At 69.2% G+C, this 113460-nt stretch carries 100 protein-coding genes, 4 tRNA genes and 1 pseudogene (2 of these 105 running past the window's edge); 50 read left to right on the top strand and 55 right to left on the bottom strand.

Annotated features, from left to right (window positions below; translation table 11 throughout):
• From AC1DWJ_RS05365 to AC1DWJ_RS05355, 3 genes are all read right to left on the bottom strand, one after another.
• Positions 1-776, bottom strand: partial view of a DEAD/DEAH box helicase gene (locus AC1DWJ_RS05365; protein ID WP_477620193.1) — the 5' portion only. 766 nt of this gene lie to the left of the window's left edge; 776 of the gene's 1542 nt are visible here — the first part of the coding sequence; its start codon is at positions 774-776; its stop codon lies off the left edge, out of view.
• Between the two features lie 212 nt (positions 777-988).
• A complete protein-coding gene (gene ppsA / locus AC1DWJ_RS05360; protein WP_477620367.1) occupies positions 989-3382 on the bottom strand; it encodes a phosphoenolpyruvate synthase in 2394 nt (797 codons plus the stop codon).
• An 81-nt stretch (positions 3383-3463) separates the two neighbouring features.
• Entirely contained in the window at positions 3464-4303 is an 840-nt protein-coding gene (locus AC1DWJ_RS05355) for a pyruvate, water dikinase regulatory protein (protein ID WP_457256117.1), read from the bottom strand.
• 1641 nt (positions 4304-5944) lie between these two features.
• Between AC1DWJ_RS05355 and AC1DWJ_RS05350 the strand changes: the two genes are divergently transcribed.
• Positions 5945-6595: a hypothetical protein gene (locus AC1DWJ_RS05350; protein WP_477620192.1), complete on the top strand. Its 651-nt coding sequence runs from the start codon at positions 5945-5947 to the stop codon at positions 6593-6595.
• Here the strand turns inward: AC1DWJ_RS05350 and AC1DWJ_RS05345 are convergent.
• From AC1DWJ_RS05345 to AC1DWJ_RS05315, 7 genes are all read right to left on the bottom strand, one after another.
• The gene (locus AC1DWJ_RS05345) at positions 6522-7031 is read right to left on the bottom strand and encodes a very short patch repair endonuclease (protein ID WP_477620191.1); all 510 of its coding nucleotides are present in this window, start codon (positions 7029-7031) and stop codon (positions 6522-6524) included. The two genes, AC1DWJ_RS05350 and AC1DWJ_RS05345, sit on opposite strands and share 74 nt — an antisense overlap.
• Before the next feature lie 5 nt (positions 7032-7036).
• On the bottom strand, positions 7037-7429 hold the full coding sequence (locus AC1DWJ_RS05340; RefSeq protein WP_477620190.1) for a hypothetical protein: 393 nt from the start codon (positions 7427-7429) through the stop codon (positions 7037-7039).
• A complete protein-coding gene (locus AC1DWJ_RS05335) occupies positions 7426-8796 on the bottom strand; it encodes a DNA cytosine methyltransferase (RefSeq protein WP_477620189.1) in 1371 nt (456 codons plus the stop codon). The genes AC1DWJ_RS05340 and AC1DWJ_RS05335 overlap by 4 nt, the downstream gene beginning before the upstream one ends.
• 9 nt (positions 8797-8805) lie before the next feature.
• Positions 8806-9558 carry a DUF6339 family protein gene (locus tag AC1DWJ_RS05330; RefSeq protein WP_477620188.1) on the bottom strand — a complete coding sequence of 251 codons (753 nt, stop codon included), beginning with the start codon at positions 9556-9558 and terminating at the stop codon, positions 8806-8808.
• 9 nt (positions 9559-9567) lie between these two features.
• Positions 9568-10542, bottom strand: coding sequence for a hypothetical protein (locus tag AC1DWJ_RS05325; protein WP_477620187.1), 975 nt, complete (start codon positions 10540-10542; stop codon positions 9568-9570).
• Positions 10539-12404, bottom strand: coding sequence for a hypothetical protein (locus AC1DWJ_RS05320; protein WP_477620186.1), 1866 nt, complete (start codon positions 12402-12404; stop codon positions 10539-10541). The genes AC1DWJ_RS05325 and AC1DWJ_RS05320 overlap by 4 nt, the downstream gene beginning before the upstream one ends.
• A 66-nt stretch (positions 12405-12470) precedes the next feature.
• On the bottom strand, positions 12471-12770 hold the full coding sequence (locus AC1DWJ_RS05315) for a hypothetical protein (protein ID WP_477620185.1): 300 nt from the start codon (positions 12768-12770) through the stop codon (positions 12471-12473).
• Between the two features lie 1001 nt (positions 12771-13771).
• Here AC1DWJ_RS05315 and AC1DWJ_RS05310 point away from each other — a divergent pair.
• Genes AC1DWJ_RS05310 through AC1DWJ_RS05300 form a run of 3 tightly spaced genes read left to right on the top strand, consistent with a single transcriptional unit; the run spans position 13772 to position 16364 of the window.
• Entirely contained in the window at positions 13772-14719 is a 948-nt protein-coding gene (locus AC1DWJ_RS05310; RefSeq protein WP_477620184.1) for a DNA-processing protein DprA, read from the top strand.
• The gene (locus AC1DWJ_RS05305) at positions 14689-15273 is read left to right on the top strand and encodes an HAD family hydrolase (protein WP_477620183.1); all 585 of its coding nucleotides are present in this window, start codon (positions 14689-14691) and stop codon (positions 15271-15273) included. Before AC1DWJ_RS05310 ends, AC1DWJ_RS05305 begins: the two co-directional genes overlap by 31 nt.
• Entirely contained in the window at positions 15270-16364 is a 1095-nt protein-coding gene (locus AC1DWJ_RS05300) for a ComF family protein (protein ID WP_477620182.1), read from the top strand. The genes AC1DWJ_RS05305 and AC1DWJ_RS05300 overlap by 4 nt, the downstream gene beginning before the upstream one ends.
• A gap of 13 nt (positions 16365-16377) precedes the next feature.
• Here AC1DWJ_RS05300 and AC1DWJ_RS05295 read toward each other — a convergent pair whose 3' ends face one another.
• The 3 genes from AC1DWJ_RS05295 to AC1DWJ_RS05285 are packed head-to-tail and all read right to left on the bottom strand — an operon-like array spanning position 16378 to position 20126.
• Positions 16378-17448 carry a ComF family protein gene (locus tag AC1DWJ_RS05295; protein WP_477620181.1) on the bottom strand — a complete coding sequence of 357 codons (1071 nt, stop codon included), beginning with the start codon at positions 17446-17448 and terminating at the stop codon, positions 16378-16380.
• Between the two features lie 39 nt (positions 17449-17487).
• A complete protein-coding gene (locus AC1DWJ_RS05290) occupies positions 17488-18777 on the bottom strand; it encodes a site-specific integrase (RefSeq protein WP_477620180.1) in 1290 nt (429 codons plus the stop codon).
• A gap of 14 nt (positions 18778-18791) precedes the next feature.
• Entirely contained in the window at positions 18792-20126 is a 1335-nt protein-coding gene (locus tag AC1DWJ_RS05285; RefSeq protein ID WP_477620179.1) for a tyrosine-type recombinase/integrase, read from the bottom strand.
• 456 nt (positions 20127-20582) lie between these two features.
• Between AC1DWJ_RS05285 and AC1DWJ_RS05280 the strand changes: the two genes are divergently transcribed.
• Entirely contained in the window at positions 20583-21125 is a 543-nt protein-coding gene (locus tag AC1DWJ_RS05280) for a hypothetical protein (protein ID WP_477620178.1), read from the top strand.
• Positions 21126-21919: 794 nt separating this feature from the next.
• A complete protein-coding gene (locus AC1DWJ_RS05275; RefSeq protein ID WP_477620177.1) occupies positions 21920-22354 on the top strand; it encodes a helix-turn-helix domain-containing protein in 435 nt (144 codons plus the stop codon).
• 1 nt (position 22355) lies between these two features.
• Here the strand turns inward: AC1DWJ_RS05275 and AC1DWJ_RS05270 are convergent, their stop codons facing one another.
• Positions 22356-23390, bottom strand: coding sequence for a DUF3039 domain-containing protein (locus AC1DWJ_RS05270; protein WP_477620176.1), 1035 nt, complete (start codon positions 23388-23390; stop codon positions 22356-22358).
• Positions 23391-23604: 214 nt separating this feature from the next.
• Complete coding sequence (locus tag AC1DWJ_RS05265) at positions 23605-24036, bottom strand: helix-turn-helix domain-containing protein (RefSeq protein WP_477620175.1); 432 nt, start codon at positions 24034-24036, stop codon at positions 23605-23607.
• A 439-nt stretch (positions 24037-24475) separates the two neighbouring features.
• Between AC1DWJ_RS05265 and AC1DWJ_RS05260 the strand changes: the two genes are divergently transcribed.
• Both AC1DWJ_RS05260 and AC1DWJ_RS05255 read left to right on the top strand, forming a co-directional pair.
• On the top strand, positions 24476-25456 hold the full coding sequence (locus AC1DWJ_RS05260; RefSeq protein ID WP_477620174.1) for a hypothetical protein: 981 nt from the start codon (positions 24476-24478) through the stop codon (positions 25454-25456).
• Between the two features lie 187 nt (positions 25457-25643).
• Positions 25644-27485 carry a hypothetical protein gene (locus AC1DWJ_RS05255; protein ID WP_477620173.1) on the top strand — a complete coding sequence of 614 codons (1842 nt, stop codon included), beginning with the start codon at positions 25644-25646 and terminating at the stop codon, positions 27483-27485.
• A 215-nt stretch (positions 27486-27700) separates the two neighbouring features.
• Here the strand turns inward: AC1DWJ_RS05255 and AC1DWJ_RS05250 are convergent.
• From AC1DWJ_RS05250 to AC1DWJ_RS05235, 4 genes are all read right to left on the bottom strand, one after another.
• Positions 27701-27790: transfer RNA gene (locus AC1DWJ_RS05250), tRNA-Ser, on the bottom strand.
• Positions 27791-27853: 63 nt separating this feature from the next.
• A complete protein-coding gene (locus AC1DWJ_RS05245) occupies positions 27854-28879 on the bottom strand; it encodes a metallophosphoesterase (protein WP_477620172.1) in 1026 nt (341 codons plus the stop codon).
• Positions 28880-29028: 149 nt separating this feature from the next.
• Positions 29029-29661 (bottom strand): DedA family protein, encoded by a 633-nt coding sequence (locus tag AC1DWJ_RS05240; protein WP_477620171.1) that lies wholly within the window; start codon positions 29659-29661, stop codon positions 29029-29031.
• The gene (locus AC1DWJ_RS05235; protein WP_457256412.1) at positions 29658-30125 is read right to left on the bottom strand and encodes a nucleoside deaminase; all 468 of its coding nucleotides are present in this window, start codon (positions 30123-30125) and stop codon (positions 29658-29660) included. The genes AC1DWJ_RS05240 and AC1DWJ_RS05235 overlap by 4 nt, the downstream gene beginning before the upstream one ends.
• 64 nt (positions 30126-30189) lie before the next feature.
• Here AC1DWJ_RS05235 and upp point away from each other — a divergent pair, with 64 nt between their 5' ends.
• From upp to AC1DWJ_RS05200, 7 genes are all read left to right on the top strand, one after another.
• Complete coding sequence (gene upp, locus AC1DWJ_RS05230) at positions 30190-30828, top strand: uracil phosphoribosyltransferase (protein ID WP_477620170.1); 639 nt, start codon at positions 30190-30192, stop codon at positions 30826-30828.
• Between the two features lie 147 nt (positions 30829-30975).
• Positions 30976-31146, top strand: a complete 171-nt coding sequence (locus tag AC1DWJ_RS05225) for a hypothetical protein (RefSeq protein WP_457256111.1) — start codon at positions 30976-30978, stop codon at positions 31144-31146.
• Positions 31147-31151: 5 nt separating this feature from the next.
• Positions 31152-31958: a PH domain-containing protein gene (locus tag AC1DWJ_RS05220; RefSeq protein ID WP_477620169.1), complete on the top strand. Its 807-nt coding sequence runs from the start codon at positions 31152-31154 to the stop codon at positions 31956-31958.
• Positions 31959-32105: 147 nt separating this feature from the next.
• On the top strand, positions 32106-32570 hold the full coding sequence (locus AC1DWJ_RS05215; protein ID WP_477620168.1) for a Fur family transcriptional regulator: 465 nt from the start codon (positions 32106-32108) through the stop codon (positions 32568-32570).
• Positions 32567-34849 (top strand): catalase/peroxidase HPI, encoded by a 2283-nt coding sequence (gene katG / locus AC1DWJ_RS05210; protein ID WP_477620167.1) that lies wholly within the window; start codon positions 32567-32569, stop codon positions 34847-34849. The genes AC1DWJ_RS05215 and katG overlap by 4 nt, the downstream gene beginning before the upstream one ends.
• Before the next feature lie 162 nt (positions 34850-35011).
• Complete coding sequence (locus tag AC1DWJ_RS05205; protein WP_477620166.1) at positions 35012-36499, top strand: amino acid permease; 1488 nt, start codon at positions 35012-35014, stop codon at positions 36497-36499.
• Between the two features lie 43 nt (positions 36500-36542).
• The gene (locus tag AC1DWJ_RS05200; RefSeq protein ID WP_457256104.1) at positions 36543-36986 is read left to right on the top strand and encodes a VOC family protein; all 444 of its coding nucleotides are present in this window, start codon (positions 36543-36545) and stop codon (positions 36984-36986) included.
• Here the strand turns inward: AC1DWJ_RS05200 and pntB are convergent.
• From pntB to AC1DWJ_RS05170, 6 genes are all read right to left on the bottom strand, one after another.
• A complete protein-coding gene (gene pntB, locus AC1DWJ_RS05195; RefSeq protein ID WP_477620165.1) occupies positions 36973-38370 on the bottom strand; it encodes a Re/Si-specific NAD(P)(+) transhydrogenase subunit beta in 1398 nt (465 codons plus the stop codon). The two genes, AC1DWJ_RS05200 and pntB, sit on opposite strands and share 14 nt — an antisense overlap.
• 6 nt (positions 38371-38376) lie before the next feature.
• Positions 38377-39909, bottom strand: a complete 1533-nt coding sequence (locus AC1DWJ_RS05190) for a Re/Si-specific NAD(P)(+) transhydrogenase subunit alpha (protein ID WP_477620164.1) — start codon at positions 39907-39909, stop codon at positions 38377-38379.
• A gap of 134 nt (positions 39910-40043) precedes the next feature.
• Positions 40044-40196 (bottom strand): hypothetical protein, encoded by a 153-nt coding sequence (locus AC1DWJ_RS05185; RefSeq protein WP_457256099.1) that lies wholly within the window; start codon positions 40194-40196, stop codon positions 40044-40046.
• 94 nt (positions 40197-40290) lie between these two features.
• Positions 40291-41268 (bottom strand): pirin family protein, encoded by a 978-nt coding sequence (locus tag AC1DWJ_RS05180; RefSeq protein ID WP_457256098.1) that lies wholly within the window; start codon positions 41266-41268, stop codon positions 40291-40293.
• Positions 41269-41392: 124 nt separating this feature from the next.
• Positions 41393-41962, bottom strand: coding sequence for a hypothetical protein (locus AC1DWJ_RS05175; RefSeq protein WP_457256096.1), 570 nt, complete (start codon positions 41960-41962; stop codon positions 41393-41395).
• 145 nt (positions 41963-42107) lie between these two features.
• The gene (locus AC1DWJ_RS05170; RefSeq protein ID WP_457256094.1) at positions 42108-43727 is read right to left on the bottom strand and encodes an AMP-binding protein; all 1620 of its coding nucleotides are present in this window, start codon (positions 43725-43727) and stop codon (positions 42108-42110) included.
• A 112-nt stretch (positions 43728-43839) separates the two neighbouring features.
• Here AC1DWJ_RS05170 and AC1DWJ_RS05165 point away from each other — a divergent pair, with 112 nt between their 5' ends.
• On the top strand, positions 43840-45477 hold the full coding sequence (locus tag AC1DWJ_RS05165) for an ABC-F family ATP-binding cassette domain-containing protein (RefSeq protein WP_457256093.1): 1638 nt from the start codon (positions 43840-43842) through the stop codon (positions 45475-45477).
• A 29-nt stretch (positions 45478-45506) separates the two neighbouring features.
• Here AC1DWJ_RS05165 and AC1DWJ_RS05160 read toward each other — a convergent pair whose 3' ends face one another.
• Together AC1DWJ_RS05160 and AC1DWJ_RS05155 are read right to left on the bottom strand one after the other, a co-directional pair.
• Positions 45507-46334, bottom strand: a complete 828-nt coding sequence (locus AC1DWJ_RS05160) for an SDR family oxidoreductase (protein WP_457256092.1) — start codon at positions 46332-46334, stop codon at positions 45507-45509.
• An 88-nt stretch (positions 46335-46422) separates the two neighbouring features.
• Positions 46423-46869, bottom strand: a complete 447-nt coding sequence (locus AC1DWJ_RS05155) for a MarR family winged helix-turn-helix transcriptional regulator (RefSeq protein ID WP_457256091.1) — start codon at positions 46867-46869, stop codon at positions 46423-46425.
• A gap of 224 nt (positions 46870-47093) precedes the next feature.
• Between AC1DWJ_RS05155 and AC1DWJ_RS05150 the strand changes: the two genes are divergently transcribed.
• The 6 genes from AC1DWJ_RS05150 to AC1DWJ_RS05125 all read left to right on the top strand — a co-directional run bounded on the left by AC1DWJ_RS05150 (position 47094) and on the right by AC1DWJ_RS05125 (position 51854).
• Positions 47094-47660, top strand: a complete 567-nt coding sequence (locus tag AC1DWJ_RS05150; protein ID WP_477620163.1) for a PadR family transcriptional regulator — start codon at positions 47094-47096, stop codon at positions 47658-47660.
• Entirely contained in the window at positions 47639-49111 is a 1473-nt protein-coding gene (locus tag AC1DWJ_RS05145) for a DHA2 family efflux MFS transporter permease subunit (protein WP_477620162.1), read from the top strand. Before AC1DWJ_RS05150 ends, AC1DWJ_RS05145 begins: the two co-directional genes overlap by 22 nt.
• 72 nt (positions 49112-49183) lie before the next feature.
• Entirely contained in the window at positions 49184-49795 is a 612-nt protein-coding gene (locus AC1DWJ_RS05140; RefSeq protein ID WP_457256087.1) for a hypothetical protein, read from the top strand.
• Between the two features lie 4 nt (positions 49796-49799).
• Positions 49800-51029, top strand: a complete 1230-nt coding sequence (locus AC1DWJ_RS05135; RefSeq protein ID WP_457256086.1) for a pyridoxal phosphate-dependent aminotransferase — start codon at positions 49800-49802, stop codon at positions 51027-51029.
• Positions 51029-51439: a fluoride efflux transporter FluC gene (locus AC1DWJ_RS05130; protein WP_477620161.1), complete on the top strand. Its 411-nt coding sequence runs from the start codon at positions 51029-51031 to the stop codon at positions 51437-51439. Before AC1DWJ_RS05135 ends, AC1DWJ_RS05130 begins: the two co-directional genes overlap by 1 nt.
• Before the next feature lie 58 nt (positions 51440-51497).
• Entirely contained in the window at positions 51498-51854 is a 357-nt protein-coding gene (locus AC1DWJ_RS05125) for a fluoride efflux transporter FluC (protein WP_477620160.1), read from the top strand.
• Between the two features lie 122 nt (positions 51855-51976).
• Here the strand turns inward: AC1DWJ_RS05125 and AC1DWJ_RS05120 are convergent, their stop codons facing one another.
• Positions 51977-53548 (bottom strand): MFS transporter, encoded by a 1572-nt coding sequence (locus tag AC1DWJ_RS05120; protein ID WP_477620159.1) that lies wholly within the window; start codon positions 53546-53548, stop codon positions 51977-51979.
• Between the two features lie 100 nt (positions 53549-53648).
• On the opposite strand from AC1DWJ_RS05120, the gene AC1DWJ_RS05115 reads away from it, so the two are divergent.
• From AC1DWJ_RS05115 to AC1DWJ_RS05100, 4 genes are all read left to right on the top strand, one after another.
• Positions 53649-54632: a helix-turn-helix transcriptional regulator gene (locus AC1DWJ_RS05115; RefSeq protein WP_457256079.1), complete on the top strand. Its 984-nt coding sequence runs from the start codon at positions 53649-53651 to the stop codon at positions 54630-54632.
• Between the two features lie 25 nt (positions 54633-54657).
• Entirely contained in the window at positions 54658-55113 is a 456-nt protein-coding gene (locus AC1DWJ_RS05110; protein ID WP_457256077.1) for a VOC family protein, read from the top strand.
• Between the two features lie 73 nt (positions 55114-55186).
• Complete coding sequence (locus tag AC1DWJ_RS05105; protein WP_477620158.1) at positions 55187-56191, top strand: hypothetical protein; 1005 nt, start codon at positions 55187-55189, stop codon at positions 56189-56191.
• 30 nt (positions 56192-56221) lie between these two features.
• Positions 56222-56407 (top strand): hypothetical protein, encoded by a 186-nt coding sequence (locus AC1DWJ_RS05100; RefSeq protein WP_457256074.1) that lies wholly within the window; start codon positions 56222-56224, stop codon positions 56405-56407.
• A gap of 9 nt (positions 56408-56416) precedes the next feature.
• On the opposite strand, the gene AC1DWJ_RS05095 is transcribed toward AC1DWJ_RS05100, so the two are convergent.
• Positions 56417-57244, bottom strand: a complete 828-nt coding sequence (locus AC1DWJ_RS05095; RefSeq protein WP_457256073.1) for a UbiA family prenyltransferase — start codon at positions 57242-57244, stop codon at positions 56417-56419.
• Positions 57245-57332: 88 nt separating this feature from the next.
• On the opposite strand from AC1DWJ_RS05095, the gene AC1DWJ_RS05090 reads away from it, so the two are divergent.
• The 4 genes from AC1DWJ_RS05090 to idi are packed head-to-tail and all read left to right on the top strand — an operon-like array spanning position 57333 to position 60584.
• Positions 57333-58412 carry a type III polyketide synthase gene (locus AC1DWJ_RS05090; RefSeq protein ID WP_457256071.1) on the top strand — a complete coding sequence of 360 codons (1080 nt, stop codon included), beginning with the start codon at positions 57333-57335 and terminating at the stop codon, positions 58410-58412.
• A 5-nt stretch (positions 58413-58417) separates the two neighbouring features.
• Positions 58418-58948, top strand: coding sequence for an isoprenylcysteine carboxyl methyltransferase family protein (locus AC1DWJ_RS05085; RefSeq protein ID WP_457256070.1), 531 nt, complete (start codon positions 58418-58420; stop codon positions 58946-58948).
• Positions 58945-60003 (top strand): NAD(P)/FAD-dependent oxidoreductase, encoded by a 1059-nt coding sequence (locus tag AC1DWJ_RS05080; protein ID WP_477620157.1) that lies wholly within the window; start codon positions 58945-58947, stop codon positions 60001-60003. Before AC1DWJ_RS05085 ends, AC1DWJ_RS05080 begins: the two co-directional genes overlap by 4 nt.
• Positions 60000-60584 carry an isopentenyl-diphosphate Delta-isomerase gene (idi, locus tag AC1DWJ_RS05075; RefSeq protein ID WP_477620156.1) on the top strand — a complete coding sequence of 195 codons (585 nt, stop codon included), beginning with the start codon at positions 60000-60002 and terminating at the stop codon, positions 60582-60584. Before AC1DWJ_RS05080 ends, idi begins: the two co-directional genes overlap by 4 nt.
• 10 nt (positions 60585-60594) lie before the next feature.
• On the opposite strand, the gene AC1DWJ_RS05070 is transcribed toward idi, so the two are convergent.
• Positions 60595-62142 carry an MFS transporter gene (locus AC1DWJ_RS05070; RefSeq protein ID WP_477620155.1) on the bottom strand — a complete coding sequence of 516 codons (1548 nt, stop codon included), beginning with the start codon at positions 62140-62142 and terminating at the stop codon, positions 60595-60597.
• Positions 62143-62263: 121 nt separating this feature from the next.
• Here AC1DWJ_RS05070 and AC1DWJ_RS05065 point away from each other — a divergent pair, with 121 nt between their 5' ends.
• Positions 62264-62953 (top strand): TetR/AcrR family transcriptional regulator, encoded by a 690-nt coding sequence (locus AC1DWJ_RS05065; protein WP_477620154.1) that lies wholly within the window; start codon positions 62264-62266, stop codon positions 62951-62953.
• 142 nt (positions 62954-63095) lie between these two features.
• On the opposite strand, the gene AC1DWJ_RS05060 is transcribed toward AC1DWJ_RS05065, so the two are convergent.
• From AC1DWJ_RS05060 to AC1DWJ_RS05050, 3 genes are all read right to left on the bottom strand, one after another.
• Positions 63096-63260 (bottom strand): hypothetical protein, encoded by a 165-nt coding sequence (locus AC1DWJ_RS05060; RefSeq protein WP_457256064.1) that lies wholly within the window; start codon positions 63258-63260, stop codon positions 63096-63098.
• A gap of 23 nt (positions 63261-63283) precedes the next feature.
• Complete coding sequence (locus AC1DWJ_RS05055) at positions 63284-64003, bottom strand: hypothetical protein (RefSeq protein ID WP_457256062.1); 720 nt, start codon at positions 64001-64003, stop codon at positions 63284-63286.
• A 535-nt stretch (positions 64004-64538) separates the two neighbouring features.
• Positions 64539-64611 (bottom strand) — tRNA-Arg (locus tag AC1DWJ_RS05050).
• A gap of 461 nt (positions 64612-65072) precedes the next feature.
• On the opposite strand from AC1DWJ_RS05050, the gene AC1DWJ_RS05045 reads away from it, so the two are divergent.
• Positions 65073-66917: a phosphoenolpyruvate carboxykinase (GTP) gene (locus AC1DWJ_RS05045; RefSeq protein ID WP_477620153.1), complete on the top strand. Its 1845-nt coding sequence runs from the start codon at positions 65073-65075 to the stop codon at positions 66915-66917.
• Between the two features lie 81 nt (positions 66918-66998).
• On the opposite strand, the gene AC1DWJ_RS05040 is transcribed toward AC1DWJ_RS05045, so the two are convergent.
• Both AC1DWJ_RS05040 and AC1DWJ_RS05035 read right to left on the bottom strand, forming a co-directional pair.
• Positions 66999-67793 carry a DinB family protein gene (locus AC1DWJ_RS05040; RefSeq protein ID WP_477620152.1) on the bottom strand — a complete coding sequence of 265 codons (795 nt, stop codon included), beginning with the start codon at positions 67791-67793 and terminating at the stop codon, positions 66999-67001.
• Positions 67790-68413: a mycothiol transferase gene (locus AC1DWJ_RS05035; RefSeq protein ID WP_477620151.1), complete on the bottom strand. Its 624-nt coding sequence runs from the start codon at positions 68411-68413 to the stop codon at positions 67790-67792. Before AC1DWJ_RS05035 ends, AC1DWJ_RS05040 begins: the two co-directional genes overlap by 4 nt.
• Positions 68414-68453: 40 nt before the next feature.
• Between AC1DWJ_RS05035 and AC1DWJ_RS05030 the strand changes: the two are divergent.
• Positions 68454-69095: pseudogene (locus tag AC1DWJ_RS05030) on the top strand (helix-turn-helix transcriptional regulator); the annotation flags it as partial.
• Here AC1DWJ_RS05030 and AC1DWJ_RS05025 read toward each other — a convergent pair.
• Entirely contained in the window at positions 68990-69283 is a 294-nt protein-coding gene (locus AC1DWJ_RS05025; protein ID WP_477620366.1) for a phage tail protein, read from the bottom strand. The pseudogene AC1DWJ_RS05030 and the gene AC1DWJ_RS05025 sit on opposite strands and share 106 nt — an antisense overlap.
• Before the next feature lie 199 nt (positions 69284-69482).
• Here AC1DWJ_RS05025 and AC1DWJ_RS05020 point away from each other — a divergent pair, with 199 nt between their 5' ends.
• Entirely contained in the window at positions 69483-70967 is a 1485-nt protein-coding gene (locus AC1DWJ_RS05020; RefSeq protein ID WP_477620150.1) for a hypothetical protein, read from the top strand.
• 160 nt (positions 70968-71127) lie between these two features.
• Here the strand turns inward: AC1DWJ_RS05020 and AC1DWJ_RS05015 are convergent, their stop codons facing one another.
• Genes AC1DWJ_RS05015 through AC1DWJ_RS05000 form a run of 4 tightly spaced genes read right to left on the bottom strand, consistent with a single transcriptional unit; the run spans position 71128 to position 74552 of the window.
• Complete coding sequence (locus AC1DWJ_RS05015; RefSeq protein ID WP_477620149.1) at positions 71128-71535, bottom strand: universal stress protein; 408 nt, start codon at positions 71533-71535, stop codon at positions 71128-71130.
• Positions 71532-72365, bottom strand: coding sequence for an ATP-binding cassette domain-containing protein (locus AC1DWJ_RS05010; RefSeq protein WP_477620148.1), 834 nt, complete (start codon positions 72363-72365; stop codon positions 71532-71534). The genes AC1DWJ_RS05015 and AC1DWJ_RS05010 overlap by 4 nt, the downstream gene beginning before the upstream one ends.
• Before the next feature lie 58 nt (positions 72366-72423).
• The gene (locus AC1DWJ_RS05005) at positions 72424-73446 is read right to left on the bottom strand and encodes an ABC transporter permease (RefSeq protein WP_477620147.1); all 1023 of its coding nucleotides are present in this window, start codon (positions 73444-73446) and stop codon (positions 72424-72426) included.
• A 2-nt stretch (positions 73447-73448) separates the two neighbouring features.
• Positions 73449-74552: a substrate-binding domain-containing protein gene (locus AC1DWJ_RS05000; protein ID WP_477620146.1), complete on the bottom strand. Its 1104-nt coding sequence runs from the start codon at positions 74550-74552 to the stop codon at positions 73449-73451.
• Between the two features lie 156 nt (positions 74553-74708).
• Here AC1DWJ_RS05000 and AC1DWJ_RS04995 point away from each other — a divergent pair, with 156 nt between their 5' ends.
• A complete protein-coding gene (locus tag AC1DWJ_RS04995) occupies positions 74709-75701 on the top strand; it encodes a LacI family DNA-binding transcriptional regulator (protein WP_477620145.1) in 993 nt (330 codons plus the stop codon).
• Between the two features lie 2 nt (positions 75702-75703).
• On the opposite strand, the gene AC1DWJ_RS04990 is transcribed toward AC1DWJ_RS04995, so the two are convergent.
• Together AC1DWJ_RS04990 and AC1DWJ_RS04985 are read right to left on the bottom strand one after the other, a co-directional pair.
• Entirely contained in the window at positions 75704-75889 is a 186-nt protein-coding gene (locus tag AC1DWJ_RS04990; protein WP_477620144.1) for a hypothetical protein, read from the bottom strand.
• A complete protein-coding gene (locus AC1DWJ_RS04985; protein ID WP_477620143.1) occupies positions 75886-76362 on the bottom strand; it encodes a hypothetical protein in 477 nt (158 codons plus the stop codon). The genes AC1DWJ_RS04990 and AC1DWJ_RS04985 overlap by 4 nt, the downstream gene beginning before the upstream one ends.
• Before the next feature lie 169 nt (positions 76363-76531).
• Here AC1DWJ_RS04985 and AC1DWJ_RS04980 point away from each other — a divergent pair, with 169 nt between their 5' ends.
• The 4 genes from AC1DWJ_RS04980 (at position 76532) to AC1DWJ_RS04965 (ending at position 82179) form a co-directional block, all read left to right on the top strand.
• Positions 76532-77266, top strand: coding sequence for a response regulator transcription factor (locus AC1DWJ_RS04980; RefSeq protein ID WP_477620142.1), 735 nt, complete (start codon positions 76532-76534; stop codon positions 77264-77266).
• The gene (locus AC1DWJ_RS04975; RefSeq protein WP_477620141.1) at positions 77263-78729 is read left to right on the top strand and encodes a sensor histidine kinase; all 1467 of its coding nucleotides are present in this window, start codon (positions 77263-77265) and stop codon (positions 78727-78729) included. Before AC1DWJ_RS04980 ends, AC1DWJ_RS04975 begins: the two co-directional genes overlap by 4 nt.
• Before the next feature lie 88 nt (positions 78730-78817).
• Positions 78818-80890 carry an ArnT family glycosyltransferase gene (locus AC1DWJ_RS04970; RefSeq protein WP_477620140.1) on the top strand — a complete coding sequence of 691 codons (2073 nt, stop codon included), beginning with the start codon at positions 78818-78820 and terminating at the stop codon, positions 80888-80890.
• Between the two features lie 11 nt (positions 80891-80901).
• Positions 80902-82179, top strand: a complete 1278-nt coding sequence (locus tag AC1DWJ_RS04965; protein ID WP_477620139.1) for a bifunctional glycosyltransferase family 2/GtrA family protein — start codon at positions 80902-80904, stop codon at positions 82177-82179.
• On the opposite strand, the gene AC1DWJ_RS04960 is transcribed toward AC1DWJ_RS04965, so the two are convergent.
• The 3 genes from AC1DWJ_RS04960 to AC1DWJ_RS04950 form a co-directional block, all read right to left on the bottom strand.
• Positions 82074-82652: a hypothetical protein gene (locus AC1DWJ_RS04960; protein WP_477620138.1), complete on the bottom strand. Its 579-nt coding sequence runs from the start codon at positions 82650-82652 to the stop codon at positions 82074-82076. The genes AC1DWJ_RS04965 and AC1DWJ_RS04960 overlap by 106 nt on opposite strands.
• Positions 82653-82824: 172 nt before the next feature.
• Positions 82825-82917, bottom strand: a tRNA-Ser gene (locus AC1DWJ_RS04955).
• A gap of 102 nt (positions 82918-83019) precedes the next feature.
• A complete protein-coding gene (locus AC1DWJ_RS04950) occupies positions 83020-84615 on the bottom strand; it encodes an LCP family protein (protein WP_477620137.1) in 1596 nt (531 codons plus the stop codon).
• A gap of 191 nt (positions 84616-84806) precedes the next feature.
• Here AC1DWJ_RS04950 and AC1DWJ_RS04945 point away from each other — a divergent pair, with 191 nt between their 5' ends.
• On the top strand, positions 84807-86732 hold the full coding sequence (locus tag AC1DWJ_RS04945; RefSeq protein ID WP_477620136.1) for a penicillin-binding transpeptidase domain-containing protein: 1926 nt from the start codon (positions 84807-84809) through the stop codon (positions 86730-86732).
• A gap of 163 nt (positions 86733-86895) precedes the next feature.
• On the opposite strand, the gene AC1DWJ_RS04940 is transcribed toward AC1DWJ_RS04945, so the two are convergent.
• On the bottom strand, positions 86896-87099 hold the full coding sequence (locus AC1DWJ_RS04940) for a cold-shock protein (RefSeq protein ID WP_056882965.1): 204 nt from the start codon (positions 87097-87099) through the stop codon (positions 86896-86898).
• Positions 87100-87586: 487 nt separating this feature from the next.
• Here AC1DWJ_RS04940 and AC1DWJ_RS04935 point away from each other — a divergent pair, with 487 nt between their 5' ends.
• Positions 87587-90523, top strand: a complete 2937-nt coding sequence (locus AC1DWJ_RS04935) for an HYR domain-containing protein (protein ID WP_477620135.1) — start codon at positions 87587-87589, stop codon at positions 90521-90523.
• Positions 90524-90616: 93 nt separating this feature from the next.
• On the opposite strand, the gene folP is transcribed toward AC1DWJ_RS04935, so the two are convergent.
• Positions 90617-91534: a dihydropteroate synthase gene (gene folP, locus AC1DWJ_RS04930; RefSeq protein WP_457254201.1), complete on the bottom strand. Its 918-nt coding sequence runs from the start codon at positions 91532-91534 to the stop codon at positions 90617-90619.
• Positions 91535-91642: 108 nt separating this feature from the next.
• Between folP and AC1DWJ_RS04925 the strand changes: the two genes are divergently transcribed.
• Positions 91643-92428 (top strand): hypothetical protein, encoded by a 786-nt coding sequence (locus AC1DWJ_RS04925; RefSeq protein ID WP_477620134.1) that lies wholly within the window; start codon positions 91643-91645, stop codon positions 92426-92428.
• A gap of 83 nt (positions 92429-92511) precedes the next feature.
• Here AC1DWJ_RS04925 and AC1DWJ_RS04920 read toward each other — a convergent pair whose 3' ends face one another.
• The 3 genes from AC1DWJ_RS04920 to AC1DWJ_RS04910 are packed head-to-tail and all read right to left on the bottom strand — an operon-like array spanning position 92512 to position 96821.
• Positions 92512-93894: an NAD(P)/FAD-dependent oxidoreductase gene (locus tag AC1DWJ_RS04920; RefSeq protein WP_457254203.1), complete on the bottom strand. Its 1383-nt coding sequence runs from the start codon at positions 93892-93894 to the stop codon at positions 92512-92514.
• A 5-nt stretch (positions 93895-93899) separates the two neighbouring features.
• Positions 93900-95282 (bottom strand): aminotransferase class III-fold pyridoxal phosphate-dependent enzyme, encoded by a 1383-nt coding sequence (locus tag AC1DWJ_RS04915; RefSeq protein WP_477620133.1) that lies wholly within the window; start codon positions 95280-95282, stop codon positions 93900-93902.
• A gap of 48 nt (positions 95283-95330) precedes the next feature.
• Positions 95331-96821, bottom strand: coding sequence for a CoA-acylating methylmalonate-semialdehyde dehydrogenase (locus tag AC1DWJ_RS04910; protein WP_477620132.1), 1491 nt, complete (start codon positions 96819-96821; stop codon positions 95331-95333).
• Positions 96822-96881: 60 nt separating this feature from the next.
• Here AC1DWJ_RS04910 and AC1DWJ_RS04905 point away from each other — a divergent pair, with 60 nt between their 5' ends.
• The 7 genes from AC1DWJ_RS04905 to AC1DWJ_RS04875 all read left to right on the top strand — a co-directional run bounded on the left by AC1DWJ_RS04905 (position 96882) and on the right by AC1DWJ_RS04875 (position 105001).
• Positions 96882-98243 carry an aminotransferase class I/II-fold pyridoxal phosphate-dependent enzyme gene (locus tag AC1DWJ_RS04905; RefSeq protein ID WP_477620131.1) on the top strand — a complete coding sequence of 454 codons (1362 nt, stop codon included), beginning with the start codon at positions 96882-96884 and terminating at the stop codon, positions 98241-98243.
• Positions 98244-98578: 335 nt separating this feature from the next.
• Positions 98579-98666, top strand: a tRNA-Ser gene (locus AC1DWJ_RS04900).
• Between the two features lie 223 nt (positions 98667-98889).
• Complete coding sequence (locus tag AC1DWJ_RS04895; protein ID WP_457254208.1) at positions 98890-99222, top strand: YtxH domain-containing protein; 333 nt, start codon at positions 98890-98892, stop codon at positions 99220-99222.
• 499 nt (positions 99223-99721) lie between these two features.
• Entirely contained in the window at positions 99722-101344 is a 1623-nt protein-coding gene (locus AC1DWJ_RS04890) for a S8 family serine peptidase (RefSeq protein WP_477620130.1), read from the top strand.
• Entirely contained in the window at positions 101344-101937 is a 594-nt protein-coding gene (locus AC1DWJ_RS04885; RefSeq protein ID WP_477620129.1) for an RNA polymerase sigma factor, read from the top strand. Before AC1DWJ_RS04890 ends, AC1DWJ_RS04885 begins: the two co-directional genes overlap by 1 nt.
• Entirely contained in the window at positions 101934-102434 is a 501-nt protein-coding gene (locus AC1DWJ_RS04880; protein ID WP_477620128.1) for a hypothetical protein, read from the top strand. Before AC1DWJ_RS04885 ends, AC1DWJ_RS04880 begins: the two co-directional genes overlap by 4 nt.
• Before the next feature lie 146 nt (positions 102435-102580).
• A complete protein-coding gene (locus AC1DWJ_RS04875; RefSeq protein WP_477620127.1) occupies positions 102581-105001 on the top strand; it encodes a CHAT domain-containing protein in 2421 nt (806 codons plus the stop codon).
• On the opposite strand, the gene cysE is transcribed toward AC1DWJ_RS04875, so the two are convergent.
• Positions 104962-105561 (bottom strand): serine O-acetyltransferase, encoded by a 600-nt coding sequence (gene cysE / locus AC1DWJ_RS04870; protein ID WP_457254213.1) that lies wholly within the window; start codon positions 105559-105561, stop codon positions 104962-104964. The genes AC1DWJ_RS04875 and cysE overlap by 40 nt on opposite strands.
• A gap of 44 nt (positions 105562-105605) precedes the next feature.
• Complete coding sequence (gene cysK / locus AC1DWJ_RS04865) at positions 105606-106532, bottom strand: cysteine synthase A (protein ID WP_477620126.1); 927 nt, start codon at positions 106530-106532, stop codon at positions 105606-105608.
• A 285-nt stretch (positions 106533-106817) separates the two neighbouring features.
• Here cysK and AC1DWJ_RS04860 point away from each other — a divergent pair, with 285 nt between their 5' ends.
• Positions 106818-109163, top strand: coding sequence for a (Fe-S)-binding protein (locus AC1DWJ_RS04860; protein WP_477620125.1), 2346 nt, complete (start codon positions 106818-106820; stop codon positions 109161-109163).
• On the opposite strand, the gene AC1DWJ_RS04855 is transcribed toward AC1DWJ_RS04860, so the two are convergent.
• From AC1DWJ_RS04855 to AC1DWJ_RS04845, 3 genes are all read right to left on the bottom strand, one after another.
• On the bottom strand, positions 109160-109930 hold the full coding sequence (locus AC1DWJ_RS04855) for a lysophospholipid acyltransferase family protein (protein WP_477620124.1): 771 nt from the start codon (positions 109928-109930) through the stop codon (positions 109160-109162). The two genes, AC1DWJ_RS04860 and AC1DWJ_RS04855, sit on opposite strands and share 4 nt — an antisense overlap.
• Positions 109931-109958: 28 nt before the next feature.
• Complete coding sequence (locus AC1DWJ_RS04850; protein ID WP_477620123.1) at positions 109959-112391, bottom strand: LuxR C-terminal-related transcriptional regulator; 2433 nt, start codon at positions 112389-112391, stop codon at positions 109959-109961.
• 296 nt (positions 112392-112687) lie between these two features.
• Positions 112688-113460 carry the 3' portion of an ABC transporter substrate-binding protein gene (locus tag AC1DWJ_RS04845; protein WP_477620122.1) on the bottom strand. Its footprint extends 157 nt past the window's final position, so only the last 773 of its 930 coding nucleotides appear in the window; its start codon lies beyond the right edge, outside the window — the gene reads right to left on this strand; the stop codon is at positions 112688-112690.

Raw genomic sequence — 113460 nt, 5'->3', positions numbered from 1 at the left:
TTGGTGCGGGTGAAGGCGAGCGTGCGGCCTTGTCCTGCAACGAGCTCGCGCACGACGGCCGGCTTGTTGTCGCGGCTCACGTTGAACAGGTGGTGGGTCATCGCGGGGACGGGCGACGCGGCGCTGTCGACGCTGTGCGTGACGGGGTTGTGCAGGTAGCGCTTGACCAGCTGGTCGATCGCGTTGTCGAGCGTCGCGGAGAAGAGCAGTCGCTGCCCGTCGCGCGGAGTCGCGTCGAGGAGGCGCTTCACCGCGGGGAGGAACCCGAGGTCGGCCATGTGGTCGGCCTCGTCGAGAACGGTGACCTCGATGTCACCCAGGCGCACGTGGCCCTGGCCGATGAGGTCCTCGAGGCGACCCGGGGTCGCGATGACGATGTCGATCCCGCGGCGGAGCGCGGAGACCTGCGGGTTCTGGCCCACGCCACCGAAGATGGTCATGGTGCGCAGCTCGAGCGCGGCGGCGAGCGGGGTCACCGTCTCGGCGACCTGGATCGCCAGCTCACGGGTCGGGACCAGCACGAGGGCACGCGGGGTGTGCGGCGCGCGACGACGACCTGACTTGGCCAGGGTGGAGACCATCGGCAGCGCGAACGCCACGGTCTTGCCGCTGCCGGTGCGGCCGCGGCCGAGGACGTCGCGACCGGCAAGCGAGTCAGGGAGCGTCGCGGCCTGGATCGGGAACGGCGTGTCGATGCCGCGTTCCTTCAGGGCCGCGATGACGCGGGGGTGGATGCCGAGGTCGGCAAAGGGCAGCGGCGCGGGGGCACGGTTCAAGGACACGGTGTGCGAGGACACGGAAAACTCTCATCAGCAGTAGGGAGTGGCCGAAGATGCTGGACCACTCACGAACCTGTGAGCTGACGGCGCCAACCAGTAGTTGGGGCGCGGAGCAGACGACCTGGCGTGCACGACGGTGCGCACGCAGTGGTTGCAACCCTATCGGCCCGGGCGTTCATTCCCGAATCGCCCATTCGGCCAGACCCTGGCTAGGCGGGCTCCGGCGACCTCCGGGCGAGGCGCAGCCAGGTCTCGACGACGGTGTCGGGGTTGAGCGACATCGACTCGATCCCTTGGTCCATGAGCCAGTCCGCGAGGTCCGGGTGGTCCGAGGGTCCCTGGCCGCAGATGCCGACGTACTTGCCTCTCGCCCGGCACGCCTCGATCGCCATGGTCAGCATCTTCTTCACCGCGGGGTCGCGCTCGTCGAAGCCACCTGCCACCAAGGCGGAGTCACGGTCGAGCCCGAGGGTCAGCTGGGTGAGGTCGTTCGACCCGATGGAGAAGCCGTCGAAGTGGTCGAGGAAGGCGTCGGCATTGACGGCGTTCGAGGGGACCTCGCACATCATCACGACCTGCAGGTCGTTCTCCCCACGCTTCAGGCCGTTCTGCCCGAGCAGGTCGATGACGCCTTCGGCCTCCTTGAGCGTGCGGACGAACGGGATCATCACCTTGACGTTGGTCAGCCCCATCTCGTCGCGCACCAGCCGCAGCGCCTCGCACTCCATGGCGAAGCACTCGGCGAAGTCGTCGGACAGGTACCGCGCGGCACCGCGGTACCCGATCATCGGGTTCTCCTCGTCAGGCTCGTACCGCTCGCCGCCGAGCATGTGGGCGTACTCGTTGGACTTGAAGTCACTCATCCGCACGATCACCGGCTCCGGCGCGAAAGCCGCCGCGAGCATCGAGACCCCCTCGGCGACGCGCTTGACGAAGTAGTCGCGCGGGCTGTCGTAGGCCGCGATGAGGGCCTCGATCTCCGCCTTGATCGCGGGCTCCTGGTCGTCGAGCTCGAGCAGCGCGCGCGGGTGGATGCCGATCTGGCGGTTGATGATGAACTCCAGCCGAGCAAGCCCGATTCCGTTGTGGGGCAAGCGAGAGAACTCGAACGCCTGGTCGGGGGTGCCGACATTCATCATGATCTTGACGGCCACCTCGGGCATGTCGTCGAGGGCGGTCTCGGTGACCGAGAACTTCTGCAGCCCGTCGTAGACCAGACCGGTGTCACCCTCGGCGGCGGAGACGGTGACCTCCTGGCCGTCGCTCAGCGTGGTCGTCGCCGAGCCGGTGCCGACGACGGCGGGGATGCCGAGCTCGCGGGCGATGATCGCGGCGTGGCAGGTGCGGCCGCCGCGGTTGGTGACGATCGCGCTGGCGCGCTTCATGACCGGCTCCCAGTCGGGGTCGGTCATGTCGGCGACGAGCACCTCGCCCGGCTGGAACTCGTGCATCGACTCGGCACTGGTCAGCACCCGCACCGCACCGGCGCCGATCTTCTGGCCGATCGCGCGACCCTCGACCAGGACCTCGCCGCGCCCGCTCATCGGCTCGTCCATCCGGAACCGCTGGAGCGTGGAGCCCGACTGCCGTGACTTCACCGTCTCGGGGCGCGCCTGCAGGATGTACAGCTGGCCGTCGACTCCGTCCTTGCCCCACTCGATGTCCATCGCCCGGCCGTAGTGCTCCTCGATCTTGAGGGCGTGCTGGGCGAGCTCGGTGACCTCGTCGTCGGTGAGGCTGAGGCGCCCACGCTCGGCCTCGTCGACGGGCACGAAGTCGATCGAGCGACCCACCGCAGAGTCCTGCGTGTAGACCATCTTGGTGGCCTTGCTGCCGACGCCGCGCTTCAGGATGGCGGGGCGGCCGGCGCGCAGGGCGGGCTTGTAGACGTAGAACTCGTCGGGGTTCACGGCACCCTGGACGACCGCTTCGCCGAGGCCGTAGCTGCTGGTGACGAAGACGGCGTCGGGGAAGCCGGACTCGGTGTCGATGGTGAACATCACACCCGACGAGCCGATGTCGGAGCGCACCATCCGCTGGATCCCGGCTGAGAGGGCGACGACGTCGTGGTCGTAGCTGCTGTGCACGCGGTAGGCGATCGCGCGGTCGTTGTAGAGGGAGGCGAACACCTTCTTGATGGCCAGCAGGATGTTGTCGATCCCCAAGACGTTGAGGAAGGTCTCCTGCTGCCCCGCGAACGACGCGTCGGGCATGTCCTCGGCCGTGGCGCTCGACCGCACCGCCCAGGTCACCTCGCCGGGGGCGCCGGCCACGAGCTCCTCGTAGGCCGCACGGATGTCGGTCTCGAGGTCCTCGGGGAACGGCTGCTCCTCCACGAGGTCGCGGATCTGGGCGCCGGCCTCCGCGAGCGCCCGGGTGTCCTCGACGTCGAGGCCGGCCAGCGTCGCACTGATCCGGTCGGCCAGACCTTCGTGCGCCAGGAAGCGGCGGTAGGCGTCTGCGGTCGTGGCGAACCCATCGGGGACACGCACCCCCGCCTTCGAGAGGTGTTGCACCATCTCGCCGAGGGAGGCGTTCTTGCCGCCCACGGACTCGACGTCGCCCAACCCGAGGTCCTTGAACCAGGAGATGTTGCCGCTCACGGCGATCCTTTCGACAGGCGGCGAGGCCGCGATGGTGACGCTGTGCTTCATGGTGACGCTGTCCTTCATGGTGACACTGACTCAGGCAAGGTTGCCCAGACGGCTGGTCTGCATGATGACCGCCGCCATCTCCTCCACCGACATCGAGGCGGAGTTGATCGACGGTATGCGGTGCAGCCGGTAGAGCGCCTCGGCGCGGCGCAGCTCGTAGCTGCACTGGGCGAGACTGGCATACGTCGAACCCGGCCGTCGCTCCCCCCTCACCTGGCTGAGCCGGGCGGGCGTGGAGAGCAGCCCGAAGCACTTCGCGCCGAGCTCCCTGACCGGCCGCGGCAGGGCGTCGGTGTCGAAGTCCTCGGGGACCAGGGGGTAGTTGGCGACCTTGAGGCCGTGCTGGAGGGCGAGGTACATGGAGGTCGGGGTCTTGCCGCACCGGGAGGGCGCCACGAGGATCAGGTCGGCCTGCTCGAGGTTGCGCAGGCTGGCGCCGTCGTCGTGCTCCATCGCGAACTCGATCGCCTTCATCCGGAGGTCGTAGCGACGGGTGTCGCCGACTCCGTGGAGGGCACCGACGCCGTGGGTGGCGTTGACGTGCAGCACCCGCTCGACCGTGTCGAGGTGCGAGCCGAACAGGTCGATGAACGCGCACTCCGTGCGTTGCAGCTCCTTGCGGATCTCCTCGTCCGAGACGGTCGAGAAGACCAGCGCGGTCACCGAGTCAGTCGTGGCCGCATCGAGCTCCAGCACCACCGCGCGTGCCTGCTCCACCGTCGTGATGAACGGGATCTTGCGGCGCGCGAACGTGAGGCTGGGGAACTGCGCCAGCATGAGGTTGCCCAGTGTCTCCGCCGAGATGCCCGTGCCGCCGGCGAGGAAGAACACCGGCGTGGGGGCGACTATCGCAGCAGGCTCGGGGATCACGCCCCCACCGTTCCATGCCGCGGCCGCCTTGGACAGCCAGCCGGCAGGTCGGGCAGTTGGCAGAGCCCCTGAGGGCCAGGGCCGCACGCGACCCTCGGCAGCGGGCAATGGGGCGCCTTCGCGTGGGGCCGCACGACGAAGGACCCGACAGATCACTGTCGGGTCCTTCTCGGTTTTGGCGGTGGCGGTGGGAGCCGTCGTGGACGGCCGGGGTTCGTTCCTCACCCAGCCGTCCACTCCTCCCAAATCCCGCAGCGTTCGACAACCCGAGAAGGACCCGACGGAAAATCGTGTCGGGTCCTTCTCGGTTTTGGCGGGCTAGAGACGAAAGTGGGTTTGCGCAGGTCAGGGAACCAAACCATTGACCCAGGCTCTGCCTCTCCCCGCGGGCCCTGAGGAGTTTCCCCGCGACGTGGGGGGCGGCATGGATGGTCCTTCGCCAACGAAGCCGAGGGCGCAATCCCCATTGCCTCGCGGGCTATTTGTCACGGGGTGGTGGGCAGACGCCAGCGTGTCCCTTGGCCAGGGCGCTTCCCTCGCAACCCTCAAACCGCACCTGACGTTGCCCGTGCGCTGCCATGCCTGAAACGAGGTTGGCGTCACCCAACGCGACGTGCACGGCGTGGCAGATGTACCCAGAAACGGTCACGCGTTGCCGTGCTGCCACGGCATCATGATGCTCTCCCTCCGATCCAAGGGCGACAGCCACCAACCGACGTGACGCCTCGCCTCTTCTTCGTTGCGGGCTTCGGCCAACCGGGGGACACCCTCTGACCAGCGGTTCTCCGGATCGGCGGGGGTCAGGCATCGCCCTGCCGAACGGCACGCGCGTCCGTCAGAGATCACCTGGTCCGCGACAGTGGCTCCACGCCGGACCTACCGCTCTGCGGCGTTGCACCGCATATGGTCTCAGGATGAAGACCGCCGAGGTTGCGCTACTTGTTTCGATACTGAGCGCTGCCCTCGCGCTACTTGCCATCCTCTGGAATGTAGTGGCCTTTCGTAAGTCAGGACCGCTGGTCAAGGCCTCCCTCGCCATGGGCACAAAAGGACCGGGGCCTGAGGGTTTGGGCAGGTTCACGTTTACCGTGGCCGCCAAGGCTTGGGCGAGGCACGAGTCCCTGCGTTCGAAGCCGGACCAGCACTTCTTCCTCACTGCCACCAATTCGGGGCGGGCCGCGATATGGGTCAGCCAAGTTGGGCTTTGCTCGGCTGGCGGGTCGGTCAATATGAACGTCACCACCGACGCAAGCGAGGGTGACGCGGGGTTCGGACCGAGTCTCCCTTTCAAGTTGGACGCAGGGCAGACAGCAATCTGGGCTATTGGGCTCGGAAGCGCCAATACCCTGTGGCGCTTGCAGCCGAATGCTGACGCCGATTGCGTCCACGGGGAACTGGCACTCGGCAGCGGGGTCTCGCTAAGAACCAAGGAGGGGGTGCGGTTAAGCCTGGTTCGCGAGACGCTTCGCGCTCAGAACAGCCCTAGGCGCGGCGCCGCAACTCCCTCCAGTTGACCCACGTCGAGAGGCCCGACGGACGTCTCCGAATTGCGCTGCGCTGTCGCTCCATCACCCGTCGGGCCGGGTAGGAGTTCAATCGTTGTCGGACAATCCGACGGCCCCGCGGCCTAGGATCACCGGAGTGACTCAGAATTTGCCGCCCGTACCTTACGAGAACCTTGCGTCCGCCGACCTGACGCTGGGGCGCGTATATCTTGGCGGTCCCCAGCCTCACGTCGGCGCCGATCCATTGCACTATCTGACTGGCGTCGGTAACAGCGGCGGATTCCGCCCGAAAAACGTAGTGGGGACCGGCGAGTGCGCGCTGTGTGTCCTGTTCTCGACGGGTGTCGTGTCGGAGTGGCCGGACGGCTGGATGAATGACACGACGTACGTCTACTTCGGCGATCAGCGTGAGCCAGGCAAGGACGTTCTCGACACTCCCCGGGGCGGTAACCGTCTCCTCGCCGACGTCGCAACGTGGATGAAGCGCGGGGAGCGTGGTCGTAAGAGCGTTCCGCCCTTCCTGCTGTTCGAGAAGGACAGCCGGGATCGTGGTCGGGATGTTCGTTTCGAGGGCGTGCTCGTCCCTGCTTCTCCCGACGGCTGGCTTACAGTCGAGGAGCGTTTCAGGGGTGACGCCTCGTTCACGAACTTTCGCGCTGTCATGAAGCGACTGCCTATTACGCACGCCAGCCGGGCTTGGCTGAGCGACATCGTCAGAGGGAAGGCGAACGCTTCGAGTGCACCGCCTCCATGGACGCGCTGGGTGGAAACAGGCGGGAGCGAGTAGCAGGGGCGTCGGCTGCCGCGGTTGCCAGAGCCGTGGTAACACGCTCCAAAGCCTCGTGGACAGGTTCGTGCTCCCACACAACTACGACATCCCAGCCAGCCTCACTCAGACAGGTCACGGTCTCTGCGTCGCGCTGCCGGTTGCGGACCACCTTCTGGCTCCAAAAGTCGGCGTTGCGTTTCGGAACGGTGTAGTGGTCTGGGCAACCGTGCCAATAGCAGCCGTGGACGAACACTGCCACCTGCCGTTTGGTGAAGACCAAGTCGGCGCGTCGGTTCAGATTCGCGAGCGGTTTCGTGTCGACTCGGTAGCGGTACCCGGCGGCGTGCAACGCACGCCGGAGCGCCATCTCGGGCTTTGTATCCCGGCCACGGTTCGCGAGCATGGATCGACGAGTAGCAGGACTAGACGCCCACGAACTCCGCGGAATATCCACGAAACCTATGCTACGACGCCCGTAGGCGGTGAACGCTGCGCCAGAAACCGTGCCGCATCGTCAGCGACAGCCTTTGGACGGCGCAAGATCGCGCATTCCCAAGCGACGTAGACCCACCATCCCTGCTTCCGGAGGCTATCCGCGACCTCTTGGTCGTGGCGCACCATCTGCTCAAATCGGCTCACCCAAGTCAGGCGGTCATTCCTGGGGAGCGTTGCGCGGGAACAGTTGGCGTGACGGTGCCAGTAGCAGCCGTGCACGAACACAACCATACGCTGGTCCCTAAACACGATGTCGGGCGTGCCCGGCAAGGTCTTGTCATGGGTCGCATACGGAACGCCCAAGTCGTCGAACGCATCGGCGAGGAGGATCTCCGGGACTGTGTTCGTGGATTTCACACGGCATCAATAGGCTTACTGGCTTTAACTTCGCCGCCGACAGCGGCGAGGGTGGCGACGTAGCCGAGCAGCGAAGGGACGGCATTTCCGATCCAACGTGACAGTTCGGCACGCGAGGGCGGCTCGCCCGGCTTGACCGCGAACTCGAACCAGTCCGGGAAGCCCTGCACGCGGGCAGCCTCGCGCGGCGTCAGAACACGGCGTTCGGTCGGGTGGAGGAAGCGCCCGCGGCCCGGCGTCAGGAAGCCGCCAGTGATGGTCGGCGCGGGCTTGTCAGCCCACATGCGCCCGTAGGTCGCGGGGTATGTTGTTCCATTCTTGTGGCAGTCCGGTCGAATGACGTTCGGCAGGTTGTGCTTGTCCTTGTCAAACAGATACTTCACTCGCCGCAGGTTCTCTTTCGACAAGACGGGAACGGAAGACATTGGGTCCGTGTCATCGAGCGGCATACCGGTGAGATCGTCAAGCATCCACTCCACCGGGAGGGCGTCACGGGTGAACATCTCTTTCAGGGCCCCCAGGGCCAAGGGCTGCGTGTCTAGTGACGCGACAAGGAAGAAGCGCTTCCGAGTTTGCGGCCAACCAAACTTGTCGGCTGCGAGCACCCCGTAAGTCACGTGGTAGCCGCTGTCACGCAGCAGCGCCATCGTCGTTTGCACGACGCCCTGTTTGTCAGAAACCACGTTAGGAACGTTCTCAATAACGATGTGCTTAACGCCCATCGCGACAGCAACCGCTGGAACGGTTAGATATAGCAGGTTCTTCGGGTCCTCATGGCGCGTATGGTTGTTCAACGAAGAGTGCCCTTGGCAGGGAGGACCGGCAAGGAGCATGTCCACCGAGCCAGTCAGATTTCCGAGACGGTCGTCCGTGATCGTAGGCGTGAATGCGAATTTGGCGCCCTGCCCAATTCCCGAGACGCCGAAGTCCACCATCCCCCGGACCGACTCCTGGAGGGTGCTGCGCGGCCGCAAATTCGCCTTGTACACCTCCAGCGCACGTGCGTCCACATCTGCAGCCAGTAGCGGGGTTGCGCGCATGCCCAGGGAGGCCATGGCTTCCATCGCGCCGAGCGAGAGCCCCCCAACGGAGGCAAACAGGTCCACGAATCGGAACGGTTGCTTGTCTCGCTCCGGGGTGGGCTTGTCCCCGCGGATGAACCCACTCCACCAGGCCGCGAAGGGGTCCTCCGCTTCAAGGTTGCGCATGTTGTCGCCTCGGCGGGCTAGTGCCCGGGGGCGAACATGCGTGACACCCTTGCCGCCAAGCGTTACGGTTCGGGTCGCTTCACTGTCGTTGACCTCGTACCTCACACTTAGTCCGTTAGTGAGGTCAACGTCAGGCAGCACGGTGGCGGCGGCGCTCATGAACGAACCCTATGCGCTACTGCCGTCAAGGTCGAGCGGAGCCGCGGTGACGCGCGCAGTTTCGCGATCCACGAGGCTGCGAGACTGGTAGGTGTCAAGCACCTGGAAGAGAACGTTCGCCCGGACCCGCTGCAGGTGCCTCGCAAGTGGACGAACCTCCTTAGTGGCTATCTTGGCGTCCTTCACGTCCTGAGTCAGGGCATGGGCGACTGCCGGGGCGTCTCCATGGGCGACGCGGAGGATGTGTGACCTCCACAGGTCGGTGTGACCGAAAGTCGCCAACTCGTAGGCGGCGTCGCCAGTCCTACCGTTCGCTAGCCCCCCAAGCAGGGCGATGAGCGCACGGTCAAACATGCGGTGCGGGGTGCAGTCACGCCCGATGGAAGCGCCCTTGGCACCGTAGTTCGCGAGGTCACATCCGTCACCGTTGCGCCACTCAACGAAGTCATACATGTACGCAGCGCAGTATCGCCAGAAGTCCCGGTCGGTGAGAATGTAGGCCGGGAGAGGAGCAAGTTTCTTGTGCAGGTCCACCGCTAGGCGACCCTCCAGCCCGTCCTTATCCTGTCCTGACTTCAATTTCTCCGGACTGCTGCCCTGCCAATCGCTCAACAGGTCTTCAAGAATGTCGCCGACGACCTCGTAGTACGGATCGTCCTTGTCACCACGCGGCTCCCCTTCAGGCGCACCGCTGACGGCTCCAGTACGGCGGCCGTGCACGTAGTCGGTGGTCTGTTTAGCAGTCATAACTGGGTAGGGCATCGGTGCCTCCTAGAGGACAGTCAGGGTCGTATCACGCATCTTGAAGGCCGCTTCTAGGTGGGATGCCAACATCCCGCGTGCCTGCACCAACTTCAGGACCTTCGCCACCGACACGTCGTCGTTGGTGGCGTCACTCAGGGTGTCCGCCAGGAATTCAAAGAGTTGCTCCGCGACCGGGAACTTTGCGAGGTCCGTCTCAGTCGGCTCCCCGCCGATCTCGGATCTAACGTCGTCAACCATCGAAGTCGCGATCACCGAGTACGCCTGGACCGCGAGTTCGATCTGCTCCTTGATAGCCGGGGCTTTCGTCTCGCTTGCAAACAAGCGGCCAAGCACGGTCGGGTCAACGTAGACGGTTACGACGTCGCTGATGTCTTCAGCGCTGACGACGGACCGATAGTCGATGAATCGCATCACGCCTTCCGGCAGTTTGTTGCTCAGGCGGACCTGCTCCGTCAGCGGCTCCGGGCTAAAACTCGTCAGGTCTCGTTCGGTCGAAACTCGGAAGTCACGGCGCGCCAGCCACGTCCCTGCCATGTTCGGGCGCAGCGGTTCGCTGTTCGCATAGTCCACGAGCAGCACTAGAGCGACAGTGATGGTGAACCCTTGACGGTCTGAAAGTGCGAGGTCGTCCGGAGCGCGATGGAGCACGAACGCAGTCGAGTAGTCGGCCTTGTGTAGGTGCTCGCAGAACACGACATTGGAAGCGCCGCGGTGGGAGCGTCCGGTTACGAGAATCACTAGCCCGCAGTCAGGGACATGCAAACCTGTGAGGGCGACCTGCTTCCGCACGAACTCAAGTTCCGGTAGTTCCAGCGTCAACTTCGCACCTGCGAGCGTCTCAGGGGGCAGGACGACAGGTCCAGCGTGCTCTTCTGTGTCGTCAACCCGGAGACAGACGTCGGCAAGCGCTTCGTCTGCGGCACCGATGTTCCGGAACGGACGAATCGTTGTGTACTCGGCTCGAACGTGCTTGCTACTCACAGGTCGCTCCACTCCTCAACGTCGACCTGCGGGCGCAGAGTCGTGGTCCAAAGGTTGGGGTACTCCTTCGACTCGACCTTGAACGTGACGTCCATGTCTCGAACGAGCATGCCTTTCCACTCGCTGCCGTCGTCGTTCGAAGTGAACATATGGTTCTTTCCGACCGGTCGGATCATGACGTCCCACGAGGTGCCGTTTGGGTTCTCGTCCTCGGTCACATGCAACTGGCAAGACACGGTCGCCTTCGCGACGGGTTTAGGAGCCTTGTCCATGACGCCTACGGTGAACCGGCCCTCAACGCGCACGTTGGAATCGTCGACGGGTTCAACGTGAGCGTTCGACAGACCGCTGATTTCGATGGGCTCCCCGCCCGTCGGTGGCTTCTTCTTGGGTCCGCGCTTCTTGCCGGTGAAACCCGCCATCAGTTTTGCAAAGTGAGTCAACGCCTTATCGCCCTTCGGCGCAGGCGGATTCAGGCTCCGAACGGTCTGCGACGTCGCGTCCTTGACCTTCGTCAGGATTAGGCTCGCCCGATCGGTGGCGGCTTCGTCGATCTGTCCTGGCGACGCCGCCGTCGTCCATGCCTCGTGGGCCGAACCTTCAGTTTTTCGAAGGAGGGTGTCACTGTCGTCGGATGCGATGAACACGCCCCGAAGCGGGTACTTCATGCGCGGGTACTCCGCGTAGTTCACAACCATGAGGGGATGACGCATGAGCGCGATGATTGGACCACCAGGGTCGTCATCATCTTCTTGCCCGATCGGGCTGTCGTTGAGCACGAGGCCGAAGCCACCGAGGTCTTGGCCACCCGTGCGCCACTTTTCCGAGGGCACCCACTCCCGGGCGGGCTCCTGGACCTGCTCCTGACCGGTTGCGAGGCGATACGGGTGCAGAAACTGCCTCAGGAAGGGCACCGTCGCAGGCTTAGGTGTGTGCCGTGACCCGTCCGGAAACACGACCTCAAGGTCGAACTTATGCGCCTCCAAGGCGGGCCACCACCAAATCGACAACTCGTCGAGCAGGCGCTGCGGATCGAAGAATGCATCGACGATCAGAAAGGACGTCCCCATCTGGCGCAGGTCGCCCGAGTCGCGCTGCGTGAACCCGAACTCCTCAGCGAGGTCGTGGGCGAGTTCACCCTCAAAGGGGATCACTCGAGACTCGCCCCCGGGTCCGTCCGCGACGGTTAGGCCCAATGCCGAGCGTCCGTTGAACGTATGCCCACCGAACGCAGTGCCCTCCCACCATGTGCCGCCAACAAGGCGTTCCTGAACGGCATCATCGGAACATTTCTCAAACACCGAATGAGCAATGACGGTATGCAGGCGGGAGGCTGCGGCCATCGCACCCTTGCCAAATCCGAATGACCCACCGGCGTGGCCAGGCTTGTTGGAACCACCGGTCGTATACATGGCTTGGTAGAGGATTGAATCCATGTTTTTGTCGATTCGCCCGTATAGGCCATGGGCCGCGAAGTCCTCGACATAGATAAGCCGCAGCGGTTCGTGGGGGTCGTCCAGATACTCCAGTGCGGACCCAACCTCCAAGGGGTCCTTCTTGGAGTTGGCCAGATACTCTTCCCGGCGGCCCTTGAGGCCCGCGAGGTCAAGCACCCTCACCATATCGGCCTTCGCCGCGCCCGTTAGGTCCTCAAACCGAAAGACAATCTTGCCCTTCAAGGGCTCTTTGGCGTGTCGTCGGGCGTGCTCATCGGCCGCGTCTCCCGAGTTCTGAACAGTCTCCCGCGCCAACAACGCCTCAGGGGACAACTTGTTGTGGCCCCGATAGGTCTTGTACAGGATCGACGCGTCGTAGCCGGACTCGCCGGGCCGGATCGTCTCGGGCGTCCACGTGGCCGTCATCGTCTTACCACTTTCGTTGCTCCCTCACTGTGCGCAGACCGACGTTTAACTCCACCGGGCTGGCCCTCACGTCTTCAACTTGAACGAGGTTGTGCCGCCAGCCTTCGCGTCCGAGAACTTTGCCTCAAGGGCTCTTACCTCGGCCTTGACGGCCCTCATGATCTGCTCTACGTCGCCGTCTGTGTACTCGTAGTTCGACCTATTGGACAGATTGCCAAGCAGGCGAATCGCGCTCAATGCCTTGCCCGTACGCGCCTCAGCCAGCGCTACGAAACGCTCCCGACGATCCCGCATGTGCCACCACCTGCCGCGTATGTTGCATATCTTGGCTGAATCGATGATGTCACAACCGAAGGTGTCTCGCAAGTTTCACCCATGTAGTCACTATATATGCTGCTCCTACGCTTCGAGGCTGACCCATATCGCGGCCCGATCCCCCTCCCGGTGTCACATGCAGTCACTCCTGCCCGGCCCTCGGCCGATTGCACCCCTGGCCGCACGGGACTGTAGTCCAGATCGGTCGATGAGTGGCCAGAACGGGACAATCTCGCGGGTGCGCCAGTCACCACCTCGATGTGCGCGCCCCGTCGCCAGTTCTCGATCCGATTCGCCCACCCATTCGAGGGGCGTCGGTGCGCAACCATTTCGCTAGTCTCATGTGCTCGGGCTAACCCGATACCCCCGTAGTGACGAGATCGGAGTGCGAAATGTCGACCCAGAACACGTACCTCGACCTAGCGAACGCGGGTACCGGTGGGGGGCATCAGATCAACCTCTGGTGGTCTGACACACAGCCGGACCGAATACACCTAGTTCTCACAGACCCCAGGCTGGTCGACAGCAACGGTGAGAAGCCTGGGCTGCGTCTCGTGTTGTCCTCTAACCCAAAGAGCGCTGACTACTCTCCCGCCAATTTCAACCGCTCAGCGCGGCTGTTGCGTTCGCTAGGTATGCCTGCCCCCGCGGAGGACGTTGCCGAGCACCCTCGGCATCTGAGGTATAGGGACAGCCTCATTGAGTCCGTCCTCGAGGACAACGAAGGTGCGGCGGCGACTGCCTCAGACGACACCCATGCCGTGGTGCCCACAGGGACGAAGGTGTGTCAGGTCTGCTGGTGCTACGTGTCGGACTTGGGCCAGCACATGAAGGCTTCGCACGTTTGACGCGCGCATAGGGACGGAAGGGCAGCCCCGGCGGGGCCTGGAGCGGTGGCCGCTAGCGATTGCGGTGAGGACGTCACCGCCCGAAGGGGCACTCCCCGACTAAAGGCCCCATCGACCCCCTCGGGCGTCCGTGTTGCCACGAGAACATGAGGGTTTCAGCCCAGAGCCGTGCGGCGTACGTAGCGGTGCTGTAATGATGGCGGCGTGACCGTCGGCCTCGTTGCACCCAACCTTGAAGCACTGACGACTACCTACGCCCTGGAATCAATCAACGGGTTCGGACCACAGAAGTTTCGGGAACTGGCGAACGCGTCTCTGCGTGCCAAAGACGTACTCGAAGATCCGTCACGCTTGCCGATCGGGGGAAAGCGGGGGGAACAGTTTCGGAGTGGCTTGACGGATTTAGCCCGGACCGGCCTCGATGAGTTTCGGACCAGGGCGGAACGCCAACTTGAACGCGCCCACGCAGAGGGCGCGCATGTGCTGCTGCAGGGTGACGACCACTACCCACGCAACCTATGGCGATCGAACAACCCCGTTCCAGTTGTATATGTGCGCGGCGATCTCTCCGTCCTTGATCGGTTGGATGCCGTCGCCTGCGTGGGATCCCGCGATATCAACGAGCGCTACGGAGCCATGCAGTGGGAGTTCGCGCGCAACGCTGCACACAATGGCTTCGTCGTCGTGTCGGGCTTCGCGATGGGGGCAGACTCCGTCGCTCACCGCGCAGCGAGGGATGCCGGGGGAGCAACGATCTGCGTAATGCCATGCGGACTTGACCGGCCCTTCCCGCCAGAGAATCGCGACCTTTGGCGCGAGTTCAAGGACTACCCCAACGCGGTGATGCTTAGCGAATTCTCCTTCGGCACGGCTGCGGCATCACTCACGCTGCGCAAGCGGAACAAGACGATCGTTGGCCTGGCACTTGGGGTACTCATCGGCCAATCCTCAATCACGGGCGGTGCGATGAACGCCTACCGTTTTGCGAAGGAGCAACGGAAGCCGGTGGCGTCCTTCGATCCGGACGGTACGGAGGCATCCAGCGGGAACGCCGCGGTTATTGGCGATGAACGCGGTACCCGGTTCTCGTCGACCGAAGCCGATACGCATGAGTGGAACATATGGTTGCGCGGGCTATCGTCCTCGATCTAGACGGAACCCTTTGGGACAGCAAGCCGTGGGTTGAATCCCTGCTTGGTTCCCACGCGCCCCGGGTATCGGAGGGTGTCCCTGCTGCGCGGAGGCTGAGGGGCGCTGGATTCACGCCTGCGCGTTTCGCCATCGCCTGCGCAAACGGCGTGCCGCCCTTGACCCCCTATGACGGCATAGCCGCCGCGCTTACGGACCTGGCTAGCACCGGGATACGACTTGGGGTTGCCACGAACTTACCTGGGTGGATGGCTCGACCGATGCTCTCGGCCGTCGGCCTGGAAGGCTTAATGTCGGTCGTGATCGACTATGGGGCAACAGCACGGCATAAGCCCCGGCCGGACCCGCTCCTGGAAGCCTGTCGACAATTTCGTGTTAGACCTGAGGCGACCTGGTATGTGGGCGACGACCCCGCAGACGCTCTCGCCGCCCAGGAGGCCCAAATGCCGTTCGCGTGGGCCTCGTGGGGATACGGCGTCGCGGCACCCACTGGAACCAATATGACCCTTGACTTCCCGCACGCCCTCCGATTGTTGGGCGGCGACGTGCACCCATGAGGTACGTCTACAAGATTCACTCCGGCTACGACGGCTTTACGCCCGCACGCCTGCCAAGTCGGATGAGTCGCACCACCTTGCGGTTGGGTTGGAAGAGGTACATCGACACCGTTGAACGCGGTGACGAGATCTGGGTGTACTTCCATGGGCCACAGAAGTACCGGAACGGTGTCTACGTGCGCGGGATCGCCAAGCAGGTCCGCTACGCGGAGCGCGAAGTGATCCTGTCCGTGATCGAATCGTCGGCTGCAGCGCCTCTAACCGACACCGACATGTCGGCCCGCATTGCGACCGTTGTCGCGACGCGCTACCAACAGGTGTTCGTGCTGCCCGAGGAAATAGATACGGGCGCGGTCTGCACGCTTGCCACGACGGCGGACTCATGCGAAAACCGCGTATGCGTGACGTGTCGATCCTGGAAAGCCCTGCCGTTGGTGGCTCCCTCAGCCTTGAACATCCCTCATCGGCTTGATGGGCACGTCGACATCTATGTCCCCGCCTATTGGGTGGTGCCCAACCGCTCGTTCCTCTTCTTCCGGGGCCGTACGATCAGGCGCACCGTTCGACGGTCATCTGAAATGTTCATGCGTTTCAAGATGGGCGAGGCCAACCTGGCATTCCCGCTGGCCTTGGGCATGCACACCGCCCTGACACGTGCCGACGCGGCCGATGCAGACGTGATTGTTCCCGTTCCCCTTTCGCCGGACAAGGCCAAGCGCGGGGAGTTGAACAGGACTCTTGCGCTCGCCAAGGAACTGAACCGGCTGACAAGCGTGCCGGTCGCGCAAGCACTAACCCTTTCATCAGCGGTCTCCAAGCGATCGCTGCGAACACAACGTGGCTATTCGGCCGCCGACTTCGAGGCGGAGTACGCCAAGCGCTTGATCGTTGACCCCATCGCTTTTCGGGGCGTCAAGCGCGTGCTGTTGCTTGACGATGTCTGCACCGAGGGGAGCACCCTGCGCGACTGTGGCAGAGCGATCAGTTCAGTCGATCCCGATATCGAGATCGTTGCAGTTACGGCGGGACAGATGGCTGTAAAGCAGGTCGTTGTAAATCCTGAGAAGTTGTGGACACCAGCGACTGCTTAGGAACCCGCCCGCCTCATCCCTCCGTGTGCGCCAGGCAACACCCAATCACGGCGGTCGCACCCTGTGCGCGGAGGACGCGGGCGGCCGCCCGAAGGGTCGCTCCCGAGGTGGTGATGTCGTCCACCAGTAGCACCACTCTGCCCCGCACCTTGGCGATCTGGTTGCCAGGCCGATACGCACGCTCGGCAGCCGCAAACCGCTCGCCGCGGGCGGTCTTCTTCATCTCCACGTCAACCGCTTCGGTGTTCCATGCAAGGGCAAACGGGTAGGCAGGCATCGCAAGGGAATCTGTTGTCGCCCTTGCTAGAGCATCCGGAAGACTGGCCATCCGCGCGGAGAACCGCACCGGATTGGCTGGAATGGGCACGACGATCTCTGCCGTCGAGAGGAAGTCTGTGCACTCGGCAACGAACCGCGCGAAATGTCGCGCCGCAATGGTGAAGACCGCTTCGCGTTCCTCATCGCTCGCCAATGCCGACTTGCCGAGTCGAAGATACTTTGTCCAAGGCGAGTCCGAGAGCCCTCCCCTGGAGAAATACGCACCGCAGGCGGCTACGGCGTCGAGATCGGGGGCGTAGGCAGTTGTGGCAAGTCGCCTCGCTGGCACCATCCGGCTCCGTAGCACCTGCCACTCTTCGTCCAGTTCGTACGGGCGCCTTCCGCGTAATAGGGCGAGGCGCTCCTGTCGCCACGGCGAAGGGTGCACCCGCAATGCTTGCCTCGCCGCTTCCAAAGCAACCCCCCACTCTCCGGCGCCGGTGGCACGGCGGCATCGGGCATCCAGGCACTCCGCGACCCAGGGGGCGGGCCGATCACGGTCAGGCACGGTCTGAAGCCAGTCCCAGGCACCCTCCACGTCTCCCACGCCCAGGGCGGCCTCGGCGCGCTCCAGCGCCATGGCCTTTAGGACTTCGTCACGCACAAGCCACCTCTCCCTCCCCACCGTGAGTTCGGCAAGGCATGCATCAGCGTCTCGCAGCCGGGAAAGAAGCGTGTGGAGTTCGCCGGTATTGACGAAACGCGCTGCCGCGTCTACCCGTGCGCCTCGTGACGCCAGCCCGTTCGTCGTTGCTACGTCTGCCACGTCCGTCCTGCGTTACCACCGGACAGATATAGGTACGCCTCAGAGGCCCAATTGTCCGGCGATGTTGCGCCGCAGCAGGTTCTCGCGGTGTTCGTGCCGGGCCACGCTGGACAGCGAGGAGAGGTCTGCGTGGGCGGCGAGCCGGTGCGCCGCCTCACCGCCGCGCAGAGCGGTACGAATGTACCCGGTGCGCAGGCTGGTGAATGTATAGGTGCCGGTGAGATGGGCCTGGCCGCAGCGTTGGTGGATCAGGTAGTTCAGACCCATGGGCATCATCGAGGCCTGCCAGATGATCGTGCCGGAGATCTGCATGAACGCGGCGGCATCCGGGATGTGAAGACCCACCCGGTCCAATTCCGATGACCAGGTGCCCCACGCCGACCGCGCACAGTATTCGTTGCCCAGGGCTGGGATCGCGACCGGGCTGGAACGTCCGGCCGGGTACAGCACCAGGCCGCGTTCGCCGCTGGTGATCTGTGACTGACGTAAGGCAATCGTTTCGCGCCCGCGGAGGGCGGCCCCGTACCCGATCAGGATGAGAGCGCGGTCGCGCAGTTGTGCAGGTGAGGGTGCACTGACCTGGTTGAGGAGACGATGGATCGCGGGGTCGGGCGGCCCTGGGGCTCGTGGCGGATCTGTGCCGGGACGCAAGAGCCTGGTGACGGCGCTAACGGTGCCGCGATCACAGGCTCCCCATCGAGACCCGAATACCGGCCCCTGAATGGACCCCGTCTGTCGGCGTAGACGCCGCAGCGCCGCGGCCGCGCAGGTCGGGTCGCCGCGAAGGGCGATGACGACGCGAGCGATGGGTCGCGGTCCTCGTCGGGGAAAGTCGGGGACGGTGATGTCGACGCCGTGGGGCGTGAACTTCAGGTCGGCCCAGCGTAGGGCGGCTAACGCCTGCACGGGTAGCCGTGTCTCATGGGCGGTGAGCAGGATTGCCGTGTCGCGGACCTGTTCGTGGGTGGGGGTCATAGTCGCGTCCACCACCGCCTGGACCAGTTCCCAGTAGAGCGGGTTCGCGCGAGGGCTCCCGGTGATGGGTCTTTCCCGGTGCAGTCCATGCAGGACTCGGCGGATATCTGGGTGCGCGCTCCACGGCGGGAGGCCTTCGATCCTGGCGGCGAGGTCGAGAACGTGCAAGCGGCTGCGTAGGCCGCGTCCGGTCATCTGGCCGGAATCCAGCAGCGCGGTCAGGTGGAGCATGACGGTGTGCGGTGTCAGCGGCAGGTCAAACTGCTGCCGGAACAGGGTCAACTCGCTGACGGCATATTGAGCGGCTGCGGCTCGGGCCGGGCTTAGGGTCCCCCAAACGAGGTCGGAGCGCACGGCCCGGGGGGTGGTCACAGGCCGACCCGGGAGGCGGAGTTGCGCCGAAACGGGTCGTCGCTGCGTATGTAGAGCATCAGGGTGTCCAGGGTGGCGTGGCGGCTTTGCCGGGCGATCAGTTCGAGCGGGATATCGAGGTCGGCTGCGGTGCTGATGAACCCGGCGCGCAGGCTACGACCGCCCCAACGGCCGTCCAGACCGGCCTGTTCGACGCGTCGGCGCACCAGACGGGTCAGGGCTTCGGGGCTCATGGGTGTGGAGCCCAGGCGGCCGGAGCGGCCCACCGGCACGAACACGGGCAGGTCGTCGATGGGCCCGGCACCATGCTGGTTTTGGCACCGTTGGCGCCAGGCCCGAAGCGCCTGGACCGGGCAGGTCAGGTCACTCTGACCGGTGGGGATGCCCACGTCCCGGCCGCGACCGTCAACATCGGTCTTGGAGGTGACCAGGTGCACGACCAAGCCGCCGAGGGCCTCGGTGACATCTCTCCAATACAACCGGGTCAGGTCGACGCGGCGGAAGGCTCCGGCAAACCCGACCAGCAGCAAAGCCCGGTCGCGCAGCGCCTCGGACGACTCGGCCCCGAGGTCCCCGATGACCCCGTCGAGGCCCGAAGCGGCGCCCATCGAGCGCAGGCGCGACTTGCGCACGGAGAACACCGCTTTGGCGCTGAGCGGCTCCTGCCCGCCATGGCCCAGACGATCCACAGACGTAAACACTGAGTCTGAGTCCTCACCTGCCAGGTCTCGCCATCGGGTCAGCGCCTCCACGGGGCATTGACTCGCGTCCTTGCGGCGTCGCAACAACACAGTGCGGCCGGGGACGCCTTGCCGGGGTGAGCGGACGTGCACCGTGACGCGCTCACCTGTGATCCGCAGGTCTGTCCAGCGCAGTCTGGCGACGGCCCCGTCGCTGAGGTGCATCCGGTGCAGCACGAGGATGGCGCGGTCCCGTACCTCCGCGGGGATCACGCCGACGGCGTCCAGGGTTCGGCAGACCTCGCGCAGCCCGGCGATGCGAAGCGCGTCCACGTTCATTGACTGGACGGGTTTGGTTGTGCGGCTCAGGCCGCGAAGGAACATCGTCATCGCCGGGTCCGCTCCGGGTGGCGGTAGCCCGGCCTCAATGTGCACCCGGTTGAGGGCGGCCATCCACCCCCGCAGAGTGCTCAGTGCGGCACCCTCGCGGGCCGTGTCGGCCAGGTAAAGCATCACGGTCTCCGCCGCGGCCGGAAGCGGGTCCAGGGCATGATCGGTGCACCACCGTTCGAATAGGGTCCAACGGCGCGCGTACGCGGTCCGGGTGTCGTCGGCGATGGACCGGGCGAACACCGCGGCGGTGCGTTCCACGAGGTCCTGCAACCCGTCATCGAACCCCGGCTGGGCAGGGGCTGGCCTAGCCGGGGGTTGCCGTCCAAGCAGGGCCGCGACCCGGGCCGCGTGAAGGCTCTGCTCGACACGTAGGCCGATCTGGTCTACATCGGCCGTCGAGTTCGTCGACGGGCGTGGGTCGTCTACCGATGGGCTCAAGCGCGCCGGTCGTCCTCGCCGAGTCCCGGTCGACACGGGTCAAGTTGTACTCGTCTACGTCGCGGAGGGCAAGTGTAGGCGGACGGGTTGACAGAGCGTATTCCGTTGCAGTGCTTAGGAATCCGCGAGTCATGGTCCGTCGTGGCGAGGTATAGTAGCCCTTGGCTAAGCGCGAAGGGCGCCCCACCGGGGTGGCCGCCAAAGGTCGTTGGGTGCCGCAGGTCGCCACCCAACGCTGCACGAGTGCGTAGTCGTCGTCAGCCCTGGGAGGATCGTATGGACGTCGTGTGGACCCTCTGGAGGATCACGAACCTTCGCGGCATCTACACGCTACGCACAGACGCCGAGGCAGCCGCGGAACGGCTCCGCTCCGATCAGCCTCAGGCGGACCGCAAGTTGTGCATTTCGGACGGCGTCCGGGTCGAGCCATGGGCCGTGTTCGACCCAGCCACAGAGACGGCGGAGCGGGGGTTCCGTGCCCGCGACGTAATCCACGAGATCGCCTCCAAATGGGGCCTGATCTCACTTCAGGAACTCGGTACCGCTCACTGCCTGCGCCTCGACCGGTACCTCGCCGTTCCGTATCAAGGACGGCTGCAGTTCCCCGACTTCCAATTCATCAGCCTCTCCCGTGAACCCTGGCCAGGCTTTGCCGAGACCCTCGCGACCCTGCGGAACAACGGATGGGATGACGTCTCTTCCGCGATCTGGTTCATCAGCCACCAGCACACTCTCGACGCCGACGTCCCCGCCCTGCGCATCCGCGACGACCCCGACGCCGTCATCAAAGCCGCGCGAACCCTAGGCCGGAGCCGATGAACCGCTAGGGGCAGGACTCAGACAGTTTCACCGAGGACAGCAGCACGCCCGTCTCCATGGCAACCTTCGCGCCAGCCTTTAGGGCTCTGCGCATCCCCACCCTTCGGCATCTTGAACGTCTCTGGGGCGGTGGTGGCCGAAGGTGCGGCCGCTGGGGCCGCCTCGGCGGCTGATGACGAAGACGGCGAGGGAGGGGCGACGGTGACAGTCTCGCGAATGACCGTTTGCTTGACGGTCGCCGCGGGCGGCGGAGCCTCCGCATGCGGCCAGGCCAAGCGTCGCGGCAGAGCAGGCAATCGCTTTAAAGTCTGCCAGGGCTTCCTTCGCCTCGAACAGGTCAGGGTCGGGGCTATGGAGCGGCGGGTCCTCGATTTGCCCAATTGGCTGTTCACGGCAGACCCCGGCCAATTGAGAGAGCGATCTCGACCCTTCGTACCACCGCCGACTTGAGGGTTCGAACGTAGCCAGTCCTCCCACCCCCAGGACTTGTCCATCGCCCCCGTGGACCGAGCGAAGGGATATGCGGCCCCCATAGGTCGGCTAGGCCATCGACCTTCCGTGGAAAATCGCTCTGTCCGCGCACCGGTCCTGGCTACGTAGGCGTCCTGGCGCACGACCTCGAGCCACCTTGGCCTGCTGCGGCCCTACAAGAGGTTGGAGTGAACTCGCCGCCCTGGGTTCCAGTGCGTCCCCTCACGGGACCGATGAAGGGGTTGCGTTACAGATATTACAGCGGCTACAGTTATGCCACTTGCGATGCCTACCCATATCGCTTGACAGAAGGATTGACCACCATGCCTGACACTCTGCACGCCTCCGCCGTTCACGCTAGCGAATTGGAGCAGGTGGCGAATCTCGCAGCCGACCTTCCTCAGGGTTCTGCAGTTGCGGTGCTGCTGCAACACCTGGTTGTCTGCGTGAGTAAGGGCAAGGACGTCGCGTTTATCGAGACTGAGCAGCACCTCTCTCCGAATCAGGCGGCTGAGTTGCTGCACATGAGCCGCCCACATTTGCTGAAGTTGATGCACGGCGGTGAACTAGCCACCGACAAGGTCGGTTCGCATCACAAGATCCCAATGAGTGAACTTCTTGACTTCATCGACCGACGCGAGCGCGCCAAGGCTGAGGTTGCGGCGGCTTACGGAGCCCCGGACGTCGTGGAGAACGCTCTTCGTAACGGCGCTGGCGAACTTACGGCCGATGATGTTGAGGCGCTCAACGCGCTCTGAGTCAACGCTTCGAGCGGAGCATGTCCAGCACTAGTTGGGCCGCAGGCCTCTCCTCTTCGCATCGCTCGCAAACGGGGAGTCCGCACTCGTCGCTTCGCGATGCAACGAACCAGACCCCGCACACACCTCTCAGCGGCATGCCGTTGACGTATCCGTCTAGCAGGTAGTCGACTCCCACATAGTGGAGCCTGTCCGGCGGGTACACCTCAACGGGCTCAGCCGCCTCATAGGGCGGTGGGTCGGCGAGGAGTTGGATGACCTGCGCATGCGTAATATCCACGCAGACGTTGAGGCTGTTGTCACGCCCGAACCAAGGCTCGACTCGCGACGGGTCGGGCTCCAGGAACGGTAGGCAAACGCGCGTAAGGGCGCGTTCGAACTCGCCCCAGCCATTGCCGGTGATCCTGAGGGTGACAGTCAGCAGGCTCGAACCCTCGTGCGCCTCGCTCACGTCGCCGCTCGGTTCGTCGTGTTCAGTTTCGACTACCAAGGTCGCCTTATGATCCGGTGCCGATCCGGGGACTGTCGCGGTAACAGGCGACCCAGTCCGAATGGAATCCCTCAAGGCCTCGACGAACGCCTTGAGTACACTGCGTTCCCACTCTCGCGTGGTGTGCGCCGCCTCTTCACGTGCTCGCAACTTGTACTCGGCTGAGCCTGGCAGTAGGTCGGCGAAGGCAATATTCGACACGCGTTTATGGAACTGGTCATGGCGCTCGGCCCACACGAGCCAAGGGTCTCCGACTGCATCTAGGACAATGGCGCCGCGCCACCCAGCGCCGGTTCGGTCTCGTACCTCATAGACGGGCTTTCCGTACGCCTTCGACGCCGCGGCGTGCCGGTCCGGTAGTCCGGTCGCAAACCGCCTGCGGGCGTCTTCCAGCAACGAATGCTGCACACCGTAAAGATTCAGTCGCTCGTAGTCGCTGTTGGCTATGAGATCAAGGGGCGTGGTGTCGTCAAACGTGTCTCTAGGCAGGGACTTGAGGACCTTGATGGTTGGTCTGACCTCACGCATCTGCGCAACTCCACTCATCGCCTTGTTCCTGCTCCATTGACATCGACAGGTGCACCGGTGCGCCATGCCGCCACTCCTGTGGCGCGGCGCGCACCGAACCGCTCACCATAGGGCCATCCGGTGCACACCTACCGTCAAGTGCCCTAGCCACCTTAAGCAACTGAGCGGGCCGGGCGATGGAGAACCCGCCACATGCGTGGCGGGCCGGATGATTGGGTGGCGACGCCCCTATTCAGAGCGCTGGATGGTCACGGTCGGTTTCGAGGGGTGATGGCCTTGGCGTCGTTTTCCGGGTCGGCACGAGGCGAATATCAAGGTCGCGGTCCACCTCGGCTGAGATGCGGTGCAGGTCTGTCAGGCTCACATGCGCCGCCCCGCTGAGGATGCGGCGGAGCCCATCGGGTGACATTCCGATCCGCTTGGCAACCGTCTCGACCGTGGTGTCACCGCGCCGACCAATGAGCCAGCGGATCTCTTGCGCGAGGCGATGCTGCGCCTGGGCCGCAGCAAGGGCCGCAGCCTCGGCGGGCGTCGCGGCTTCCCGCCACGCGGGATGATCCTCGATGCCGAATGGAGAGCGGCGCCACCCCTCTGAACGCGCATCGCGATCTTCGGCGTCCCGCAGCCACGCGCGAGGGGGGGCGCCCACTGACCGCTTCGACACGTCCCGCACGTTAGGGGTTCACGTGACCGATGTCGGGGTATACGGTCTGTAAATCCACTGTATGCGCGTTCTAACATGGCACTTAGTCGTAGGTTTGTGATATTGTGATGTTCGGCCCGGCGCGCAGGGGTGACGGTTGGGGCATGCCTCGCCGTCCGGAAGAGAACCGCCGGTCCGCCGTCCGGCACGCCTTTCGGCCAACTGATGGTCCCCAGGCACCGATTGTCATGCGGGGGCACCCATGTCGACAGGGAGACAAGGCGCGGCCAGGGCGGTCGGCTCGGTCGGCCGCAGTGTCGGCCCGGTTGCGCGGCCGTTGCCAGGGCCTCCAAGTCCCACGGTCGAGTGGCCCTCGGTCGAGTGGGGGCACCATCGAAACGAGTGCTCCGACGGTCGACGGTGCCGCCATCACGTCAAATTCCCGGAGTGGTGGCTCTTGATGGTCACCAGGGGCATCCCCTATTCATCCGACGCCAACGAGGCGCTGCAACACGCGGCGGGTCGCGTGACCCGGTTCAAGGGCCACCCACCCCTTCAGCCCGCGGCCCTGCTATTCACGCAGCGAGCCGTCCTTGACTCGCTCGTCGTCGCGCCCGCGCCGGTCACCGAGTCGTGGGTGATGGCCTCGTTAGCCGCCGTTAGCGGCATCACGCGCTGGGCCCACAACACTGGTCAACCGCTCACACGACATCACGTCTTCGATGAAGAGACCCGGTATCGCTGGGTGCATGGAGCGGGCCACCTAACTAACGATTCCGCACGCATGTACCGGGTTCGGCTCGAACTCATCGGGGACCATCTCAATGGTGCCGTTGTCAAACGGATGCCGCGCACGACAGAGACATACGAAGCACCTCTGAAGCCATTGAGCCTGACCGAGGAGGCTGACCTATGGGGCTGGAGCCGCGGCCTTCGACCGCTCTCCAGGCGCCAACGGGTTCAAGCAAGCGTCGTGTTGGGTCTCGGCGTCGGATTGACTCGTGCCGAGAAGTTCCGCGTTGCCAGAGAACACATCAAGATCACGCCTGAGGGCGTGCTCGTTACGGTCTCCAACTCTCACACTCATGATGTTCGCACCATTGCCTCCCGCCGCGATTGGGAGGAACGCCTCGCCGCCCTCGCCACGGCTACTGCGCCTGGGCACTACCTGATGGCGCCTTGGCGGGACACCCCACCACCCCCCAGCGCTGTGGACGAGTCGATGCGCCGTGCCGGTAAGGCTTGGCCGCCGGTCCAGTTCAACAATCATCGTCTGCGCAATACCTGGCTCTGTTACCACCTTGCGGTCGGAACACCGCTGAGGGTTCTTATGGAGGCGGCGGACCTGGCCGGAGCCAACCACCTCCACAGCCTGATGCCATTCCTTCCGCCGGTGTCGCCAACCGACTCCATAGCGGCACTACGAGGTGGCAATGGCTGAGACGTCACCGGGTCACAGGCCAAAGAAGCATCGGCGTCAGGGGAGCGCGAGCAGCCAGAACAAGCGATTTGGCAATCGCCGCACGACCGACCCCCGCAAGACGGGGCGAGTACTCCGCCAACAGTTGACGACGCCATCCTCAATGCCCGAACTGGCAGACCGAATGGGATCGGCCGAGGCACCGCCGATGAACGGGCCTGAGGCGCAAGGCCCTGCCGAACCTCACCCAATCTTCTCCGACTTCGTCACCAAGTTCCGCGACGCCGACGTGGAGGCCGCGCGACAAGCAGTCCGCCATTGCGGAGTGGTCGATTTCCTCAACTCCCGGATCAACGCCACCAAGAGCAAGGCCGGACGACCCGCCACCATCCCGATCGAGGCGCTCCTGGTGGGCATGCTCATCACCGCTCTTGACGGGAAGGGGTGCCTCATCAGTGAGGTCAGCAAGACGCTCTATTGGAGGCTGAGCAAGCCAGCCATGCGCCTGCTCAACCTCCGACCTCTGCCTAAGGCGAGAAGCAACCGAGAGGAACTGCGACAGAGGTGGATGATCGAGCGCCGTGCGCGCGGTGCCCTGCACCGGGTTCTCGCCGTGCTTGATCCCTCCATCCACCCCAAGGGGAAGTCCATGCTTTGGGAAGACCTTCGCAAACTCGACCGAAACCTCACGGACGACGAGATTGAGGATCGACAGCGGGCCTTGTCAATCGTCTGCAACTCAATCCTGCTAGCCGCGTACGACCACCTACCCGAAAGGGTCAAGCGAAAGTACCGAGGCTCTGCCTGTATTGATGCCACCCCGCTGCGCATCCACGCCCGTGGCTACGGCGTCGATTCCGAGGTCGCGTCCAGCGATCCGGACGCCGGTTACTACGCCCGCCTCGGCGATCACACCGAAACCGGCGACCCTCACCTCCGGACTGTGATGTACGCCTACGACCTCAACCTCATGGTCGCAGTGGACGACTGGCTGGGCGACCGCCAATACCTGCCCGCCATCCCGTACGCAATGCACCTTGATCGGCCTGGTGTTGACCCAGCCGGGGCATCCCGTCGAATGATGGCCTTCCTGTCACATAGGGACCACCGCCCGCGGTATCTAGCGGGAGACGGCCTCTACGCGCTCGCCGACCCGGACGCCTTCCACAACCCAGCCCGAGCCGTGGGGTGGCAACTCGTCATGCCTGTCCTCGACGGTCATCTCGGCGTGCAAGCCGAGATGGAGGGGCTGATCATGGTGGAGGGCAACTGGTACTGCCCCAGCATCCCATCGACCTTAATCGACGCCACGCTCGACTTCAGAGAACGAACCATCTCTGAAGCGGAGTACGACCAGCGAATCTCCGCACGGGGTGCCTACCGCGCCCGGCTAAAGGGCACGAATACGTCGGGGAACCAGCGGTGGGCATGTCCCGCCTCGGGCTCTCACCCATCGGTCATCTGCGCGCTGAAATCCCGTTCGGAGGATCACAAGTTCATCGGTGGACCAGTCCTAGGGGTCCGTCTCAAAGACCGCGTCATCCCCGATCCAGATACGCGAACCAACGGCGTCTGGCCGAGGCCGTGCCGGCAGGAAGCAGTCACAATCCAGGGTGACCGCAGAAGCGAAAGCGGACCGAGAAATCTTGCAGCCGACCGGTACAGGCAAGCCCTGATATTTGGCACTCACGAGCACACCGACACCTACAACGCGCTACGCCAGTCGCAGGAGGGCCTGCACGGCTTTGCTAAAGACGACGCGTACGAAGCCCTCGGCACGCCAGGAAAGCGCCGGGTGAAGGGTCGCGCAGCCCAGTCGCTATTCGCCGCGTTCCTGCTTGCCGCCGCCGGAATCCGTAAGGTCAGGACCTTCCTGCGCTGCGCTGCCCAAGACGAGAACGGTGACCTGTACGTGCGCAGGCGCCCTCGAAAGGGCGAGCACGCCACGACCCACCTTCCACCGGGCAGCCCGGGTTCTCGCGGCGACCCCGCTGTTGATGAATCGCTGCCCGACGCTGGACCCGGTGTGAGACCGACCGTCAAGTCCTGAACACGAGAACCCGGGCCACCCGGCCTGTCCGCTAGCGTGCGTCTGGGCTCTTTCATTGGCGGCACGGCACCACCTACCGAGCGCCGTAGGCAGGGAAATAGGCATTCACCGTGGCCTCGGGGCACAACGACGCCGCCCCAGCCCCTCCTGGGAGGAACGGGACGGCGTCGCTCAGACTTTCGTCTCTTTAGCCACGGACTTGCGTCCGTAGCCCTTGGCGGTGGCGGTGGGATTTGAACCCACGGTGGGCTTTCACCCACACACGCTTTCGAGGCGTGCTCCTTAGGCCGCTCGGACACGCCACCGCGGAGCAGGTTACTAGAGCGGCCGACGCCGACGAAATCGCCCCGAGACGCTGACGCGAGGCCCTAGCCCGAGTAGGGAACCCGGGTCCAGCTCAGCGTGCCGGCAGCACCCGGGCGGTTGATGGTCACCTTGAGCCAGTCCTTGTTGTTGTCGGAGCCGTCGACCGTGATCCGCTCCAGGCCGGCGGCGGATCCGGAGACGCCGTAGCGCGTCAGCCACACCGACCCCGGCGCCAAGGGGCGGTCCGAGTTGTAGATGTGCGAGTCACCGTTGACGAGGTAGACATCACCCGGGAAGGCGTTCGTCTCGTCGACCAGGGCTTGGACCAGGGGCTGGAACGCCGAGATGTCCTGCGGGGTGGGGGTGAAGGTCGGGTCGAACATGTCGGCCTGCTGGAGCACGACGACGGCCCGGTCGTGCCGCGTGCGAGCGTCGGCGAAGGTGCCGCGCAGCAGCGAGATCGAGGCCGCCATGCGGGCCTCCTCCTCCGAGACCTGGGCCGGCGTCGCCGTCGTGTTGCCGATCCCCGTCCAGGGCTGCAGGTCGTTGTTCGACCCCACGACGTGCAGCACCGCAAAGTCCACTCCCGCGTGCCGCAGGGACACGTTCTCCGGGTATGCCGCGTCCGGCACCGACACCGGCGTCGGCGCGCCGAGCGTCGTCCCCGGCTTGTCGAAGAACACCGAACGGTCGAAGGCGAGGCGCTCGAGGGGCTGGTAGGCCCCGTTGTTGGCTCGATGACAGTCGGTCCACTCGTTGTCGCCCGGCGTGTAGACCAGTGGATCGGCGAACCGGTCGAACTGGGTGCGGATCATCCGGTAGTAGGCGTCATCACAGCGGCTGGAGCCGTTCTTGATGTCTCCCACGTGGAAGGTGAGCTCGACGTCGGGGTCGGCGTTGATCTGGTCCACCCAGCCGGGGAACTTGGCCACCTGGACAGCGCCGTAGGGGACGTCACCGATGACGGCGAAGGTCTGGTGACCCGACTTCAGCTGGCCGTCGACGGCCTGCGCCGTGGGCGCGGTGAGCGAGACGAGCGCGACGACCGCAGTGGCGCAGGTGGTGGCGAGGGCGAGGTGACGACGCATGGGGCTCCTGTCAGAGGGGACAGAAGAGTTCTCCACCCGTCAGGTGAACTGGCGACGCACTGCAGGGTGGCCATCGGGTGAACTCAGGCGGAGATGTGGCTGGATCTCTCGGCATTCGAGGTAATCCGCGACCGGAATCGGGTCCCGAATTACCTCGAACGGGCCCTGGACTCTGCGCGGTGGCGGCGGACCACCCACACGGCGATAGCCACCACGACGATCAGCGCGACGATCCCGGCAGCGCCACGCCCCAGCCACTTCTCGACCCGGTGGTAGGACTCACCGGCAAGGTAGCCCGCGGTGACAGCCGTTGCGCCCCAAGCGATTCCGCCGATCGCGTTCCACGGGAGGAACACGCGGTAGCGCATGCCCGACAACCCCGCGAGCGCCGGCATGACGGCCCGGAAGAACGCGGTCCACCGCCCGAGGAAGACCGCCGACCCACCCCTGCGCCGCAGGAACTCCTGCGCCGAGTCAAGCTTCTCCCGACGCCGCTCCAGGATCTTCAGCCCCATGACTCGCGGCCCGAACAGCCGCCCGATCTCGTAGCCCACCGAGTCGCCGATGATCGCCGCCAGGATGACGACGACCAGCACCCACGCCAGCGACGTGTGGCCCAGGCTGGCGGTCACCCCGCCGATGATGGCGAGCGTCTCGCCGGGCAGCACGAACCCGACGAACAACGCGTCCTCGGCGAAGACCACCAGCGCGATGATGACGTAGACCAGCCACGGCGGCGAACCCAGCACCTGGTTGACCAGGCTGTTGATGATCCCGCTCACGCGCGCTCCCCCGGCCGCTCGACGGCGCCGCCGTTGCGGTGCCCCTCGAAGAATGACAGCAGCAACTGAGAACACTCTGAGGCCCGCACGCCACCGACCACCTCGACCCGGTGGGTCGCCCGCCGGTCACGCACGATGTCCCACACCGAACCGGTGGCCCCGAGCTTGGGGTCCCACGCGCCGAGCACCAGCCGCGAGATCCGCGAGAGCATCAGGGCGCCGGCGCACATCGGGCACGGCTCGAGCGTGACGACGAGCGTGCAGTCCTCGAGCCGCCACTCCCCGAGCGCTCGCGCGGCGGCCCGGAGCGCGACGACCTCTGCGTGCGCGGTCGGGTCGCCCTCGACCTCACGCAGGTTGCGCCCCTCACCGACCACCTCACCCGACGGCGACACCACGACGGCCCCGACCGGGACGTCGCCGTCGCGCCCCGCTGCGGCGGCGAGGTCGAGCGCGAGGCCCATCCACGCGGCATACCGCTCATCGACCGAGGGTCCGCGGGTGGAGGTCACGCGCTAAGTTTCGCCTATGCGCGTCCACGTTGCCGACCACCCGCTCATCACGCACAAGCTGACCTACCTGCGCGACAAGCGCACGGACAGCCCGACCTTCCGGCGGCTGGCCGAGGAGCTGGTCACCCTGCTCGCCTACGAGGCCACCCGCGACGTGCGCGTCGAGCCGTTCGACATCGAGACGCCGGTGGCTCCGACCACGGGGATCAAGCTGTCCAACCCCAAGCCGCTCATCGTCCCGATCCTGCGCGCCGGACTGGGCATGCTGGAGGGCATGGTGCGCCTGCTGCCGAGCGCCGAGGTGGGCTTCCTGGGCATGCAGCGCAACGAGGAGACGCTCGAGGCGATCACCTACGCCAACCGGCTGCCCGACGACCTCAGCGGTCGCCAGTGCTACGTCGTCGACCCGATGCTCGCGACGGGTGGCACCCTCGTCGACGCCATCCGCTACCTCGCCGACCGCGGCGCTGACGACATCACCGCCGTCACGCTCCTGGCGGCTCCGGAGGGGATCAAGCACGTCGAGGAGTCGCTGGCCGACCTCGACATCCCGATCACGATCGTCACCGGCGCCCTCGACGAGAAGCTCAACGACAAGGGCTACATCGTGCCCGGGCTGGGAGATGCGGGTGACCGCCTCTACGGCGTCGTCTGACCCGACCTACCGGGTATGCCGCGTGGCCGGGCCGCGCGGCGCGCCTCACCCGTTCGGCCGATGCCATCGGTCAGGATGGACCCAGTGGTGCGCCTGACAGGCGCGCCCACCCTGCGAACTGACCCCTGACCTCCCGAGGAGCCGAGCATGACGCGCGTGAAGAAGATCCTGCTGTGGGTCCTCGTCGCGTTCGCCGCCTACGCCATCTTCACGTCCCCGGACCAGGCAGCCGACATCGTCAGGACGTCGTGGAGCATGCTCGCCGACGGCGTCCGCAACATCGGCAACTTCTTCGACGCCCTGCTCGGCCGCCGGTAGGCACCATGGGCCCCACGCCCAGCCGCGGCGAGATCGACCGCTACCTGGTCGACGGGGAACGCATCGTCTTCGCGATCCACCAGCACTGGGGTCGGGTCGCCGAGCCGGTCGGGTCCGCCCTGGCCGGGCTCATCGTCGCGGGATGGCTCGACGCCACGGTGGCCCCCGAGCTCGGGCTGCTCAGCACGCTGGCGTGGTGGGCCTGGTTCGCGCTCGTGCTGCGCGCGGGCTGGAAGGTCGTCAACTGGCGGCACGACTGGTTCATCGCCACCGACAAGCGACTGCTGCTGTTCCACGGCTTCGTCACCCGGCGCGTGCCGATGATGCCGCTGACCAAGGTCACCGACATGGCCTACGAGCGGTCGGTGCCGGGGCGGATCTTCGGCTACGGCCGGTTCGTGCTCGAGTCCGCCGGCCAGGACCAGGCGCTCCACAAGGTCACCTTCGTTCCCGACCCCGACCACCACTACCGCGTGATCTGCTCCGAGATCTTCGGGGTCGGCGACCGCAACCCGTTCGACGACCCCTACGGCGACCCGTACGACCAGCCGTTCGACGGACCGGACGACCGCTGGGACGACCCGCCGTCCGGCGGCGGTCCGTCGCGAGGAGCGCGCTCGGGTGGCGGCCTTCCCGACCCGTATGCCGGGTGGGACGACCCGCGGCACAGCCCCACCGCGCCGACGTCCCCGGCTCCGCGGGGCCAGGGGTCGCTCTACCGCAGCCCTGACCTGCGCGCCCGGGACCGCAGTGCCGACACCGGCCCGATCCCCATCAGGCAGCGGCACCCGCGCGACCTCGCCGACGACTGACCCACCCCGCACTCCTGGCCAGCGGTGACCCACCCGACGCCGGATTCGGCGCCATCGTGCGGCATGGGTGGCCAGGAGTCGGGAAGGGGCGTCTCAGTCGCCAGACGTTTTCTTGACTCATTCAAGACAATGCGCCAGCCTAGGGCCGTGCCCACCCCCGTCGAGCTCGAGCAGTCCCTGCGCGGGGCCGAGCTGCGGGTGACCCGGCCTCGGGTCGCGGTGCTGACCGCAGTGCACAACCACCCCCACGCCGACACCGACACGATCATCGGCGCCGTGCGGGCCGGACTCGGCGACGTCTCGCACCAGGCCGTCTACGATGTCCTGCGCGCCCTCACCGAGGCCCGCCTCCTGCGGCGCATCCAGCCGTCTGGCTCCGTCGCGCGCTACGAGTCCCGCGTGGGCGACAACCACCACCACGTCGTCTGCCGCTCGTGCGGCGCCATCGCCGACGTCGACTGCGCCGTCGGCCACGCCCCCTGTCTCACCGCCTCCGTCGACCACGGCTTCGTGGTCGACGAGGCGGAGGTCGTCTACTGGGGCACCTGCCCCTCGTGCGCGACCACCACCCCCGAGGAACAACCCGCGACGCCCGGAAGGACGCACCCATGACCGACAGCCACGACCCCAGCGCACCCGAGAGCCCGCAGGGGGTGGACCGCAAGGCCGAGGGCGGGTGCCCTGTCATGCACGACTCGGCGTCGGCACAGGGCAGCGAGAGCGAGAACCCGGCCCTCGACTCGCCCCAGCCCCGGACCGGCGGCCGCCCACGGACGCTCCAGGATTGGTGGCCCAACGCCCTCGACCTGTCGGTGCTGCACGCCCACAGCCCGCGCAGCAACCCGCTCGGCAGCGACTTCGACTACCGCCGCGAGTTCGAGCAGCTCGACCTCGAGGCGCTCAAGCGCGACGTCGTCGAGGTGCTCCGCACGTCCCAGGACTGGTGGCCCGCCGACTTCGGCCACTACGGCGGCCTCATGATCCGTCTCAGCTGGCACGCGGCCGGCACCTACCGCATCTACGACGGACGCGGTGGCGCCGGTGACGGGGGCCAGCGGTTCGCGCCGCTCAACAGCTGGCCCGACAACGGCAACCTCGACAAGGCCCGGCGGCTGCTCTGGCCGGTCAAGCAGAAGTACGGCCAGCGGATCTCGTGGGCCGACCTGCTCGTGCTCGCGGGTAACGTCGCACTCGAGGACATGGGCTTCGAGACCTTCGGATTCGGCTTCGGTCGCGAGGACGTCTGGGAGCCCGAGGAGATCTTCTGGGGCCCGGAGGACACCTGGCTCGGCGACGAGCGCTACAGCGGCGAACGCCAGCTCGAGGACTCGCTCGGCGCGGTCCAGATGGGCCTCATCTACGTCAACCCCGAGGGCCCCAACGGCAACCCCGACCCGGTGGCCTCAGCCCGCGACATCCGCGAGACGTTCCGCCGCATGGCGATGAACGACGAGGAGACCGTCGCGCTCATCGCCGGCGGCCACACGTTCGGCAAGACGCACGGCGCCGGTGACCCGAGCCTCGTCGGCCCCGAGCCCGAGGGCGCGCCGCTCGAGGAGCAGGGCCTCGGCTGGCGCAGCACCTACGGCAGCGGCAAGGGCGCGGACGCCATCACCTCCGGCCTCGAGGTCACGTGGACCCGCACCCCGGTGCAGTGGAGCAACGACTTCTTCGAGTTCCTCTTCGGCCACGAGTGGGAGCTGGAGAAGAGCCCGGCCGGCGCCTGGCAGTGGGTCGCCAAGGACGCCGAGGAGGTCATCCCCGGTCCCACCGCGGACTCGCCGAAGCGTCGGCCCACCATGCTGACCAGCGACCTGGCTCTCCGTTTCGACCCGGCCTACGAGAAGATCTCGCGCCGCTTCCTCGAGCACCCCGACGAGTTCGCCACGGCCTTCGCCAAGGCCTGGTACAAGCTGCTCCACCGTGACATGGGCCCCATCTCGCGTTATCTCGGCCCCTGGGTGCCTGAGCCGCAGTTGTGGCAGGACCCGGTGCCCACGGTCGAGCACGAGCTCGTGGACGCTGACGACGTCGAGGCGCTCAAGACGGCGCTGCTCGACTCCGGGCTCACGGTGTCGCAGCTGGCGAGCACGGCCTGGGCGTCGGCGGCCACGTTCCGCAGCACCGACAAGCGCGGTGGCGCCAACGGCGCGCGCCTGCGGCTCGAGCCGCAGCGCAGCTGGGAGGTCAACCGGCCCGAGGAGTTGGCCCGGGCGCTCGAAGCGCTGGAGCGCGTGCAGGCCGAATTCAACGAACGCCAGGACGGGAGCAAGCGGGTGTCCCTCGCCGACCTCATCGTCCTCGGTGGCGCGGCAGCCGTGGAGCAGGCGGCGCGGGTCGCCGGTGTCGAGGTGACGGTCCCCTTCCACCCCGGGCGCACCGACGCATCCCAGGAGCAGACCGACGTCGAGTCGTTCGCCGTCCTCGAGCCCCGCGCCGACGGGTTCCGCAACTACGTCCGGCCCGGCGCGAAGCTGCAGCCGGAGACGCTGCTGCTGGACCGCGCCTACATGCTGGGGCTGTCGGCACCCGAGATGACGGTGCTGGTGGCAGGCCTGCGCTCGCTGGGGATCACGTCCGCCGACGCGCCGCACGGTGTCCTCACCGACCGCGCCGGTGCGTTGAGCAACGACGTGCTCGTCAACCTGCTGGCCGCAGGGACGGAGTGGAAGGCGTCGGCGTCCGATCCCGATGTCTTCGAGATCCGTGACCTGGCCTCTGGTGACGTCCGCTGGACGGCGACCCCCGTGGACCTCGTCTTCGGCTCGAACTCGCAGCTGCGCGCGATCGCCGAGGTCTACGCCAGCGCCGACGCGCAGGACCGCTTCGTGCGCGATTTCGTCGCCGCGTGGACCAAGGTCATGGAGGTGGACCGCTTCGACCTGGCCTGAGCCGCACCGCACCACCACGCCGTCCGGGTCGGCCCCTGTATTGGGGTCGGCCCGGACGTCTCGTGTGCAGGACCGCCGATGGGCACACTGCAGCCACCGACGCTAGGTTGGCTCGAATCGGGCCGCGCGCGCGGCTGACCCGAGCGACCCGGAGGCGTGGCCATGTCGATCCTGAGGACCAAGTCGATCGAGCAGTCGATGCGAGACGGGGACGAGCCCGAGTACCAGCTGAAGAAGCGGCTCACCGCACTGGACCTCACCGTGTTTGGGGTCGGCGTGGTCATCGGCGCCGGGATCTTCACGGTCGCCGGGCGTGCTGCCAAGGAGCTCGCCGGGCCGTCCGTGGTCCTCTCCTTCGTCGTCGCCGCGGTCTGCTGCGGCCTGGCGGCGCTGTGCTACGCCGAGTTCGCGTCGTCGATCCCCATCAGCGGGTCCGCCTACACGTTCTCCTATGCCAGCCTCGGCGAGATCATCGCCTGGATCATCGGGTGGGACCTGCTGCTCGAGCTCATGCTCGGGGCCAGCGTGGTGGCCCAGGGGTGGTCGGCCTACCTCGGCGTGTTCCTCGACCACCTCGGGTTCACGATCCCCGAGTCCGTGGGCTACGGCTCCCAATTCGACCTGCCGGCCTTCGTTCTGGTCGTCGTGCTGAGCGTCCTGGTGAGCATCGGCATCAAGGAGTCCCTGCGCGTCAACCTGGTCCTCGTGGCCCTCAAGGTCTTCATCGTCCTGTTCGTCATCGTGGCCGGCATCGGCTTCATCAAGTCGGCCAACTACTCGCCGTTCATCCCACCCACGCAGCCCGCGAAGGCGAAGGGGACGCTCGAGTCGCCCCTCATCGAGTGGGCCTTCGGCTTCGCCCCCTCGCACTTCGGCATCCCCGGCATCCTGGCTGCGGCCTCGCTGGTGTTCTTCGCCTACATCGGCTTCGACGTCGTCGCGACCACCGCCGAGGAGGCCAAGAACCCCAAGCGCGACCTGCCGATCGGCATCATCGCCTCGCTCGTCATCTGCACCGTCCTCTACTGCACCGTGGCGATCGTCCTCACGGGCATGGTGCGCTACGACCAGCTGTCCACCGAGGCGTCCCTGGCCACGGCCTTCGAGACCGTCGGGAAGTCCGGCTACGCCACCCTCATCTCCGCGGGCGCCGTGGCGGGTCTGACGACGGTGGTGATGACCCTGCTGATCGGGACGTCCCGCGTGGTCTTCGCGATGTCCCGTGACTGGCTGCTGCCGCCATGGCTCGGCAAGACCAACCACCGCACCGGCACCCCGCTGCGGATCACGGTCATCGTCGGGGTGGTCGTGGCCCTCGTCGCGGCACTGACGCCGGTCGGCAAGCTGGAGTTCATGATCAACATCGGGACGCTGTCGGCCTTCTTCCTCGTCTCCCTGGCCGTCCCCGTCCTGCGCAGGCGCCGCCCCGACCTCCAGCGGCCGTTCCGGGTGCCGTTCTCGCCGGTCGTCCCGTGGGTGTCCGCGGCGATCTGCGGCTACCTCATGCTCACCCTGCCGGTCGAGACCTGGATCCGGTTCCTCATCTGGATGGCGCTCGGCTTCCTCATCTACTTCGCCTACGGCTACCGCAGCAGCCGGTTGTCCGGGAACCCCAAGGAGGGCGAGCTCCCCAGCATGACCAGCACCTGAGGCGCGGCTCCTGTCGGGGGCCGAGCCAGACAGACCTGCCCGTATGCCGCGTGGTCACCACGCGGCATACGGCATCGTGGGAGCCATGCGACTCTCGGTGGTCCTCGACGGACGTGACCTGACCCTGCTCGTGCCGTTCTGGTCGGCGGCGCTCGGCTACGACGCGGTGTTCTCGCTGCCCGAGTTCGAGGTGCTGCGACCCCGCGAAGGTGAGCGGCCGGGGCCGGTGTTCATCCTGCAGCGGGTGCCGGAGGAGAAGGCCGGCAAGAACCGCATGCACGTCGACGTCCACCCCCCACTGGAGCTGGGCGTGCCGGCCTTGGTCGAACGGCTGGAAGCGTTGGGCGGCAGGCGGATCGGCGAGCCCGTGACCGACCTGCTGGAGGCGATCGACAGCTGGTGGCAGGTGATGGCCGACCCGGAGGGCAACGAGTTCTGCGTCGTCGCCGACCAGGGCCACCCCCCGCCGGAGGTCACAAGGCCTTGATGATGTCCTCGACGCGTTCTTTGGCGTCGCCGAAGAGCATCTGGCTGTTCTCCTTGAAGAACAACGGGTTCTGCACTCCCGCATAGCCGGTCGCCATCGACCGTTTGAAGACGACGACGTTGCGGGCCTTCCAGACCTCGAGGACCGGCATGCCGGCAATCGGGCTGGTGGGGTCCTCGGCGGCGGACGGGTTGACGGTGTCGTTGGCCCCGATCACGAGGACGACGTCGGTGTGGGCCAGGTCGCCGTTGATCTCGTCCATCTCCAGGACGATGTCGTACGGCACCTTGGCCTCGGCGAGCAGGACGTTCATGTGGCCGGGCAGTCGGCCGGCGACGGGGTGGATGCCGAACCTGACGTTGACGCCCTTCTTGCGCAGCTGGCTGGTGAGCTCGGCGACCGGGTACTGCGCCTGCGCGACGGCCATCCCGTAGCCCGGGGTGATGACGACCGTCGAGGCGTCGCGCAGCAGCTCGGCCACGTCGGCGGCGATGGTCTCGCGGTGCTCGCCGTAGTCGGTGTCGTCGCTGACCGACACCTCTTGGCCGAATCCGCCTGCGATCACTGAGAAGAACGACCGGTTCATCGCCTTGCACATGATGTAGGACAGGATCGCACCGGAGGACCCGACGAGGGCGCCGGTGACGATGAGCAGGTCGTTGCCGAGCATGAAGCCCGCCGCGGCAGCGGCCCATCCGGAGTAGCTGTTGAGCATCGACACGACGACCGGCATGTCGCCGCCGCCGATGGAGGCGACCAGGTGCCAGCCGAACGCCAGCGCCACCACCGTCATCAGCAGCAGCGGGACCACCGAGTGCGACTGGACGAACCAGATCAGCAGACCCGCCGAGACGACCAGCGCCGCGAGGTTGAGCCAGTGCCGGGCGGGGAGCATCAGCGGCGAGGACTTGATCCGTGCGCTGAGCTTGAGGAACGCGACGATCGACCCGGTGAACGTCACGGCGCCGATGAAGACGCCGATGAAGACCTCGACGAGGTGGAGCTTGTCGTCGGTGCCGGCGTCGGTCGACTCCAGGTAGGAGCTGTAGCCGACCAGCACCGCGGCGAGACCGACGAAGCTGTGCAGCATCGCGACGAGCTCGGGCATCTGGGTCATCTCGACGACCCGGGCGCGCCACAGCCCGATCGCGGCACCGACCGCCATGGCGGCGGCGATGAGGGCGATGGTGAGCGCCGGGTGGGCGGCCCGGTCGACCGACAGCCAGATCGTGGCGCCGAGGGCGAGCACCATGCCGGCGACGCCGAAGGCGTTGCCCTCCTTGGCCTTCTCGTGCTTCGAGAGCCCCGCGAGGGAGAGCACGAAGAGCACCGCGGCGATGATGTATGCCGCCTGCACGAGGTTGGTGGTGACGTTGCCGCTCATACCGGTTCAGTCCTTCCGGAACATCTGGAGCATCCGGCCGGTCACGGCGAACCCTCCGAAGATGTTGATGCTGGCCACCAACGTGGCGGCGAACGCGAGGACCTGGATCACCGCGTTGGAGCTGCCGAGCTGCAGGACGCCGCCGACGAGGATGATGCCGCTGATCGCGTTGGTCTCGGCCATGAGGGGCGTGTGCAGGGCGTGGGCGACGTTGGAGATGACGTAGAAGCCGACGATCACCGCGAGCGCGAAGACCGTGAAGTGGCCGAGGAACACCGCGGGCGAGTTCGCCGCGACGACGCCGAAGACAACCGCGGCCAGGGCCATCACGGCGTACCTGCGTCGAGGGTCCGGTGGTGGTTTGGGGGCCTTGGGCTCGGGCGCCGCCTTGGCCGCGGCGACCGGGGCCGCGCTGACCTGCACCGGCGGGGGTGGCCAGAGGGTCTCGCCGTCGCGACAGACGGTCATGCCGCGCTGCACGACGTCGTCGAGGTCGAGGACGACCCGGCCGTCCTTGCCGGGGGTGAGCAGCCTGAGCAGGTTGACCAGGTTGGTGCCGAAGAGCTGGCTGGCCTGGGTGGGCAGCCGACCGGGCAGGTCGGTGTAGCCGATCAGCTTGACGCCGTTCGCGGTCGTGACGACCTGGTCGGCCACGGTGCCCGCGACGTTGCCGCCGTTGGCGGCGGCGAGGTCCACGACCACCGAGCCGGCCTTCATCGACGCGACCATCTCCTCGGTGAACAACCGCGGGGCGGGCCTGCCGGGGATCAGGGCCGTGGTGATGACGATGTCGACGTCCTTGGCCTGCTCGGCGTAGAGCTCGGCGGCCTTGCGGTTGAAGTCCTCGCCCATCTCCTTGGCGTAGCCGGTGGCCGATGGGCCCTCGTCCTCGACCTCGATCCGCAGGAACTCCGCACCCATCGACTCGACCTGCTCGCCGACCTCCGACCGGGCGTCGAAGGCCCGCACGATCGCGCCGAGGCTGCTGGCCGTGCCGATCGCCGCGAGCCCGGCCACGCCCGCGCCGACGACGAGCACCTTCGCCGGCGGGACCTTGCCAGCCGCGGTCACCTGTCCGGTGAAGAGCGAGCCGAACTCGTGGGCCGCCTCGATCACGGCGCGGTAGCCGCCGATGTTAGCCATCGACGACAGCACGTCCAGCGACTGGGCCCGGGAGATGCGGGGTACCGCGTCCATCGCGAGCGCGGTGACGCCGGCAGCGGTGAGCTTCTCGACCAGGTCGGGGTTGAGTGCGGGCGAGACCAACGAGGCGAGCAGCGACCCGGCCCGCAGGTGGCCGATCTCCGCATCGCTCGGGGCGTTCACCTTGAGCACGACATCGCTCACCCACACGGCGGAGCCGTCGACCACCGAGGCGCCCGCCGCGGCATACGCGTCGTCGGAGAAGGAGGACCGCGCTCCGGCCGCCCGCTCCACCACCACGTCGTAGCCGAGGCCGATCAGCTGGCCCACGGTCTTGGGCGTGGCGGCGACCCGGGTCTCACCCGACTTGGACTCTGCTGGAACTCCGATGCGCACTCTTGCTCCCGTCGCTGGCAGGCCGTGACGTCGCCAAACCTAGGGGGTGCGCCGCCGCAATGGCGCGGCAATGTGAGGACAGTCGCGCGCGCCGTCCACTGGGTGGACGACGCGCGCGGTGGTGCGGGGTGCGGTCAGACGAGGCCGACCACGATCAGGGTCATCAGGACGATCAGGGTGATCGCTCCGAGGAACAGGCCCCCGCCGATGTCGGACTGGGTCTCGGCGTACGGGCGGTTCTCGTGCAGGTAGTCGTGGGGGTACTTGCGGGCAGCGTGACGGCTCATGGTTCCGCTCCTTTCAATACGCTACGGAGCGTATCGTAACTGCGGACGACAGGTCAATCTGGCGGGCGACGACCAGGTCAGCCGGGCGACCGCGTCAGGCGGAGGCGCCGCCGACGTCGCCGTGCGGCACCGGCTGGCCGAGGCGGCCGGCCTGGTAGTCCTCGAACGCCTTGCGGACCTCGGCCTCGGTGTTCATGACGAACGGGCCGGCCCAGGCGACCGGCTCACGGATGGGGAGGCCGCCGAGGACGACGACGTCGAGGCCCGCGGCATACCGCTCCTGCTGGGTGCGCGCCGAGGAGAGCTGGAGGGCATCGCCGGGACCGAACACGGCCAGCTGGCCGGGACCGACCGGGGTCTGGTCGGGCCCCACGAAGCCGTCGCCGCTCATGACGTAGACGAGGGCGTTGAAGTCGCGGCGCCACGGCAGCGTCAGCTCGCCACCGGGGGCGACGGTCGCGTGGACCATGGCCATCGGGGTGTGGGTCGAGCCGGGGCCCGCCACGCCACCCACCTCACCGGCGATGACGCGCACCAGCGAACCGCCGTCGGCCGAGGTGAGCAGGCCCACCTCGCTGGAGCGCAGGTCCTGGTAGGCCGGCGCCTTGAGCTTGTCGACCTTCGGCAGGTTCACCCAGAGCTGGAACCCGTGGAACAGGCCGCCGCTGACGACCAGGTGCTCAGGCGGGGCCTCGATGTGCAGGATCCCCGACCCCGCGGTCATCCACTGGGTGTCGCCGTCGGTGATCGTGCCACCGCCGCCGAACGAGTCCTGGTGGTCGAAGATGCCGTCGATGATGTAGGTCACCGTCTCGAAGCCGCGGTGCGGGTGCCACGGCGTGCCCTTGGGCTCACCGGGCGCGTACTCGACGGCGCCCATCTCGTCCAGGTGGATGAACGGGTCGAGGTCGCGCAGGTCGACGCCGGCGAAGGCGCGCTTCACCGGGAAGCCCTCGCCCTCGAAGCCGCTGGGCGCACTCGTCACGGAGCGGACCTTGCGCTGCACCGCGGCCGGGGCCACGGCAGGCACCCGCGGCAGGACGGTGAGGTCGGCGACGGAGACAGCAGGCATGGTCACTCCCGATCTAGTTCGAATTTCAACTATCCCCTAGAACGGTGCCGTCGGTCAACCCATTCCCGAGCGGGTCGTGTGCCTGAACCGGGCCTGCAGCCACGCCTCAGGCACACGACTCGGGTCAGACCTGACGAGGCCGCTCGTCGACGGGGTCCGGGTCGCGGTCGTCCGTCAGGCGCCGGCCCTCCGACTCGGGTCGGTCCTCCGTCAGCCGGTCGTCCGTCAGCCGGTCGTCCGTCGGCCGGTCGTCCGACTCGGGTCGGTCCTCCATCTCGGGTCGGTGCTCCGTCTCGCGCCGGTCGCTCGTCTCGCCGTCCACGTCGAGCGTGCGACCGTCAGCCTCGACGACATCGACGTCCGGGTCACGCTCGTCGGCCCGCCGCAGGTGCTCGTCGCGCTGCTCGCCGGCCTGGGCGGCGTCCTCCGCCCGCCGCTGCGCCTCGGACTCGAGCTGGGCGGCACGAGCCTGCTGCTCCTCGGCCTCGGCACGGGCCATGTCGGCCTGCGCCTTGGCCTCCGCCGCTGCTGCGTCACGCTCGCGCCGCTCGCGCTCGTGCACGTCGGCTTCAGCGCGCAGGTCGGCGGCCTCACCTCGATGTGCTTCGAGCCGTCGGCTCCGGCTGAGCATGGCGAACAGTCCGATGGCGGCGAGCACCGCGATGATGAGGATGATCCAGATGACGGGTTTCATGAGCCCTCCAGGTTGGGCCGGAACGGGGTCTCCGGCTCTCGCAACCTAGGGCAGACCTGCGGCTGCGTCCACCCGGCGGGGGCGACATTTGCGCAGGTCAGAGGGGGTCGAGATATCCGTCCGGGAAATCGGCCAGGGCGTCGGATCAGGTCGCGAGGCCAAGGTCGGCGACCGTCTTCTCCCGCATTTCGACCTTGCGCACCTTGCCGGTCACGGTCATCGGGAACTCGTCGACGATGGTGACGTAGCGCGGGATCTTGTAGTGCGCGAGCTTGCCGGTCGCGAAGGCCCGGACCGCCGCGGCGTCGAGCGGCTCAGCACCGTCCTTCATCCGGATCCACGCGCAGAGCTCCTCGCCATACTTCTCGTCCGGGACCCCGATCACCTGGGCGTCGAGGATGTCGGGGTGGGTGTAGAGGAACTCCTCGATCTCGCGGGGGTAGATGTTCTCCCCGCCCCGGATCACCATGTCCTTGATCCGGCCGGTGATCTGCACGTAGCCGTCGTCGTCCATCACCGCGATGTCACCGGTGTGCATCCAGCCGTCGACCAGCACCTCGTCGGTCTTGTCCTGCTGCTCCCAGTAGCCGAGCATCACCGAGTAGCCCTTGGTGCAGAACTCCCCCGCGTCGCCGCGCGGCAGGGTCTCGCCCGTCACCGGGTCGACCACCTTGATCTCCAGGTGCGGACCCACCCGGCCGACCGTGCCGACCTTCTGCTCGAAGGTGTCGTCCGTGCGGTTCTGGGTCGACACCGGCGAGGTCTCGGTCATCCCGTACGCGATCGTCACCTCAGTGATCCCGGCGTCGATCAGCTTGGTCATCATCGTTGCCGGACAAGGTGATCCGGCCATGATGCCGGTCCGCACCGAGGACAGGTCGTATGCCGCGAAGTCCGGGAGCGACCATTCCGCGATGAACATCGTGGGCACGCCGTAGAGCGAGGTGCACCGCTCGTCGGCGGTTGCCTTGAGGGTCGCGGCCGGATCGAAACCCGGTGCGGGGATGACCATCGTGGCCCCGTGGGTGGTGCACGCGAGGTTGCCCATCACCATGCCGAAGCAGTGGTAGAACGGCACCGGGATGCAGACCCGGTCGGCCTCGGTGTAGCGGCAGAGCTCGCCGACGAAGTAGCCGTTGTTGAGGATGTTGCGGTGGCTGAGGGTGGCCCCCTTGGGGAAGCCCGTGGTGCCCGACGTGTACTGGATGTTGATCGCGTCGTGGGGGTCGAGCCCGGCCTGCACCTCGGCCACCTGCTCGGCGGTGACCTCCTCGGCCCGCCCGAGCAGTGCGTCCCAGGAGTCCTGCCCGAAGACGTAGGAGTCCCGCACGCCCGGGCAGCTCGGCCGCACCTCGTCGAGCATCGCGACGTAGTCGCTGGTCTTGAACGACTCGGCGAGGAAGACCGCTGAGATCCCGGCCTGCTTCAGGACGAACTCGAGCTCGTGGGTGCGGTAGCTCGGGTTGATGTTGACGAGGATCGCGCCGATCTTGGCGGTCGCGTACTGCACCACCGTCCACTGCGCGCAGTTCGGCGCCCAGATGCCGACCCGCTCCCCCTTGGTGATCCCGGAGGCGAGCAGCGCCCGGGCGAGCCGACCCACCTCGGCGCCGAACTCGGCATACGTCCAGCGGATCCCCTGCGCGACGTCGACCAGGGCTTCGCGCTCACCAAAGGCGGCGACGGTCGCGTCGAGGTTGTCGGGGATGGTCTGCTCGAGCAGCGGGACGTCGGTCTCACCGGCGGTGTGCGACAGCGTTGTCATGTCTTTCATCCCACCGCGCACACCGCCATCCCACAACCCCGCGAAGGGACAGGTCCGCGAACGGAAACCCCGTGTCGGCGAGCGGTCACCGACGGGTAGCGTCGCCCCCGACATGAGCGCAACCCTCAAGGCCACCGACCTCGCCGCCGGCCACGGTGCCAGGGCACTCTTCTCGGGGCTCGACCTCGTCGTCGGCGCCGGCGACGTCGTGGGGCTGGTCGGGGCCAACGGCGCCGGCAAGTCCACGCTGCTGCGGCTGCTGGCCGCTGAGCTGGAGCCCGAGCAGGGCACCGTCACGGTGAGCCCGCCGACTGCCTCGGTCGGGCACCTGCCGCAGGAGCCCGAGCGCCGCGCGGGCGAGACCGTGGCCGGGTTCATCGCCCGCCGCACCGGTGTGCGCGCCGCCGGCACGGAGCTGGACGACGCCGCCCACGCCCTCGGGGAGGGCGGCCCCGGCGCCGACGACCGGTATGCCGTGGCGCTCGAGTCGTGGCTCGCGCTGGGTGGCGCCGACCTCGAGGAACGGGCCGCCGCGACCCTGGCCGGGCTGGGGCTCGGGGTCGGCCTCGAGACGCCGATGACCTCGCTGTCGGGGGGCCAGGCTGCGCGGGCCGGGCTCGCGGCGCTGCTGCTCTCGCGCTACGACGTGCTGCTCCTCGACGAGCCGACCAACGACCTCGACCTCGACGGCCTCGACCGGCTCGAGCAGTTCGTGGCGGGGCTGCGCAGCCCGGCCGTCATCATCAGCCACGACCGGGAGTTCTTGGCGCGCACCGTGACTCGCATCGTCGAGCTCGACCTCGCCCAGCAGCAGGTGGCGGTCTACGAGGGCGGCTACGACAGCTACCTGGCCGAGCGCGAGGTGGCGAGGCGGCATGCCCGCGAGGCCTTCGAGGAGTACGCCGACACCCGCACGCGGCTCGAGCAACGCGCGGTCACGCAACGGAACTGGATGACGGTGGGCGTCCGCAATGCCCGGCGCAAGAAGACCGACAACGACAAGTTCGTCCCCGCGTTCCGCGCCGAGTCGGCCGAGAAGCAGGCGGCCAAGGCGCGGCAGACCGAGCGGATGATCGAGCGGCTCGAGGAGGTCGACGAGCCGCGCAAGGAGTGGGAGCTGCGGATGACCATCGCCGCGGCCCCGCGGTCCGGAACCGTCGTGGCGTCAGCCGCGGGGGCTGTGGTCCGTCGCGGCGACTTCACCCTCGGGCCGGTCGACGTGCAGGTCGACTGGGCCGACCGGATCGTCGTCACCGGCGCGAACGGCTCCGGCAAGACCACCCTGCTGGGCATGCTGCTCGGCACCGTGCCGGTCGACGAGGGGACGGCCGGGCTCGGCTCCTCGGTGCGGGTGGGCGAGGTAGACCAGGCGCGCGGGTTGTTCCTCGGCCCGCAGACGCTCGCGCGGGCGTTCGGCGACGCCCTCCCCGCCTGGCCGGACGCCGAGGTCCGCACCCTGCTGGCCAAGTTCGGGCTCGGCGCCGAGCACGTGCACCGCCCGGCCGACTCGCTCTCCCCCGGCGAGCGCACCCGCGCCGCCCTGGCCCTGCTCCAGGCGCGCGAGGTCAACCTGCTGGTCCTCGACGAGCCCACCAACCACCTCGACCTGCCGGCGATCGAACAGCTCGAGCAGGCCCTCGACTCGTTCGGCGGCACGGTGCTCCTCGTGACGCACGACCGCCGGATGCTCGCCGACGTGCAGGCCACCCGTCGCTGGCACGTCGAGGCAGGCCGGCTCCGAGAGCTCTAGGCGAGCGACGCGGCATACCCCGCGCTGGCTCAGCTCAGGAAGATGTCGGGGGCCAGCCCCTCGTCCTTGCCCGTCATCGAGTAGGCAGCGAAGTCGGCCACCCCGCGGGCCCGCAGCAGGTCCTCGTCGATGACCGTCTGGCCGTTGAGGCCCTGGCCGTCGGTGGTGAGCACCTCGTAGGCGGCGTCCGCCACGATCTCCGGCTTGCGGCTGACCTTGACCATCTGGTCGCCGCCGGGGAGGTTGCCGATCGCGTCGGTCGCCACGAGGGTCGCGGGCCACAGGCAGGTCGAGGACACGCCCTTCTGCCCGAGCTCGTGCGCGAAGCCGAGGGCCGCGAGCGTCATCCCGTACTTCGCCATCGTGTATGCCGGGTGGCCGGCGAACCAGCGCGGGTCCAGGTTGATCGGCGGGGACAGGGTGAGGACCTTCGGGTCGGGGCTCGCCAGCAGGTGCGGGATCGCCGCCCTCGTCAGCATGAAGGTGCCCCGGACGTTGATGTCCTGCATGAGGTCGTAGCGCTTGGGCTCGAGCTGCGCGGTCGGGCTGAGGTTGAGGACGCTGGCGTTGTTGACGACGATGTCGATCCCGCCGAACTGGGCCGCCGTCTTCTCCACCGCCGCCAGCAGGAGGTCGTCGTCGCGCACGTCGCCGACAATCGGGAGGGCGTGGCCACCAGCTGCCTCGATGGCCTCGGCCGCGGTGTGGATGGTCCCGGCCAGGCGCGGGTCGGGCTGGTCCGTCTTCGCGATCAGCGCGACATTGGCTCCGTCGCGGGCGGCGCGGACGGCGATGGCCAGGCCGATGCCCCTGCTGCCGCCGGACATGATGATGGTCTTGCCGGAGAGCGTCGTCATGGCCGCGAGCCTAGTTACCGATCGGTAGCCCGGGAACCGCTGACGTCCGTGGCCCTCGTCACGCGGCCCTGTCCCGTTGTTCGGAGGATCAGGGGGCGGTGTCGTTGAGCAGGCGCAGCAGCCGGGCCAGTTCGGTGACGTCCTTGGCATCCCAGTCACCCAGCCGGGCGCGCAGCCGTTCCTTGCGGCCGGCGACGGTGCGGTCGAGCGCCTCGGAGCCCGCCGTGGTGAGCCGCACCTGACGGGCCCGCGCATCGGCCGGGTCGGGGATCCGCTCGACGAGCCCCAGCTCCTCGAGGGTCGTCAGGTTCCGGCTGGTCGTCGACTTGTGCAGGCCCAGCACGTCGGAGATGTCACCCCCGCGGGCGCCGCCGCCGGAGGCGGCCATCTCGCGCACGGCGACGAGCACGGCATACCCCGCGGAGTCGAGGTCGGGGTGCACCTCGGCGGCGGTGCGCTGCTGCGCACTGCGGGCACGCCGGAGCAACCGGGTGAGCTCGACCTCGAGTTCGCCGAGGTCCGACGTGGACGCCATGCAGGGGAGCCTATGTCCTGCGTCACGAACCGGCGCATGGATGCTCAGGGGGCGGGCGCGGGGGGCGCGAGCCCGGGGCGGCCCGATCGCGATCGCCAGCAGCCGGCGGATTGACGACCGGGACGGACCATCATATATTCCGCGTGGAATATTTCAGCCGGAACACTTCGGCACCGCGAGGAACCACCGCTCGCCGGGCACCAGCGAAAGGAGATCGGCACCGCATGACGCTCAGCCCACTCGCCATCTCCGCGCTCGCCCTGCTCAACGAGCGCTCGATGCACCCCTACGAGATGTACCAGCTGCTGCTGGAGCGCCACGAGGACCGCATCGTCCGGGTGACCCCCGGGTCGCTCTACCGCACCGTCGACCGGCTGACCGCAGACGGGATGGCCGAGGCGACCGGCACGGGCCGGGAGGGCAACCGCCCCGAACGCACCACCTACGCGATCACCGACACCGGCCGCACTGCCCTGGTCTCCCGCATCCGCGAGATCCTGCGCGAGCCGGTCAAGGAGTTCCCCACCTTCGCCCTCGCCCTGGCCGAGGCGCACCACGCCCCGGCCAGCGCCGTGTGCGCCGACCTGCGGGACCACCTCGCGGTCATCGAGCGCGAGCTGTCCGACATCGACTGCCTCGTCGACAAGGCCAGGGCCCGTGAGGTGGCCGAGGCGTACTGGATCACCGCCAACTACATCCGCCACATGACCGTGGCCCAGCAGGACTGGATCAACGGCTTCATCACCCGACTCGAGAAAGGCGACCTGCCATGGCCGCACCCACCACCGTGAGGACCGACCTCCCCGCCGACTACCGCCCCTGGCCTGCCCTGTGGGCCATGGTGATCGGCTTCTTCATGATCCTCGTCGACTCCACGATCGTGTCGGTGGCGACGCCGGCGATCATGCAGGGCCTCGACTCCGACGTGAACGCGGTCATCTGGGTCACCTCCGCCTACCTGCTCGCGTATGCCGTGCCGTTGCTGATCACGGGGCGGCTCGGCGACCGGATCGGGCCGAAGAACGTCTACCTCACCGGGCTCACGCTGTTCACGGTCGCCTCGCTGTGGTGTGGGCTGACCGGCAGCATCGAGATGCTGATCATCGCCCGCGTCGTGCAGGGTCTCGGTGCGTCGATGATGACGCCGCAGACGATGGCCGTCATCACGCGCACCTTCCCGGCCGCCTCAAGAGGCCAGGCGATGTCGCTCTGGGGCGCCACCGCCGGCGTCGCGATCCTCGTGGGCCCGCTGCTGGGTGGTCTGCTGGTCGACGGCCCGGGTTGGGAGTGGATCTTCTTCATCAACGTGCCGATCGGCATCATCGCGTTCGTGCTGGCGATGCGCCTGGTGCCCAGGCTCGAGACGCACAGCCACACCTTCGACTGGGTCGGGGTGGCGCTGTCGGCGATCGGGATGTTCCTGCTGGTGTTCGGCATCCAGGAGGGCGAGACCTACGACTGGGGCCAGATCACCGGCGTCATCTCGGTGCCGCTGCTCATCATCGCCGGTCTGCTCATCTTCGGGCTGTTCATCTTCTGGCAGAGCAGGATCCGCACCGAGCCGCTCGTGCCGCTGGGCCTCTTCCGCGACCGCAACTTCTCGCTGTCCAACATCGCCATCAGCGCGGTCGGTTTCTCCATCACCGGCATGGCCTTCCCCTTCATGCTCTATGCCCAGGTCGTGCGAGGCATGACGCCGACCCACTCCGCCCTGCTGCTGGTCCCGATGGCGGTGCTGTCCGGCGCCCTGGCGCCGGTCGCCGGCAAGCTGACCGACCGCATCCACCCGCGGACCATCACGGCCTTCGGGTTGGCGCTCTGCTCGGGTTCGCTGTTCTGGCTGAGCCGGGTGACCACGGTCGAGAGCAAGACCTGGGTGCTCCTGCTCCCGATGGCCCTCATGGGAGTCGCGAACGCGTTCATGTGGGCGCCGCTCGCCGCGACCGCGACCCGCAACCTGCCGCTGTCGTCGGCCGGCGCGGGCTCGGGCATCTACAACACCACCCGCCAGGTCGGGGCCGTCCTCGGCAGCGCCGCCATCGCCGCGCTCATCGAGGCACGGCTCACGGCCAACCTCCCCGGGGTGCCGCAGGACATGTCGCAGCGGACCTCCGGGGTGAAGCTCCCACCCCAGATCGCGGACGGCTTCGCCACGGCGATGTCGCAGACGTTGCTGCTCCCGGCCGCAGTCCTCCTGATCGGTGTCGTCGCAGCACTCTGCTTCAGCAAGCCCACGCACTGACCGAAGCACCTCCGGTGGACTGACGACCCACCGACGACCCACCGACCACCCACACCTGTCAGGCTGGCACCCGTGCAGCAACTTCGTTTCACGGGCGCCATCGCCGGGGTCGGATCGACCAGCGGCGTGCGCTTCGTCGTGGGGCGATGGACTGACTCACCCTTGGGCGCCTTCGCCGATGTCATGGTCGAGGACGCCTCGGGTCACCGGACCCTGCTCGCCCCGACCGACGAGGTGGCCGAGTTCGTCCAGCAGACCTATGAGTTCGACGAGGTCTGCACGACGCCGGTGTCGGTGGGGGTGACCCGCGACGGCTGGGACGTGCACGTCGAAGGTCACCTCGCGGCATACCTGCACCTCGGACCGCGTATGCCGCTCGGCTGGGTCCTGCGCGCGGTGCCGCGCAGGCTCGCCGCGGCGCCGGCCTGGGCCGCCGTGATCGACCCGGTCGCGCGGATCCTGATGCGGGGGGTCCGCACCCGTGGGACCGCGCTGGAGGGGCGACGCGAGTGGTACGGCGCGACCGACCTGCACTCGCTGACGAGTCTCGGCGGCGCGTGGCGTGGGGTGCCGTTGGGACGGCTGGCCGACGTCGACCCGCCGTGCCGGTTCGGGTTCAGCTCGACGCCGACTCGCCCATCGGTGACCACCGTCGTGACGACGGTCGAGTTGCTGGGAGACTGAACCCGTGCGCCGAATCACGCAGTCCCGCAAGCTCCACCAGGTCCGTTACGACGTGCGTGGGCCGATCCTCGAGGAGGCCCAGCGGCTCGAGGCCGAGGGGCACAAGATCCTCAAGCTCAACATCGGCAACCCCGCCCCGTTCGGGTTCGAGGCGCCCCAGGCGATCCTCCAGGACATGGTCCACCACCTGCCGAACTCGCAGGGCTACAGCGACTCCCGCGGCATCTACTCCGCCCGCACCGCCGTCGCGCACTACTACCAGTCGCGCGGGCTGACCGACACGCACGTCGACGACATCTACATCGGCAACGGCGTCTCCGAGCTGATCTCGATGGTCCTCACCGCCTTCGTCGACGACGGCAACGAGATCCTCGTCCCGGCGCCGGACTACCCGCTCTGGACGGGGGCCGTCACCCTGGCCGGAGGGACGCCGGTCCACTACCGCTGCGACGAGTCGAACGGCTGGAACCCGGACCTCGCCGACATCGAGTCCAAGATCACCGAGAACACCCACGCCCTCGTGGTCATCAACCCGAACAACCCGACGGGGGCGGTCTACAGCGACGAGGTCGTCAAGGGCATGGCCGACATCGCCCGCCGCCACAACCTCGTCCTGATGTCCGACGAGATCTACGAGAAGATCCTGTTCGCCGACGAGGTCAACCACCCGGTGCACCACCACACCGCCACGTTCGCCGGTGACGACGTCCTCTGCCTGACCTTCAGCGGGCTGTCCAAGGCCTACCGGGTCTGCGGCTACCGCGCCGGCTGGGTGATGGTGTCGGGGCCGAAGGAGCTGGCCGCCGACTTCCTCGAGGGCCTGACCCTGCTGGCCAACATGCGCATGTGCGCCAACGTCCCCGGGCAGCACGCGATCCAGACCGCGCTCGGCGGCTACCAGTCGATCGAGGAGTACATCCACCCCGGCGGCCGGTTCTACGAGCAGAGCAAGACGGCGTGGCGGCTGCTCAACGAGATCCCGGGCGTCTCCTGCGTCGAACCCCACGGCGCCCTCTACTGCTTCCCGCGGCTCGACCCCGAGGTCTACGCGATCGAGGACGACCAGGCGTTCGTCATCGACCTGTTGCGCACCAAGAAGATCCTCGTGACCCACGGCACCGGCTTCAACTGGTTCGAACCCGACCACTTCCGCCTCGTGACCCTCCCCGACATCGAGGTGCTCACCGAGGCCATCGGGCGGATCGCGGACTTCCTGGAGACCAAGCGCGCCTGATGGACGTCGTGCGGCGGGGCGACTCCTGGCTGCTCGCGGCCGTCGCCGCGGGTGGGGTGCTGGGCTCCCTCGGCCGGTATGCCGTGGGGCTGGCGCTGCCCCACGTCTCCGGGGCGTTCGCGTGGTCGACGTTCCTCGTCAACGTCACGGGGTCGCTCGCGATGGGGGTGCTCGTCGTGTGGGTGCTCTCGATGGCGCGGCCGCACCCGTGGCTGCGGCCGTTCCTCGGCGTGGGGGTCCTGGGCGGCTGGACGACCTTCTCGTCCTACGCCCTCGACATCCACGCGATGGTCCACGCGGGGCACGGGCTGGTCGCGGCGGCATACCTCGTGGGTTCGCTCCTGGTCGGCCTGGTGGCGGTGGCGCTCGGGATCACCCTCGGTGAGCGCTTGTTCGGGCGGCGACCATGACCACCCCGCCCGTCGCTATCCCATGCAAAAGGCGAGTTAGCGCCGCCCGGGCACTCCGATGACGGGCGCCCTGCTGGTGCTGGTGGGCGCAGCCGTCGGGGCGCCGCTGCGGTTCGTCGTCGACCAATGGGCGCGCGACCACACCCGTGCCGGCACCATCCTCGGCACGCTGGTCGTGAACGTCGTGGGGTCGTTCGTCCTCGGGCTGGTGGCGGGAGTGCCTCACCCGCCGGAGTGGCTCATGCCGTTGGTGGGCATCGGTTTCTGCGGCGCGCTGACGACGTTCTCCACGCTGGCCTTCGAGACGTGGGTGTTCCTGGAGGAGCGGGCGTGGAAGCCGTTCGTCGCCAACCTCGCCCTCACCCTGGGCCTGGGCCTGCCCGCCCTCTGGCTCGGCTACGCCCTCACGTCCTGACCCGAGCACCCGTCGCCACCCCCTCACCTTCACCACCTTTATCGGGTCTGGGGACAAGGTTGACCTCCACCCCGGAACGGTTTCGGGGTGGAGGTCAACCTTCTGGGGTGAAGCGAGGCGGCTCAGTCGTCCTCAGGCTGGCTCGGCATCGCCGGCAGCTGCCGGGCGACGACCGCCGCCACCAGCATGAGTCCGACGAGCACCGCGAGCGCCACCTCCATGGCGGGGCGGAACACCTCGACCGGCGCAACCATCTGTACGGGCGACGCCGAGCCGTGGGCGTCGACGACCGAGAAGAACAGCGACCCCAGCACCGCGACCCCGGCCGCACCCGACAGCTGACCAGTCGTGCTGAACAGCCCTGACGCCGAACCAGCCTTGTCGACCGGCACGTCCGCCAGCGTGAAGACACCGATGGGCGAAACCATCAACCCGAACCCGGCACCCGCCACGACGAAGCCCGGCAGGAACGTCCAGACCGACGTGGAGGCGTCGGCCTCGTGCACCGTCACCGCGAGGATGACCGCACCGGCAGCCCAGGTCAGCGCGCCGATCTGCAGCACCCGTCGACCGATCTTCGGCGCCAGCACCGCCACCCCGACCCCGGCGAAGACGGTGGTCGTGAGCGCGAACGGCACACCCGCGAGCCCGGCCTGGAGCACCGACCAGCCGAGACCCGCCTGGAGGTAGATCGTCTGGCACAGGAAGTAGGAGGCCATCGCCATGAACAGCAACGAGTTCATCGCCGACCCGGCAGCAAAACCCCGTCCCCGGTAGAGGCTGAGCGCCACCAGCGGCTCGCGACCCGCCCGCTCGGCCCGAACCTGCGAGCGGGCGAAGAAGCCGAGCACGACGACACCGGCAGCCATCGCGGCATACACCCACGTCGGCCAACCCAGCTCGCGACCCATGGTGAGCGGGTAGAGCACCGCGAGCAGGCCGACGGCGAGCACACTGACACCTCGTAGGTCGATGCGGGGGCGTTGCGTGGCAACGGATTCCGGCACCCACCGCAGCGCGGCCACGATCGCCAGCGCACCGAACGGCACGTTCACGAGGAAGATCGAGCGCCACCCCAGCCCACCCAGGTCGGCCTCGGTCAGGACTGCACCGATGACCGGCCCGAGGACAGCTGACAGCCCCGCCAGCCCCGTGAAGAGCCCCATCGCCTTGGCCCGCTCGTGCGGCGCGTACATCACCTGGAGGCTCGACAGCACCTGCGGGATCATCGCGGCCGCAGCGATGCCCTGGAGGGCGCGGAAGCCGACCAGCGACTCGGCGTTCGGCGCGAAGCCGCAAGCCGCCGACATGAGGGTGAAGCCGACCAGCCCGCCGAGGAAGACCCGCTTGCGCCCCCAGAGGTCGCCGAGCCGCGACCCGGTGATGAGGGCGACCGCGAACGCCAGCGGGTAGGCCGCCACCATCCACTGCAGCTGGGCGGCGCTGGCCTGGAGCCCGGACTCGATGGTCGGGAGCGCGACGTTGACGATGGTCGTGTCGAGCAGCTCCATCGTGGACGCGAGGAACAGGCTGAGCAGCGCGATCGTCCGCGCCCGGCCCACCGGGAGGGCGCCACGCGCCACCGCCTGGGTCTCGGGCTGCGTCGCGACCTCAACGGCCGTGCCTGCCCGGCTGTCGGCCGGCGGGTATGCCGTGGGCTCACCGTCGCGGGGGAGCTCGAGGGTCGTGGTCATGTCCTTCTCCTGACTTCGCCTGTCGTGGATTTCCTGTCACCTCCGACGCTAGGGAGACATCCGGCCACTTTCTGTCCGCTATCTCGGGCATCCTGACGTCATGGCCAACACCAGCTCCCGCACCCTGCGACTGCTCTCGCTCCTCCAGACCCATCGGTTCTGGGCCGGGCCGGAGCTCGCCGGCCGGCTCGAGGTGTCCGAACGCACGCTGCGTCGCGACGTCGAGCGGCTGCGCGAGCTCGGCTATCCCGTCGACTCGGTCCGCGGGATCGAGGGCGGATACCAGCTCGGCGCCGGCGCGACGATGCCACCGCTGACCGTCGACGAGGACGAGGCGATCGCGATGGTCGTGGCGCTCAACGGAGCAGCCCAGCTCACCGCGGGCGCACTGTCGGAGGCGTCGGTCAGCGCCCTGTCGAAGGTCGTCCAGGTGCTGCCACCCAAGCTGCGCCGGCGGGCCGAGGCGCTGCGCGCGGTCACGGACGACTCCCCGTTCTCCGAGGCTCCGGCCGTGCACGCCGACGTCCTGGCCGCGGTGGCCCAGGCCACGAGGGACACAGAGCGGATCCGCTTCACCTACCTGGCGCGTGGCGGTCAGGGTGCCGGCGAGGCCGTGCGGCGCCACGTCGAGCCACACCGGCTCGTCACCGTCGGGCGCCGCTGGTACCTCCTGGCCTACGACCTCGACCGCCAGGACTGGCGCTCGTTCCGGCTCGACCGCCTCAGCGAGCCGTTCGGCACCCGGGCCCGCTTCCGAGCGCGCGAGGTGCCGGGAGGTGACGCCGCGGCATACGTGCGAAAGGGCTTGTCCCGCAACGAAACCCGCGTGGTTGTGCGTGCCCGGGTCCACGCTCCGTCCGAGCAGGTCGAGCGCCGCACAGGTCGGTGGGCGCGGGTCACCCCGATCGACGACACGTCCTGCCTGCTGGAGATGGATGCGGTGCACCCGGGGTGGGCGGCGTTCGGGCTCGGGGTCGTCGATGCGCCGTTCACGCTCGAGGAGGCCACGCCTGAGGTGCTCGAGGTGTTGCGCCTGTGGTCCGCGCGCTTCAGCGAGGCAGCCGCCGCAGGGCCGACCGGCTGACGCACCCCGGTGCGAGACTGCCCGCATGACCGCGAACTGGCACCTCACCGTCGACTGCGCCGACACCTCCCGACTCGTACGGTTCTGGTGTGCGGCGCTTGGTTACGTGCCCGAGCCGGCCCCGGCCGGCTGGGACTCGTGGCTCGACTACTGGCGAGCGGGCGGCATACCCGAGGAAGAGCTCGTGGGCGCCGAGCAGGGCAGCGGCGCGATCGTCGACCCCGAGGGCCTGCGACCGCGCATCTGGTTCCAGGAGGTGCCGGAGCCCAAGTCGGTCAAGAACCGGCTGCACGTCGACGTCAGGCACACGCCGGGTCGCGAGGCGATGCCGTATGCCGCCCGGCGGGCCAGCGTGGACGCCGAGGTCGAGCGCCTGGTCGCCCTCGGCGCGAGCATCGCCTACCGCAACGCCCCCGAGGGCGCGGACTACTACGCGGTCACGCTGCGGGATCCCGAGGGCAACGAATTCTGTGTGGTGTGACAGGTGCATCGTGTGACGAGACCCTGCTGCGTGGTGATTCGGCCTCGCCGCCGACACCTGAGAGGCTGACGTCGTGCTCACCACGAACGACGTCGCCAAGTGCGAGGCCTGGTTCGACTCCCACGGGTTGCCGTACTTCGTCGAGGCGGGCCACGAGGCCATCCAGCGGGCCCTCGTGCCGCGCATCGTCGGCCTCTGGGCCGTGCTCGCCGCGGTGCCAGCCGTGCTCGTGACAGTCGTCGCCCTCAACCTCGACGCCGGGGTCGGCGAGGCGGTCGCAGCCGGGCTGCTGACCGCGACGGTCGTCGCACTGGGGCGGGCGGTCAGGGTGTTCCGGGTGGGGCGGATCGGCCGCTGGGCACTGGCCCATGCCTGGGAGAACCGGTCGCTGATCGGTCCGCTCGCGACGCGAGCCCTGCCGTTCCTACTGCTGTTCATCACCTTCCTCTTCATCAACACCGAGGTCTGGCAGGTGTCGTCGGCACTGCCCCGCCCGTTGCTGTGGGTCTGCGTCGGGATCTTCGCCCTGCTCGCGGTCGCCTTCCTCGCGCCGTCGTTCCGCAGCGAGATCGAGCGGGTCGGCGCCGAGGTCGAGGGCGAGATGCTTGCGGCGACGTGCGTCGGCACCCCGGTGGCGTCGGCCGCCCGCGAGATCCTCGCCGAGCCGCACCTCGCCACCGAGGTGGCCGGCATCCGGCTCCCCCCGCTGCAGCGCCGCAACCTCATGCTCATGCTCTTCATCGCCCAGGCGATCCAGATGCTGTCACTGGTGCTGATCGTGTTCGGCTTCTTCGTCATCTTCGGCTCGATCGCCATCCGCCCCAGCGTGATCGAGGCCTGGGTGGGCTCGGAGCCGCACTACACCGGACCGTTCCACCTGGTCAGTGACGAGCTGTTCTCGGTCGCGATCTTCCTGTCGGCGTTCGCGGGCCTCTACTTCACCGTGCAGGCCGTCATCGACCAGAACTACCGCCGCGAGTTCTTCACCCGGATCCAGGACGACCTGCAGCGCGCGATCGGGGTCCGCAAGGTCTATGTCGCCCTCCGCGCCCACCTCGCGGCGGACCGGAGCAACTGAGCCCGGCCGCGCCAGGCATAGGCTCGCGACGTGAACCCTCGCGTAGCGCTCGGCTTCGGCATCCTGCTCTTCCTGGTCGGCCTCCTGTGGACCCTGCAGGGTCTCGACATCCTGGGCGGCAGCGGCATGAGCGGCGTCGCGATCTGGGCCGTCATCGGCCCCTTCGTCGCCTTGATCGGGATCGTCGTCGCGCTCGGCGCACGCCGAAGGCGCTGACGCCCACCGTCAACGCAGGACGAGCACCGCCACGTCGACCAGGGCGATGCCGATGGCCGCGACGAAGGGACCCTTCCCGCGGCCCAGCACGGCGACCAGGGCCAGCACCACGCACGCCGCCAGGCCGGCCCACGCCCCGGGAGGCACCGCGCCGCCGGGCCCGAACGTCGCCACGACCGACCCACCCAGCAGCACCGCCGGCGCCAGCACTCGCACCCGCCCGGCGCCGAGCCGCTGCGGAAGTCCGCGAACCCCTGTGGCGTCGTCGTCCGCCAGGTCGGGCAGCGCGTTGAGCAGGTGCGCGCCGACCCCGAGCACCGCGCCGGTGACCATCATCCAGACCGGCGGCCAGGCCCGGTCCGGAGCCGCGAGGGAGACCACGGCGGGCAGCGCACCGAACGCCACGGCATACGGCAACGCTGACCAGGCGGTGCGCTTGAAGCCTAGGTTGTAGGCCCAGCCGCTCGCGACCCCGAGCAGCAGGTGCACTGCGGCCGAACGCCAGCCGCACGCGAGCGAGAGCACGATGCACGAAGCGCCGGCGACGCCGATCGCCTTGCGCACCAGCGCCTCCGAGAGCTCGCCGCGAGCCAGCGGTTTGTCGTGGCGGGCGACGGCCCGGTCGCGCGCCGCGTCGATGAGGTCGTTCGACCACCCGATCGTCAGCTGGCCGGTGAAGACGGCCGCGGTGACCAGGATTCCGGTCGCCACGTCGAGGCCGAGGGCCACCGAGAGCAGTGCCACGAGCACCGTGACAGCGAGCGTCGGACCGGGGTGGCAGGCCCGGACCAGCGCTGTGCGCGACGTCGACGACGCGGACACCGGCTCGCTGGGCACGGGCCAACCCTAGGCGGGTCGGTCCCGGACCGGCCCCTGTTCGGCCCTGCCGAGGCAGGACCGCCGCCGGTGTGCCTACGCTCTCCTCGTGAGCCGCATCGTGTCCGTCGCCGGGGTCCTGCCCGAGCACCGCTACGCCCAGGGTGAGGTGACCGCCGCCTTCGCGACCGTCCTCGGAGCGCACGGGGTCGACCGGCTGTTGCTGGAGCGGATCCACGCGAACGCCGGTGTGAGCCACCGTCACCTCGCGCTCCCGCTGGAGCGGTATGCCGCGTTGCGCGACTTCGGGGAGGCCAACGACGAGTTCATCGCGGTCGCGGTGGACCTCGGGGCCGAGGCCGTGGTCGACGCCCTCAAGGCGGTCGGCCTCACCCCCACCGACGTCGACCTCATCGTCTCGACGACGGTCACGGGGCTGGCAGTCCCCTCGCTGGAGGCCCGGATCGCCGCCCGCATCGGCCTGCGCCCTGACGTGAAGCGGGTGCCGATCGTGGGCCTCGGCTGTGTCGCCGGGGCCGCAGGCGTCGCCCGCATCCACGACCACCTGCTCGGCCACCCCGGCGACGTCGCCGTCCTCCTCTCCGCCGAGCTCTGCAGCCTGACCGTCCAGCGCGACGACACCTCGACCGCCAACCTCGTCGCCAGTGGGCTGTTCGGTGACGGAGCGGCCGCCGTGGTGATCGTGGGCGCCGACAAGGCGGCCGAGCTCGGTCCGGACAGTGGCCACGACCTGCGGGTGCTGGCGACCCGGAGCCGGATGTACCCCGACAGCGAGCGCGCCATGGGCTGGGACGTCGGCGCCTCCGGCCTGCGGATCGTCCTCGGCGTCGAGGTGCCCGAGCTGGTGCGGGCCAACCTCGGCGAGGACGTCGACGGCTTCCTCGAGGAGCAGGGCCTCAGCCGCGCCGACATCGGCTTCTGGGTCGCCCACCCCGGCGGCCCCAAGGTGCTGGAGGCGATGGCCGACGCGCTCGAGGTGTCGCGGGACGCGCTCGGCGTGACGTGGGACTCCCTCGACCGGATCGGCAACCTGTCGTCGGCCTCGGTGCTGCACGTCCTCGCCGATACCCTGCGCGACCGGCCCCCGAGTCCCGGGTCGTACGGCGTCCTGATGGCCATGGGTCCGGGGTTCTGCCTCGAGATGGTGTTGCTCCGAGCGGCGGGCTGACGGCGATGGCCGCTTCCGAGGTCCTGTTCACCGCACTCGTCGCAGCGGTGGGGCTTGAACGCCTCGCCGAGATGGTGGTGTCCAAGCGCCATGCCGCGTGGGCCTTCTCGCGCGGCGGGGTGGAGTCGGGGCGCGGCCACTTCCCGGTCATGGTGGCGCTGCACACCGCGCTCCTCGTAGGCGCGCTCGTCGAGGTCGTCGCCGCCGACCGGCCCTTCATTCCCCTGCTCGGGTGGCCGATGCTCGTCCTGGTCGTCCTCGCGCAAGCCCTGCGCTGGTGGTGCATCTCGACGCTGGGGCCGCAGTGGAACACCCGCGTCATCGTCGTGCCCGGCGCCACCCTGGTCGCCGCCGGCCCCTATCGCCTCCTGAGGCACCCCAACTACGTCGCCGTGGTCGTCGAGGGCTTCGCCCTCCCCCTGGTCCACACCGCCTGGGTGACGGCGGCGGCCTTCACGATCCTCAACCTCCTCTTGCTGTCGGTGCGGATCCGGGTGGAGGAGCAGGCGCTCGGGCTCCGAGCCGGTGCCGCGTGAGCGTCGACCTCCTCGTCATCGGCGGCGGCCCGGTGGGCCTGGCAACAGCCCTGTATGCCGCGCGCCGTGGCCTCACGGTCGAGGTGCTCGAGCCGCGTCCCGGCCCCGTGGACAAGGCCTGCGGTGAGGGCCTGATGCCCGGAGGGTTGGCTGCCCTGGCCGACCTCTGCGTGCAGCCACATGGCCACCCCTTCAACGGGATCCGTTACCTGGCCCGCAACGGCGTCGCGGTCGCGGACTTCACCCGGGGCCCGGGGCTCGGCGTCCGTCGGACGGAGCTCCACACGAGGCTGGCCGCGGCGACCGCCGACGCCGGCGTCTGCGTGCACCAGCTGTCCGCGACCGGCCTCAGCCAGGACGCGCACCGCGTCCAGGTGACCACGCGGCTGCCGGGCGGCGAGGGCGGGCCGACCCTGCGGGCCGGTCACGTGGTCGCTGCCGACGGGCTGCACTCCTGGACGCGTCGGCACCTCGGACTCGACCGACCTTCGTCCCAGCCCGGCAGGTACGGGCTGCGCCAGCACTTCGCCGTCTCGCCGTGGTCGAGCCACGTCGACGTCCTCTGGGCCGAGGATGCCGAGGCCTACGTCACCCCGGTCTCCGACGACCTGGTGGGCGTCGCGGTCCTGAGTCGTCGCCGGCGGCCGTTCGCAGAGCACCTCGCACAGTTCCCCCCGCTCGCCGGGCGGCTCGCCGGGGCCGAGGCGGCCTCAGCGGTGCAAGGAGCTGGGCCGTTGCGGCAACGCAGTCGCCACCGCGTCGCCGGCCGGGTGCTGCTCGTCGGCGATGCCAGCGGCTACGTGGACGCGCTGACCGGCGAGGGCATCTCGTTGGGGCTGGCCCAGGCGCGGGCCGCCGTCGCGGCCATCGCTGCCGACCGGCCGGGCGACTACGAGCGCGGGTGGCTCGCGGCCACATGGCGGTGCTCGCTGCTCACCCACGGGTTGCTCCAGGCCACTCGCCCGCAGGTCACTCGCCGGGCACTCGTGCCGCTGGCCGCCCGAGCGCCGTGGGTGTTCTCCGCGGCCGTCAACGAGCTGGGTCGGTCGGCATGACCGAGCTCGTCGTCCTGCTGGACGACCACGGGCGCGCGGTGGGCACGCAGGACAAGGCGACTGTCCACCACGGTGCGACGCCCCTGCACCTGGCTTTCTCGGCATACCTCTTCGACCCCGAAGGGGCGCTGCTCGTCACCCAGCGCGCGCCGACGAAGGCGACCTTCCCGGGCGTGTGGACCAACTCGGTCTGCGGGCATCCCGGGCCCGGCGAGGGGCTCGACACGGCTGCGAGGCGTCGGGCACTCGACGAGCTGGGCGTCACGGTGGGCGAGCTGCGGCTCGTGCTGCCGGAGTTCGCCTACGTCGCGGAGATGGACCGCGTGGTCGAGAACGAGCGGTGCCCGGTGTTCACCGCCGTGCTGCCCGATCGGGAGCTCGACCTCGACCCGGCCGAGGTGGGCGGCGCCGAGTGGGTGCCGTGGCGGACCTTCGCGCCCGAGGTGCTGGACGGGCGCCGCGCCGTCTCGTCCTGGTGCCGCGAGCAGGTCGAGCAGCTCTGGCTCCTCGGTGCGCGCCCGCAGGACTGGCCCGCCGCAGACACCACGCTCCTCCCACCGGCCGCCCGCCTCGACAGCTGACGGCCAGCTGTCAGGCGACGTCCTCGACGGGGTGCTCCTCGACGGGGTGCTCCTCGACCGCGTGGGAGTTCGTCAGGGTCAGCGCGCCTCCTGCGGCGACCACCCCGACGACGACGGCGAGCAGACCGTAGGTGATGCGCTCGCCGTGGAAGAACGACGCGACCAAGCCGCTGCTCCACGTGCCCGCCGGCAGGTGGGTGGTGACCAGGGCGGCGATCATGGTGCCGACGACGGCCGTGCCCAGGCTCGTGCCGACCTCCTGGGCAGTGTCGTTGAGCGCGGTGCCGATCGACGTGCGGTTGGCCGGCATCGCGTCGACGAGGGCGACCGCGCAGATCGTCATGACCGTGCGCAGCCCGATCGTCAGGAGGACCATGCAGACCGCGATGGCGAGGTAGCCGTGGTCGACACCCCAGGACAGTCCAACCAGCGAGCCCGCCAGGAAGGCGGCACCCACGAGGCAGGCGACGCGGTGGCCGAACCGGATGGCGAGCCACTCCGACAGCGGCGTCGCGACGATCATGGTCACGATGATCGGGAGGTTCGCCAGGCCAGCGCGCACGGGGCTCCAGCCGTAGGCGTACTGGAAGTGCAGAATCAGTCCGAACATCACGCTGGCCATCGCGATCGACGTCCCGACCTGGGCGATCGAGGCGCCACGGACCGTGCCGTTCGAGAAGAGGCCGAGGTCGAGCATCGGCGCGGCGGTGCGGCGCTCGTGCCGCACGAACCAGGCCCCAGCCACGAGGGCGCCGATGACCGAGGCGATCGTGAGCGGGGAGGCCCAGCCGTGCTCGACACCGCTGGTCAACGAGTAGCAGGCGAGGCCGATGGCGCTCACGCTCAGGAGCGCTCCGGGCAGGTCGAGCCGGTCGTCGGTGAGGTCCTCCGGACGGTCGGCTGGGACACCGAGGCGCACGCCGATGAAGGCGACCAGGGCGATCGGCGCGTTGACGACCAGGAGCCACTCCCACCGGACATGGGCCAGGGCGGTGCCGCCCAACAGCGGGCCGAGCACGAACCCCGACATGCCCACGACGATCATCACCGTCATCGCGCGCATCCGCAGGGCCGCGTCGTCGAAGAGCCGGAAGACCAGCGAGTTGGTGATCGGGGCCATCGCCGCGGCGGCGATGCCGAGCCCGGCGCGCAGCGTGATGAGCTCGGCGGCCGTGGAGACGGCGACGACGGCCAGGCTGAGGAGTCCGAAGACGGCGAGCCCGACCAGCAGCACCCGACGGCGCGCGAGGCGGTCGGCCATCGACCCCGCGGTCAAGAGCAGCCCACCGAACGTCAGGGAGTAGGCGCCAGTGACCCACTGCAGGGCCGTCGTGCCGCTGCCGAGGTCGCGGCCGATGGTGGGCAGGGCGATCGACAGCAGCGTGTTGTCGACCATCTCGACGAAGAAGGCCAGGCAGAGCGCGGCCAGGGGGATCCACGCCGCACGCAGGGACGGGTAGGTGTGCGCCGCGGTGGGCGCGGTCTGGGGGGTGTTGCTGGCGGTGGTGGTCAGGTCGGTGCAGGTCAGGTCGTTGCGGGTCATGTCGTTGGTGGTCATGGTGGCCCTCCTCTCGAGGCGTCGCACGGCTATCGAACGACGTTCCATACGATAGAACACTGTTCGATAAATGTGCAACCTGTGGTTGGATGGACGCATGGCAGGCCCTCGAACGCGATCCGTGGATCGCCGTCCCCGCGGCCGCCAGCGCGCCTCGCACTCGCTGGAGGCCGTGCTCACGGCGGCCGTGGAGCTGCTCGACGAGGCAGGCGAGTCGGCCCTGACGTTCCGGGCGCTGGCGGCGCGCCTGGGCACCGGCGTCGGCAGCATCTACTGGTACGTCACGAGCAAGGACGACCTCCTCGACCGCGCGACCGACCACGTGCTGGCGGGGGTGCTGACGGCCGTCGAGGGACAGACCGGCAGCGACGACCCGATCGCCGACCTGCGGGTGATGGCGGTGACCCTGTTCGACGCGATCGTGGACCGCCCATGGTTGGCCGCTTACTTCATGCGCAACACCGATGTCCAGGGCAACTCACTGCTGCTCTACGAGAAGCTCGGCCAGCAGACGCTTCGCCTCGACCTGACACCCAAGCAGCGCTTCCACGCCGTCTCGGCGATCGTGGGGGTGGTGGTCGGCACCGCAGCCGACCTCGGCCAGGAGCCACCCGAGGAAGTCCTCAGCGGCGCCGTCGACCGCGACGAGTTCCTCGATCGGTATGCCGCGACGTGGCGGGCCGCGGACCCCGATCAGTTCCCGTTCGTCCGGGGGATCGCCGACGAGTTCGCTGGTCACGACGACCGGGAGCAGTTCCTCGCCGCCCTCGACCTGACCCTGGCCGGCCTCCGCCTCCAGGCCGGAGCCTGATCGCGACGCTATGCCATGCCCCTGAGGGCGGGGCAACGCGCCTGCCCCACAGCGTGGGGCATGGCATAGCATCGCCGACCCGCGGCCTGGAGCAGGCCGCGGCCGGAGACAAGCAGCGCCTCGACTGCTGACAGCCGCGCACCTAGGGCTTGGTGGCCCGTCGCCGAGTCGCGTCCCCGAGGAACACGCCAACAGTGACGGCGACGATCAAGACGAATGAGTCGAGGAAGGCGGACTTCAGCGGCGCCACAGCCTTCGTCAGTCCATAGCCGAGGATGAAGGCCATCCCCATCGCGACTCCGACCATCGATGCAATGTGCTTGGCGCGCTTCAACACGTCACGACTCGCGAACCCAACGGGAGCCCTGTGGTGGTGAATCGCAGCGCCAAGCATCGACCGATCGATTTCGCGGTGAGGGCATTCGAGCGGATGGTGGACCAGTTCGCCGCCACGTACCCAGCACAGGCCACCTTCAGGGCACCGAGGTACACCGGGGACCACGGGATGCGACCGCACAGCGCCGCCGTCCCGGCCGCTACGCCGACGACCATTGCGTCGCTGATGCTGAGGGTCTCGCTGCGGGTGAACTTCAAGCAGGGAGTGAAGAGACCACAATTGATAATGGTCGGGTCTGCGGCCACGGGAAAGGTTGCCCCCTTGGTATCGACCGTCTGCACGAGGCGGTTCCCGGTGACCGTGTAGAAGGTCGGGAGCGACCTCCCGTTGGCATCTTTCGCCCAGGGGACCGCAATCTCCACCATCACGCCCTTAGATGTCACCACGCGGACTGATCCGTCAGGTTGCACGGTTCCCCGCCCTGGGAGCGAGAACTCGGCGGTCGCTTGCCCCTGCTCCAGTACCGCAATCATCGCGGTGTCAGTCACATACGTTTCCCGGTTGCCGGGTGCCCCGATGCTGACGCCATGGATGACAGCCCCTCTCTCCACGGGTCGGATGTCTTGTGCCACCGATTCGGCCACCACCTGTCGGCCCGACTTCCCCTGCGCCTCTGCTGGGGAAGCAACCACGGCCCCCACCGTGACGGCCATGACCGCACCTACCGCCAGCATTCGCATGAACGCTCTCAACCTCAACAGTCCCCCTCAGATTTCGATTTGTAGCGCGTGGCTGAACATACTTGCCTTGTCATAGGTATGACAAGGTTTCTGAGGAATGATAGGCAGGAAACGTTTGGTTCCTTGCCGCGCTCGACCTCACCCTCGCCGGCCTCCGCCTCCAGGCCGGAGCCTGATCGCGACGCTATGCAGTGCCCCTGAGGGTCGGGCAACGCGCCTGCCCCTCAGCGTGGGGCACGGCATAGCATCGCCGACCCGCGGCCTGGAGCAGGCCGCGACAGCCGCGCACCTAAGGCTTGGTGACCCGTTGCCGGGTTGCGTCCCCGAGGAACACGCCAACAGTGATGGCGACGATCAAAACGAAAGAGTCGAGGACGCTTCACCGTGCGTAGCGTGATGCGGGCAGTTGCCAGGCTGCGGGGACGAGTAAGGCCCCCGTCGCGTTTCCGCGAGCGGGGGCCCCATCGTCTGTCTCAACGCAGAGTGCGTGGTCGCCGTGGCAACCGGGTGCGCCCGAAGGGATTCGAACCCCTAACCTTCTGATCCGTAGTCAGATGCTCTATCCGTTGAGCTACGGGCGCGAATGTCGCCCTGAGATTCCTTGTGGGATCGCCCAGAGCAACGACGGGAAAGACTACCGGCTCGACCCCGCGCCCACGAAATCGGTATGCCGCCCGGCGCAGCCGGCCGCGCGGCATACCTCTCGCCGTGGCGGGTTGAGCACGGCGCCGAGGCGACCCGGCCCTGGGCTGGCCAGCCCAGGGCGGCGACGCCGAAAGGCAAGAAACGCAGCGGAATCCGCCGTCTTCTTGCAACCCTTGCAAGAAGATTGCAAGCGATCGATTCCTACTGCCCGGTTGTGAGGCTTTTCACGAGCGGTCTAGACCGTGCGCGGTATCTACTGGCGCGTAGGGGGGCGTACCTTGGCCAGATCAGGAGCGTTCACCATGTGGACACGCGGTCGGATGACCCGTGTCGGCGTGGACGCATCACCTCATGATCCGGGGGAGCACCGCCCCGGACGAAAGGGACGGCCGATCACATGACGACCGAGGCGACGCACACCGACCAGCGCGCAGGGGGCACCACGCACGCCGGCCTGCAGGCATGGGTCGACGAGGTGGCAGCGATGACCACCCCCGACCACATCGAGTGGGTCACCGGCTCCGCAGCCGAGTGGACCCGACTGACCGACAAGCTCGTCGAGGCCGGCACCTTCGTGCGCCTCAACGAGGAGAAGAAGCCGAACAGCTTCTACGCCGCCTCCGACCCGACCGACGTCGCCCGGGTCGAGGACCGCACCTACATCTGCTCCGTGGACGAGAAGGATGCCGGGCCCACCAACAACTGGATGGACCCGCACGAGATGAAGGACCTCATGCGCGGGCTCTACGCCGGCTGCATGAAGGGCCGCACGATGTACGTCATCCCATTCGTGATGGGTCACGTCGAGGCCGAGAACCCGATGTTCGGCGTCGAGATCACCGACTCCGAGTACGTCGTGGTCTCGATGCGCGTGATGGCCCGCACCGGCGTCAACGTGCTGCGCCGCATCGAGGAGCTCGGTGAGAACGCCAAGTACGTCCCGGCCCTGCACTCCGTCGGGGCCCCGCTCGAGCCGGGCCAGGCCGACGTGAAGTGGCCCTGCAACCCGGAGAAGTACATCGTCCAGTTCCCCGAGGAGCGGATGATCTGGTCCTACGGCTCGGGCTACGGCGGCAACGCCCTGCTGGGCAAGAAGTGCTACTCGCTGCGGATCGCCTCCGTGATGGCCCGCGACGAGGGCTGGCTCGCCGAGCACATGCTCATCCTCAAGCTGATCTCGCCCGAGCAGCAGGTCTACTACATCGCAGCGGCCTTCCCGAGCGCCTGCGGCAAGACCAACCTCGCCATGCTCGCCCCGACCATCCCGGGCTGGAAGGTCGAGACCCTCGGCGACGACATCGCCTGGATGCGCTTCGGTGAGGACGGTCGCCTCTATGCCGTGAACCCCGAGTTCGGGTTCTTCGGCGTCGCCCCCGGCACCAACGAGCACACCAACCCCAACGCGATGAAGACCATCAACAAGGGCAACTCCGTCTTCACCAACGTCGCGCTCACCGACGACAACGACATCTGGTGGGAGGGGCTGGAGAACACCCCGGCCCACGCCACCAGCTGGAAGGGCCAGGACTGGACGCCCGACATCGGGGCGTCAGGCGAGCTCTCGAGCCACGCCAACAGCCGCTACTGCACCCCGATCGAGCAGTGCGACATCCTCGCCAAGGAGTACTACGACCCCAAGGGTGTGCCGATCTCGGCGATCTTCTTCGGCGGCCGCCGCAAGACCACCGTGCCGCTGGTGACCGAGTCGCGCGACTGGATCCACGGCACCTTCATGGGCGCCACGCTCTCCTCGGAGACGACCGCGGCCGCCACCGGAGCCGTCGGCGTCGTCCGCCGCGACCCGATGGCGATGCTGCCGTTCATCGGCTACAACGCCGGCGACTACTTCCAGCACTGGATCAACCTCGGCAAGGATGCCGACGCGTCCAAGCTCCCGAAGATCTTCTACGTCAACTGGTTCCGTCGCGACGAGGACGGCGGCTTCCTGTGGCCCGGGTTCGGCGAGAACAGCCGCGTCCTCAAGTGGGCCATCGAGCGCATCGAGGGCAAGGCCGCCGCGGTCGAGACCCCGATCGGTCACGTGCCGACCCCGGAGTCGCTCGACACCTCCGGCCTCGACCTGAGCGACGCCGACATCGCGTCAGCCCTCAAGGTCGACCCCGAGGAGTGGAAGGCCGAGATCCCGCAGATCGAGGAGTGGTTCGCCAAGTTCGGCGACACCCTTCCCACCCAGCTCCAGGTCGAGCTCGACGGCCTCAAGGCCCGCCTCGGCGTCGAGTGACGGTGAGCTAACCCGTAGGCCGCCCGCGCGGCATACGTCGAAAGGCCCGGAACCCCTGCGGTTCCGGGCCTTTCGCGTCGGTCAGGCTGACCCGCGAGCCTCGAGGACGGCGAGGTCCCGGATGGCGTACTGGTGGTGGTACCACTCCTCGTTGACGATGCAGCCCACGACGTCGGCGACGAGGAAGTCCCGCGACTCGGGGTAGCCGGGCTCGGCCACCGGGGCCGTCCGGCTCTCGACCTGGTCGTCGGTCAGCCCGTCGACGACCTCGCGCATCGTGGCCATCCGGTCGCGACGCAGCTCGAGCACCTCGTCGAGCGACGGACGTGCCGTCTGGTCTCGGGGCACCGACGGGATGTCGGCCATGTCGTCGTGGGGCAGGTCGAGCGGGCTCCACGGCGAGGGATCACCCAGCAGGGCTCGGCGGATCCACGCGTCGGTCGCGAAGACCAGGTGGCGCTGCGTCTCGATGAACGACCACTCACCGTCGACCCGTTCGTGGAGCCGCTCCGGGTCCAGGCGACGGGCCCGCTCGATCGTCTCGGACCACCGTCGCTCGAGGATGTCCCAGGCCTCCTGGAACTCCGCCGGCGTCCGCGGCCGCATCTTGGCGCGGTCCGGCTCCCGACGGTCGAGCTCGGACTCGACGAAGTCGGTGACGTCGACCCCGTTGACGGTGAGGCGCTCCACCTCGCCCGTGATGTCGACGTCGACGACCTGCGAGCCGGTGATCCTCGCGCCCTTGAGGGCGACGTTCTTGAACCGTGCGGCGACGAGGTAGGTGTCGTCGAAGACGGCGTCGGTGAAGTCGAACCGGCGGAAAGTCTCGCCACGGTGGGTCGCGTCGAACCCGGGGTGCTCGTCGTGGTCGCTCATCGGGCGGGCCAGGTCCACGCGCCCGACACCGGCTGCCACCCGGGCGGCGGGTCCTCGCCGACCCGGCCGTCGACCGCTTCGCGGAGCAAGTCGGCGTGACCGGTGTGGCGGCCGTACTCCTCGACCATGTCGAGCAGTAGCCGTCGCAGGTTGGCGTGGTTGCCGTGCTCATCCTTCGCCTCGACCATGTGGTCAAGGCCCACGGCCAAGCCCGCGTCGTGCAGGGCCTCGGCGACCCTGGCCCGCGACCGCCCGACCGCTGCGTCGTAGAGGGCGTAGAGCTTCTCGGGGGAATCCTGCGCCGCGGAGGCGAACTCCCAGTCGTCGTCGTCATCCCACCCGTTGTCGTCCCACACGGCCTCCATCGGGGCGCCGCTCAGCTTGACCGTGAACTTGTGGTCCTCTGCGACGGCGAGGTGCTTGAGCAGCCCGCCGAGGGTCAGCGAGGACGCGCCGATCCGCGTGGTCAGACCGGTCGCGTCGAGGCCGTCGGCCTTGTAGCGGAAGGTTGCGCGCAGCCGTTCGAGCGCGCCGAGCATGGCCTCGGTCTCGTTGCCGGCCAGCGGGGGCTCCCAGGGGGTGTCGGTGACGGGGTCACTCGAGCTGTCTGTCGTAGCCATGGCTGCACGCTAGGGCTTGTTCCGGACGTTTGGCTTCCGCATGTCGTCCTACGCTGTCGCCATGCCGCCCACCGACACGAGCCCGACCGCTCGCGCGCTGCTGGCGCTCGAGCTCATCCAAGCCAGCCCCGGCATCAGCGCGGGCCGGCTGGCCGACCGCCTCGGGGTCACCGAGCGGGCCGCCCGCCGCTACGTCGCGATCCTGCGCGAGGCCGGCATCCCGCTGGAGTCCGAGCGCGGCCCCTACGGCGGCTACCGCGTCGGGCGGGGGCTGCGGCTCCCGCCGTTGATGTTCGAGGCATCCGAGGCGCTGGCCCTCGTCATGGCCGTGCTCGACGGCCACCACGAGGCCGCGGACCCCGCCGACCCGGCCGGCAGCGCGCTGGGCAAGATCATCCGCGCGCTCCCCCAGCCCGTCGCCGCGCAGGCCGAAGCCGTCCGACGCGCCGCCGCACCGGCCCCCGACCGCGCCGCCGCCCGGCCGAACCCGCAGACCACCACCGCCCTCGTCCAGGCGAGCATCGACCGCTCCCGCGTCCGCATCGGCTACCGCACCGAGGCAGGGCGTGAGTGGTCTCAGGAGGTCGACCCGTGGGCCGTCGTGGTGCGCCACGGCCGGTGGTACCTGCTGTGCTGGAGCCACGCGGCGAGCGCCCGTCGCGCGTTCCGCATCGACCGGGTCTCCGCGGTCGACCCACTCGCCGAACGGTTCGAGCCCCCGGCGGGCCTCGACCCCGTCGCCGAGCTCGAGACCCATCTGTCGGCTGGATGGGAGTACGTCACTGACGTCGTCGTGCAGGCGCCCGTCGAGGCGGTGACGCGGCTGCTGCCGCGCGGGCTCGGCCGGCTCGAGGAAGGGCCCGAGGGCACCACCCGGCTGGTCGGCAGCACCAGCGCCCCTGACTGGTATGCCGCCCAGCTGGCCGCGCTCCCCGTCCCCTTCCGCGTCGTCAACGGCCCCGAGCTGCGCTCGGCCGTGGAGCAGATCGCCCGTCGCCTGTCTGACGCCGCGAGCTGACGCCCCCGGCGGCTCGGCGCGCTGCGATGTCACACGGCATACTCGCGGAGCATGGCGCAGAGCGACTCCCACCAACCGCACGGCGTGGTCTTCCCCGAGGTCGACGGCAAGCGCAGCACCTCCGCGCTCGGACGCGCGGTCGTGGCGGACGCGCTCCGGCCGGTCGACCCGGTCGGGGCCCAGGCTGCTGAGCGGGAGACCAACTGGCGGCAGGGCTACCTGACGCACTTCAGGCGGATGGTCGAGGCCGGCCTCCTGCGGGACGGCGAGGCGGCCGTCGACGTCGCCCGCGCGGGTCTCGACTCGCTGCACGGGCGGATGCGTGCCACGACTGCCGACGGCGAGGTGGCGCTCGACGAGGCGTTCACCGCCGGTGGCGGCACACCCCTGGGGACCGCCACGGTGCGGGGCACCGGAGCGCGGGCGACCGAGCTCAGCCTCCCGCTGCACGGCCAGCGCCTGCGCGGCGAGGCGCTCCGACGGCAGCTCGACGACTGGACCACCCGTGGCATCATCGAGCCGTCCGCCGCCGAGGCGGTCCGCACCGTGCTGGCCAACCCCGACTGGCTCGACCTCAGCGACCAGCGGGTCGTCGTGCTCGGCGCCGGCGCGGAGATGGGCCCGCTGCGCTCGATCCTGTCGTGGGGCGGGCACGTCGTGGGGGTCGACCTGCCCCGCCCCGACATCTGGAAGCGCGTGCTCGACGTCGCCGCCGCGAGCGCCGGCACCCTCCACATGCCGGTGGCCGCGGACGCACCGTGGTCGGCCGGCGACCTCGCCGCCCACGCCGGCGCCGACCTGCTGCACGGGCTCCCGGCCGTCGCCGACTGGCTGACCGAGGTCGAGGGACCGCTCGTCCTCGGCAACTACGTGTATGCCGACGGGGCGACGAACGTGCGCGTCTCCACCGCCGTGGACGCCCTCAGCGTCGAGCTGATGAGGCGGCGGGCCGACGTGGCGCTCGCCTTCCTGGCCACCCCGACGGACGTCTTCGCGGTGCCGGGGGAGGCGGTCGAGCACTCCACCCGCAGCTACCGCGGCCCGTCGACGCCGATGCGGCTGGTGCGACCGGCGCTGCGGACGGTGAGCGGCGGGCGCCTGCTGCGACGCAACTACGCGCCGGGCACCGACCCCGGTCTCAACGACAGCCTGGTGCCGCAACAGGGGCCCAACTACGCGCTGGCCAAGCGGCTGCAACGCTGGCGGGCCACCGTCGCTCGCCGCGACGGCCGCACCGTGTCGCTCAACGTCGCCCCGCCCACCCGCACCCGCTCGGTGGTCAAGAACCGCGCCCTCGCGAGCGCGTACGCCGGTGCGCACCGGTTCGGGATCGAGGTCTTCGAGCCGGCCACGAGCAACACCCTGATGGCCGCGCTCCTCGTCCACGACCTGCGCACTGCACCGCACGCACCCACGACGCCGTGGCGCGAGGAAGCAGATGGCGCGGTCCACGGCGGGCTGTGGCGCACGGCCTACGACCCGCGGAGCGCGCTCGGCATCGCCGTCGTCCTGGGCCTGGGCTCGGCGCGCACCTGAACCCCGCCTCTCCCGCCTCCCCGCCTCCCCCGCCTAACCTTTGCTAGCAAGGTTCCTCGTTGAGGACGTCGGCAGACGGACGAGCGGCGCCCCTCCTTGTCGGAGGGACGCCGCTCGCGTGGGGGCTGGCCCGGTCAGGGGATCCGGGTCAGGGTCTTGGTCAGCCGGCCTTCGCCGCCTTCACGGCGAGCACCGGGCAGTGTGCATCGAGCAGCACCTGTTGCGAGGTGCTGCCGAGGAAGAGCTTCCCGACGGGGGTCCGACGTCGGACCCCGATCACGATGAGCCGGGCGTCCCTCTCCTCGGCGACCCGCAGGATCGCCTCGGCGGGTGCCAGCTCATCGGTCGACTGGACCACCTCGTGCGCGATGCCTGCGCCGCTGAGCTCGACGTCGATCGCGTCGATGTCCGCGGGACTCGCGAACGTCGACGCGGCGAAGTTGCCGCTCTCGCCGGTGTTGACCACCACGAGCGTGGAGCCGTCGATCACGACCTCGTCCTTGGCCCGCTCGAAGGCGGCGATGCCTTCGGGCGTGGGGATGTAGCCGACGACGACGACCCCGCTCACGAGGCGCCCTCCAGACGCTTGGCACCGGTCATGATGGCCACGCCCTCACCCATGTCGTGCGTCTGCGGCGTGATGACACCGGCGCGGCCGCCGAGGCGCTGGATGTGGATGCGGTCGGCCACCTCCCAGACGTGCGGCATGTTGTGGCTGATCAGGATGATCGACAGGCCCTTGTCGCGCAGCTGCTTGACCATGTCGAGCACCATGCCCGACTCCTTCACACCCAGCGCGGCGGTCGGCTCGTCGAGGACGACGACCCGGCTCCCGAACGCCGCCGCGCGGGCGACGGCCACGGCCTGGCGCTGACCACCCGAGAGGGTCTCCACCGCCTGGCTCATGTTCTGGATGGTCTGGATGCCGAGCTCCTGCACCGACTGGCCGGCTCGCTTCTCCATGCCCTTCTTGTCGAGCATGCGCAGCACCGACCCGAGCGGGCCCTTGCGACGCTCCTCGCGGGCGAGGTAGAGGTTGCTCGCGATGTCGAGCGCGGGGATGACGGCCAGCTGCTGGTAGACCGTCTCGATGCCAGCCTCGCGGGCGTCCTGGGGCTTCTTGAAGTGGACCGGTTGCCCGTTGAGGGTGATGTCGCCGGAGTCGGGGACGTAGGCGCCGGTGAGGCACTTGATCAGCGTGGACTTGCCGGCGCCGTTGTCTCCGATGACCGCCAGCACCTCGCCGGGGTAGAGATCCAGGTCGACCCCGTCGAGGCCGACGACGCGGCCGAAGGTGATGACGAGCTTGCGGGCCGAGAGGACGGGCTCCTGGGAGTAGATGTCCTGCTTGCCTGCGGGGACGCCTCCGTGGGCGACCTCGAGCGTGCTGGTGCTCATCGGGGCCCCCGGAAAGTATCGGAGCGACGGAGGAGCCTAGAACTTTCTGGGGTGATGTTCATGCCTTCACCTTCCTGATCCACTGGTCGATGGCGACGGCCACGATGACGAGGACGCCTGTCGCGAGGACACGCCACTGCTGGTCGACCCCGACCTGAGCCAGACCGAAGGCGAAGGTCTGCACGATGAGGGCACCGATGAGCGTGCCGATGAGGCGACCACGACCACCGAAGAGGCTGGTGCCGCCGATGACGACCGCGGTGATGCTGGCCAGGTTCGCGTCGGGAGCTGCGTTGGGAGTCGCTGCGCCCGCTCGCCCGATGAGGATCCAGCCCGCGATGCCGTAGATCAGGCCGGCCACGGTGTAGACGGCAAGCAGCATCCGCTTGCTCGGCACACCGGACAGGCGCGCCGACTCGGTGTCGTCACCCACTGCGTACACATAACGCCCCCAAGCCGTCTGGGAGAGCACGAAACCCATGACGGCGTAGAGCAGGATGACGACGACGATGCCCCAGGTGAGTCGGAACTGGCCGATGCCGAACCCTTCGCCGAGGAAGTTGAGCAACCGCGGCAGGTGGTCCGCCTGGATGCTCTCGCCGCCGGAGTAGAGCAAGGCGATGGCCGTGAAGATGCTCAGCGTGCCGAGGGTGACGATGAACGGTGGGAGGTTGATCCGCGTGACCAACAGCCCGTTGAGGAACCCTGCGCCGGTCGCCAGGGCGACGCCAATGAACAGGGCGATGATGGCAGGCATGCCGCCGTCCTTGGCGAGCGTTGCCGTCACCATCATCGAGAGCACCATGATCGCGCCCACGGACAGGTCGATGCCGGCGGTGAGGATGACCAGCGTCTGCCCCACCGCGAGGGCCGCCACCACAGCGGTCTGCTGGAGCAGGATGCCCATCGAGTTGGCGGTGAAGAACGTCGGTGTCGCCACGAAGAAGGCGACGAACGCGATCAGCAACAGGAAGAGCGGGCTCAGCCACGGCTTGCCGTGCAGCTGGTGCTGGATGCGCTGGAGGGGGGACTGCTGCCGCCGAGCGAACTCAGCGGCAGCAGAGGTGACCTGGGTCGACATGGTCAGTTGCCCCAGCAGATCTTGGTGCCCTCGTCGGAGGAGATGCTGTCGACGCCGTCAGCCTTCTTGTCGGTGACGAGAGCGACGCCGGTGTCGAAGAAGTCGAGGCCCTCGGTCACCTTCGGCTTCTCACCACCGCGGGCGATCTTGGCGATCGCCTCCATGCCGAGGGTGGCCATCTTCAGCGGGTACTGCTGGGCGGTCGCCCCGATCACGCCGCTCTTGACCTGGCTGACGCCGGCGCAGCCACCGTCGACCGACACGATGAGGGCAGTCTTGCCGGCTGCCTTGAGGGCGGCGTTGGCGCCGACGGCGGTCGGCTCGTTGATCGTGTAGACGAGGTTGATGTTGGGGTTCTTGGCCAGGCACTTCTCCATGGCCGAGCGGCCGCCGTCCTCGGCGCCCTCTCCGGCCTCGTTGCAGACGATCGTGTAGTCGCCGCCCTTGCCGCCCGTGTACTTGCCGGTCTTGGCCTCGTCGCCGTTCTTCTTGCCGTCGGCCACGTCGATGCCCATGCCCTCGAGGAATCCCTGGTCACGGTTGTAGTCGACCGACACGATCTTGTCGCTGAAGAGGTCGAGCAGCGCGATCACCGCGGGCTTGCCGTCGAGCTGCGCGGCGGCCCACTGGCCGTCGAGCTTGCCGGCGTTGCGGTTGTTCGTCGCGAACGTGATGTCCACCGTGTCCGGCGGGTCGGGCGGGGTGTCGAGGGCGATGACGAACAGCCCAGCGTCACGCGCCTTCTTGATGGCGGCGTTGACGCCGGTGCTCATGGGGGTGATGAGGATGCCCTTGTCGCCGCGGGCGATGGAGTCCTCGATGGCGGTGATCTGCCCCTGGTCGTCACCCTCCTTCTTGCCGGAGGCGACCGTCAGCTTCACGTTGTTCTTGGCGGCGTCCGCCTTGCCGCCCTTCTGCATGGCGACGAAGAACGGGTTCGAGGAGTCCTTGGTGATGAGCGAGATGCCCACCGTCTTCTCACCACCGGTACCGCCGGTGTCGGCGCCGCCACGGTTGCACGCGCCGAGGGCGAGGGCAGTCGAGGCGGCGAGGGTGACCGCAAGGGTGCGGCGGAAGGTGGGGGTCTGCAGAGTGCTGTGACGCATGGTGTCTCCCATCTCGTGCGGCGCCGGTGCCGCGTGACAACGTTGTCAAAGGCGTTTCTAGTCTTCAGTTGTGCTTTTGTCAACAGTTCCTGTACAACTGCAGACGTGATCGTGACATCGTTGTCAAAGGGAGATACTCGACGTCCCCGTGCCACCATGCGCGAAGTGGCGGCTCTCGCGGGCGTGAGCCTCAAGACCGTGTCACGCGTCGTCAACCGCGAGTCCGGCGTCTCGGCCGACGTCGTGACGAGGGTGGAACGAGCGGTCGCCCAGCTCGGCTACCGGCACAACCTCGCAGCGAGCAACCTGCGCCGCGGACACGGCAAGACGGCCATGGTCGGCGCGCTCCTGCAGGACGTCAGCAACTCGTTCTCGTCCAGCCTCCTGCGCAGCCTCGAGGACGAGGCCCGCGACCGCGACGTGGTCATCGTGGCGTCGAGCCTCGATGAGGAGCCCGAGCGCGAGCGGGCGCTGGTCGAGGGCCTGGTGCGCCGACGGGTCGACGGCCTGCTCCTCATGCCCGCGACCGATCGTCACGACTACCTCGCCGACGACCTGCGCAGCGGTCTGCCCATCGTGTTCGTGGACCGCACCCCCAACGGCATCGACACCGACTCGGTCACGATCGACAACGCCCGTGGCTCGCGGCTCGCGGTCTACCACCTGGTCGCCCACGGACACCGGCGGATCGCGTTCCTCGGCGACCTGCCGACCATCCAGACGGCGCGCACCCGGCACGAGGGCTTCGAGGCCGCGATGCGCGCGCGACACATCCCGCTCGACCCGTCGAGGATCATGACGTCGCTGCGCTCGGCGGATGACGCGGAGGCTGCTGTCCACCGGCTCCTCGACAGCGCCGAGCCCCCGACCGCGATCTTCGCTGCGCGAAACTCGTTGGCAGTCGGAACGATTCGAGCACTGCACAGGCTCGGCAAGGCAGGTCAGATCGCCCTGGTCGGTTTCGACGACTTCCCGTTGGCTGACATCGTCGACCCGCCGCTGACCGTCATACGACAGAACGTCGGCGCGATCGGGGCCGAGGTGGCCCAGCGCCTCTTCGCCCGGATCGACGGCGACACCTCACCCCCTCGTCACGTGGTGCTGGCTCCCGAGCTGGTCGAGCGCGGCTCGGGCGAGATCCGCCCCTGACGTCAGAGCCGCTGGCTGAGCTGGCGCTGCGAGGCGGAGGGCCGCACCGACCCACAGACCGGCACCATGCTGAAGTCCTTGCGCGCCAACGGTTCCACGTTCCGGTATGCCGTGCTCGTGGCCGTCGTGGTCCGCCGTCGCACCCAGCGCGCCACGGCGCTGCCCGGCAGGACGGCCACGTGGATCATGGCGTCCTCGCGTTCGGGTCGGTGGGCGCCTGCTGCACCGAGCCCGAGCCGCCCTGGCCGGGACCCTGCGGCAGCTGGGTGCCCGGAAGCTGGGTGCCCTGCTGAGTGCCCTGCTGGGGGAAGCCGCCCGGCTGGCGCCCTCCCGGCCCGAAGCCACCCTGCTGGACCGGGCCGCCGCTCTGGGTGGTTCCTGGCGGGATCGCGGCAGCAGCGGCCACCGCGCCCATCGAGGAGAAGCCGATGGCGAGCGCCGCGGCGATCGCAGTCTTGCGACCACTCCAGGTGGGCGGGTTGAGGGCAGGTGCGGTGTCGGGTACTCCAGGCGACTCGACCGGCACGGCGTCGGCCGGGCCGGCCACGGCGGGCGCGGTGGCGATGGGCGCCGCGGCCGGCTCCGGCGCGGCATACGGGAGGGTCTGGGTCTGCGCCCACACGAGCTGCGGGGCGGTGTCGTCGGTGCGCGGGGTCGTCATCGGTTCTCCAACGTCGATGGGAAGGTGGTCGGATCCGACTCTCGGTAGCGACGCTGTGGCGATGCTGTGGAACGGGTATCGGGCGACTGAGCATCCGGCACAGAGGGCTCACAGGATTCGCACAGGAGATCCGAGGGCGCCGCACATCGTTCCGGTGTTTCCTAGGACCATGAACACGAAGCAGTCAGCCGCCGCCAAGCTCCAGCGCCTCGACGGCTCCCCCGTCCGCGTCCTCGTCGTGGACGACGAGAACAACCTCACCGAGCTGCTGGGGATGGCGCTGCGCTACGAGGGCTGGGAGGTCCGCACGGCGGCCACCGGTGTCACGGCGGTCCGGGCAGCCCGGGAGTTCCAGCCCGATGCGGTCGCCCTCGACATGATGCTCCCCGACTTCGACGGACTCGAGGTGCTGCGCCGGATGCGTGGCGACAACCCGAACGTGCCCGTGCTCTTCCTGACGGCCAAGGACGCCGTGGAGGACCGCGTGGCCGGCCTGACCGCGGGCGGCGACGACTACGTCACCAAGCCGTTCAGCCTGGAGGAGGTGGTGGCTCGGCTGCGCGCCCTGATGCGCCGCACCGCCGTCGTCACCGACGAGTCCGACTCCGTGCTGGTGGTGGGTGACCTCAGCATGGACGAGGACAGCCACGAGGTGACCCGGGCCGGCGAGCCGATCAACCTCACGGCCACCGAGTTCGAGCTGCTCCGCTACCTGATGCGCAACCCCAAGCGGGTGCTCTCCAAGGCACAGATCCTCGACCGCGTGTGGAACTACGACTTCGGCGGTCAGGCCAACGTCGTCGAGCTCTACATCTCCTACCTGCGCAAGAAGATCGACGCGGGTCGCGAGCCGATGATCCACACCATGCGTGGCGTCGGGTACGTCCTCAAGCCCGCAGCATGAGCCCTGCCGCCGCGGTCGGCTCTGCTCGATCGAGCCTCAACCCGGCCACCTGGACCCTGAGCAGGAAGCTGGTCGCCACGGTGGTCGGGCTGTTCCTCGCCATCACCCTCGCCACGTCGTCCCTGACCGTGGTGCTGCTGCACGACTTCCTCGTCGGCCGTCTCGACCAGGACCTCCAGTCGACCCTCGTCCGGGCCGGCGGTCCCCGCTCCAACGACGGGCGGGGACCCGGCCCCGGCGGAGGAGGCCCCCTCCCCGGCGGCGGCGGCCAGTCCCTCACCCTGGTGGTCCGGGACAGCCTCGTCAGCGTCAACCGGGTCGAGCACGACGAGACGACCGGCACGCTGACCACTGCGCAGATCAGCGCCCTGCTGGCCGCCGGCATCGGCACGAACCCGAAGACGGTCGAGATCGAGGGGCTGGGCACCTATCGCTTGGCGTCGGCCCACGAGATCGATGGCGACACGGTCATCTCGGGGCTGCCCACGGGCGGCGTCACCGCGACCATCAACCAGGTCATCACGCTGATGGTGGGTGGCACCGTCATCGGGTTCATCCTGGTGTCGGCCGGCGGGCTCTGGCTGGTGCGGCGCAACCTGGCTCCCCTCCAACGGGTCGCCCACACCGCGACCAAGGTCTCCAACCTCAAGCTCGACTCCGGCGACGTCGCCCTCGCCGAGCGGCTCGCCGACACCGACACCGACCCCCGCACCGAGGTCGGCCAGGTCGGCCTCGCGCTCAACAACATGCTCGACAACGTCGAGGGCGCGCTGCAGGCACGGCACGACAGCGAGCAGCGGGTGCGACAGTTCGTCGCCGACGCGTCGCACGAGCTGCGCACTCCCCTCGCCTCCATCCGCGGGTATGCCGAGCTGTCCCGGCGCGAGCGCGAGCCGGTGCCCGCGTCGGTCACGCACGCGCTGTCGCGCGTCGAGTCCGAGGCGTTGCGCATGCAGGGACTCGTCGAGGACCTCCTGCTGCTGGCCCGGCTGGACGCCGGCCGACCCCTGGACCGCGAGCCCGTCGACCTGTCGCTCCTCGCGATGGACGCGGTGAGCGACGCCCACGCCGCCTCCCCCGACCACCGCTGGGAGCTCGACCTGCCCGACCAGCCCGTCGAGGTGACCGGCGACTCGGCTCGTCTGCACCAGGTCGTCGCGAACCTCCTGGCCAACGCGCGCACCCACACCCCTGCGGGCACCCGCGTGATCATGTCGGTCAAGCCCGACGGGCCGTGGATCAGGCTCAGCGTGTCGGACGATGGCCCCGGCGTGCCGGAGGCGTTGCAGCGCAACGTCTTCCAACGCTTCACCCGAGGCGACGACTCGCGCAACCGGGCGTCCGGCTCGAGCGGCCTCGGGCTCTCGATCGTCGACGCCGTCGCCAAGTCGCACGGCGGCAACGTCGAGCTGTCCTCGAGCCCCGGCGACACCACCTTCACGGTCGCCCTGCCTCGAGGCTGAGTCGGGCGGTCCGCGACCAGGTCGGACTCATCACCGGGGCTCAGGAGCACCACAGGGCTCGCACAGGGCCCGGCCCGACCGTAGGGGCATGGACACGATGACCCTCCACCGCGACGCCCCCGGCCAGCCCGTGCTGCCCGCGCGCCCCACCACCCCCGTGCAGGCTGGCCCGGCCGAGCCGACGACGCCGCGTTGGATCCAGCGCCTCTGGCGCGGCCCCGACAGCGACCCGTCCTGGGCCCGCCCTGCACTCCTCGGCCTGCTCCTCGCGACGGCCCTCTTCTACTTCGCCAACCTCACCTCGAACGGCTACGCGAACTCGTTCTACTCCGCCGCGGTGCAGGCCGGCAGCGACAGCTGGAAGGCGTTCTTCTTCGGCTCGTCCGACGCGGGCAACTCGATCACCGTCGACAAGCCGCCCGCCTCGTTGTGGGTGATGGCCCTGTCGGTGCGGGTACTCGGGCTCAGCTCCTTCAGCATCCTCATGCCCGAGGTGCTGATGGGCGTTGCCACGGTCGGCGTCGTCTACGCGACGGTGAAGCGCCACTTCGGCGCTGCCGCCGGGCTCATCGGTGGCGCGGTCATGGCGCTGACGCCGGTGGCCGTCCTGATGTTCCGGTTCAACAACCCCGACGCGCTGCTCGTCCTCCTCATGGCGCTCGGGGCCTGGGCCACGATGAAGTCGATCGAGCAGGGCTCGGCCAAGTGGTTCGCCATCGTCGGCGTCTTCATCGGCCTCGGCTTCCTGACCAAGGCGCTGCAGGTCCTCCTCGTCGTCCCGGCCTTCGGCCTCGCCTACGTCCTGTTCGCCGACACCACCCTCCGCCGTCGCATCACCGGTGCCCTCATCGGGAGCGCGGCCATGGTCCTGTCCGCGGCCTGGTGGGTGGCGATCGTCGAGCTCATCCCCGCGAGCCTGCGCCCCTACATCGGCGGCTCGCAGGACAACTCGTTCCTGTCGGTCACCTTCGGCTACAACGGCCTCGGCCGGATCAGCGGCAACGAGACCGGGTCGGTCGGCGGCGGCAACGGCTGGGGCGCGACCGGCCTGGGGCGCATGTTCAGCTCGTCCATCGGCGGCCAGATCTCCTGGCTCATCCCGTCGGCCCTCATCCTCCTGGCCGTCGGCCTCTACCTGCGGGGCCGGGCCCCGCGCACGGATGCCCGCCGCGCGGCATACGTGGTCTGGGGCGGTTGGCTGCTCGTCACGATGGTGACGTTCTCGCTGATGGCCGGCATCTTCCACGAGTACTACACGGTCGCCCTCGCGCCCGCCATCGCCGCCCTGGTCGGCATGGGTGCCGCGGAGGCCTGGGAGCATCGACACAGCTCGGTCGGGTCGATCGCCCTCGCAGTGGCGACCGCCGCGGCCGCCACCTGGTCGTTCATCCTGCTCTCGCGGACCGACTGGCAGGGCTGGCTGCGGATCTTCGTCCTCGCGCTCGGCCTCGCCAGCGCCCTCCTGCTCCTCGCCATCACGCAGCTGCACCGCCGGTTCGTGCCGGTGGTGATCGCCGGTGCCCTCGTGGCGGCGCTCGCCGGGCCGGCCGCCTACAGCGTCCAGACCGTCGGCACCGCGCACACCGGGTCGATCGTCACGGCGGGTCCGGCGGTGGCCGGCGGCCGAGGCGGCGGTATGCCGGGCGGTGGCCCGGGCGGCTTGGGTGCACCTCCGCAGGGCATCACCGGCGGGCCACAGGCCGGCACCGGCACGACGGGTGGCACGCGCGCCGGTGGCATGGGCGGCCTGCTCAGCGCCTCGACGCCGAACACCGAGGTCGTCTCGGCCCTCTCGGCCGGCGCCAGCTCCTACCGCTGGGTCGCCGCCGCCATCGGGTCGCAGAACGCGGCCGGCCTGCAGCTCGGGACCGGCCTGCCGGTGATGGCCATCGGTGGCTTCAACGGCAGTGACCCCAGCCCGACCCTGGCGCAGTTCCAGCAGTACGTCGCCGACGGCGACGTCCACTACTTCGCCAGTGGGGGGTCCGGCGGTGGCCGCGGTGGCGGGCTGGGCAGCTCGGGCACCGGCACGCAGATCTCGGAGTGGGTGGCGGCCAACTTCACCCAGGTCAGTATCGGCGGATCCACCTTCTACGACCTGACTCAGCCGTTGGCCTCCAGCGCTGGTTCAGCGACCACCAGCACCACGCAGACCACCTGAGGAGAGCCGAGATGACCGCCCCCGTGCTCGACGTCGTCATCCCCGTCCACAACGAGCAGCACACGGTCGCCGCCAGCGTCCGCCGGCTGCACGCCCACCTGGCCGAGACGTTCCCCTACCCGTACCGGATCACGGTGGCGGACAACGCCAGCACCGACGCGACGGTCGCCGTCGCGTCGGGGCTCGCGGCGGAGCTCCCGGGCGTGGCCCTGGCGCGTCTGGCGGAGAAGGGACGGGGGCGCGCGCTCAAGCAGGTGTGGCTCGCCTCCGACGCACCGATCCTCGCCTACATGGACGTCGACCTGTCCACCGACCTCGACGCCCTGTGGCCGCTGGTCGCGCCACTCATGTCGGGGCACTCCGACCTGGCCATCGGGTCACGCCTGGCCCGAGGCTCACGGGTCGTCCGGAGAGCCAAGCGCGAGGTGATCTCGCGCTGCTACAACCTCGTCCTCAAGGCTGCGCTCGGGGCCGGGTTCACCGATGCCCAGTGCGGGTTCAAGGCGATCAGGGGCGACGTGGCAGCCGAGCTGCTGCCGCTGGTCGAGGACCCCACGTGGTTCTTCGACACCGAGCTGCTCGTGCTCGCCCAACGCTCGGGCCTGCGCATCCACGAAGTGCCCGTGGACTGGTTCGACGACCCCGACTCGCGAGTCGACGTCGTCACCACGGCGCTCGACGACCTGCGCGGCGTGCTCAGGCTGCGCCGGGGCCTGGCGTCCGGACGACTTCCCGTCGCGGACATCGCCGCACGGATCGGCCGCCACGACCCGTCCGCCGGGACCTGGCGGCAGGTCAGCCGGTTCGCGGCGGTGGGGCTCGTGTCGACGGTCATCCACCTCGGCTTGTTCGCGTCGCTCGCGTCGGTGGCGTCCTCGACCCAGACGGCCAACCTGGTCGCCCTGCTCGTGGCGACCGTCGCCAACACCGCCCTCAACCGACGGTGGACCTTCGGCATCCGCGGCGCCGGTCGGCTCCGGTCACAGCTGCAGGGGATGGCCGTCTTCGGCATCACCTGGCTGATGACCGCGGGCGCGCTGGCGCTCCTGCACACAGCGGTCAGTGCGCCGTCGACCGCCGTGGCGACCTTCGTCGTCGGCGCTGCGACGGCCGCCTCGACGGTCGTGCGGTTCGTGGCGATGCGGTCGTGGATCTTCCGCCGGGAGCCGCGGTCCCCGCAGGGTCAGTACTCGGTGACGATGAACGAGCCCGCGTCGTCCTCGAACACCACGATGCCGGTCCAGTCGAAGCCGTCCACGGAGCCGTGGCAGACGGTGACCAGCCCCTGACCGACCTGGGAGCGCTCGGGACACACGATCTCGTCGACGGACCCGCCGTCGTCCTCGATCGCGGCGACGAGCGAGTCCTGGAGAGCCGAGTAGCTCGCGCCCTTGTCGACGACGGTCACCTCGCCGGTGAGGACGTAGCCACCGCCAGACATGACCGGCCCGACGAAGAAGAACGCGGCCATCGCCACGACAGCCAGCAAGGCGAGCCCACTCATCACGAGCGCCGTGACCGCCAGCCCGTTGCCGCCCTTGGGAGCCGGCGTGAACGGTGCGTACTGCCCGGGGCCAGGTCCCTGCGCGGCATACCCCGTCTCGTGGACCGGTGCCCACGCCTGGGGGTTGGGCGGCTGGGACTGCGGTGGGTAGTCCGGCTGGGGCTGGTACGCCGGCTGGGGCTGGTACGCCGGCTGGGACTGGGGCTCCGGCTGGGCCTGGTGGCCGGGCGGGCCGAACGGGTTGGACGGGTACGACATGACGCTCCTTGACTCGGTCGCCCACAGGATGCCCGAGCCCGGCGGATCTCGCCTGCGGATCGCGGCAAACGGGGCCGGACGCACGGGCGTTCACTTCGAACGGTCAACGGACTCCCCGTCGGGCACACCCGAAGCAAGGCCCGACGAAAAGCGTGTCGGGCCTTGCTTCGGGTGGCGGAGACGGAGGGATTTGAACCCTCGATGGGCGATAAACCCAAACCGCATTAGCAGTGCGGCGCCATAGACCGGACTAGGCGACGTCTCCTCGCCCGGTCGATGGAGCAACCGAGCCCGCACAGGGTATCTGCACCCCCTCGACGGGAGCAAAGCGACCCTGTGCGGAAGCCGCTGGGCTGCGCTGGGTGGGTCAGCTGCAGATGTCCTGGTCTGCGGTGCGCGCCTTGATGGTCTCGCTCGGGCCGGTGCTCGGCGTGGCAGACACCGTCGGCTTGGGGAGCGGTTGGGTGCCGAGGCGGTTGGGGATCTCGACGGCCTTGGGCGAGCCGACACCCATGCTCAGCTCGATCGTCGTGCTCAGGCTGTCGTCCTCGCGCAGCTGCGCCCCCGGGTAGACGGCCGCGACGGTGCGCGCCGCTTCCTTCTGCCCCGGGCCGTAGCGGACCACGACACCGTCGGTGCTCTTGTTGCCGGTGATGTACGACGAGACGTTGAAACCCTGCACCTGGAGCTCCGCGGCTGACTGCTTGGCCAGCCCCGCGATGCCCGAGTCGTTGCTGACCCGCACGTTGATCCGGTCCGGGGAGACGGTCAGCGCGGGCCCGGTCGTGGTGGGCGACCCGGTGGCCGTGGTGGTGCTCGAGGGCACCTTCGTGCCGGGCAGCGGCTTGTCCGTGCGGAGCGCCTTCCAGATGGTGTCGGCGCTGGAGGTCCACTGGACGCGGTTCGGGTCGGGGGCGTAGGCCTCGGTCGGGAGCTTCACGAACCGGATCTGGTCGGTGCCGATCCTCTGCACGCTCTGCGCGATGTCCTTCATCTCACCGACGTTCAGGCCGTTGTCGGTCGTCATCGCCGAGGTGGTGGCGTTGAGGAAGCGGAAGAGCTTGTCGGGGCGCAGCAGCAGCGACGACTTGGTCGCCTCCTGGATCACCGACGACAGGAACGCCTGCTGGCGGTCGATCCGACCCAGGTCCGACCCGTCACCGATGTTGTGGCGCAACCGCACGTAGGCCAGCGCGTTCTTGCCGTTGACCCTGCTCTTGCCTGCCGGGAGGTCGAGGAAGCTCTGGCGGTCCTTGACCGCCTCGGGGAGGCAGACCGTCACGCCCCCGAGGGCGTCGACCATGCTCTGGAACCCGCGGAAGTCGATCACGACGAAGTGGTCGATGAAGACGCCCGTGAGGCCCTCGAACGTGCGGATGGTGCAGGCCGGACCGCCGAGCGTGAAGTTCTGGTTCCACTGCCGGACGACGCCGTTCTCGACCTTGTCGTTCTTGTTCTTGCAGTCGCGCGGCGCCATCGTCATCGAGTCACGCGGGATCGACACGACGATCGCCGACTTGCGGTCGGCGGAGAGGTGGACGATGAGGTTGGTGTCGGAGCGGCTGCCCGCCATGCCGTACTCGGTCTGTCCCTTGCCGAGGTTGGTGCCCTCACGGCTGTCCGAACCCATCACGAAGATGTTCAGCGGGGCCAGGTTGGTCTGCGCGTCCGTGGTGGCCTGCGGCTTCGGACGGTCACCGAGCGCACTGCTGATGTCGAGGCGGTGGATGTTGCCGTTGAGCTTGACGTAGGCGGCGACGCCGAGGACGAGAGACACCACGAGGAGGCCGGCGACGCCGAAGGCAGCGCGACGCAGCCACGGGTGACGATGCTGCTTGGCGGTGTGGCGGTCGGACCGACGCCGGGGGACGTCGGTGGTGCTGCGCGTGCCGTCGGCGGGGGCACCCGTGCTCTGGCTGGGGATGTCGTCGCCGGGCGCAGAGCCGTTGGTGGGCTCGCTCACGTATACCTCTCTGATTCCTGAAAAGGCCACCCCTGCAGGTGGCCGGGCGACGAATCGCCCCCGTGAGTGTACGGGCGCTTCCTGAGTGTTCGGCCTTCTGCGTCCTGTCCCCCAGACGCCACACCAGCCCGCTGGGTTGTCCAGGGGTGACAAATGGGACGAAGCAGCAACAGGTGAGGTTGGATGGACGCATGAGGCAACGCGCAGTCGTGGGGGGAATCACCGCCGTCGTCCTGGTCGCAGCAGCGGCCGGGGCTGGTCTGTGGTGGCGGCACACCGAGGCGGAGAAGGCGCTCGACGCCGCCGCCAAGGAGGAGGTGGCGGCCTTCGCCACGTCGTGGGCGGGGCGCTCGTTCACCAAGCCGGGCATCCTCTTCACCGGCACCACCAGGGACGTCGTCCAGGCGGAGTTCACCAAGGCCACCGCCGGTCTGGGCACCGGCCCGGTCAAGGTCACCGCCGACGGGGTGCGGCGCACCGGCGACCGCGCGACGGCCACGGCGCACGTCTCGTGGACCCTGGCCGGGGGCGTCGTCTGGTCGTACGACGTGCCGGTCACCGCCGAGCGCGCCGCGACCGGCGGACGCCGCTGGGCGATCACCCTGCCGAAGGACCACTCGCAGTGGCACCCGCAGCTCAAGACCGGCGCCACCCTGACCGCCAACCGCACGTGGGGCGAGCGCGGCACCCTGCGCGACCGTGACGGGCAGGCCCTGACCCCGATCGGGAAGGTCTACCCGGTGCAGATCGACCCGTCCCGGGCGACCGCCGCCACCGTGCGCGAGCTCGAGCAGATCGTCGACGAGCCGGCCGGGTCGCTCGTGGCCAAGCTGGCCGCCGCGACGAAGGCCGGCAGCAAGGCTCCGATCCCCGTCATCACCTACCGCCAGTCCGACTTCGACGAGCGCAAGGCCGCCCTCGACGCGCTCAAGGGCGTGATCTACCCCGCCCGCGAGCAGCCGCTGGCCAAGACGCGCACCTTCGGCCAGCCGTTGCTCGGCTCCTTCGGCGCCGTGAGCGCCGAGCTGATCGCCAAGTCCAAGGGCCGGTATGCCGCGGGCGACTACGCCGGGGTCAGTGGCCTCCAGGGGCAGTACGACGCGGTGCTCGGTGGCACCGCGGGAGTGCAGGTCACCTCGAGCGCCGAGCCGGACACGGCCTTGTTCGCCAAGGACGCCGTGCCCGGCAAGGACGTGTCGACCACCCTCTCCCCCAGGGTGCAGGACGCCGCCGAGAACGCGATCGCCTCGACCGGCGACGTCCCCTCGGCGCTCGTCGCGGTCGACGTGAAGACCGGTGACGTCCTGGCCTCGGCCAACTCCCCGGCCCTCGGGTTCGACCGGGCCATGACCGGTCACTACCCGCCCGGGTCGGCGTTCAAGATCGCCACGACCTACTCGCTCCTGAGCTCGGGCAAGGTCACGCCGGGGACCTCGGTCACGTGCCCCAAGACCTTCGTGGTCGACGGCAGGTCCTACAAGAACTTCGAGGGCGAGTCACTCGGGACCCCCGACTTCACCACCGACTTCGCGCACTCCTGCAACACCGCCTTCGTGCAGCTGTCGACCAAGCTGGGCAACGACGACCTGGCCAAGGCCGCGGCGACCCTCGGCCTCACGGGGTGGGCCAAGACCCTCGGTGTCGCCAACGCGTTCGACGCGAGCATCCCCGACAACAACGGCAAGACCGACAAGGCGGCGGCCGCCATCGGACAGGGTCGCAACGTCACGTCGCCGCTGGCCCTGGCGGTCCTCGCCGCCAACGTCGCGCGTGGGTCGACCATCGCCCCCGCCCTCGTCACGGACCCGGCCGTCGACGGTGCCGACCGGACCGCCAAGCCCCTCGACGCGAAGGTCGTGGGCCAGCTCCGGACGCTGATGGGTGAGGTCGTGAGCAGTGGCACCGCGACGGTGCTCAAGGGGACGCCCGGCGGCATCGTCCGCGGCAAGACCGGCACCGCGGAGTTCGGCGCCAAGAACCCGCCGGAGACGCACGCGTGGTTCGTCGGCTACCAGGGCGACGTCGCGTTCGCGGTCCTCGTCGAGAAGGGCGCCAGCGGTGGCAGCGTCGCCGCGCCGGTGGCCAAGGACTTCCTCACCGCCCTCGCCGCCGGCTAGCCCCAGCGTCGCAGATTCATGCAAAAGGCGAGTTAGCGCCGGGCGACGCGGCGCTGACTCGCCTTCTGCATGGGATGGCGCCAGGCGGCATACCGGGACGCGACAAGGCCCCCACCGGTGGTGGGGGCCTTGTCGGAAGACTGTGGGTTGAGCAGTCCTCGGGTCAGATCGGGCGAACGGCGTCAGCCTGGGGACCCTTGGGTCCCTGGGTGACCTCGAACTCCACGCGCTGCGCCTCGTCCAACGAGCGGTAGCCCGAGGACTCGATCGCCGAGTAGTGGACGAACACGTCCGGGCCGCCGCCGTCCTGGGCGATGAAGCCGAAGCCCTTCTCAGCGTTGAACCACTTAACGGTTCCCTGTGCCATGGGGTAACTCTTTCTTTTGTAGCCATTGGGAATCCGCACTTCGCGGAACCCAGGCTGCCGTACACACCCCCACGGACGAGACATGCCCGCCCTCAGACCAACTGCCACCTAAGAAGGCGAATGCCCGCTCTGATGGTGCTAGGGCGGGCACTTCGTCGACCTTGCGAGGAACTGCTTGATGCAACCGTGAGAAACGCTAGCACGCAGGATGGGGACCGCGTGAGGTCCTCCGAGGTCAAATTCTCGTCAGATCACCAACTCACGCTACCTCCCCAACTCACGCTCAGCCGGGGCGCTTCCACGGCCAGCTGCATCCAAACCGAGGCCTCGGAAAGCCACCTCAACGAACGTGTCAGCCGTTTGGACTTATTGTGGTTCGGGGGTATTTGCGCAGGTCAGCGGTGGTGCCATCGTTCGATCACTACTCGCGCTCTGCTTCGTTCGTTCTTGGGGGACGTCCATGTCACTGTCTGCACCATCACGTCTGATGGCGGTCTTCGCTGCCGCCAGCCTCACCTTCTTCTCGGCCGGGTCGGCCCACGCCGACGTGGTCACGCCCGATGGCGATACGGTCGCCTCGGCCACCACCGATCTCGTCGCCACCGCGTGCACGCTCCCGGTCACCAGGTCGGGCCTCGTCGAGGTGAAGCGCACTGGCGGGTCGAACACGTCCCACTACCTGCCCGGGGAGACGCTGACCATCGCGATCACCGACGGCAGCAGCCAGGTCACGACCACCCTCGTAGGCGACCCCGTGGTCGTCCCCGACGGGTTCACCGCCAACGGCGCGAGGCAGGCATTCACCTTCCCCGTCAGCACCACCATCTCCTCCGGGGCGGCGACCGGCAACACGACGGTGTCGGTCAAGGTCACGTCCAACGCCTACCCGGCCGGCGACACCGGCACGTTCGGGGTCTCCTGGAACTGCGCGAGCAACCTCGCACCCGTGATGACGCTGGCCGGTGTCACGGCAGGCGGCAGCTACGAGTTCGGTTCCGCGCCGACGCCGACCTGCACGTGGACGGACGACCACGACGGCTCGGGCAGCGTCACGCCCTCCGTGACGGCCCTGAGCGGACCTCGCGCTTCCGCCGGGCTCGGCAGCCGGACGGTCTCCTGCTCCTACACCGACGCCGGCGGCCTGCTCGGCACCGCGACGGCGACCTACTCCATCGTCGACACCACCGCACCGTCGCTCTCCACGGTCTCCAACGTGACCGTCGACGCGGTCGACTCAGCCGGCGCTCCGGTCACCTACACCTCGCCCACGGCGACCGACGCCGTCGACGGCAGCCGCCCGGTCTCCTGCCTGCCTGCCTCGGGTTCCACCTTCCCGATCGGCAGCACGACCGTCACCTGCTCGGCCACTGACCTGAGCGCCCACTCGGCCAGCACCACCTTCAGTGTCTCGGTGGCCGACCACACGGTCCCCGTCGTCACCGTGCCCTCCGACGTGACGATCGGCGCCACCAGCCCCGCCGGTGCAGCGCACTCCTTCACCGCGACTGCGACGGACAACGTCGACGGCTCACTGCCGGTGAGCTGCACCCCTGCATCGGGCAGCACCTTCCCGTTCGGCGCGACGACTGCAACGTGCACGGCCAAGGACGCGGCCGGCAACACCGGCACGGGTTCGTTCGTCATCACGGTGCAGGACAAGACTGCCCCCAAGGTGACCGTGCACGAGCCTGAGGCGGTCGAGGCCACCGGGCCGTCCGGCGCCCAGGTCGACTGGACCGCGGCCACTGCCCTCGACGACGTCGACGGCGACCGCGCGGTCGACTGCGACCACAACTCCGGGGACACCTACCCGGTGGGTGAAACCACGGTGAAGTGCACCTCCAAGGACACCCACGGCAACACGGGGTCGGCGACCTTCACCGTCACGGTCGAGGACACCACGGCTCCGGCCCTCACAGTGCCGGCCAACATCATCGCCGAGGCCACCAGCCCGGCGGGTGCCGTCGTCGACTGGTCGACCTCCGCCAGCGACATCGTCGATGGAACCGTAGCGGTGGAGTGCGACCCCGCCTCGGGCACCCAGTTCGCACTCGACACGCCCACCACGGTGAGCTGCTCGGCCACGGACGCCCACGGCAACACGGCCGCGGATTCCTTCAAGGTCGACGTCAAGGACACGACGGCGCCCGAGCTGCCCACCCTCAAGTCGGTCACCGACGAGGCCACCGGCCCAGACGGTGCCACCGTCACGTATGCGGTCGGTCTCGCGTCCGACCTCGTGGACGGCGACGTCAGCGTCGTCTGTGCACCGGCCAGCGGCTCGCTCTTCGCCCTCGGTGACACGAGGGTCGACTGCTCCGCGACCGACATCCGCGGCAACCCCGGCACGGGCCACTTCACCGTGACCGTGGAGGACACGACGCCGCCGGTCTTCAACGACGTCTCCGTCGAGACCGAAGAGGCCACCGGGCCGAACGGTGCGCCGGTGTCCTTCGAGGCGACGGCCACCGACCTCGTCGACGCGTCGCCAGACGTCGTCTGCGACCCGGCATCCGGTTCGGTCTTCGCCCTGGGCGCGACCCAGGTGACCTGCACTGCGAAGGACTTCTCCGGCAACTCGGTCGACAAGACGTTCACGGTCAACGTCGCCGACACGACTGCCCCGGTGGTCGGGGCGGTGGCCAGCCAGACGATCGAGGCCACCTCGGCCGCTGGCGCGGCACACAGTTGGGTGGTCCCGACCGCGACGGACCTCGTAGACGGCACGCGACCGGTGACCTGCGACCAGGCACAGGGTTCCACCTTCCCCCTGGGTGACACCGTCGTCACCTGCTCGGCGACGGACCTGAGCGGCAACACCGGCACAGCCGAGTTCACCGTCACCGTGGCCGACCGCACCGGACCCAGCTTCGGCAGCGTCTCGAACCGCACCGCCACGGCGACGTCCGCCGCCGGCGCGGTCGTCACCTATCCGAAGCCGCAGGCCACCGACCTGGTCGACGGGGCCACCGCGGTGACCTGCACCCCGCCGAGCGGCAGCACCTTCCCGCTCGGGACGACCAACGTCAACTGCACGTCGACCGACCACGCGGGCAACACGAGTGCCGTGTCCTTCACGGTCACGGTGTCGGTCGGCTGGAGCGGCGTGCTCGCGCCGGTCACCGAGGGTGGGACCTACAAGCAGGGCAGCACCATCCCGGTGAAGTTCGCGCTGACCGGCGCTTCGGCCGGCGTCACGAACCTGCAGTCCACTCTGTGGATCCGCAAGGTCTCCGCACCGGCAGCCGGCACCACGCCGGTGGCGGTGTCGACCTCGGCGGCCACCACCGGGAACCTGTTCAGGTACACCGATGGGCAGTACCTGTTCAACCTCAACACCAAGCCGCTCCAGGTCGGCACGTACGAGCTGCGGATCGACCTCGGTGACGGAGTGCCGCACACGGTGACCATCACCCTGCGGTGAGCTGAGGAACGTGGCGACGGCCGGAAAGCCAGGGGGCTTCCGGCCGTCGTCGCATCCCCAGCGGGTCCGAGAGGGTCCGTGGGCCGGCGCGTACTACGTGCCGCGTACGGCGCGGACCGGCGCACGGTCGCCGCGGATGACCGCGACCATGTCGACCACCCGACGGGTGGCGCGCACGTCGTGGGCCCGGAACACCGTGGCACCCAGCCAGGCGGCCACGGCGGTCGCCGCCAGCGTGCCCTCGAGTCGGTCATCGGCCTCGAGCCCGAGCGACTCGCCCACGAAGTCCTTGCGGGACAAGGCCTGCAGGATCGGGAAGCCCAGCTCCGCCACCTCCGCGGTGTGCCGGAGCACCTCCAGGGAGTGCACGGTCGTCTTGCCGAAGTCGAGCGTGGGGTCGATGAGGATGCGGTCCTGGGGTATGCCGGCCTGCCGGGCCGCGGACGCACCGTCGGCGAGCGTGCGGAGCACGTCACGGACGACGTCGAGCGGGTCGGTCCCGTAGGTCACCTTGACGGGATCGGTGCGCGGCGGGAGGCCACCGGTGTGGGAGCAGACGACCCCGGCCCCGATCTTCGCCGCGACGTGGACGAGCTCGGGATCGTGGCCGGCCCAGGTGTCGTTGACGAGGTCGAGGCCGTGCCGCCCCGCCTCCTGCGCCACCTCGGACCGCCACGTGTCGAGGCTGAGTGCGAGGTCGGGGTAGGCCGCCCGGGCGTGGGCCAGGAAGGGGATGACGCGGTCGATCTCCTCCTGCGGTCCGACCACCTCGCCCTGCTGCCCGGCGCGCACCCCGCCGATGTCGACGATGTCAGCACCGGCCGCCACCGCGACCTCGAGGGCGCGCTTGGCCGACTCGAGGTCGGCATGGCGGTTGCCGGCGAAGAAGGAGTCACTGGTGCGGTTGATGATCCCCATGACCGCGGGGCTCGACGCGTCGAACGTCCGGCCGCGCAGACGCAGGGGTGGCGTCCGCGGTAGGTCGAGGGGGCGCGGCTCGGGGAGGCTCACCCCGCCATCCTCGCACCCGGGTCGGGCGGGCAGAGACCACCCGTTCGGACCACGCCTTCTGCGCTCGGTACTCAGGCGCGAACCCGGGCGGATGCACCACCATGAGCCATGGCCACCCCCACGACGCCCACCGCGCCCACGACGCCCACGACACCCACGACGGCACCGATCCGCCGCTGGATCGTCCGCGTCACCATCGGCTCGTTCTCGCTCGCCGCCCTCCTCGGCATCATCGCCCTCCTCGGCGGTGGTGACTTCGGAGAGACGGAGGGCCAGGTCCTGCTCACCACCCTGCTGGTGGGCGTGGTCAGCATCGCGGTGCTCTGCTACCTCACGACCGCGGGCCGGAGGTCGCAGCCCGTCGGGGTCGCAGGGGGTGTGGTCGTCCTCGTCCCGCTCGTGACCGGGCTCCTGCTGATCTGGCTCGACTCGCACGACGGGCTCGACGAGGCCTGGGTCAAGACCTTCGCGATCGGTGCGATCGTGGCCGCCACCCTCGCCCAGACCTGCCTGCTGCTCGCACCCGGCGAGAAGGCCAACACCCTGGCTCGACGGATGCTGCTCGGCACCATCGGCCTCGCCGCCCTCCTGGCCCTGATGACCAGCATGCTGGTGCTCGGCGTCGACCCCGGCGAGGACACCTTCTACCGCGCGGTCGGCATCGTCGCCATCCTCGACGTCCTGGGCACGGTGGTGGGAGCGGCCCTGATGAAGTTCGGGCCCGGCTCGACCGACGACCACGGCTCCTCCGCCACGACCCTCGACGTGCCGCCGGACCTGGCGGCCGCGCTTGCCGAGCGGGCCGCTGCGACCGGCCGGTCCCGCGACGAGCTCGCGGTCGAGATCCTGCGCAGCCACCTCGACGCGACGCAACGCCAGGACTCGCCGCTCTAGCCCGACGTGTTTCGCACCGTCCTCACCAGACCTGCCCAGCGGCCCCCTCGGCGACCACCAGATCGCAACAGGTGAGTCGTGCCCTAGGAGTCGAAGCCGAGGCCGGCCCGGTCGAGGGCGCGCAGCCACAGGTTGCGCCGGCCCTCGTGCCGGTCGGCACTCGCGAGCGCCCAGCGGGTCAGCTGGATCCCGGTGTAGGCCAATGGTTCCGGCGGGAACGGCAGCGGCTTCTCGCGCACCATCGCCAGCCGGGTCCGCTCAGTCTCCGCGCCGCTCAGCAGGTCGAGCATGACCTGGGCGCCGAAGCGGGTCGCGCCGACACCCAAGCCGGTGAACCCCGTCGCGTAGGCGACCCGACCGCGGTGGGCGGTGCCGTAGAAGGCACAGAACCGCGTGGAGGTGTCGATGGCCCCGCCCCACTGGTGGCTGAAGCGCAGTCCCTCGAGCTGGGGGAAGGTCTCGAAGAAGTGGGTGGCCAGCCGGTCGAACGTCGCGGGCCGCTGGTCGAGGCCCGACTCGAGGCGCCGCCCGTAGTGGTAGATCGCGTCGTAGCCGCCCCAGAGGATCCGGTTGTCGGTGGAGAGGCGGTAGTAGTGGAACTGGTTGGCCATGTCGCCCACCCCGGCCCGGCTGGCCCAGCCCAGCGAGGCGAGCTGGTCGTCGGTCAGCGGCTCGGTCATGAGGGCGTAGTCGTAGACCGGCACCGTGTGCAGTCTGGTGCGCTTGAGCAACGAAGGAAAAGCGTTGGTGCCCAACGCGACTCGCGCTCCGCGGACCACGGGACCGTCCGCCGTGGCGACGTCGACACCCGACCCGGCGGTCGACAGACCCGTGACGCGCACGCCCTCGGCGATGCGGACGCCGAGGGACTCGGCCGCGCGGGCGAGCCCCCACGCGAGCCGGGCCGGGTCGACGATCGCGGTCTCGTCCGGCTGGTAGAGGCCGGCGAGGTAGGTCGGCGAGTCGAGGTGGGCACGCACCGCGTCGCGGTCGAGCAGCTCGCCCTCCGACTCCTCCGCCAGCCACTCCACCTGGTGCGGCTGTGTCGCCACGGTCAGCTCGCCGGTGCGCCGGAAGTCGCACTCGATCCCGTACGTGCGCACGGTCGCCTCGATGCCGTCGAGGTTCGCCAGCCCCAAGCGGTGCAACGCGGCATACTCCTGCGGCCACCGCGCGAGGCCGTTGGCTTCACCGTGCGTCAGGCTCGCGGAGCAGAAGCCGCCGTTGCGGCCGGAGGCCGCCCACCCCACCGATCCCGCCTCGAGGACGAGCACGTCGAGCGACGGGTCGGCCTCCTTGGCCAGCAGGGCAGTCCAGAGCCCGGAGTACCCGGCGCCGACGACCACCAGGTCGGCGCAGAGGCCATCGGCGGTGAGGCCTTCGAGGCCCGGGCGGCGCGGCGGTCGGTCGGGCTGGTCGAGCCAGTAGACCGCCGGCGCGGCCTCGGCCAGCGCGGGATGACCCACCGGCGTCAGGCGTCGCTGCCGGTGTAGAAGGCGTCCGCGACGCTGAGGGCCTCGTCGAGGATCGCCAGCCCCTCGCGCACCTCGTCGGCCGCCGTCGTGCACGGCGGCACGACGTGGGTGCGGTTGAAGTGGATGAACGGCCAGAGCCCGCGCTCCTTGCAGGCGGCTCCGAAGTCGTTCATCGGCTTGGCATCGGCCCCACCGGCGTTGAACGGCACGAGGGGCTCACGGGTCGCGCGGTCGCGGACCAGCTCGAGCGCCCAGAAGGCCCCGAGCCCCCGCACCTCACCGACGCTGGGGTGGCGCTCGGCCAGGTCACGCAGGCCGGGTCCGATGACGTCGGCGCCGAGCGAGCGCGCGTGCTCGACGATGCCCTCCTCCTTGAAGATGGTGATGGAGGCGACGGCGGAGGCGCAGGCGAGCGGGTGGCCGGAGTAGGTCAGCCCGCCCGGGAACGGCCGCTGGTCGAAGGTCTGGGCGATCCGCTCGGAGATGATCACGCCGCCGAGGGGCACGTAGCCGCTGTTGACCCCCTTGGCGAAGGTGATGAGGTCGGGGGCGATACCCCAGTGGTCGACCGCGAACCACTCACCGCAGCGGGCGAACCCGGCCATCACCTCGTCGGCGATCATCACGATCCCGAACTCGTCACACAGGTCACGGACCCCCTGGAGGTAGCCCGGCGGCGGCACGAGGATGCCGTTGGTGCCGACCACGGTCTCGAGGATGATGGCCGCGATGGTCTGCGGGCCCTCGACGGTGATGAGGTCGCGCAGGTGCTGCAGCGCGCGGACCCCCTCCTCCTGCTCGTCCTGCGCGTGGAAGGCCGAGCGGTAGGGGTACGGACCCCAGTAGCGCACGATGCCCGGCATCCCCGGCTCGGACGGCCAGCGACGCGGATCGCCAGTCAGGGCAATGGCTCCCGCGGTCGCCCCGTGATAGCTGCGGTAGGCGGCCATGACCTTGTGGCGGCCCGTGTGCAGGCGCGCCATGCGCAGGGCGTTCTCGGTCGCCTCGGCACCACCGTTGGTGAAGAACACCCGGTTCAGGTCGCCCGGGGCCAGCTCGCTGATGAGGCGGGCCGCCTCGGAGCGCGCGTCGTTGGCGAAGGCCGGGCTGATGGTGGTCAGCCGCCCCGCCTGCTCCTGGATGGCCGCGACCAGCTTGGGGTGCTGGTAGCCGATGTTGACGTTGACCAGCTGGCTCGAGAAGTCGAGGTAGCGCTTGCCCGAGTAGTCGGTGAAGTGCGAACCGAGCGCGTCAGCGATCGGCAGCGGGTCGATCAGGCCCTGCGCCGACCAGGAGTGGAAGACGTGGGCCCGGTCGTCACGGCGCACCTGCTCCTCGGAGGCGGGGGCGGAGATGGCGGCTGGCAGCGTGTCGGTCATCGAGAGTCCTTGGTATGCCGGGTGTTCCGGACAGTCTGGCGGCTTGCGTCAGCGGGTGCGCGGGAAGCCGAGGTCGACGCTGGAGGTCGCCGGGTCGGGCCAGCGCTGCGTGACGACCTTGCCCCGGGTGTAGAAGTTGATGCCCTCCGGCCCGTACATGTGGGTGTCGCCGAAGAGGGAGTCCTTCCAGCCACCGAAGGAGTAGTAGGCCACCGGCACCGGGATCGGCACGTTGATGCCGACCATGCCGACCTCGACGTCGTACTGGAACTGCCGGGCGACCCCACCGTCGCGGGTGAAGATCGCGGTGCCGTTCGCGTACTGGTTCGAGTTGATGAGGGCGATCCCGGCCTCGTAGGTGTCGACGCGGACGACCGACAGCACCGGGCCGAAGATCTCGTCGGTGTAGACGGTCATCTCGGGGGTGACGTGGTCGAGCAGCGTGGTCCCGAGGAAGAAGCCCTCCTGGGGGTGGTCGCCGGCCCGTCCGTCGACGACGACTGCCGCACCGGCGGACTCGCCGGCGTCGACGTAGCCGGCGACCTTGTCGCGGTGCTCCTCGGTGATCAGCGGACCCATGTCGGAGTCGGGGTCGGCCCCGTCGCCGACGGTGAGCTTGGGCAGGCGCGCAGCGATGGCGTCGACCAGCGGCTGGGCGACGTCGCCCACGGCGACAGCCACCGAGAGCGCCATGCAGCGCTCGCCCGCAGAGCCGTAGGCGGCGGAGACGACCGCATCGGCGGCCATGTCGATGTCGGCGTCGGGCAGGACCAGGGCGTGGTTCTTGGCGCCACCGAGAGCCTGCACCCGCTTGCCGTTCGCGGTGCCGCGCTCGTAGATGTACCTGGCGATCGGCGTCGACCCGACGAAACTCACGGCAGCGATGGCGGGGTGGTCGAGGATCGCGTCGACGGCCACCTTGTCGCCGTGGACGACGGTGAAGACGCCGTCGGGCAGACCGGCCTCCTTCCACAGCTGGGCGAGGAAGAGCGCCGCGGACGGGTCCTTCTCACTGGGCTTGAGGATGAAGGCGTTGCCGCAGGCAATGGCGTTCGCGCACATCCACAGCGGCACCATGGCGGGGAAGTTGAAGGGCGTGATGCCGGCGACGACGCCGAGCGGCTGACGGATGTTGTAGACATCGACCCCGGTCGCCGCCTGCTCGCTGAACCCACCCTTGAGGAGGTTCGGCACCCCGGTCGCGAACTCGACGTTCTCGAGGCCGCGGGCGATCTCGCCGGCGGCGTCGGAGAGCACCTTGCCGTGCTCGGCGGTGATGATCGCGGCGAGCTCGGGGGTGCGCTCGTGGAGCAGCTCGCGGAACGCGAAGAGGACGGCAGAGCGGCGCGAGAGCGAGGTGTGCCGCCACTCGCGGGCCGCGTCGGCCGCGACCTGCACCGCCGCGCCCACCTCCTCGACCGAGGCCAGGTCGACCTCGGCGGTGACCACCCCGGTGGCGGGGTTGTACACCGGGGCCGAGCGCCCGGAGCTGCCCTCGTGGGGGCGGCCGTCGATCCAGTGGGAGATGCGCGTCGTCATGCCCCAACCATACGGACCACTCGCTGGTAACACAATGTCGGTATTGCTATGGTACAAAACATGACCACAGTCCTGTCCGCCCTCGAGCACCGCCTCGACCACCCCACCGCCAAGGGCCTGGCCCATGCCGTCTCGGCGGCGATCCGGGACGGCGAGCTGGTGGCGGGCGACCGGCTGCCGCCGATCAGGACGGTCGCCGCGCAGCTCGCGCTGTCGCCCACCACGGTGAGCGCGGCCTGGGCGCTGCTCGCGCGGTCGGGCGCCGTCCACGCCGACGGGCGCCGCGGCACCACGATCCTCGACCAGGGCGGGGCCACCGGAGGGCGCTACCGCCAGGCCCTGCGCCACGAGTCGGTGTTCACCCTCGACCTGTCCACCGGAGTGCCCGACCCCGCGCTCCTGCCCTCCCTCGGCGCGGTGCTCGCGCAGCTCACCTCGGCGCCGACCACCGGCAGCTACCTCGACGACCCGGTGCTCCCGGCTCTCGCCGACACACTTCGCCAGGACTGGCCGTATCCCGCAGCCAACTTCGCCGTCGTCGACGGGGCGATGGACGCGATGGACCTCATCGTGCGGACGACGCTGCGGTTCGGTGACCGCGTCGTCGTGGAGGACCCCGGGTTCCCGCCGCTGGTCGACCTGCTCGAGTCCGTCGGCGTGCAGCTGGTCGGCTTGCCGCTCGACGACGAGGGGCTCGAGCTCGGCGCCCTGAAGCAAGCCCTCCGCGAGCCGGCGGCTGCCGTCTTCCTCCAGCCACGAGCCCAGAACCCGGTCGGCGTCACGATGACCACCGCACGGGCCCAGGCGATCGCAGCCCTGCTCGACGGCACCGAGACCCTGGTGGTGGAGGACGACTCGGCCGCGGGGCTGTCGTCGGAGGCGCTCGTGAGCCTGGGTCGCTGGCGACCCGAGCACACGGCATACATCCGGTCGTTCTCGAAGTCGCACGGACCGGACCTGCGGCTCGCGGCGCTCAGCGCGCCGGCGGCCCTGCACCGAGCGCTGACCGCCCGTCGAGAGCTGGGGCAGGGTTGGTCGAGCCGGCTGCTCCAGCAGGTGCTCCTCGGGCTGCTGACCAGCGAGACCGCCCGCACCGAGGTGGCCCGGGCGTCCCTCACGTATGCCGCGCGGCGGGCGCACGTGGTCGACGCACTGGCCGCGCGGGGCGTCGCGGTGCCGGGGACCGAGGGGATCAACATCTGGGTGCCGGTGCAGGACGAGACCGCCGCGGTCGTGCGGCTCGCGAGTCGCGGGATCGGGGTGGCCGCCGGAGCGCCGTTCCGGCTGGGCGCTGCCGAGGTCGGGAGCACGGGGGGCCACGTGCGGGTCACCGTCGGAGCCGCGACCGGGGACCTCGACGCGGTCGCGGACGCCTTGGCCGACGCGGCGCTGGCCGGCGGGCGCCAGGGCCGCGCGCGCTGACGCCTCCGGTCCGAGGTCCGGACGGCGCGAAGGGCCTGGACGGCGCGAAGGCCGGGCTGCAGGGTTGCCCGGCCTTCGGCCCGCCGCCCGAAAGCGGACGCTCATCTCCCCCCACCGCGAACGCTAGTCGCGAGGCCGTGACTTCAGGATCCTTCAATTCGCGTATGAGTGGCGTCGAATTGGTTGGGTCGCGGCGCGAATTATGCTGTGATTCAACACATTTCGGACCGTACTCGTTTCTGCGACCACCCGCTTCGTGGCGTGTCGTCGTCCTCCCTCCACGGTACTCGCTCACGGCGGGATGGGAAGGTCTGGAATAGTTGGCGCGCACAACGGGCGGGTTCGCATAGTGGCCTAGTGCAGTCGCCTTGAAAGCGACCAGAGGGCAACCTCTCGTGGGTTCAAATCCCACACCCGCCGCCAACCCCAGCCCCCCTTTATCGGGTTTAGGGACTTGGTTGCGCTTCACCCGAGAACGGTTCTCGGGTGAAGCGCAACCTTCCTGCTAAACCCGATAAAGGGGGCGGAGGCGCAGGGGCTGGGGCTGGGGCTGGGGCTGGGGCCACGAGATCCCTCGGCGGGCCGCTGACCAGCACGTTTGTGGGTCATGGGTTAGGGTCGAAGACCCGACCAAAGGATCCGAACCATGGCAAAGCTCTCGTTCCTCGCCGGTCTCGCTGCGGGCTACGTGCTCGGGGCCAAGGCCGGCCAGAAGCGCTACCAGCAGATCAAGAGCCAGGCCGACCGCGTGTGGGGCAGCGACCCCGTGCAGACGCGGGTCGACACCGTGAAGCAGGCGGTCAAGGAGCAGGCGCCCGTCGTCGCGGCCAAGCTCGGCGACGTCGCCAAGACCGCCGGCGCGAACGCCAAGGAGCGGTTCACGGGTGAGGAGCTCCCCGAGACGCTCCACCGTGGCACCGACGGGCGGCTGCACGCCGACACCACCGGGTTCGGCCCGGGACCCGGCAAGCTCCCCTGACCGCACGCAGCGGAACGGCACGGCATACGAGGTCTGTATGCCGTGCCGTTCCTGTGTTGCTGGGCTCAACGGCGTCGCCGAGAAGGTCCGGCCTGGCGCGTGCTGGAAACCCCTGACCAGCACCTTCCTCGACCTGACCTACCCGGCGACCCGCCCCGAGGGGCTGGACGGCAGCACGCCCCCACGACCTGCCGTCCGGTCCGCTGGCACCCCTGTGCCCAGCGGCCCTCCATCCGCCTGATCCGTCGCCCCCTGCGACGGATCCTGCATGACATGAGGCTTTCCTTTCGTTGTGCCCACCTTGTCCCCCGACCAGGTCTGACAGTGGACAAGAGCCGGGGGGCGGGACCCTGATACATCCGCGTCGAAAGTTTTTTCGGACCAGATTTTCGGGGCTGTCCCGGTATCACCCGACCCGTCGGCTTCTCCTGTCAGATGAAGCGATCCCTCACTACGCTGAACACTGCACTGCGTGGTCGGCACCACCTCAGGAGAATCAATGGCCGCATCGACTCCCCCGCCGCCGTCAGGGCCGGGGCCCACGCCCTCGGTCGCGATCCCGCGCTCGGCGGCACGGCGCCTCGACGTGCGCGTGCTCGACCCCGCGAAGGCGGTGCGCCTCGACGGCGACGACGCCCTGGAGCCGACCTTGTATGCCGGCAACCGGCTGCTCGTGCGTGGACTCGGCTCGCGCTCGGCGCAGGGCCCGATCAGCGCGCTGTCCGCGATCGCCGAGCGGCTCGGCTACTCGGTGGAGACCCGCCGAGACGACCGGTTCGAGGCGTTGGTGGAGCAGTACGAGCTGGGCGAGCAGGTCGACGCGGCGGTCTCGACGACGGTCGAGTTCCGGCCGCTCCCGAACCGGCCGGTCGTCGCTCCCGACGCCTGGCTGATCCTGCAGACCTTGCGCGCCGAGGACCCTGACTCGGCCAAGGCCGTGAGCCTCAGCCACATCGTCACGGCGGCCGGCTACGGCTCGGGCGTGGGTTACGGCTCGGGGGTCGGTTACGGCTCCGGCGTGGGGTACGGCTCGGGCGTGGGCTACGGGTCCGGGGTCGGCTACGGCTCCGGGGTCGGCTACGGCTCGGGTGTGGGTGACGACGAGCTGCCCGGCGGCCCCTCGGCGAGGATCCCGGTGGTCTGGGCCGCACCGGTCCCCGTGCCCACCCAGAAGTCCGGCCCGGTCGTGGCGCTGCTCGACACCGGGCTGGGTGAGCACCCGTGGTTCGCCGACCGCGTCATCCGTGACGTGGAGGTCGACGGGCTGCCGATCGGCCTTCGGTTCACGGCCGACGACAACCCCGAGCTGACCGGGTGCACCCTCGACCGCGTCAACGGGGTGCTCGACCCGCTGGCCGGCCACGGCACGTTCATCGCGGGGGTCGTGCGCCAGCGCTGCCCCGACGCCTTCCTGATGGTCGTCCCGGTCATGCACGGCGACGGCGTGACCGACGAGGCCTTCCTCGTGGAGACGCTCTCCCTGCTCTACGTGCGCCAGCTGCTGGCGCACTCCGGCCAGGGCAAGGGGCCGGCCATCGACGTGCTGTCGCTCTCGCTGGGCTACTACCACGAGACCCCGGGGGCCTTCGACGACGAACCGGCTTTCTCCAGCGTGCTGCGGGCGCTCGCCAGCACCGGGGTGGCGGTAGTTGCAGCCGCCGGCAACGGTGGCACCAACCAGGAGTTCTACCCCGCGGCGTTCGCGATCGCGGGCGGCTACGACCACCCGATCACGAGCGTCGGGTCGCACAACCCCGACGGCCACACGGTGTCGATCTACTCCAACACCGGGTCCTGGGTGACGGCCTACCGCTGCGGCACGGCAGTCGTCAGCACGATGCCGACCACCTTCAACGGGAGCCTGCGGCCCGTGATCGCCCAGCCCACCGGGCACGACCCGGCCCGCGCCTCGTGCGATCCTGACAACTACAGGAGCGGGTTCGGGCTGTGGAGCGGCACCTCGTTCGCAGCGCCGGCGTATGCCGGGGACGTCGCGGCGACCCTGGTGCAGCTCGAGTGTCCCGAGGACGCTGACGCGAAGACGAGGCTCGAGGTCCTGGGCAAGGCTCGGGCCACCGTCGAGCGCAATGCCCAGACCACCGTCGAGGAGGGGGAGCGGTGATGCACGCAGAGGGAGGCACCCGCAGCCTCGCCGAGCTGGCTGCCAGCGCGTTCAGCGACTACCGCGACGGCCGTCCCGAGGGGATGTCGGAGCTGGTCGACAGCACGACCTCGCTGCTGTGGTACACCGCTCGCGCCCAGGGACTCTCGACCGCGCAGGCGGAGGACGTCGTCCAGAACACGTGGTTGTCGCTCGTGCAGCACGCGTCGGGGATCAGCGACCCCCGTGGCGTCCTCAAGTGGCTGCTCACCACCACCCGCCGCGAGGCGTGGGCGGTGTCGAAGAAGTCCCGCCGCGAGGACGTGCGCGAGGACATCGGCGACGCGCTGCCCGAGATCCCGACCACGGGTGACGAGCCAGCCGACGCCGTGGTGCGCAGCCAGGAGCAGGGACTGCTCTGGCGCCACTTCAAGGACCTGCCCGAGCGCTGCCAGCAGCTGCTCCGGGTCATCGCCCTCGCCGAACGGCCCGACTACGTCCAGGTGGCCGATGCGCTGGGCATGCCGGTCGGGAGCATCGGGCCGACCCGTGGTCGGTGCCTCGCCAAGCTCAGACTGGCCCTCCTCGGCGATCCCGGGTGGGCGACGTCATGACCGCCGAACGCGACCTCGACGCCCTCGCTGCGGAGCCCATCGACGAGCAGGACCTGCGGACGCTGGCGACCCTCCGGTCCATCCTCCAGGCCAGCGACCCCGTGCCGAGTGACCTGGCCGAGCGCGCCAAGTTCGCGATGTCGGTCGCGGCGCTCGAGGCCGAGATCGCCGAGATCACCACGACGACGGCCGAGCTGGCCGGGGTGCGCTCGACCGACTACGACCGGGCCGGCACGATCACCTTCTCCAGCGAGCAGCTCAGCGCGATGATCACCATCGAGCTGGTCGAGGGGACCAACGCCAGGCTGAGCGGGTGGGTGACCACCGGACCGACGCACATCGAGCTGCGCGAACGGTCGCGCACCCAGGAGACCACGACGGACGACGCGGGTCGGTTCACCTTCACCTCGGTGCAGCGCGGGCTCGTCCACCTCGTCATGCGTCGGCTCGACGACCCCCAGAGCCGACCGGTCATCACGCCAGCCATCGAGATCTGAGGTACGACATCGAGGTTGCTGACCACCAGGTCGCCGATCTCCTGGCCCGAGCGCGGAACCTCAATGAGATCGGCCGGTTCCGCGATGCCGAGCGCTCACTCCGTCGCGCCCTGACGCTCTCGGACGGCCTCGCCGCCGACGACCGGGTGCCGACCCGTGCCCGCCTCCTCATCACCCTGGCCTGGCCGACCCTGGCGCTACACGGGCTCGACCAGGCGCTGGAGATGCTCCGGGAGTCACGGGCCCAGACCGACTCGCCCCGCCTCCGGGCGCTGAGCTGGATCCAGGAGGCGGTCGTGCACGTCTCCTGCCAGGACTGGCGCTCGGCCCTGGCTGCCCTCGACAAGGTCGGGGACGGGCACTCCCTGCTGACGCCCGGCGAGGAGGTGGCCTCCCGCATCAACGGCGGACTGGCCCACCTCTCCCTGCTCGAGCTGGCCCCGGCCCGCGCCGACCTCGAATCTGCCCTGCGGGTCAGCGTCGAGCACGGGCTCGCGGAGCAGGAGTTCAAGGTCCGCCACAACCTGGGCTGCCTCGAGTACTACGCGGGCCGGCTCCCCCAGGCGATCGAGCTGATGCGCGAGGCCGACGAGATGTCGGTGCCGGTCGGGCGGGTGCGGGCGCAGCACGACCTCGCACTCGTGCTGCTCGAGGTCGGGCTGCTCGACCAGGCCCGCGAGACGCTCACTCGCGCGCTCGACGAGACCCGACGCGACCGCCACCGCCTCGAGGAGGCCGACCTGCGGCTCGACCTCGCGACGACGGCGATGCTGCGTGACGACCTGTCGACGGCGCGCGAGCACCTCGATGCCGCCGTCGCGGCCTTCCGCGCCCGCGGTGCCACCGAACGCCAGCGCAGCGCAGCCCTGCTGCGCGCCTCGGTGTCCCTCGCCGAGGGAGCGGTGCCGCGCGGCCTCAACCGCACCCTCGCGCCGTGGCTCGACGTCGCCCGGCCGGTCACGCCCGACGAGCGCCTCGCCGCGCGGGTCCACGTCGAGGCGCTGCTGCTGAGAGGACAGGTCGACGAGGCCGGGTATGCCGTGCAGAGACTGAGCGGCCGGGTGCGCCAAGGCTTCGCCGCCGACATGCACGACCGACTCCTGGTCGCGAAAGTCGCTGCGGCCCAAGGAAACACCGTCAAGTCGCGGCGGGCAGTCCGTGCCGCGATGCACCGGCTCACCGAGCGCCAGGCACCGAGCCAGAGCGTCGAGATCCGGTCGGCCCTCGCGCTGCACGGTCGGCGGCTGGCCGACTTCGACGTCAACGACGCCCTGGCGAGCGGCTCTGCGCCCCGGGTCTTCGACGCCGTCGAACGCTGGCGGGCGGTGTCCCACCGCCTGCCCCTGCTCTCGGCGCCCCAGGACCAGCGGTCGGCGGAGCTGCTGGCCGAGCTGCGCCAGGCCCGTCGCGAGGGCGTCTCCCCCGGTCAGGAGGGCGCCCGCCAGCGCGCCCGCGCGGCGCGCCTCGAGTGGGAGGTGAGCCGCCTCGACTGGACCCGCGTGGCCCAGGACGACGTCGCGGCGGCGGGTGCACCGCTCGGCCACGGCACGACCCGCGACCTGCTCCGCGCCCGTGGGGAGCAGGCCCTCGTGTGGGTGGCCCAGGAGGGGGAGGAGTACGTCCTGGTCGTCACCGAGCAGGGCAGCCGGCTCCACCACGTCGGCCCTGCCGCGGAGGTCGCGGCCTTGGCCGACCGGCTCACCCGCGACCTGCGGGCGCACGCCTTCGCGAGCACCAACCCGGCGATGGAGGCTGCCGTGGGGCGCGCGGTCGCCGGCTCCGTGGCGGCCCTCGACCAGCGGCTGCTCTCTGACCTCCGTCTGGGCGACGGTCCGGTGGTCGTGGTCCCCGGCCGCACCCTGATGGCGGTCCCGTGGGGCATGCTGCCCAGCCTCGCCGGACGACCGGTCACGGTGGCCCCCTCGGTGACCCGGTGGGCCACTCCGCTGCTCTCCCCCGGCCCGCAGACGACAGGTGCACTCGCCGTCACGACGCTGACCGGCCCTCGGTTGCTCCGGGCCGGCGCCGAGTCGGCGGCGGTCGCCGAGACGTGGCGGTCGGTCGGGGCCGACTCCCAGGGACACTCCGCGGCGACGGCTCAGTCGGTGCGTGACGCCCTGGTCAGCGGAGGAGTGGTGCACATCGCGGCGCACGGCACCCACGAGCCGCAGAGCCCGTGGTTCTCCTCGCTGCACATGGCCGACGGCCCGGTCTTCGCCCACGAGCTCCCGCGTCCGGCCACCGCGCCCCACGTCGTGCTCTCGGCCTGCGACGTCGGCCGGCTCGACCCCCGGCCCGGCGACGAACCGCTCGGCCTCACCGCCGCACTGCTGGCGCTCGGGGTGCGTAGCGTGGTCGCCCCGGTCGCACCGGTGTCGGACGTGGTGGCGGAGCAGGCGATGGTGGCCTACCACCACCGGCTCGCCTCAGGCCGGACCGCCTCCGAGGCGCTCGCTGAGACCCTCGCAGAGCACCCGGCCGCAGGGGCCTTCTGCCTCTTCGGCACGGACTGGCGACCCGACCCCTCTCAGATCCAGAGGGCCGGGTCCTTGAACATCGCCTCGTAGGGGTCCTCGTGGCCGTGCGGGAACCGCACCGTCGCGGGGATCCCGGTCGCGATGGCTCCGGCCGGGATGTCCTTGACCACCACGGAGTTCGCCCCGATCTGCACGTCGTTGCCGATGTGCACCGGGCCGAGGATGCGCGCGCCCGCGCCGATCGTCACGCGCGAGCCCACCGTGGGGTGTCGCTTGACCCGCTGCATCGACCGGCCGCCGAGGGTGACCCCGTGGTAGAGCATCACGTCGTCGCCGACCTCGGCCGTCTCGCCGATCACGACACCCATGCCGTGGTCGATGAAGAACCGGTGCCCGATCACCGCGCCGGGGTGGATCTCGACGCCGGTCACCGAGCGCACGAAGGTCATCACGACCCGCGCGACCGGCTTGGTCCACCCGCCGCGCAACCACAGCCGGTGGGCGAACCGGTAGGCCCAGATCGCGTGCAGTCCCGGGGCGTTCAGTGCCACGTCGACCCGGGAGGTCGCCGCCGGGTCGCGCGCGATCGCGGCGTCGAGGTCGTCGACGATGCGGTTGCGTGCGCGCCTGGCGTAGAGAGCGAGGGTCATCGGGTTCCGTTGCAGCAGAAGGGTTGTCGCCGGGTCAGTCGAGCTCAGTCGAGCAGGTCGGAGAAGAGGATCGTCGAGAGGTAGCGCTCACCGAACGACGGGATGATGACGACGATCGTCTTGCCGGCGTTCTCGGGACGGGTCGCCACCTGGTTGGCCGCCGCGAGCGCGGCGCCCGACGAGATGCCGACCAGCAGGCCCTCCTCCTTGGCAGCCCGCTTGGCCCACTCGACCGCCGTCTCGGCGTTGATGTCGATGACCTCGTCGTAGACGTCGCGGTCGAGGATCTCCGGGACGAAGTTGGCCCCGATGCCCTGGATCTTGTGGGGTCCGGGCTGGCCGCCGTTGAGGATCGGCGACTCTTCGGGCTCGACGGCGATGATCTGCACGCCGGGCTTGCGGGACTTCAGGACCTGGCCGACGCCGGTGATCGTGCCACCGGTGCCGATACCAGCGATGACGATATCGACCTGGCCGTCGGTGTCCTTCCAGATCTCCTCCGCGGTCGTCTTGCGGTGGATCTCCGGGTTGGCCTCGTTGGCGAACTGCTTGGCCAGGATGCCACCACGCTCGGCCGCGACCTCCTCCGACTTGGCCACCGCACCCTTCATGCCCAGGGCACCCTCGGTGAGGATGAGCTCGGCGCCGTAGGCCCGCAGCAGCGCGCGTCGCTCCTTCGACATGGTCTCCGGCATGGTGAGCACGACGTTGTAGCCGCGGGCTGCTCCGACCATCGCGAGCGCGATGCCGGTGTTGCCGGACGTGGCCTCGACGATGGTGCCACCGGGCTTCAGCGCCCCCGCCGCCTCGGCGGCGTCGATGATCGAGACGCCGATGCGGTCCTTGACCGAGGAGGCCGGGTTGTAGAACTCGAGCTTCCCGGCGACGATCGCGTCGCTGTCGATCAGCCGGTTGATCCGCACCAGCGGGGTGTTGCCGATGAGCTTGGTGACGTCGTCATAGATGGGCATGCGAGCTTCCTTGCGTCGGTATGCCGCGGGCGAACCGTGGCGCGCGGTCGTGGGCTGTCGTCGGGTTCAGCGAACCCGACGTTATGCATATTCCAACAGATCGTTATGTGTGTTGGCAACGAGCGCCCGGTGGGCGGGCAACGGGCGCCAAGTAGGCGGGCACGGATCGCGCACCGGGCGGGCGCCGACCGGGCACTCGGGGCCGGCCGCGCGGCATACAGATCGTCTTTGACGCACCTCACACAGACGCTGAGCAGGCGCTTACTGGCCAGTAGAGTGACGGCCATGTCTGTGCTCCAGATCGTCGCGCTCGTCGTGTGCCTCGCCGTCGCCCTCACGGGCATTGCGTTGTTCGCCAGGGTGATCCGGCAGTTCCTCGCCGTCTTCCGCCTCGGCCAGCCCGATGCCACCCGCACCGGTGACAAGGGGGCGCGGACCGTCACGCTGCTGCGCGAGTTCCTCGGGCACACGCGGATGTCGCGGCTGCCGGTGGTGGCGGTCGCGCACTGGTTCACGATGGTCAGCTTCGGAGTGCTGTTCTTCACCCTGCTCAACGCGTTCGGCCAGCTCGTCAAGGCCGACTTCACGCTGCCGGTCATCGGACACTTCTTCCTCTACGAGTGGGTCACCGAGTTCTTCGCCTGGACCGGGCTCGTGGGCATCGTCACGCTGATGGTCATCCGGCAGAAGAACCACCCGCGCTCGGCCGCCGGAGAGGGTGGTCGGCGCTCGCGGTTCTTCGGGTCGACGTTCTGGCAGGCCTACTACGTCGAGCTGACCATCCTCGGCGTCACGATCTGCATCATCAGCCTGCGAGCGCTGGAGTACGCGCTCGACTTCAACGGCGGCACCACCGGCTTCTCCGGGAAGGGTCACGCCGACGCCCTGCACTACCCGCTGACCGGGTGGCTCGGCGCGATGTTCAAGGGCTGGTCGGTGTCCCGCCTCGAGGACGTCATCGTGGTCGTCGCGGCGGTGAAGATCCTCATCTCGTTCGCGTGGATGATCACCATCTCGCTCCAGCCCACCATGGGCGTCGCCTGGCACCGCTTCCTCGCGTTCTTCAACATCTTCCTCAAGCGCCACGCCGACGGCCGCACCTCGCTCGGCGAGCTCCAGCCGCTGATGGTGGGTGGGGCTCCAGTGGACTTCGAGAACATCGAGGACCTCGATGAGGACGCCGCGCTCGGCGTGGGCAAGGTCGAGGACTTCACCTGGAAGGGCCTGCTCGACTTCACCACCTGCACCGAGTGCGGACGCTGCCAGAGCCAGTGCCCGGCCTGGAACACCGACAAGCCGCTGTCGCCCAAGATGCTCGTGATGGCCCTGCGCGACCACGCGCACGCCAAGGCGCCGTGGCTGCTGGCCAGCGAGTCCGAGCGCGAGGGCCTGGGCGAGGACGCGGCCAAGCTTGCTGAGGTGCCGCTCATCGGCGACACCGGCTACGACATCAGAAACCCGCTCGGGGCCTACAACCCGCACGGACCCGACGCCGTCATCGACCAGGACGTCCTCTGGTCCTGCACCACCTGTGGCGCGTGTGTCGAGCAGTGCCCGGTGGACATCGAGCACGTCGACGCCATCGTCGACATGCGTCGCTACCAGAACCTCATCGAGAGCGCGTTCCCGAACGAGCTCAACGGCCTGTTCAAGAACCTCGAGAACAAGGGCAACCCGTGGGGCATGGCCGCGCGCGCCCGGCTCGACTGGGCCAAGGACCTGCCGTTCCCGGTGAAGATCCTCGGCCAGGACGTCGACTCGGCCGACGACGTCGACTACCTCTTCTGGGTCGGCTGCGCCGGCGCCTACGAGGACCGCGCCAAGAAGACCACCCGCGCGGTCGCGGAGCTGCTCGACCAGGCCGGGGTGTCGTTCGCGATCCTCGGCGACGGCGAGTCGTGCACCGGCGACTCCGCGCGACGGGCCGGCAACGAGTTCCTCTTCCAGATGCTCGCCCAGCAGAACGTCGAGACCCTCAACGAGGTCGGCGCCACCAAGATCGTCGTGACCTGCGCACACTGCTTCAACACCATCAAGAACGAGTACCCGCAGCTCGGCGGCAAGTACGAGGTGGTCCACCACACCCAGCTGCTCAACCGGCTCGTCCGGGAGAAGAAGCTCGTCCCGGTGGCCCGTCCGGCCGACGTGCCCGGCAAGTCGTCGAACAAGGACGTCGCCTCCACCGCGGAGACCGTGACCTACCACGACCCCTGCTACCTCGGCCGGCACAACGGCGTCTACGCCCCGCCGCGCGAGCTGATCGGCGCCCTGCCCGGCGTCGAGCTGCGCGAGATGGAGCGCACCAAGGAGAAGTCGTTCTGCTGCGGCGCCGGCGGGGCCCGGATGTGGATGGAGGAGAAGCTCGGCACACGGATCAACACCAACCGCACCGAGGAGGCCATCGGCACCGGCGCCGAGCGGATCGCGATCGGCTGCCCGTTCTGCCGCGTGATGATGTCCGACGGCCTCACCGCTGCCCAGTCCGAAGGCAAGGGTGCGGACGTCGAGGTCGTCGACGTCGCACAGATGCTGCTCGCCGCGGTCAAGCGTCGCGACGACGGCCAGCCCACCGAGCCCGAGACCGTCGAGCCCGAGCCCACTCCAGACCCCGAGCCCCAGCCCGTCGCCTAGCGGGGGGTGTCGGCGCGGCTGACGGCTGCCTCGTCGAGCACGCGGGCGTCGGCCGGCGTCGGGGCGGCCCCTCCGCGACCGGCCGGCCACCACCACGCGTGGGCCGGGTCAGCCGGTGGCTGCGGGTAGCGGGCGACCAGCTCGTCGACCATGACGCTGAGCCGGTCGTGGAGCCGCTCGGTGAGGGCGTCGGCATCCTCGCCCGGCAGCGGGACGAGGGGTGCGCCGACGACGACCTCGACGGCCGTGCCGCGCCGCAGTGAGTAGCGGCCGTCGACGGTGAGGATCCGGTGGATGCCCCAGTGCGCGACCGGGACGAGTGGTGCACCGGTGGCCAGCGCCAGGTAGGCGGCTCCGCGACGGAAGTCCTCGACGCCCTTCACGACGAAGGCCCGACCGATGGTCGCCTCGGGATAGACCCCCACCACCTCGCCGGACTGCAGCGCGCGCAGGGCCTGTCGGGCGGCGAGCTCCCCGTGCGCCCGGTCGACGGGGAGGTGGGCCATGCCACGCATTACCGGACCCGACAGGCGGGAGCGGAAGACCGACTCCTTGGCCATGAACCGCACCAGCCGTCCGCGCTGCACCGCCGCGAGCCCGACGAACATGAAGTCGAGGAAGCTGCTGTGGTTCGCCACCACGACCACCGGCCCGGTCGAGGGCAGGTGCTCGGTGCCCGACACCCGGATCCGCAGCCCGAGCGCCCGGAACATGACGCGGCACAGCCGGATGACGATGCGATAGGTGAGGTCGGGCACGAGGGTCATTCGTCGCCGCGCCCCCACCGGTTGTCGCTCAGGCGATCTCGACCATCAGCGCGGCGAGCTTGGCGCGCGACGCGATCTCCAGCTTGCGGAAGATGTGGCTCAGGTGGGCGTCGACCGTGCGCGGCGACACGAACAGCTGCTCGGCGATCTGGCGGCTGGTCAGCCCCTCGGCGACCAGCTCGGCGACGGCGCGCTCGGCCCGGGTCAGCACCCGCAAGGGGGTCGGCGCCAGCTCGGCCGAGTCCTGGCTGCCGACCAGGCCGGTCACCGCCGCCACCCCGGTGCTGGTGAGCTGTCCGGCCGACACCCAGCCTGCCGGGCAGTCCTTCGGCGACCCCGTGGCATACGGCACGCCCGGGCGCCCACGCCCGACCGCGCGGCGACTCGCGCGCAGTGCCTCCGCGGCGCCCGCGATGGACCGGTATGCCGCCGTGCCCGACTCCGCGGCGATCGCCGCCACCCCGTCGAGGGCGTCGGCGGCGCGCAACGGAAGGGGCACCTCGACCGACCGGCGCAGCACCGAGAGGTAGGAGGGTCGTGCCTGGGCGGGCTCGCCGAGCGCCATGAGGGCATCGGCGACCAGCAGCCGGGCCTCGACGGCGTCGCGGCCGAGCTTGCTGCTGTCGGCGAGCACGACGATGTCGGCGGCGCGACCGGCGGCGCGGGTGGCGTCGCCCTCAGCCAGCAGCTGGCGCGCGTCCTGGAGCTGGACGACGAGGCGCACCGCCCACGGCAGGGTCTCGGTGTCGACCTTCAGCCCCGGTCCACCGGCGACCATGCGGTGCACCGTGTCGGCCAGCAGGGCGATGCGGTCCTCGCGGATCTCCTCGGCCTGGGTGCGGGCGAAGGTCGCCAGCGAGGCGGCCTCGACGAGGCGACCCTGCTCCCAGGCGATCTTGGCCTGGAGGGTGCGAGCCGACAGCGCGATCCAGAGCTCGTCGGCCGGGGGCGAGTCGACGATGAGGGTGGCGAGCTCCTCGGCTTCGGCGAAGTCACCGGCCGAGACGCAGACGTCCATCAGGGTGCGCCGCACCTGGCGGATGACGTAGGGGTCGCCGCCCCCGAGGTCGAGGGTGCGCTCGGCATCGCGGCGGGCCGAGAGGAGGTCGCCCGCGTCGAGGTGCATCTCGGCGCGGATCGCGGCGTTGCGGGCCAGCTCGAGGTCGCGCGTCGCACTGTCGAGGGCCGAGGCGTGCTCCTCGGCGCGATCGAGGAGGCGAAGCCCTTCATAGGTGCCACGCACCTCTGAGGCGCAGATGCCGGCCCGGCGGGCGAGCTGCGAACCGATGATCGGCGGACCGTCTCCGCTGGCGAGCGCGGCCTCCATCATGTCGAGCGCCTCGCGGGGCCGCATCGCGGCGGACAGCGAAGGGAAGGCCCGGTTGGCGATGGCGTAGCCGCGCGGTCTGGTCGCGTCGACGGCGCAGGCCTGGCGGACCGTGGAGTCGACGAGGGCGAGCTGGCTGAGGAACGGCTCGTCGGCCGACCCTGCGTTCACCGCCTTGGGCACCACGCGGTCGGCCCAGGTGAGCAACCCGTCGAGGGCCCTCGCCGCGTCGTCGGTCTCGCGGGCGAGCCGTCGTCCGGCCTCGCGCATCGGGGGCAGCAGGTCGAACCGTCCGTCGGGCTGCACCTCGACCAGGCTGCGGCGGGCCAGGGCGGCCGCGAGCTGGACCGCCTGCGGGCGCCCGACGCCGCACACGTCGGCCAACACGTCGAGACCGACCGGGCGACCGATGACGGCCAGCCGGCGGAAGCACTCCTGCTGCGCCGGGTCGAGCAGGTCGTAGGACGCGCGGACGGCGTCGGCGAGGGTGTTGGTCGGCGAGACGTCGCTGACCCCGACGAGCGCGATCTGGACGGCCAGCTGTTCGATGAGCGAGGGCAGCCCACCGCTGGCGCGCAGGAGTCCGCGCAGGATGCGGTCGTGCTGGTCGAGGTCGACCGAGTGACCGCCCGCGGCCGCGACCCGGGCGAGCAGCAGCTCGATGGCCGGCCCCTCCAGGGGTTGGCGGGCCGAGGGCACGGGGAGCGGGGACAGCCGGAGCACCTGCTCGTGCGGTCGCCCCGAGACGGTGGTCGCCGTGCACAGGAGGCGCCAGTCCTCGGCGTCCTCGATGAGGTCGTTGAGCAGCTCGCCGAGCCCTTCGATGGCGTCCACGCCGTCGAGCACGACCAGGGTCGTGCGTCCGTCGAGCGCGCGCTTGAGGGCCAGCGTGGGCGAGTCACCCGGGGCGACCTCGGCGTCGAGCGCGTCGAGGCAGGCGGTGACGAGCGAGTCGACGTGCGCGTGCTGGTGCCCGGTGACCCAGGCGACGGCACCTTCACCGCTGACGGTGTGCCGGGCGACCAGCGTCTTCCCGCACCCCGGGGCGCCGGTCAGCGTCACCCACCGGTTGCTGCTGAGCAGGAGCCGAAGGCGTTCGAGGACGTCATCACGACCCACGCACGGAGTCAGCACCCCGACAGGCTATCCCGTACGTCAGGGGGAATATCGGTGGTTTCACCGATGCCTGCCCAGGCCCCACTCCGCCACTCTGGTGGCAACGGAGATCACTGGGTCCGAGGTCACGTGAGGCGCGGAGGGGCGCTTCCCGAGATTGCGGAACGGGGATTGGCAGACCGGGGGGTCATGCCGAAAGGCCGGGTGCGGGTCCGGGGGGACACCGCACCCGGCCTTCATCCGTCTCCGGGGAGGATCGGGATCGATCGGTCAGGTCGGACTGGTCAGGCCCTGCTGGGCCTGACCCTGCTGGGTCAGGCGAGGCCCGCCTTGGTCAGGAAGTCCTTGGCCACGGTGTCGGGGTCCTTCTTGTCGACGACGACCTGCTTGAGCAGGTCGGACAGGGTGGCCGTGTCGAGCTTGCCCGAGACGGCGTTGAGGGCACCCTCGATGGTCGGGTTGCTCTTGCCCTTGGTGATGAGCGGCACGACGTTCTGCGCGGCATACATGCTCTTCGGGTCCTCGAGCGCGACGAGGCCGTTCGCCGCGATGCTCGGGTCGGTGGTGAACAGGTCACCGGCGTCGATCTGGCCGTTCTTCAGGGCAGCCAGCGTGAGCGGGCCACCGGCATCGAGCGGGCGGAACGCCTTGAACGTCAGGCCGTAGATCTTCTTGAACCCGGGGATGCCGGTGTCGCGGGTCTTCCACTCCGGCGGTCCACCGACGGTGAGCTTGTCGGCCTTGCCGGCGAGGTCGGCGATCGACTTCACGCCCAGCTCGTCAGCGCGCGACTTCTTCATGACGAGGGCGTCCTTGTCCTCGGCCGCCGACTTGTCGAGCACGGTGAGCGTGGCCGGGACGGAGGCCTTGAGCTCGGTGTAGACGGCCTCGGCGTCGGTGCCGGTCTGGCCCTTCTTGAAGTAGTCACGAAGCACGCCGGTGTACTCGGGGATGAGGTCGATCGACCCGTCCTGGAGCGCGGGGATGTAGGCCTCGCGGGCGCCGATGTTGAGCTTCTTCTCGACCTTGACACCCTTGGCCTCGAGGGCCCCGGCGTAGATCTCGGCGAGCAGCGCGCTCTCGGGGA

The sequence above is a fragment of the Pedococcus sp. P2_D7 genome, assembly GCF_056404295.1.
This window is presented reverse-complemented; position numbering and strand designations above follow the sequence as displayed.

Bases quoted from the DNA above. Each gene is read 5' to 3' on its own strand.
- cysK (WP_477620126.1), bottom strand. From the start codon at position 106,532: ATGCCCATCTATGACGACGTCACCAAGCTCATCGGCAACACCCCGCTG.
- AC1DWJ_RS05270 (WP_477620176.1), bottom strand. From the start codon at position 23,390: ATGAGTGGAGTTGCGCAGATGCGTGAGGTCAGACCAACCATCAAGGTC.
- AC1DWJ_RS05160 (WP_457256092.1), bottom strand. From the start codon at position 46,334: ATGACGACGCTCTCCGGCAAGACCATCATCATGTCCGGCGGCAGCAGG.
- upp (WP_477620170.1), top strand. From the start codon at position 30,190: ATGCGCGTCCACGTTGCCGACCACCCGCTCATCACGCACAAGCTGACC.
- AC1DWJ_RS05145 (WP_477620162.1), top strand. From the start codon at position 47,639: ATGGCCGCACCCACCACCGTGAGGACCGACCTCCCCGCCGACTACCGC.
- AC1DWJ_RS04990 (WP_477620144.1), bottom strand. From the start codon at position 75,889: ATGATCCACGTGGCCGTCCTGCCGGGCAGCGCCGTGGCGCGCTGGGTG.
- AC1DWJ_RS05060 (WP_457256064.1), bottom strand. From the start codon at position 63,260: ATGGTCGGAGTCGCGATGGGGATGGCCTTCATCCTCGGCTATGGACTG.
- AC1DWJ_RS05085 (WP_457256070.1), top strand. From the start codon at position 58,418: ATGGCCGCTTCCGAGGTCCTGTTCACCGCACTCGTCGCAGCGGTGGGG.
- AC1DWJ_RS05235 (WP_457256412.1), bottom strand. From the start codon at position 30,125: ATGGGCCTCGCGCTCGACCTCGCCGCCGCAGCGGGGCGCGACGGCGAC.
- AC1DWJ_RS04885 (WP_477620129.1), top strand. From the start codon at position 101,344: ATGCACGCAGAGGGAGGCACCCGCAGCCTCGCCGAGCTGGCTGCCAGC.
- AC1DWJ_RS05005 (WP_477620147.1), bottom strand. From the start codon at position 73,446: ATGTCGACCCAGGTCACCTCTGCTGCCGCTGAGTTCGCTCGGCGGCAG.
- AC1DWJ_RS04945 (WP_477620136.1), top strand. From the start codon at position 84,807: ATGAGGCAACGCGCAGTCGTGGGGGGAATCACCGCCGTCGTCCTGGTC.
- AC1DWJ_RS05020 (WP_477620150.1), top strand. From the start codon at position 69,483: ATGGCGCAGAGCGACTCCCACCAACCGCACGGCGTGGTCTTCCCCGAG.
- AC1DWJ_RS04905 (WP_477620131.1), top strand. From the start codon at position 96,882: ATGACCACAGTCCTGTCCGCCCTCGAGCACCGCCTCGACCACCCCACC.
- AC1DWJ_RS05185 (WP_457256099.1), bottom strand. From the start codon at position 40,196: ATGAGCCGTCACGCTGCCCGCAAGTACCCCCACGACTACCTGCACGAG.
- AC1DWJ_RS05300 (WP_477620182.1), top strand. From the start codon at position 15,270: ATGAGGTACGTCTACAAGATTCACTCCGGCTACGACGGCTTTACGCCC.
- AC1DWJ_RS04940 (WP_056882965.1), bottom strand. From the start codon at position 87,099: ATGGCACAGGGAACCGTTAAGTGGTTCAACGCTGAGAAGGGCTTCGGC.
- AC1DWJ_RS05035 (WP_477620151.1), bottom strand. From the start codon at position 68,413: ATGGCTACGACAGACAGCTCGAGTGACCCCGTCACCGACACCCCCTGG.
- AC1DWJ_RS04960 (WP_477620138.1), bottom strand. From the start codon at position 82,652: ATGTCGTACCCGTCCAACCCGTTCGGCCCGCCCGGCCACCAGGCCCAG.
- AC1DWJ_RS05130 (WP_477620161.1), top strand. From the start codon at position 51,029: ATGGACGTCGTGCGGCGGGGCGACTCCTGGCTGCTCGCGGCCGTCGCC.
- AC1DWJ_RS05110 (WP_457256077.1), top strand. From the start codon at position 54,658: ATGACCGCGAACTGGCACCTCACCGTCGACTGCGCCGACACCTCCCGA.
- AC1DWJ_RS04970 (WP_477620140.1), top strand. From the start codon at position 78,818: ATGGACACGATGACCCTCCACCGCGACGCCCCCGGCCAGCCCGTGCTG.
- AC1DWJ_RS05115 (WP_457256079.1), top strand. From the start codon at position 53,649: ATGGCCAACACCAGCTCCCGCACCCTGCGACTGCTCTCGCTCCTCCAG.
- AC1DWJ_RS05070 (WP_477620155.1), bottom strand. From the start codon at position 62,142: ATGACCACCAACGACATGACCCGCAACGACCTGACCTGCACCGACCTG.
- AC1DWJ_RS05305 (WP_477620183.1), top strand. From the start codon at position 14,689: ATGGTTGCGCGGGCTATCGTCCTCGATCTAGACGGAACCCTTTGGGAC.
- AC1DWJ_RS05260 (WP_477620174.1), top strand. From the start codon at position 24,476: ATGGTCACCAGGGGCATCCCCTATTCATCCGACGCCAACGAGGCGCTG.
- AC1DWJ_RS05170 (WP_457256094.1), bottom strand. From the start codon at position 43,727: ATGACAACGCTGTCGCACACCGCCGGTGAGACCGACGTCCCGCTGCTC.
- katG (WP_477620167.1), top strand. From the start codon at position 32,567: ATGACCGACAGCCACGACCCCAGCGCACCCGAGAGCCCGCAGGGGGTG.
- AC1DWJ_RS05255 (WP_477620173.1), top strand. From the start codon at position 25,644: ATGAACGGGCCTGAGGCGCAAGGCCCTGCCGAACCTCACCCAATCTTC.
- AC1DWJ_RS04855 (WP_477620124.1), bottom strand. From the start codon at position 109,930: ATGACCCTCGTGCCCGACCTCACCTATCGCATCGTCATCCGGCTGTGC.
- AC1DWJ_RS05335 (WP_477620189.1), bottom strand. From the start codon at position 8,796: ATGAGCGCCGCCGCCACCGTGCTGCCTGACGTTGACCTCACTAACGGA.
- AC1DWJ_RS05045 (WP_477620153.1), top strand. From the start codon at position 65,073: ATGACGACCGAGGCGACGCACACCGACCAGCGCGCAGGGGGCACCACG.
- AC1DWJ_RS05125 (WP_477620160.1), top strand. From the start codon at position 51,498: ATGACGGGCGCCCTGCTGGTGCTGGTGGGCGCAGCCGTCGGGGCGCCG.
- pntB (WP_477620165.1), bottom strand. From the start codon at position 38,370: ATGAGCGGCAACGTCACCACCAACCTCGTGCAGGCGGCATACATCATC.
- AC1DWJ_RS05245 (WP_477620172.1), bottom strand. From the start codon at position 28,879: ATGCGTCGTCACCTCGCCCTCGCCACCACCTGCGCCACTGCGGTCGTC.
- AC1DWJ_RS05155 (WP_457256091.1), bottom strand. From the start codon at position 46,869: ATGGCGTCCACGTCGGACCTCGGCGAACTCGAGGTCGAGCTCACCCGG.
- AC1DWJ_RS05320 (WP_477620186.1), bottom strand. From the start codon at position 12,404: ATGACGGCCACGTGGACGCCCGAGACGATCCGGCCCGGCGAGTCCGGC.
- AC1DWJ_RS04980 (WP_477620142.1), top strand. From the start codon at position 76,532: ATGAACACGAAGCAGTCAGCCGCCGCCAAGCTCCAGCGCCTCGACGGC.
- AC1DWJ_RS05220 (WP_477620169.1), top strand. From the start codon at position 31,152: ATGGGCCCCACGCCCAGCCGCGGCGAGATCGACCGCTACCTGGTCGAC.
- AC1DWJ_RS05200 (WP_457256104.1), top strand. From the start codon at position 36,543: ATGCCGCGTGGTCACCACGCGGCATACGGCATCGTGGGAGCCATGCGA.
- AC1DWJ_RS04925 (WP_477620134.1), top strand. From the start codon at position 91,643: ATGGCCACCCCCACGACGCCCACCGCGCCCACGACGCCCACGACACCC.
- AC1DWJ_RS04880 (WP_477620128.1), top strand. From the start codon at position 101,934: ATGACCGCCGAACGCGACCTCGACGCCCTCGCTGCGGAGCCCATCGAC.
- idi (WP_477620156.1), top strand. From the start codon at position 60,000: ATGACCGAGCTCGTCGTCCTGCTGGACGACCACGGGCGCGCGGTGGGC.
- AC1DWJ_RS05120 (WP_477620159.1), bottom strand. From the start codon at position 53,548: ATGACCACGACCCTCGAGCTCCCCCGCGACGGTGAGCCCACGGCATAC.
- cysE (WP_457254213.1), bottom strand. From the start codon at position 105,561: ATGACCCTCGCTCTCTACGCCAGGCGCGCACGCAACCGCATCGTCGAC.
- AC1DWJ_RS04975 (WP_477620141.1), top strand. From the start codon at position 77,263: ATGAGCCCTGCCGCCGCGGTCGGCTCTGCTCGATCGAGCCTCAACCCG.
- AC1DWJ_RS04860 (WP_477620125.1), top strand. From the start codon at position 106,818: ATGTCTGTGCTCCAGATCGTCGCGCTCGTCGTGTGCCTCGCCGTCGCC.
- AC1DWJ_RS05280 (WP_477620178.1), top strand. From the start codon at position 20,583: ATGGACGTCGTGTGGACCCTCTGGAGGATCACGAACCTTCGCGGCATC.
- AC1DWJ_RS05055 (WP_457256062.1), bottom strand. From the start codon at position 64,003: ATGGCCGTCACGGTGGGGGCCGTGGTTGCTTCCCCAGCAGAGGCGCAG.
- AC1DWJ_RS04965 (WP_477620139.1), top strand. From the start codon at position 80,902: ATGACCGCCCCCGTGCTCGACGTCGTCATCCCCGTCCACAACGAGCAG.
- AC1DWJ_RS04935 (WP_477620135.1), top strand. From the start codon at position 87,587: ATGGCGGTCTTCGCTGCCGCCAGCCTCACCTTCTTCTCGGCCGGGTCG.
- AC1DWJ_RS05180 (WP_457256098.1), bottom strand. From the start codon at position 41,268: ATGCCTGCTGTCTCCGTCGCCGACCTCACCGTCCTGCCGCGGGTGCCT.
- AC1DWJ_RS04890 (WP_477620130.1), top strand. From the start codon at position 99,722: ATGGCCGCATCGACTCCCCCGCCGCCGTCAGGGCCGGGGCCCACGCCC.
- AC1DWJ_RS05330 (WP_477620188.1), bottom strand. From the start codon at position 9,558: ATGCCCTACCCAGTTATGACTGCTAAACAGACCACCGACTACGTGCAC.
- AC1DWJ_RS05205 (WP_477620166.1), top strand. From the start codon at position 35,012: ATGTCGATCCTGAGGACCAAGTCGATCGAGCAGTCGATGCGAGACGGG.
- AC1DWJ_RS05010 (WP_477620148.1), bottom strand. From the start codon at position 72,365: ATGAGCACCAGCACGCTCGAGGTCGCCCACGGAGGCGTCCCCGCAGGC.
- AC1DWJ_RS05040 (WP_477620152.1), bottom strand. From the start codon at position 67,793: ATGAGCGACCACGACGAGCACCCCGGGTTCGACGCGACCCACCGTGGC.
- AC1DWJ_RS05175 (WP_457256096.1), bottom strand. From the start codon at position 41,962: ATGAAACCCGTCATCTGGATCATCCTCATCATCGCGGTGCTCGCCGCC.
- AC1DWJ_RS04985 (WP_477620143.1), bottom strand. From the start codon at position 76,362: ATGACGACCCCGCGCACCGACGACACCGCCCCGCAGCTCGTGTGGGCG.
- AC1DWJ_RS05225 (WP_457256111.1), top strand. From the start codon at position 30,976: ATGACGCGCGTGAAGAAGATCCTGCTGTGGGTCCTCGTCGCGTTCGCC.
- AC1DWJ_RS05165 (WP_457256093.1), top strand. From the start codon at position 43,840: ATGAGCGCAACCCTCAAGGCCACCGACCTCGCCGCCGGCCACGGTGCC.
- AC1DWJ_RS04915 (WP_477620133.1), bottom strand. From the start codon at position 95,282: ATGACCGACACGCTGCCAGCCGCCATCTCCGCCCCCGCCTCCGAGGAG.
- AC1DWJ_RS05150 (WP_477620163.1), top strand. From the start codon at position 47,094: ATGACGCTCAGCCCACTCGCCATCTCCGCGCTCGCCCTGCTCAACGAG.
- AC1DWJ_RS04910 (WP_477620132.1), bottom strand. From the start codon at position 96,821: ATGACGACGCGCATCTCCCACTGGATCGACGGCCGCCCCCACGAGGGC.
- AC1DWJ_RS05275 (WP_477620177.1), top strand. From the start codon at position 21,920: ATGCCTGACACTCTGCACGCCTCCGCCGTTCACGCTAGCGAATTGGAG.
- AC1DWJ_RS05000 (WP_477620146.1), bottom strand. From the start codon at position 74,552: ATGCGTCACAGCACTCTGCAGACCCCCACCTTCCGCCGCACCCTTGCG.
- AC1DWJ_RS04995 (WP_477620145.1), top strand. From the start codon at position 74,709: ATGCGCGAAGTGGCGGCTCTCGCGGGCGTGAGCCTCAAGACCGTGTCA.
- AC1DWJ_RS04895 (WP_457254208.1), top strand. From the start codon at position 98,890: ATGGCAAAGCTCTCGTTCCTCGCCGGTCTCGCTGCGGGCTACGTGCTC.